The 107,844-nt window shown below is 62.9% G+C and carries 133 protein-coding genes and 3 tRNA genes (2 of these 136 only partly in view); 83 read left to right on the top strand and 53 right to left on the bottom strand.

The window, feature by feature from the left end; all coding sequences use genetic code 11:
* On the top strand, positions 1–920 hold the 3' portion of the coding sequence (locus EG799_RS01745) for a phosphoglycerate kinase (protein WP_123878005.1). 283 nt of this gene lie to the left of the window's left edge; only the last 920 of its 1,203 coding nucleotides appear in the window; its start codon lies beyond the left edge, outside the window; the stop codon is at positions 918–920.
* A gap of 131 nt (positions 921–1,051) precedes the next feature.
* Complete coding sequence (locus EG799_RS01740; RefSeq protein WP_123878003.1) at positions 1,052–1,942, top strand: fructose bisphosphate aldolase; 891 nt, start codon at positions 1,052–1,054, stop codon at positions 1,940–1,942.
* 4 nt (positions 1,943–1,946) lie between these two features.
* Here the strand turns inward: EG799_RS01740 and EG799_RS01735 are convergent, their stop codons facing one another.
* Positions 1,947–2,378, bottom strand: coding sequence for a hypothetical protein (locus EG799_RS01735; RefSeq protein WP_123878001.1), 432 nt, complete (start codon positions 2,376–2,378; stop codon positions 1,947–1,949).
* 35 nt (positions 2,379–2,413) lie between these two features.
* Here EG799_RS01735 and thiE point away from each other — a divergent pair, with 35 nt between their 5' ends.
* The 7 genes from thiE (at position 2,414) to EG799_RS01700 (ending at position 8,664) form a co-directional block, all read left to right on the top strand.
* On the top strand, positions 2,414–3,043 hold the full coding sequence (gene thiE / locus EG799_RS01730; RefSeq protein ID WP_123877999.1) for a thiamine phosphate synthase: 630 nt from the start codon (positions 2,414–2,416) through the stop codon (positions 3,041–3,043).
* 86 nt (positions 3,044–3,129) lie between these two features.
* A complete protein-coding gene (locus EG799_RS01725) occupies positions 3,130–4,437 on the top strand; it encodes a L,D-transpeptidase family protein (protein ID WP_234028967.1) in 1,308 nt (435 codons plus the stop codon).
* Entirely contained in the window at positions 4,437–5,111 is a 675-nt protein-coding gene (locus tag EG799_RS01720; protein WP_234028966.1) for a M23 family metallopeptidase, read from the top strand. The genes EG799_RS01725 and EG799_RS01720 overlap by 1 nt, the downstream gene beginning before the upstream one ends.
* 82 nt (positions 5,112–5,193) lie before the next feature.
* The gene (gene efp, locus EG799_RS01715; RefSeq protein ID WP_123877997.1) at positions 5,194–5,757 is read left to right on the top strand and encodes an elongation factor P; all 564 of its coding nucleotides are present in this window, start codon (positions 5,194–5,196) and stop codon (positions 5,755–5,757) included.
* Positions 5,758–5,763: 6 nt separating this feature from the next.
* The gene (locus EG799_RS01710) at positions 5,764–6,582 is read left to right on the top strand and encodes an inositol monophosphatase family protein (protein ID WP_123877995.1); all 819 of its coding nucleotides are present in this window, start codon (positions 5,764–5,766) and stop codon (positions 6,580–6,582) included.
* Positions 6,583–6,656: 74 nt separating this feature from the next.
* Positions 6,657–6,741, top strand: a tRNA-Leu gene (locus EG799_RS01705).
* A gap of 69 nt (positions 6,742–6,810) precedes the next feature.
* Entirely contained in the window at positions 6,811–8,664 is a 1,854-nt protein-coding gene (locus tag EG799_RS01700; RefSeq protein ID WP_234028965.1) for an SLC13 family permease, read from the top strand.
* A 5-nt stretch (positions 8,665–8,669) separates the two neighbouring features.
* Here EG799_RS01700 and EG799_RS01695 read toward each other — a convergent pair whose 3' ends face one another.
* Positions 8,670–9,164, bottom strand: a complete 495-nt coding sequence (locus EG799_RS01695) for a hypothetical protein (RefSeq protein WP_123877993.1) — start codon at positions 9,162–9,164, stop codon at positions 8,670–8,672.
* A 143-nt stretch (positions 9,165–9,307) separates the two neighbouring features.
* On the opposite strand from EG799_RS01695, the gene EG799_RS01690 reads away from it, so the two are divergent.
* On the top strand, positions 9,308–9,607 hold the full coding sequence (locus tag EG799_RS01690; RefSeq protein WP_123877991.1) for a hypothetical protein: 300 nt from the start codon (positions 9,308–9,310) through the stop codon (positions 9,605–9,607).
* Between the two features lie 95 nt (positions 9,608–9,702).
* Here EG799_RS01690 and EG799_RS01685 read toward each other — a convergent pair whose 3' ends face one another.
* The 18 genes from EG799_RS01685 to EG799_RS01620 all read right to left on the bottom strand — a co-directional run bounded on the left by EG799_RS01685 (position 9,703) and on the right by EG799_RS01620 (position 17,798).
* Positions 9,703–10,716 (bottom strand): tyrosine-type recombinase/integrase, encoded by a 1,014-nt coding sequence (locus tag EG799_RS01685; RefSeq protein ID WP_123877989.1) that lies wholly within the window; start codon positions 10,714–10,716, stop codon positions 9,703–9,705.
* Entirely contained in the window at positions 10,709–10,939 is a 231-nt protein-coding gene (locus tag EG799_RS01680; protein ID WP_123877987.1) for a hypothetical protein, read from the bottom strand. The genes EG799_RS01685 and EG799_RS01680 overlap by 8 nt, the downstream gene beginning before the upstream one ends.
* Positions 10,936–11,175, bottom strand: a complete 240-nt coding sequence (locus tag EG799_RS13935) for a hypothetical protein (RefSeq protein ID WP_123877985.1) — start codon at positions 11,173–11,175, stop codon at positions 10,936–10,938. Before EG799_RS13935 ends, EG799_RS01680 begins: the two co-directional genes overlap by 4 nt.
* Complete coding sequence (locus EG799_RS13930; protein WP_158610981.1) at positions 11,168–11,341, bottom strand: hypothetical protein; 174 nt, start codon at positions 11,339–11,341, stop codon at positions 11,168–11,170. The genes EG799_RS13935 and EG799_RS13930 overlap by 8 nt, the downstream gene beginning before the upstream one ends.
* On the bottom strand, positions 11,338–11,553 hold the full coding sequence (locus EG799_RS01670; RefSeq protein WP_123877983.1) for a hypothetical protein: 216 nt from the start codon (positions 11,551–11,553) through the stop codon (positions 11,338–11,340). Before EG799_RS01670 ends, EG799_RS13930 begins: the two co-directional genes overlap by 4 nt.
* A complete protein-coding gene (locus EG799_RS01665) occupies positions 11,550–11,906 on the bottom strand; it encodes a hypothetical protein (RefSeq protein WP_123877981.1) in 357 nt (118 codons plus the stop codon). Before EG799_RS01665 ends, EG799_RS01670 begins: the two co-directional genes overlap by 4 nt.
* Positions 11,903–12,046 (bottom strand): hypothetical protein, encoded by a 144-nt coding sequence (locus EG799_RS13925; RefSeq protein WP_158610980.1) that lies wholly within the window; start codon positions 12,044–12,046, stop codon positions 11,903–11,905. The genes EG799_RS01665 and EG799_RS13925 overlap by 4 nt, the downstream gene beginning before the upstream one ends.
* Positions 12,043–13,566 carry a DNA (cytosine-5-)-methyltransferase gene (dcm, locus tag EG799_RS01660; protein ID WP_234028964.1) on the bottom strand — a complete coding sequence of 508 codons (1,524 nt, stop codon included), beginning with the start codon at positions 13,564–13,566 and terminating at the stop codon, positions 12,043–12,045. The genes EG799_RS13925 and dcm overlap by 4 nt, the downstream gene beginning before the upstream one ends.
* Positions 13,563–13,721 (bottom strand): hypothetical protein, encoded by a 159-nt coding sequence (locus EG799_RS13920; protein ID WP_158610979.1) that lies wholly within the window; start codon positions 13,719–13,721, stop codon positions 13,563–13,565. Before EG799_RS13920 ends, dcm begins: the two co-directional genes overlap by 4 nt.
* Positions 13,718–13,990 (bottom strand): hypothetical protein, encoded by a 273-nt coding sequence (locus EG799_RS01655; RefSeq protein ID WP_123877979.1) that lies wholly within the window; start codon positions 13,988–13,990, stop codon positions 13,718–13,720. The genes EG799_RS13920 and EG799_RS01655 overlap by 4 nt, the downstream gene beginning before the upstream one ends.
* Positions 13,974–14,276, bottom strand: coding sequence for an HNH endonuclease signature motif containing protein (locus EG799_RS14345; RefSeq protein WP_407641233.1), 303 nt, complete (start codon positions 14,274–14,276; stop codon positions 13,974–13,976). Before EG799_RS14345 ends, EG799_RS01655 begins: the two co-directional genes overlap by 17 nt.
* Before the next feature lie 86 nt (positions 14,277–14,362).
* Positions 14,363–14,926 carry a Lar family restriction alleviation protein gene (locus EG799_RS01645; RefSeq protein ID WP_123877975.1) on the bottom strand — a complete coding sequence of 188 codons (564 nt, stop codon included), beginning with the start codon at positions 14,924–14,926 and terminating at the stop codon, positions 14,363–14,365.
* A complete protein-coding gene (locus EG799_RS14250; protein WP_267900621.1) occupies positions 14,923–15,054 on the bottom strand; it encodes a hypothetical protein in 132 nt (43 codons plus the stop codon). The genes EG799_RS01645 and EG799_RS14250 overlap by 4 nt, the downstream gene beginning before the upstream one ends.
* On the bottom strand, positions 15,051–15,548 hold the full coding sequence (locus tag EG799_RS01640; protein ID WP_123877973.1) for a hypothetical protein: 498 nt from the start codon (positions 15,546–15,548) through the stop codon (positions 15,051–15,053). The genes EG799_RS14250 and EG799_RS01640 overlap by 4 nt, the downstream gene beginning before the upstream one ends.
* Positions 15,545–15,775, bottom strand: coding sequence for a hypothetical protein (locus tag EG799_RS01635; protein ID WP_123877971.1), 231 nt, complete (start codon positions 15,773–15,775; stop codon positions 15,545–15,547). Before EG799_RS01635 ends, EG799_RS01640 begins: the two co-directional genes overlap by 4 nt.
* A gap of 156 nt (positions 15,776–15,931) precedes the next feature.
* Positions 15,932–16,324: a hypothetical protein gene (locus tag EG799_RS01630; protein WP_123877969.1), complete on the bottom strand. Its 393-nt coding sequence runs from the start codon at positions 16,322–16,324 to the stop codon at positions 15,932–15,934.
* Positions 16,321–16,626 (bottom strand): hypothetical protein, encoded by a 306-nt coding sequence (locus tag EG799_RS01625; protein WP_181950862.1) that lies wholly within the window; start codon positions 16,624–16,626, stop codon positions 16,321–16,323. The genes EG799_RS01630 and EG799_RS01625 overlap by 4 nt, the downstream gene beginning before the upstream one ends.
* Before the next feature lie 563 nt (positions 16,627–17,189).
* Positions 17,190–17,798 (bottom strand): S24 family peptidase, encoded by a 609-nt coding sequence (locus tag EG799_RS01620; RefSeq protein WP_234028963.1) that lies wholly within the window; start codon positions 17,796–17,798, stop codon positions 17,190–17,192.
* 90 nt (positions 17,799–17,888) lie between these two features.
* Here EG799_RS01620 and EG799_RS01615 point away from each other — a divergent pair, with 90 nt between their 5' ends.
* The 43 genes from EG799_RS01615 (at position 17,889) to EG799_RS01410 (ending at position 47,017) form a co-directional block, all read left to right on the top strand.
* Complete coding sequence (locus EG799_RS01615; RefSeq protein ID WP_123877967.1) at positions 17,889–18,080, top strand: hypothetical protein; 192 nt, start codon at positions 17,889–17,891, stop codon at positions 18,078–18,080.
* Positions 18,077–18,208, top strand: a complete 132-nt coding sequence (locus EG799_RS14245; protein ID WP_267900620.1) for a hypothetical protein — start codon at positions 18,077–18,079, stop codon at positions 18,206–18,208. The genes EG799_RS01615 and EG799_RS14245 overlap by 4 nt, the downstream gene beginning before the upstream one ends.
* The gene (locus EG799_RS01610; protein ID WP_123877965.1) at positions 18,209–18,613 is read left to right on the top strand and encodes a hypothetical protein; all 405 of its coding nucleotides are present in this window, start codon (positions 18,209–18,211) and stop codon (positions 18,611–18,613) included.
* Positions 18,606–19,076 (top strand): hypothetical protein, encoded by a 471-nt coding sequence (locus EG799_RS01605; RefSeq protein WP_123877963.1) that lies wholly within the window; start codon positions 18,606–18,608, stop codon positions 19,074–19,076. The genes EG799_RS01610 and EG799_RS01605 overlap by 8 nt, the downstream gene beginning before the upstream one ends.
* Positions 19,073–19,234 (top strand): hypothetical protein, encoded by a 162-nt coding sequence (locus tag EG799_RS13915; RefSeq protein ID WP_158610978.1) that lies wholly within the window; start codon positions 19,073–19,075, stop codon positions 19,232–19,234. The genes EG799_RS01605 and EG799_RS13915 overlap by 4 nt, the downstream gene beginning before the upstream one ends.
* Before the next feature lie 156 nt (positions 19,235–19,390).
* Positions 19,391–19,576 carry a hypothetical protein gene (locus tag EG799_RS01600; protein ID WP_123877961.1) on the top strand — a complete coding sequence of 62 codons (186 nt, stop codon included), beginning with the start codon at positions 19,391–19,393 and terminating at the stop codon, positions 19,574–19,576.
* On the top strand, positions 19,573–20,235 hold the full coding sequence (locus tag EG799_RS01595) for a 3'-5' exonuclease family protein (RefSeq protein ID WP_123877959.1): 663 nt from the start codon (positions 19,573–19,575) through the stop codon (positions 20,233–20,235). The genes EG799_RS01600 and EG799_RS01595 overlap by 4 nt, the downstream gene beginning before the upstream one ends.
* Before the next feature lie 2 nt (positions 20,236–20,237).
* The gene (locus EG799_RS01590; protein WP_123877957.1) at positions 20,238–20,858 is read left to right on the top strand and encodes an RAD52 family DNA repair protein; all 621 of its coding nucleotides are present in this window, start codon (positions 20,238–20,240) and stop codon (positions 20,856–20,858) included.
* Positions 20,859–21,365, top strand: a complete 507-nt coding sequence (ssb, locus tag EG799_RS01585; RefSeq protein ID WP_123877956.1) for a single-stranded DNA-binding protein — start codon at positions 20,859–20,861, stop codon at positions 21,363–21,365.
* Between the two features lie 51 nt (positions 21,366–21,416).
* Entirely contained in the window at positions 21,417–21,650 is a 234-nt protein-coding gene (locus EG799_RS01580; protein ID WP_123877954.1) for a DUF2312 domain-containing protein, read from the top strand.
* Between the two features lie 29 nt (positions 21,651–21,679).
* Positions 21,680–21,946 (top strand): hypothetical protein, encoded by a 267-nt coding sequence (locus EG799_RS01575; protein WP_158610977.1) that lies wholly within the window; start codon positions 21,680–21,682, stop codon positions 21,944–21,946.
* The gene (locus EG799_RS01570; protein ID WP_234028962.1) at positions 21,943–22,377 is read left to right on the top strand and encodes a hypothetical protein; all 435 of its coding nucleotides are present in this window, start codon (positions 21,943–21,945) and stop codon (positions 22,375–22,377) included. Before EG799_RS01575 ends, EG799_RS01570 begins: the two co-directional genes overlap by 4 nt.
* A 141-nt stretch (positions 22,378–22,518) precedes the next feature.
* A complete protein-coding gene (locus EG799_RS01565; RefSeq protein WP_158610976.1) occupies positions 22,519–23,118 on the top strand; it encodes a helix-turn-helix domain-containing protein in 600 nt (199 codons plus the stop codon).
* The gene (locus EG799_RS01560) at positions 23,108–23,461 is read left to right on the top strand and encodes a RusA family crossover junction endodeoxyribonuclease (protein ID WP_123877948.1); all 354 of its coding nucleotides are present in this window, start codon (positions 23,108–23,110) and stop codon (positions 23,459–23,461) included. Before EG799_RS01565 ends, EG799_RS01560 begins: the two co-directional genes overlap by 11 nt.
* A 510-nt stretch (positions 23,462–23,971) precedes the next feature.
* Positions 23,972–24,487, top strand: a complete 516-nt coding sequence (locus tag EG799_RS01550; RefSeq protein ID WP_123877945.1) for a hypothetical protein — start codon at positions 23,972–23,974, stop codon at positions 24,485–24,487.
* 73 nt (positions 24,488–24,560) lie between these two features.
* Positions 24,561–25,082 (top strand): hypothetical protein, encoded by a 522-nt coding sequence (locus EG799_RS01545; RefSeq protein ID WP_123877943.1) that lies wholly within the window; start codon positions 24,561–24,563, stop codon positions 25,080–25,082.
* Between the two features lie 145 nt (positions 25,083–25,227).
* Positions 25,228–25,539 (top strand): hypothetical protein, encoded by a 312-nt coding sequence (locus EG799_RS01540; protein WP_123877941.1) that lies wholly within the window; start codon positions 25,228–25,230, stop codon positions 25,537–25,539.
* 4 nt (positions 25,540–25,543) lie between these two features.
* Entirely contained in the window at positions 25,544–25,945 is a 402-nt protein-coding gene (locus EG799_RS01535) for a terminase small subunit-like protein (RefSeq protein ID WP_123877939.1), read from the top strand.
* Positions 25,932–27,155 (top strand): PBSX family phage terminase large subunit, encoded by a 1,224-nt coding sequence (locus tag EG799_RS01530; protein WP_123877938.1) that lies wholly within the window; start codon positions 25,932–25,934, stop codon positions 27,153–27,155. Before EG799_RS01535 ends, EG799_RS01530 begins: the two co-directional genes overlap by 14 nt.
* 53 nt (positions 27,156–27,208) lie before the next feature.
* Positions 27,209–29,278, top strand: coding sequence for a portal protein (locus tag EG799_RS01525; RefSeq protein WP_123877936.1), 2,070 nt, complete (start codon positions 27,209–27,211; stop codon positions 29,276–29,278).
* Positions 29,275–29,526: a hypothetical protein gene (locus EG799_RS01520; protein ID WP_123877934.1), complete on the top strand. Its 252-nt coding sequence runs from the start codon at positions 29,275–29,277 to the stop codon at positions 29,524–29,526. The genes EG799_RS01525 and EG799_RS01520 overlap by 4 nt, the downstream gene beginning before the upstream one ends.
* 98 nt (positions 29,527–29,624) lie before the next feature.
* On the top strand, positions 29,625–30,470 hold the full coding sequence (locus tag EG799_RS01515) for a hypothetical protein (RefSeq protein ID WP_123877932.1): 846 nt from the start codon (positions 29,625–29,627) through the stop codon (positions 30,468–30,470).
* A gap of 27 nt (positions 30,471–30,497) precedes the next feature.
* Positions 30,498–31,763, top strand: a complete 1,266-nt coding sequence (locus EG799_RS01510; protein ID WP_123877930.1) for a P22 phage major capsid protein family protein — start codon at positions 30,498–30,500, stop codon at positions 31,761–31,763.
* Between the two features lie 48 nt (positions 31,764–31,811).
* The gene (locus tag EG799_RS01505; protein WP_123877928.1) at positions 31,812–32,261 is read left to right on the top strand and encodes a hypothetical protein; all 450 of its coding nucleotides are present in this window, start codon (positions 31,812–31,814) and stop codon (positions 32,259–32,261) included.
* 15 nt (positions 32,262–32,276) lie between these two features.
* Positions 32,277–32,477 (top strand): hypothetical protein, encoded by a 201-nt coding sequence (locus tag EG799_RS01500; RefSeq protein WP_123877926.1) that lies wholly within the window; start codon positions 32,277–32,279, stop codon positions 32,475–32,477.
* Positions 32,474–32,908, top strand: a complete 435-nt coding sequence (locus EG799_RS01495) for a packaged DNA stabilization gp4 family protein (RefSeq protein WP_123877924.1) — start codon at positions 32,474–32,476, stop codon at positions 32,906–32,908. Before EG799_RS01500 ends, EG799_RS01495 begins: the two co-directional genes overlap by 4 nt.
* Positions 32,908–34,269: a packaged DNA stabilization protein gene (locus EG799_RS01490; protein ID WP_123877922.1), complete on the top strand. Its 1,362-nt coding sequence runs from the start codon at positions 32,908–32,910 to the stop codon at positions 34,267–34,269. Before EG799_RS01495 ends, EG799_RS01490 begins: the two co-directional genes overlap by 1 nt.
* Complete coding sequence (locus EG799_RS01485; protein WP_123877920.1) at positions 34,269–34,784, top strand: hypothetical protein; 516 nt, start codon at positions 34,269–34,271, stop codon at positions 34,782–34,784. Before EG799_RS01490 ends, EG799_RS01485 begins: the two co-directional genes overlap by 1 nt.
* Positions 34,785–34,848: 64 nt before the next feature.
* Positions 34,849–35,490 carry a hypothetical protein gene (locus EG799_RS01480; protein ID WP_123877918.1) on the top strand — a complete coding sequence of 214 codons (642 nt, stop codon included), beginning with the start codon at positions 34,849–34,851 and terminating at the stop codon, positions 35,488–35,490.
* Positions 35,490–36,668 carry a hypothetical protein gene (locus EG799_RS01475; RefSeq protein ID WP_123877916.1) on the top strand — a complete coding sequence of 393 codons (1,179 nt, stop codon included), beginning with the start codon at positions 35,490–35,492 and terminating at the stop codon, positions 36,666–36,668. The genes EG799_RS01480 and EG799_RS01475 overlap by 1 nt, the downstream gene beginning before the upstream one ends.
* Positions 36,668–39,478 (top strand): hypothetical protein, encoded by a 2,811-nt coding sequence (locus EG799_RS01465; protein ID WP_158610975.1) that lies wholly within the window; start codon positions 36,668–36,670, stop codon positions 39,476–39,478. Before EG799_RS01475 ends, EG799_RS01465 begins: the two co-directional genes overlap by 1 nt.
* A 46-nt stretch (positions 39,479–39,524) precedes the next feature.
* Complete coding sequence (locus EG799_RS01460) at positions 39,525–40,127, top strand: hypothetical protein (RefSeq protein WP_123877910.1); 603 nt, start codon at positions 39,525–39,527, stop codon at positions 40,125–40,127.
* Positions 40,124–40,615, top strand: a complete 492-nt coding sequence (locus EG799_RS01455) for a hypothetical protein (RefSeq protein ID WP_123877908.1) — start codon at positions 40,124–40,126, stop codon at positions 40,613–40,615. Before EG799_RS01460 ends, EG799_RS01455 begins: the two co-directional genes overlap by 4 nt.
* Entirely contained in the window at positions 40,593–43,346 is a 2,754-nt protein-coding gene (locus EG799_RS01450) for a hypothetical protein (RefSeq protein ID WP_123877906.1), read from the top strand. The genes EG799_RS01455 and EG799_RS01450 overlap by 23 nt, the downstream gene beginning before the upstream one ends.
* The gene (locus EG799_RS01445) at positions 43,346–43,990 is read left to right on the top strand and encodes a hypothetical protein (protein ID WP_123877904.1); all 645 of its coding nucleotides are present in this window, start codon (positions 43,346–43,348) and stop codon (positions 43,988–43,990) included. Before EG799_RS01450 ends, EG799_RS01445 begins: the two co-directional genes overlap by 1 nt.
* On the top strand, positions 43,990–44,349 hold the full coding sequence (locus EG799_RS01440) for a hypothetical protein (protein ID WP_123877902.1): 360 nt from the start codon (positions 43,990–43,992) through the stop codon (positions 44,347–44,349). The genes EG799_RS01445 and EG799_RS01440 overlap by 1 nt, the downstream gene beginning before the upstream one ends.
* A complete protein-coding gene (locus EG799_RS01435) occupies positions 44,346–44,936 on the top strand; it encodes a lysozyme (RefSeq protein WP_234028961.1) in 591 nt (196 codons plus the stop codon). Before EG799_RS01440 ends, EG799_RS01435 begins: the two co-directional genes overlap by 4 nt.
* Before the next feature lie 55 nt (positions 44,937–44,991).
* A complete protein-coding gene (locus EG799_RS01430; protein WP_123877900.1) occupies positions 44,992–45,318 on the top strand; it encodes a hypothetical protein in 327 nt (108 codons plus the stop codon).
* Complete coding sequence (locus EG799_RS01425) at positions 45,311–45,652, top strand: hypothetical protein (protein ID WP_123877898.1); 342 nt, start codon at positions 45,311–45,313, stop codon at positions 45,650–45,652. Before EG799_RS01430 ends, EG799_RS01425 begins: the two co-directional genes overlap by 8 nt.
* Complete coding sequence (locus tag EG799_RS14240) at positions 45,649–45,783, top strand: hypothetical protein (protein WP_267900619.1); 135 nt, start codon at positions 45,649–45,651, stop codon at positions 45,781–45,783. Before EG799_RS01425 ends, EG799_RS14240 begins: the two co-directional genes overlap by 4 nt.
* Positions 45,780–46,121 (top strand): hypothetical protein, encoded by a 342-nt coding sequence (locus tag EG799_RS01420; protein WP_123877896.1) that lies wholly within the window; start codon positions 45,780–45,782, stop codon positions 46,119–46,121. Before EG799_RS14240 ends, EG799_RS01420 begins: the two co-directional genes overlap by 4 nt.
* A complete protein-coding gene (locus EG799_RS01415; protein ID WP_123877894.1) occupies positions 46,121–46,393 on the top strand; it encodes a hypothetical protein in 273 nt (90 codons plus the stop codon). The genes EG799_RS01420 and EG799_RS01415 overlap by 1 nt, the downstream gene beginning before the upstream one ends.
* Before the next feature lie 105 nt (positions 46,394–46,498).
* Positions 46,499–47,017 (top strand): PEGA domain-containing protein, encoded by a 519-nt coding sequence (locus tag EG799_RS01410; RefSeq protein WP_158610974.1) that lies wholly within the window; start codon positions 46,499–46,501, stop codon positions 47,015–47,017.
* A gap of 134 nt (positions 47,018–47,151) precedes the next feature.
* Here EG799_RS01410 and EG799_RS13910 read toward each other — a convergent pair whose 3' ends face one another.
* Both EG799_RS13910 and EG799_RS01405 read right to left on the bottom strand, forming a co-directional pair.
* Positions 47,152–47,316, bottom strand: coding sequence for a hypothetical protein (locus tag EG799_RS13910; protein WP_158610973.1), 165 nt, complete (start codon positions 47,314–47,316; stop codon positions 47,152–47,154).
* Entirely contained in the window at positions 47,316–47,498 is a 183-nt protein-coding gene (locus EG799_RS01405; protein ID WP_123877890.1) for a hypothetical protein, read from the bottom strand. The genes EG799_RS13910 and EG799_RS01405 overlap by 1 nt, the downstream gene beginning before the upstream one ends.
* 88 nt (positions 47,499–47,586) lie before the next feature.
* Between EG799_RS01405 and EG799_RS01400 the strand changes: the two genes are divergently transcribed.
* The 3 genes from EG799_RS01400 to EG799_RS01390 all read left to right on the top strand — a co-directional run bounded on the left by EG799_RS01400 (position 47,587) and on the right by EG799_RS01390 (position 48,593).
* A complete protein-coding gene (locus tag EG799_RS01400) occupies positions 47,587–47,769 on the top strand; it encodes a hypothetical protein (protein WP_123877888.1) in 183 nt (60 codons plus the stop codon).
* Between the two features lie 73 nt (positions 47,770–47,842).
* On the top strand, positions 47,843–48,115 hold the full coding sequence (locus tag EG799_RS01395) for a hypothetical protein (RefSeq protein WP_123877886.1): 273 nt from the start codon (positions 47,843–47,845) through the stop codon (positions 48,113–48,115).
* Positions 48,084–48,593 carry a hypothetical protein gene (locus EG799_RS01390; RefSeq protein WP_123877884.1) on the top strand — a complete coding sequence of 170 codons (510 nt, stop codon included), beginning with the start codon at positions 48,084–48,086 and terminating at the stop codon, positions 48,591–48,593. Before EG799_RS01395 ends, EG799_RS01390 begins: the two co-directional genes overlap by 32 nt.
* Before the next feature lie 63 nt (positions 48,594–48,656).
* Here the strand turns inward: EG799_RS01390 and EG799_RS01385 are convergent, their stop codons facing one another.
* The 4 genes from EG799_RS01385 to EG799_RS13905 are packed head-to-tail and all read right to left on the bottom strand — an operon-like array spanning position 48,657 to position 49,705.
* Positions 48,657–49,073, bottom strand: a complete 417-nt coding sequence (locus tag EG799_RS01385; protein WP_123877882.1) for a thermonuclease family protein — start codon at positions 49,071–49,073, stop codon at positions 48,657–48,659.
* Positions 49,070–49,309, bottom strand: a complete 240-nt coding sequence (locus tag EG799_RS01380; RefSeq protein WP_123877880.1) for a hypothetical protein — start codon at positions 49,307–49,309, stop codon at positions 49,070–49,072. The genes EG799_RS01385 and EG799_RS01380 overlap by 4 nt, the downstream gene beginning before the upstream one ends.
* A complete protein-coding gene (locus EG799_RS01375; protein WP_123877878.1) occupies positions 49,306–49,563 on the bottom strand; it encodes a hypothetical protein in 258 nt (85 codons plus the stop codon). Before EG799_RS01375 ends, EG799_RS01380 begins: the two co-directional genes overlap by 4 nt.
* Positions 49,553–49,705: a hypothetical protein gene (locus EG799_RS13905; protein WP_158610972.1), complete on the bottom strand. Its 153-nt coding sequence runs from the start codon at positions 49,703–49,705 to the stop codon at positions 49,553–49,555. The genes EG799_RS01375 and EG799_RS13905 overlap by 11 nt, the downstream gene beginning before the upstream one ends.
* 187 nt (positions 49,706–49,892) lie before the next feature.
* Between EG799_RS13905 and EG799_RS01370 the strand changes: the two genes are divergently transcribed.
* From EG799_RS01370 to EG799_RS01355, 4 genes are read left to right on the top strand one after another with little or no spacing between them, the layout of a single operon-like run.
* Positions 49,893–51,278, top strand: coding sequence for a TIGR03013 family XrtA/PEP-CTERM system glycosyltransferase (locus EG799_RS01370; protein ID WP_123882571.1), 1,386 nt, complete (start codon positions 49,893–49,895; stop codon positions 51,276–51,278).
* Positions 51,275–53,386: an XrtA/PEP-CTERM system histidine kinase PrsK gene (gene prsK / locus EG799_RS01365; protein WP_158610971.1), complete on the top strand. Its 2,112-nt coding sequence runs from the start codon at positions 51,275–51,277 to the stop codon at positions 53,384–53,386. Before EG799_RS01370 ends, prsK begins: the two co-directional genes overlap by 4 nt.
* A complete protein-coding gene (gene prsR / locus EG799_RS01360) occupies positions 53,386–54,750 on the top strand; it encodes a PEP-CTERM-box response regulator transcription factor (RefSeq protein WP_123877874.1) in 1,365 nt (454 codons plus the stop codon). The genes prsK and prsR overlap by 1 nt, the downstream gene beginning before the upstream one ends.
* A gap of 25 nt (positions 54,751–54,775) precedes the next feature.
* On the top strand, positions 54,776–55,747 hold the full coding sequence (locus tag EG799_RS01355; RefSeq protein ID WP_123877872.1) for a bile acid:sodium symporter: 972 nt from the start codon (positions 54,776–54,778) through the stop codon (positions 55,745–55,747).
* Here EG799_RS01355 and EG799_RS01350 read toward each other — a convergent pair.
* Positions 55,722–56,801: a DUF475 domain-containing protein gene (locus EG799_RS01350; RefSeq protein ID WP_123877870.1), complete on the bottom strand. Its 1,080-nt coding sequence runs from the start codon at positions 56,799–56,801 to the stop codon at positions 55,722–55,724. The genes EG799_RS01355 and EG799_RS01350 overlap by 26 nt on opposite strands.
* A gap of 45 nt (positions 56,802–56,846) precedes the next feature.
* Positions 56,847–57,716: a 3-methyl-2-oxobutanoate hydroxymethyltransferase gene (gene panB, locus EG799_RS01345; protein ID WP_123877868.1), complete on the bottom strand. Its 870-nt coding sequence runs from the start codon at positions 57,714–57,716 to the stop codon at positions 56,847–56,849.
* Between the two features lie 117 nt (positions 57,717–57,833).
* On the opposite strand from panB, the gene EG799_RS01340 reads away from it, so the two are divergent.
* Positions 57,834–59,261: a sodium-dependent transporter gene (locus EG799_RS01340; RefSeq protein WP_123877866.1), complete on the top strand. Its 1,428-nt coding sequence runs from the start codon at positions 57,834–57,836 to the stop codon at positions 59,259–59,261.
* 79 nt (positions 59,262–59,340) lie between these two features.
* Here the strand turns inward: EG799_RS01340 and EG799_RS01335 are convergent, their stop codons facing one another.
* Complete coding sequence (locus EG799_RS01335; RefSeq protein WP_123877864.1) at positions 59,341–59,811, bottom strand: pyridoxamine 5'-phosphate oxidase family protein; 471 nt, start codon at positions 59,809–59,811, stop codon at positions 59,341–59,343.
* Between the two features lie 125 nt (positions 59,812–59,936).
* Between EG799_RS01335 and EG799_RS01330 the strand changes: the two genes are divergently transcribed.
* Complete coding sequence (locus EG799_RS01330; protein WP_123877862.1) at positions 59,937–60,680, top strand: hypothetical protein; 744 nt, start codon at positions 59,937–59,939, stop codon at positions 60,678–60,680.
* On the top strand, positions 60,680–62,281 hold the full coding sequence (locus EG799_RS01325; RefSeq protein ID WP_234028960.1) for a DNA polymerase Y family protein: 1,602 nt from the start codon (positions 60,680–60,682) through the stop codon (positions 62,279–62,281). Before EG799_RS01330 ends, EG799_RS01325 begins: the two co-directional genes overlap by 1 nt.
* 39 nt (positions 62,282–62,320) lie before the next feature.
* Here EG799_RS01325 and EG799_RS01320 read toward each other — a convergent pair whose 3' ends face one another.
* On the bottom strand, positions 62,321–62,869 hold the full coding sequence (locus tag EG799_RS01320) for a hypothetical protein (protein ID WP_123877860.1): 549 nt from the start codon (positions 62,867–62,869) through the stop codon (positions 62,321–62,323).
* Positions 62,870–62,967: 98 nt separating this feature from the next.
* On the opposite strand from EG799_RS01320, the gene EG799_RS01315 reads away from it, so the two are divergent.
* From EG799_RS01315 to EG799_RS14130, 5 genes are read left to right on the top strand one after another with little or no spacing between them, the layout of a single operon-like run.
* Complete coding sequence (locus EG799_RS01315; RefSeq protein ID WP_123877858.1) at positions 62,968–64,212, top strand: putative DNA modification/repair radical SAM protein; 1,245 nt, start codon at positions 62,968–62,970, stop codon at positions 64,210–64,212.
* Complete coding sequence (locus EG799_RS01310) at positions 64,209–65,645, top strand: UdgX family uracil-DNA binding protein (RefSeq protein WP_123877856.1); 1,437 nt, start codon at positions 64,209–64,211, stop codon at positions 65,643–65,645. Before EG799_RS01315 ends, EG799_RS01310 begins: the two co-directional genes overlap by 4 nt.
* Positions 65,646–65,703: 58 nt before the next feature.
* The gene (locus EG799_RS01305; protein ID WP_123877854.1) at positions 65,704–69,252 is read left to right on the top strand and encodes an error-prone DNA polymerase; all 3,549 of its coding nucleotides are present in this window, start codon (positions 65,704–65,706) and stop codon (positions 69,250–69,252) included.
* A complete protein-coding gene (locus EG799_RS14135; protein ID WP_234028959.1) occupies positions 69,252–69,542 on the top strand; it encodes a hypothetical protein in 291 nt (96 codons plus the stop codon). Before EG799_RS01305 ends, EG799_RS14135 begins: the two co-directional genes overlap by 1 nt.
* Positions 69,543–69,577: 35 nt before the next feature.
* A complete protein-coding gene (locus EG799_RS14130) occupies positions 69,578–69,970 on the top strand; it encodes an extensin family protein (RefSeq protein ID WP_234028958.1) in 393 nt (130 codons plus the stop codon).
* A 90-nt stretch (positions 69,971–70,060) separates the two neighbouring features.
* Here the strand turns inward: EG799_RS14130 and EG799_RS01295 are convergent, their stop codons facing one another.
* The 18 genes from EG799_RS01295 to miaA all read right to left on the bottom strand — a co-directional run bounded on the left by EG799_RS01295 (position 70,061) and on the right by miaA (position 90,124).
* Positions 70,061–70,291: a hypothetical protein gene (locus EG799_RS01295; RefSeq protein WP_123877852.1), complete on the bottom strand. Its 231-nt coding sequence runs from the start codon at positions 70,289–70,291 to the stop codon at positions 70,061–70,063.
* 234 nt (positions 70,292–70,525) lie between these two features.
* The gene (phoB, locus tag EG799_RS01290) at positions 70,526–71,215 is read right to left on the bottom strand and encodes a phosphate regulon transcriptional regulator PhoB (RefSeq protein WP_123877850.1); all 690 of its coding nucleotides are present in this window, start codon (positions 71,213–71,215) and stop codon (positions 70,526–70,528) included.
* A 71-nt stretch (positions 71,216–71,286) separates the two neighbouring features.
* Complete coding sequence (phoU, locus tag EG799_RS01285; protein WP_407641215.1) at positions 71,287–71,952, bottom strand: phosphate signaling complex protein PhoU; 666 nt, start codon at positions 71,950–71,952, stop codon at positions 71,287–71,289.
* A 2-nt stretch (positions 71,953–71,954) separates the two neighbouring features.
* Positions 71,955–72,755 (bottom strand): phosphate ABC transporter ATP-binding protein PstB, encoded by an 801-nt coding sequence (gene pstB / locus EG799_RS01280; protein WP_123882565.1) that lies wholly within the window; start codon positions 72,753–72,755, stop codon positions 71,955–71,957.
* A 23-nt stretch (positions 72,756–72,778) separates the two neighbouring features.
* Entirely contained in the window at positions 72,779–74,050 is a 1,272-nt protein-coding gene (gene pstA, locus EG799_RS01275) for a phosphate ABC transporter permease PstA (RefSeq protein WP_123877846.1), read from the bottom strand.
* Positions 74,043–75,428, bottom strand: coding sequence for a phosphate ABC transporter permease subunit PstC (gene pstC / locus EG799_RS01270; RefSeq protein ID WP_123877844.1), 1,386 nt, complete (start codon positions 75,426–75,428; stop codon positions 74,043–74,045). The genes pstA and pstC overlap by 8 nt, the downstream gene beginning before the upstream one ends.
* Before the next feature lie 18 nt (positions 75,429–75,446).
* The gene (locus tag EG799_RS01265) at positions 75,447–76,490 is read right to left on the bottom strand and encodes a substrate-binding domain-containing protein (protein ID WP_123877842.1); all 1,044 of its coding nucleotides are present in this window, start codon (positions 76,488–76,490) and stop codon (positions 75,447–75,449) included.
* Between the two features lie 107 nt (positions 76,491–76,597).
* On the bottom strand, positions 76,598–77,968 hold the full coding sequence (locus EG799_RS01260) for a porin (protein ID WP_234028957.1): 1,371 nt from the start codon (positions 77,966–77,968) through the stop codon (positions 76,598–76,600).
* 119 nt (positions 77,969–78,087) lie between these two features.
* Positions 78,088–79,272 carry a sensor histidine kinase gene (locus tag EG799_RS01255; RefSeq protein WP_123877838.1) on the bottom strand — a complete coding sequence of 395 codons (1,185 nt, stop codon included), beginning with the start codon at positions 79,270–79,272 and terminating at the stop codon, positions 78,088–78,090.
* A gap of 95 nt (positions 79,273–79,367) precedes the next feature.
* Positions 79,368–79,442: transfer RNA gene (locus tag EG799_RS01250), tRNA-Glu, on the bottom strand.
* A gap of 45 nt (positions 79,443–79,487) precedes the next feature.
* Positions 79,488–79,562 (bottom strand) — tRNA-Glu (locus tag EG799_RS01245).
* Positions 79,563–79,644: 82 nt separating this feature from the next.
* Positions 79,645–81,426 carry a single-stranded-DNA-specific exonuclease RecJ gene (gene recJ / locus EG799_RS01240; RefSeq protein ID WP_123877836.1) on the bottom strand — a complete coding sequence of 594 codons (1,782 nt, stop codon included), beginning with the start codon at positions 81,424–81,426 and terminating at the stop codon, positions 79,645–79,647.
* 191 nt (positions 81,427–81,617) lie between these two features.
* On the bottom strand, positions 81,618–83,603 hold the full coding sequence (locus EG799_RS01235; protein WP_123877834.1) for a PAS domain-containing hybrid sensor histidine kinase/response regulator: 1,986 nt from the start codon (positions 83,601–83,603) through the stop codon (positions 81,618–81,620).
* A gap of 89 nt (positions 83,604–83,692) precedes the next feature.
* On the bottom strand, positions 83,693–85,390 hold the full coding sequence (gene leuA, locus EG799_RS01230; RefSeq protein ID WP_123877832.1) for a 2-isopropylmalate synthase: 1,698 nt from the start codon (positions 85,388–85,390) through the stop codon (positions 83,693–83,695).
* Positions 85,391–85,676: 286 nt separating this feature from the next.
* The gene (gene ilvC, locus EG799_RS01225; RefSeq protein ID WP_123877830.1) at positions 85,677–86,696 is read right to left on the bottom strand and encodes a ketol-acid reductoisomerase; all 1,020 of its coding nucleotides are present in this window, start codon (positions 86,694–86,696) and stop codon (positions 85,677–85,679) included.
* Positions 86,697–86,795: 99 nt separating this feature from the next.
* A complete protein-coding gene (gene ilvN, locus EG799_RS01220; protein WP_123877828.1) occupies positions 86,796–87,311 on the bottom strand; it encodes an acetolactate synthase small subunit in 516 nt (171 codons plus the stop codon).
* 1 nt (position 87,312) lies between these two features.
* Complete coding sequence (ilvB, locus tag EG799_RS01215; RefSeq protein WP_123877826.1) at positions 87,313–89,055, bottom strand: biosynthetic-type acetolactate synthase large subunit; 1,743 nt, start codon at positions 89,053–89,055, stop codon at positions 87,313–87,315.
* A gap of 127 nt (positions 89,056–89,182) precedes the next feature.
* A complete protein-coding gene (gene miaA / locus EG799_RS01210) occupies positions 89,183–90,124 on the bottom strand; it encodes a tRNA (adenosine(37)-N6)-dimethylallyltransferase MiaA (RefSeq protein ID WP_123877824.1) in 942 nt (313 codons plus the stop codon).
* Here miaA and serB point away from each other — a divergent pair.
* On the top strand, positions 90,081–91,001 hold the full coding sequence (gene serB / locus EG799_RS01205; protein ID WP_181950861.1) for a phosphoserine phosphatase SerB: 921 nt from the start codon (positions 90,081–90,083) through the stop codon (positions 90,999–91,001). The genes miaA and serB overlap by 44 nt on opposite strands.
* A 94-nt stretch (positions 91,002–91,095) precedes the next feature.
* On the opposite strand, the gene EG799_RS01200 is transcribed toward serB, so the two are convergent.
* Positions 91,096–91,782, bottom strand: a complete 687-nt coding sequence (locus tag EG799_RS01200; RefSeq protein WP_123877822.1) for a nitroreductase family protein — start codon at positions 91,780–91,782, stop codon at positions 91,096–91,098.
* Positions 91,783–91,791: 9 nt separating this feature from the next.
* Positions 91,792–94,026 carry a phosphoribosylformylglycinamidine synthase subunit PurL gene (gene purL, locus EG799_RS01195; protein WP_123877820.1) on the bottom strand — a complete coding sequence of 745 codons (2,235 nt, stop codon included), beginning with the start codon at positions 94,024–94,026 and terminating at the stop codon, positions 91,792–91,794.
* Between the two features lie 96 nt (positions 94,027–94,122).
* On the opposite strand from purL, the gene EG799_RS01190 reads away from it, so the two are divergent.
* The 10 genes from EG799_RS01190 to EG799_RS01145 all read left to right on the top strand — a co-directional run bounded on the left by EG799_RS01190 (position 94,123) and on the right by EG799_RS01145 (position 102,309).
* On the top strand, positions 94,123–94,371 hold the full coding sequence (locus tag EG799_RS01190) for an exodeoxyribonuclease VII small subunit (RefSeq protein WP_123877818.1): 249 nt from the start codon (positions 94,123–94,125) through the stop codon (positions 94,369–94,371).
* 13 nt (positions 94,372–94,384) lie between these two features.
* Positions 94,385–95,281, top strand: coding sequence for a polyprenyl synthetase family protein (locus EG799_RS01185; protein ID WP_234029172.1), 897 nt, complete (start codon positions 94,385–94,387; stop codon positions 95,279–95,281).
* The gene (gene coaD, locus EG799_RS01180) at positions 95,278–95,793 is read left to right on the top strand and encodes a pantetheine-phosphate adenylyltransferase (RefSeq protein ID WP_123877814.1); all 516 of its coding nucleotides are present in this window, start codon (positions 95,278–95,280) and stop codon (positions 95,791–95,793) included. The genes EG799_RS01185 and coaD overlap by 4 nt, the downstream gene beginning before the upstream one ends.
* 87 nt (positions 95,794–95,880) lie before the next feature.
* Positions 95,881–96,591 (top strand): peptidylprolyl isomerase, encoded by a 711-nt coding sequence (locus tag EG799_RS01175; protein WP_123877812.1) that lies wholly within the window; start codon positions 95,881–95,883, stop codon positions 96,589–96,591.
* A 22-nt stretch (positions 96,592–96,613) separates the two neighbouring features.
* Positions 96,614–97,651, top strand: a complete 1,038-nt coding sequence (queA, locus tag EG799_RS01170) for a tRNA preQ1(34) S-adenosylmethionine ribosyltransferase-isomerase QueA (RefSeq protein WP_123877810.1) — start codon at positions 96,614–96,616, stop codon at positions 97,649–97,651.
* A gap of 43 nt (positions 97,652–97,694) precedes the next feature.
* Positions 97,695–98,639: an ABC transporter ATP-binding protein gene (locus EG799_RS01165; protein WP_123877808.1), complete on the top strand. Its 945-nt coding sequence runs from the start codon at positions 97,695–97,697 to the stop codon at positions 98,637–98,639.
* Positions 98,636–99,409, top strand: a complete 774-nt coding sequence (locus EG799_RS01160; RefSeq protein ID WP_267900618.1) for an ABC transporter permease — start codon at positions 98,636–98,638, stop codon at positions 99,407–99,409. Before EG799_RS01165 ends, EG799_RS01160 begins: the two co-directional genes overlap by 4 nt.
* Positions 99,410–99,427: 18 nt before the next feature.
* The gene (locus tag EG799_RS01155) at positions 99,428–100,375 is read left to right on the top strand and encodes a DUF481 domain-containing protein (protein ID WP_123877806.1); all 948 of its coding nucleotides are present in this window, start codon (positions 99,428–99,430) and stop codon (positions 100,373–100,375) included.
* A 25-nt stretch (positions 100,376–100,400) separates the two neighbouring features.
* Complete coding sequence (tgt, locus tag EG799_RS01150) at positions 100,401–101,543, top strand: tRNA guanosine(34) transglycosylase Tgt (protein WP_123882556.1); 1,143 nt, start codon at positions 100,401–100,403, stop codon at positions 101,541–101,543.
* Between the two features lie 226 nt (positions 101,544–101,769).
* A complete protein-coding gene (locus EG799_RS01145; protein ID WP_123877804.1) occupies positions 101,770–102,309 on the top strand; it encodes an alpha/beta fold hydrolase in 540 nt (179 codons plus the stop codon).
* A 122-nt stretch (positions 102,310–102,431) separates the two neighbouring features.
* Here EG799_RS01145 and EG799_RS01140 read toward each other — a convergent pair whose 3' ends face one another.
* A complete protein-coding gene (locus tag EG799_RS01140) occupies positions 102,432–102,980 on the bottom strand; it encodes a DUF2061 domain-containing protein (RefSeq protein ID WP_123877802.1) in 549 nt (182 codons plus the stop codon).
* Positions 102,981–103,153: 173 nt separating this feature from the next.
* Between EG799_RS01140 and EG799_RS01135 the strand changes: the two genes are divergently transcribed.
* Positions 103,154–103,624: an SH3 domain-containing protein gene (locus EG799_RS01135; protein ID WP_123877800.1), complete on the top strand. Its 471-nt coding sequence runs from the start codon at positions 103,154–103,156 to the stop codon at positions 103,622–103,624.
* A 25-nt stretch (positions 103,625–103,649) separates the two neighbouring features.
* Here EG799_RS01135 and EG799_RS01130 read toward each other — a convergent pair whose 3' ends face one another.
* Positions 103,650–104,051: a hypothetical protein gene (locus EG799_RS01130; RefSeq protein WP_123877798.1), complete on the bottom strand. Its 402-nt coding sequence runs from the start codon at positions 104,049–104,051 to the stop codon at positions 103,650–103,652.
* 114 nt (positions 104,052–104,165) lie between these two features.
* The gene (locus EG799_RS01125) at positions 104,166–105,362 is read right to left on the bottom strand and encodes a thiolase family protein (RefSeq protein WP_123877796.1); all 1,197 of its coding nucleotides are present in this window, start codon (positions 105,360–105,362) and stop codon (positions 104,166–104,168) included.
* A 151-nt stretch (positions 105,363–105,513) separates the two neighbouring features.
* Between EG799_RS01125 and EG799_RS01120 the strand changes: the two genes are divergently transcribed.
* From EG799_RS01120 to EG799_RS01110, 3 genes are all read left to right on the top strand, one after another.
* The gene (locus tag EG799_RS01120; RefSeq protein WP_181950860.1) at positions 105,514–106,944 is read left to right on the top strand and encodes a coniferyl aldehyde dehydrogenase; all 1,431 of its coding nucleotides are present in this window, start codon (positions 105,514–105,516) and stop codon (positions 106,942–106,944) included.
* Positions 106,945–107,041: 97 nt separating this feature from the next.
* Positions 107,042–107,416, top strand: coding sequence for an NADH-quinone oxidoreductase subunit A (locus EG799_RS01115; protein WP_123877794.1), 375 nt, complete (start codon positions 107,042–107,044; stop codon positions 107,414–107,416).
* Between the two features lie 20 nt (positions 107,417–107,436).
* Positions 107,437–107,844, top strand: the 5' portion of a protein-coding gene (locus EG799_RS01110) for a NuoB/complex I 20 kDa subunit family protein (RefSeq protein ID WP_234029171.1). The gene runs 180 nt beyond the window's last position; 408 of the gene's 588 nt are visible here — the first part of the coding sequence; its start codon is at positions 107,437–107,439; its stop codon lies off the right edge, out of view.

The following is a 107,844-nucleotide window of genomic DNA, read 5'->3' as shown; positions in this document are numbered from 1 at the left end:
CGGAGGTCTTCGGACCGGTCGTCGCACAGGCGGTCGACATACTCGGCAATGGCGACATCGCCATCCTGGAGAACACCCGCTTCTGGCCGGGCGAAGAGGCGAATGACCGCTCCTTCGTCGACGCCATCGCCGAAAACGGCGATTTCTACGTGAACGACGCCTTTTCGGCATCGCACCGTGCCCACGCGACGACCGAGGGGTTGGCGCATGTTCTTCCGGCCTATGCCGGCCGAGCGATGGAAGCTGAACTGAAAGCGCTGGATGCCGCGCTCGGCAATCCGGCGCCGCCCGTGGCTGCGGTCGTCGGCGGCGCGAAGGTTTCGACCAAGCTCGCCGTGCTGGAAAACCTCTCGCGCAAGGTGCAGCATCTCGTGATCGGGGGCGGCATGGCCAATACGTTTCTCGCCGCGAACGGCGTCGACGTGGGCAAGAGCCTTGCCGAACACGATCTGGCCGACACCGCCCGTGCGATAATGAGCGCCGCCGACGCGGCCGGCTGTACCATTCATCTCCCCTACGACGTGGTGGTCGCAAGGGAATTTGCCGCCAACCCTGCTTCGGCGCGCACCTGCAACGTCCATGAAGTTGGCGACGACGAGATGATCCTCGACATCGGCCCGCAGGCGGTCGAGGCCCTGGGCGACGTTCTCAAGACATGCGCCACGCTCGTCTGGAACGGTCCGCTCGGCGCCTTCGAAACCGAACCTTTCGATGCTGCGACCGTCGCGCTGGCCAGGACCGCAGCGGCGCTGACCAAGGACGGTTCGCTCACTTCCGTAGCCGGGGGAGGCGATACCGTCGCGGCGCTTGCCCATGCCGATGTCGCAACGGATTTTACCTATGTTTCAACGGCAGGCGGCGCATTTCTCGAATGGATGGAGGGCAAGGAACTTCCCGGTGTCGCCGCCCTGACGCAGTAGCAGTTCCTTTCCGGGAGAAACGCGCAACTTTCTACAGGTGGACGTTCGGCCCGCAAGGCCATGTTATTGCACAACAAGCGCAGCCCGCTTATCGACCGCGAACAAAACTCGTCACGGATAGGGAGCATCCAGTGAACCACGCCGAAATGTCCGCAATTATCGCCAGGGGCGATGGCTTCATCGCAGCGCTCGACCAGTCGGGCGGTTCCACCCCCAAGGCCCTTCGCGGCTACGGCGTGGGAGATGACGAGTGGGAAGGCGATGACGAAATGTTCGCCCGTATTCACGAAATGCGCAGCCGGATCATCTCGAGCCCGGCGTTCTCCGGCGAGAAGGTTATCGGCGCGATCCTGTTTGCGAAGACGATGGACGGCGAGGTGCAGGGCAAGCCCACCCCGCAGGCGCTGCGCGACAAGGGCATCGTACCCTTCATCAAGATCGACAAGGGACTGAAGGACGAGGCGAACGGCGTTCAGCTGATGAAGCCGATCTGCGATCTCGACGCCTTGCTCGAACGCGCCAAGAAGCTCGGCGTGTTCGGAACGAAGGAGCGTTCGGTCATCCATTCCGCCGATGCTCTCGGCATTGCTGCGATCGTTTCTCAGCAATTCGAAGTCGGGCGGCAGGTCATCTCGCACGGCATGATGCCCATTCTCGAACCCGAATACTCGCTCAAGGCAGACGACCGCGCCGGGGGTGAGAAGCTCTTGAAGTCGGAGATACTGACCCAGCTCGACCGGTTGCCCGAAGGCGACCAGGTAATGCTGAAGCTCACTATTCCAGCGGAAGCGAACCACTACCGCGAACTGGTCGATCACCCCAAGGTACTGAAGGTGGTGGCCCTGTCCGGCGGCTATTCGCGCGAAGATGCATGCCGCGAACTGGCGAAGAATGACGGCATGATCGCCAGCTTCAGTCGCGCGCTGCTGGAAGAGTTGCGGGCGCGGATGGAGGATACCGAATTCGATACGGCGCTCGGCACCGCGATAGAGGAGATCCGCTGCGCCAGCGTCGGCGACTGAACCGCTAGAAGGTCGCTGCGCCGGGGGAATTGGTCCGTATGGGATCATCCAGCAGGTGCGGTGTCCACTGGAAGGTGAAGCGATAGGCGGCCGGATCGATCGTTTCGTCTGCCATGCGACCTGGCTGAACGGCCGTCATCACGAGCATTCCGGACATCGCGGGTACGGGTTTGCCGGGTTCGAGCTCGATGGTCTGCTCGGCGCTGCCGCGTTCGACACGGGTGCGGACCCTGACCGTCCCGGCCTGGATGCACTGCGCATCTACCGGACATCGGCTGTCTTCGATCACCTCCAGGGGGGTGACGCTCACCGCGCCTAGATCGGCGACGTCGCCGATCGCCGCGCATCCTTCGTCGTCGCATTCGGCATCCTGCGCGGTAACGCATCCCGACATTGCGGCGAGTAATCCAGCGGCGAGCAGTGTCTTCAGCATCATTGGACCTCGTCTGGCGACTTGCTATTGGCCGCAACATGAACGCCGCATCGCCGTCTTGCCAGCTCTACCTCATCTCGCCGCTCGATGTCGGCGGAACCTTTCCCGATCGACTCGACAGGGCGCTCGCGGAGGGAGAGGGATTGGCGACCGCTTTCCAGTTCCGCGTCAAGGACATCGACCTGCACGAGGCAGCGCGTCTTGCGCAGCCGTTGCGGAAAATCTGCGCGGCGCGTGAAGTCGGGTTCATCGTCAACGATTCCGTCCCGCTCGCCCGCCGTCTGAAGGCCGACGGGGTGCATCTGGGGCAGACCGATGGCGATCCGCGTGAAGCGCGAGAGGAAATCGGCCGCGACATGCAGATCGGCGTAACCTGTCATGCGAGCCGGCACCTGGCGATGGAGGCGGGCGAGGCCGGTGCCGACTACGTCGCCTTCGGTTCCTTCTTCGACAGTGGAACGAAAAATAGCGAGCATCGGCCTGATCCGGAAATCCTGGATTGGTGGAGCAGTCTGTTCGAAATCCCCTGCGTCGCGATCGGTGGCATCACGCCGTCCAACTGCCGCCCTCTGGTGGAGGCGGGTGCCGATTTCCTCGCCGTATCGGGTGCCATCTGGCGCGGGGACGAGGTGCAGGCCATTCGCGATTTCGCCAGCGCAATGCGCTGATATCGCTGGACCGGTCGGAAACCCTATGGGGTCTTGGCGGTTATCCTCGCAACAGGCCCGCCGCCCCGCAACGAGAGGTTTCCGACATGACCCGCAAGTTTCTGATCCTTCTGTCCGCCCTGCCACTCGCCGCGTGCGGGTTTCAGGGAACCGACATGGAGGACACCGACAGCGATACGGTGGCGCAGTCACAGACATCGACCGACTACGGGTACGACACCTATTCCGACGATAACCTTGCCGATTCGATGGCATCGAACGACGCGGCCTACATGACCGCTTCGCGGGAGGGCGCTTCCACGGCGAGCGAGGGAGAGAACGCCGGACGCTCGAGTGCGGCGATCGACATTCCGGACCCGGAAGACCGCCCGATCATGCATGCCCAGGTCGTGCTGGACCGCCGGGGGTTCGGCCCCGGGGTGATCGACGGCAAGATGGGACAGTCCACGCACAACGCCATCGAAGGTTTTCAGGAGGCCAGCGGCCTCGACGTCACCGGAGACCTCGACGATGCGACCAAGGAGCAATTGCAACGCTGGGACCGGTTGCCCGCAACGCGCGTCGTCACGATCCCGGCAAGCTGGGGCCGGATCGACTATGAGACCATCCCCGACGACCCTTCGGCCAAGGCGGAGATGGAAAGGCTCGGCTACACCAGTCTCGACGAGAAGTTGGCGGAGCGCTTTCATACCACTGTCGATGTTCTGAAGCGGCTCAATCCGGAAGGCCGCCCTGCGGGAATGGATGGGGCCGGTTCGCGGCCTGCCGGTGGCGCCTCCCCGACGCCTTCCGCCAGTTTTTCTCCTTCTTCCAGCGCCAGTAGCGGATCGTCTCGGGATGCCGATACGCAAAGCTATTTCACGGCGGGCCAGCCGATCCGCGTACCGAATATCGGCGCGGATCGCATCGTGCCCGGCGATATCGGCGATCACGACTGGCAGCGTACGCTTGCCTCGCTTGGTGTCGGTACCGAGCAGCCCGAGGTGGCGCGGCTGGTGGTGGACAAGTCGGGGGGCTGGCTGAAAGGCTACGATGTCGATGACAATCTGGTGGCGATGTTCACGGTCACCACCGGGTCGACGCACGATCCGTTGCCGTTGGGCGACTGGGGGATAACCGGGATAAGTCACAACCCGCCCTTTTCCTACGACCCGGACCTGTTCTGGGACGTGCCTGACAGCGAGGACGATCTGCAGCTTCCGCCTGGTCCGAACGGGCCAGTGGGAGTCGTATGGATCGACCTGACGAAAGAGCATTACGGAATCCACGGCACGGGCGAACCCCAGACGATCGGGCGCGTGCAGAGCCACGGCTGCGTCCGTCTGACGAATTGGGATGCCGCGCGGCTGGCGGAAATGGTCGATACCAATACAAAGGTGGTATTCCAGGCCTGATGGCATCACCGTTCGTCGAGAAGGCCCAGGTCGCGGTCATAACCGCGACGCTCGTTTCGGCGGGCTGGATCATCGCGGGCGCCTTCATCATGGACGCACGGGAAAGCGACCGCATCGAGCGCACGATTGAGGCCCGCGAGACGCCGCAACCCGAGGCGACGATCGCGCCCGAAGCCGTTCGCGCGCCCGGTCATTCGATCGAGGCTTCGATGGCGCCCGGCGCCGAGGTCGCGCAACTGATGATCCCCGTTCTCGACGTCAGTGCAAGCGATCTGCGCGATACCTTCGCCGACGAACGGGGCGGGGGGTCGCGACTGCACGAGGCGATGGACATCATGGCTCCGGCCGGCACGTCCGTCGTCGCTGCCGCACCCGGTACGATCGAGCGACTTTTCCTGTCCGACGCTGGTGGCAAAACAGTCTATGTCAGGTCCGAGGACCGCAAGACCATCTATTACTACGCCCATCTCGCCGAATATGCGCCCGGCCTGAACGAAGGGCAGGTCGTCCGCCGGGGCCAGCGCCTCGGGTCCGTCGGATCGAGCGGCAACGCCTCGCCCGATGCCCCGCACCTGCATTTCGAGGTGATGCGGACCACGCCCGCGGCCGAATGGTGGGAGCCGGCGACCTCGGTCAATCCCTATCCGCTCCTGACCCGCCGCGCCGGGCGGTAACGCCCGGCCCCTTGTTAAGCGCCATTCCAGAAGCTAGGGCGCGAGCCCGATCTGCATCCCGAACGAAAGCAAAACAGCTCCCATGAAGATCAGCGGCGTGGACATCCGTCCCGGCAACATCATCGAATACGAAGGCGGCATCTGGAAGGTCGCCAAGATCCAGCATACCCAGCCTGGCAAGGGCGGGGCGTACATGCAGGTCGAGATGAAGAACCTCATCGACGGCCGCAAGACGAACGTTCGCTTCCGCAGCGCCGATACGGTGGAGAAGGTGCGGCTCGACACCAAGGACTACCAGTTCCTCTATGAGGATGGCGACATGCTGGTATTCATGGATCAGGACACGTTCGAGCAGATCATGCTGCCGAGCGATCTTCTGGGCGATGCGCGGCCGTTCTTGCAGGATGGGATGCAGGTACAGCTCGAACTGTGGGAGGAAAAACCCATCAGCGTGCAGCTTCCCGCCCAGATCGAGGCCGAGATCGTCGAGGCGGACGCGGTCGTGAAGGGGCAGACCGCCTCTTCCAGTTACAAGCCGGCCGTGCTTGATAATGGCGTACGCATCATGGTGCCGCCGCATATCGAGAGCGGCACGCGCATCGTGGTGGACGTGTACGAGCAATCCTATGTCGGGAAGGCCGGGTAACGCACCATGCCCGCATTGTCCGGCATCATTCGTGTCATGGAAAAAGCCGCGCGCAAGGCGGGCGGCCGCCTGCGTCGGGACTTCGGCGAGGTCGAGCACCTGCAGGTCAGCCGCAAGGGTCCGGCGGACTTCGTTTCCAAGGCCGATCGCGCGGCGGAACGCATCATCTGGGACGAACTGAAAGCCGCGCGCCCGGGCTGGGGTTTCGTAATGGAGGAAGCGGGCGAGATGGAGGGCGACGAGGACAAGCCGCGCTTCATCGTGGATCCGCTCGACGGGACGAGCAACTTTCTCCACGGCATACCCCACTTCGCCGTCAGCATCGCCGTGCAGGAGCGCAAGCTCGGCAGCGACGACTGGGGCGAGGTTACGGCGGGCGTCGTGTATCAGCCGATTACCGACGAGACGTTCTGGGCGGAAAAGTCGCGCGGAGCGTGGCTGCACGACGGGCGCCTGCGCGTTTCCGGACGGCGGCAGATGAGCGACGCGCTGATCGCGACCGGCATTCCCTATCAGGGGCACGGCAATTTCGCCGAATGGAGTCGCATCTTCGGCGCGCTCGGACCGAACGTTGCCGGGATTCGCCGCTTCGGCGCCGCCTCGCTCGATCTCGCCTGGGTTGCGGCCGGACGTTTCGACGGGTTCTGGGAAAGCGGCCTGTCGCCGTGGGACAGCGCCGCCGGATGCCTGCTGGTTCGCGAGGCCGGCGGGTTCGTGACCGACTATCGCGGGCGCTCGCAGGCGATCTGCGACGAACAGGTGATAGCGGCCAACGATCCGCTTCATTCGCGCCTGCACAAGATGGTTGCGGAAGCGCTTCGCTAGATATCGCCGGGCGATACTGGCGCTTGCCGCGATGCCCCCGGGCCGCTAATCGCCCGCTTGCTTCGCGAACAGGTGCCCCTGTGGCGGAATTGGTAGACGCGTTCGACTCAAAATCGAATTTCTTCTGAAGTGCCGGTTCGAGTCCGGCCAGGGGTACCAGCCTTCGCAACGGGCGAGTGCAGACGGAAGGGAGGCATGCGCGAAACCGCTTGAACTCGGCAACGCGCAATGGAACCTTCGCTACCCGCCGTGATCGATGCACCATCCCCCCATGCCCTGGCGGCGATGATCCTGACCGTCGCGGTCTTCATCGCCTTCGCACGGGGGCGGATGTCGACCGAGATCGTTTCGCTGCTGACCATCGCGATCATCGCGGTGGGACTGTATTTCTATCCCTTGCCCGATACCAATCCGACGGACGGGCTGGCGCTCGCCTTCGGTGGCTTCGGCCACTACGCGCTCATCACGATCTGCGCGCTGATGACCATGGGGCGCGGTCTCGTGGTGACGGGCGCGCTGGAGCCGGCGGCCCGCGCGCTCGAGCGGATCTGGAAGGTCAGCCTGCAACTGGGCCTGTTCGTCTCCCTGCTGCTCGCCTTCGGACTGTCCATGATCGTGAACGACACGCCGGTGCTGGTCCTGCTGCTGCCCATTTTCGTTGCGTTGGCGCAGCGCGGCGCCATGCCCGCCTCGAAGACGCTCATACCGCTCAACGCAGCCGTACTGATCGGAGGAATGGCGACGACGATCGGCACGTCCACCAACCTGCTGGTGGTCGGCATCGCCCGCGATCTCGGCATGCCGCAGATGTCGGTGTTTCACTATACTCCCATCGTGCTGTTGGCGGCAATTGTCGCTTTCCCGTACCTGTGGCTCGTCATGCCGCGCTTGCTGCCGGACAATTCCACGGCCGGGCAACAGGCGCGGCGGCGCTTTCTCACCCATCTCAGGGTCACACCGGCCAGCGAGCTGGTCGGTCGGCATTTCGACGAGATCGTCGACCGCCTGCCGGACGAATTCCGTTTCGAAGAACGCCCGCCCAGCCGGTTCGAGGTCGGCCAGCGTCTGTTGATTTCGGGGACGCATGAAGGCCTGCAACTGGCCTTGCGCGAATTGCGCGGACAGGTCGCGCCAGGCTGGGTTCTTGATCGCATCGACAGCGACGCGAGGAAGAGCGGAGAGGACGTCCAGGTTCTGGAAATGGTCGTGACCGCCGACAGCCGCATCATCGGCCGCACCCTGGCGAGTTCGGGAATCGCGGACCGCTACGGCGTCGCCGTCCTCGGTATCCACAAGCCCGAGCGGTTGATGCACAACGAACCCGCCGCACGCGGAGACGAGATCCGCCTGGCCGAGGGGGATGTCCTGCTGGTCATCGGCAATCGCGGTGCGCTCGACGAGTTCGCGACAACGGATAGCCTGTTGCAACTGGAAGGCGGGCAGGACGTGCCGCGCCGTTCCAAGGCGGTCATCGCCGCGGCGATCATGTTCGGCGCGGTCGCGCTGGCCTCGGTCGGTCTGCCCTTCTTCGGTCGGCAGGGGTTCTACCTGCTCACCGTACCCATCGCCATTTCGGCCCTGCTCGGCGCGATCCTGATGTTCGTGACGGGATGCGTGAAGTTCGACAGGGTGGGGCGGGCGCTGTCTGCCAAGGTCATCGTCCTGGTCGCTGCCAGCATCGCCATCGGCCGCATCATTCTCGACAGCGGGGCGGCGGAGTGGCTGGGCGAAACGCTCGCGATGGGACTGCAGTTTCTCCCGCCAGCGGGCGTGCTCGCGGCCATCATGCTGTTCGTGACGCTGCTGACCAACTTCGCCTCGAACGCGACCGCCGCCACTGTGGGCACCCCTATCGCCTTCAACATCGCCAACCAGCTGGGGCTGCCGCAGGAACCGTTGATCCTCGCGGTGCTCTTCGGCTGCAACCTCTGCTACGCGACGCCGATCGCATACCAGACCAACATGCTCATCATGGCAGAGGGAAATTACGCCTTTCGTGACTATCTGCGCACCGGCGTGCCGCTGGTCGTGCTGATGGTAACGACCCTGTCCGTCCTGCTGGCGATGACTTACGGAATGTAACGAACTCAGCGCGAGCCGCTGCGCCGGGCCGAGCTGCGTTCCATCATCCGGGCCGCGCGGCGGATGTCGCCGGCGTCGGTCAGGCCCGCCCGGCGCATGTCCGCGAGCAGGCTCGCCAGTTCTTCTTCGCTCAACGTATCGAGAAAGTCCTGCGAATAGCCGGGCATCGATCCCGCCGCACGGGCATAGTCCGCCCGGCCGATAGACGATCCGCTAGGCGAGACGTCGATCATCGGCGCGCCGAAATCGCCGCCGCCTTCCGTTCCCCCGAAACTGCCGACCGGTTCGGGTTCGGCCAGGGCGAGCCGGGGCGGGCCGGTGATCTCGGCGCTCGCCTTTCGAATGCGAACGTCTTCCTGGTGCTGTTCGACATGCGCTTCCATAGCCTGGCGGTTCTCGCCATCGGCGAACATCGCCAGCATTCCGGTCATCGCGACCGTGGTCACGGCGAAGTGCTTGTACATCTTCAGCGGGATCGGGGGTTTGGAGATCTGCGCCATCGCCTTCGCGTCTCTACAGACTTCAGGTTAACCGCTCACGCGGCGAAAATGGTTAATTTCCGAATACTTGCGAGGCGTGATCGACTGGGCGGAACCGAGATATGACAAATGTGTTCTGGCGCCACACACCAAGGATAAAAACCATGACCGAAGAACGCATTACTCAAGTCGAGACGCCGGGTGGCAACACCCACACGCATACCACGGTCGTGCAGGACGCCCCGCGCGAAGCCGGCGGCGGCGGAAAGTGGTTGGTAATCATCGTTCTGCTGGTTCTCGCGGCGATCGCGGTGGTCGTATTCACCCAGATGAGCGGCGCCGAAGTCGCCAAGGACAACGCGGTCGCGGGCGCGGCAAACAGCGTGGGCGATGCTGCCGGTCAGGTGGGCGACGCGGCGCAGGGTGTCGGGGAGGCCGCGGAGGATGCCGTCGGCGGGGAATAGCCCCGTCCGCCGGCGCCATACCCGACCACAAGTGTAAGGTTTACCGACACTAGTCCTTACACCACGGTAAAGCGCGCCTTTGCGGTGCGTTTTTCCTATCCGTTTTCCCGTTTCCGTTTTGTCTCAAGCTTCACAATCGCGGCCCGGCCCATGCGTCGCTGGTCGATCTGCGCCGCGTATTGCTCCACGATGCGATAGGTCTGGCCGGTAATCGCCGCCGTCTCGGCTACACTGCATCCCGCTTCCAGCAGGCTGATGACGGCGTTCTTTCGCAGGCCATGCGGCACGACCTCGACGCCCATCGCCGCACCGTGGGCCTTCAACTCCTTGCGGATTACCTGGTCGGTCATGGGGTGCCCGCCCTCCCGCGTCAGGATCGTCATCCCGCGCTTCGGTGTCCGGTCCAGCTCCGCGCGCAATTCGGCTAGCATTGGGATCCATAGCTTCTTGCCGGTCTTCTGCTGGGTGACGAAAATCTCGTCCCCGCGAACGTCGCTCCATTGCATCTTGCAAACGTCGCCGATCCGCTGCCCGGTGAAATACAGCAGATGTGCAGCAAGGCGGGTTCGGTCGTGTTCGCTGACCAGCGCCGCCTCCAGAACGGGGGCGGGCCACGGCTCATGACTTCCGCCCTTGATCTTGTCGAAGTCGCGGACGGGGTTGAGTTCGGTCTTGCCCTGCCGCCGGGCGTGACGATAGACCAGCCCTAGAACGGCGAGAAAGATGTTGTGCGCGCTGGCCGATGGCAGGCCGTGGTCCAGCACGCGCTGGATATCGTCGCGGCGCAGGTCGTTGATCGGAAACCTGCCCAGCGCATCCTCGATGGTGCGCAGCGCGTAGCGATACAGCTTTTTCGTGCTATCCGCCTTGCCGACGAAGTCGGTGCTTTCCTCGTATGCCTGACAAGCTGCGGCAAGGCTGTATCCCGCGCGCTTTTCCCGCTTGGCCTTCATCCTGCCGTAAGCGACGAAAAACTCGGGGCTGGAAGGGCGGGGCAGGGGTGCATAGATCACCTTCCCGTCCTTGCGCTCGCCGGTGTTGAAGTAGGCATACAGCTTGCCCTTGGCGCGGACGTGCTTCACGTATTTGAGGCGAGGGGGCTTAGCCATAGCGTTCCTGCAATTCCTTGCGGTAGTCCGGAATCTCCGCCTCTCCCGCAAGAATGGCAAGTGACTTGTCCAGCGCCGGGCGAAACCAGTGATCGCGGCCGCCGAGGTTGATGGGCGAAGGCAGGCGACCCTTCCCGACCTCCCCGAGAAACGCCGAGCGTGACAGGTCGCAATAGGAAGCGGCGGTATCCACCTTCATCATATGCGGCCAGCGCTCGTTCACCGCCCATCCTCCAGCACGCAATCACAAGGAACCTCCACACCGTTGACGATCTTGCCACAGCACCACTTAGGCAGGCCGCGTCGATTGAGCCGCTTGTAGGTGCTACTGGACGGACTGACGCACAGCGCGGTGCGGACAAATGAGCCAGAACCCGCCGCCCACGCTTGGTAATGCTGCCCGGTTTCTACGCGCAGGTGGCCGGGATGCAGATAATCCGTATGGGTTGCCCTATCCATCCCCCATCCCCTCGCGCTCGTCGATCTTCTCAATGGCGTGCGCCTTGCTGATGGCGAGGATTGTGACGGTATCCTCCGGACGAACGCCCTCTTTCTCGAACACCAGTAGCTGGGCGCCCAAGTCAATGTCGGCCAGTTCGTAGCCTTTGTAGGGAAAGCCCTTCATGTGTTGTCTCCTTGGGTGCGGAGGGCGGGTTCTTCGGTTAGGGCAAGACTACCGCTCAACATGCGATGAACCTGCTCGGCCGAATATCCTGCGTTGAAAGCTTCCTCGACCGCAGCGCCAAGTTCATTGTCGATTTTCTTGCACCCTTCGACGAGCTTGAAGCGACGCGCCGCCTCTACCCGCTCGGCAAAGCTATCGTGGGGCCGGGTCATCGGGTTAGGTCCAGCACAGCTCGGGCGATTGCTAGATAATATTTGCGGGCCCAATCTGGATCGTGATCTTCAAAATGGGCAGCAATACACGTGCTACTGTCGCAAAAGCCTGGCCAAGCATCCGGATCAGCTTCGTAGGCGCAAGTCTCGTTCCAATTCAGACCTTGGCTCTTAGCTATTAGCGCCGCTGCTTCCTCCACTTCCTGATCTGCAAGGCTATCATCGGACTGCGGCGACTGCCGAGCCAACGCCTCGTCGATCCGCTCCATCAGGTCGGCAGGCAGCGTTCCGGCACCATCCGGGTCGCGAACCTCGTCCGCTATGTCGCGAAGGAGGGTGGTCGTCTCGGTCATCGGTCTTTCCTTCCAAATAGCCACCGGCGGCGGGGTTCAGGCTCGCCGGTGCGTCGCGGCAATTCACTGGCGAGCGTGCGGGCGGGCGCGTTGACGTAGGCGGGTTCGCGGGTCTGGCCGCGTTGACGGGTGGCGATCATGCGGCGATCCTTTCCGAAATGGCGTCCACGGCGGCGATCCGCTCCCCAATCCAAGACATCACGTTCACCGCCATGCTGTTGCCGTAGGCCTTGTATTGCGGGCCATCCGGGCAGTTCTCGGCGGTCTTGTTGCGCCATGCGATGCGTGCCCAATCGTCGGGAAAGCCCTGTAGGCGGGCGCATTCGGTGGGGGTCAGGCGGCGGACGGCCCAATCGTGAAGGATATTGCGCTCTTGCGCTCGGCCGCCTCCACTCGGCGCAGTCAGCGCGTAAGCCACACCCTCCTGAATTTCGAGATGGCGACCGTCGGCGCGGCCTCGCTCTTGGAAAGCCACCGCCGGCATCACCCCGGCATTGGCATGGCTCGCCGTATGGCCGCCCGCGTGCAAGGTGGGGCTACACTCAGACATCGCGTCGGCGCCGTGATCCTTGGCGGAGAAGGCCACCGCCTGCGAAACCTGCCGAGCCTCCAGCGTGTAGGCGGCACCATCATTGCGCCAGCCCTTCCCATCGGGACCGGCAGCAGGGTTCTCGCTGACAGCACGCTCTTGAATGGCGATGGGCACAAGGCTGTCGCAGGTATCGGCATCGGTGCCGTATGGCCGCGTGCCGCCCGTCGAGTTGCCGCCTGCCCGAAGCGTTGGCGCCACCGGCACAATCGGCGTTCCCCGCCCCGTTCCGTCCTCGCTGGCGTCGAAGCCCTCGCCGCGCAGGGCATGGGCGATCAGCGTTTCGGTTTCGGCATCGTTCGATCGCTGCCCGTTCACCGACACGCAGAATGACGCATCGCCACTGTTCGCGATCAGCCCCCCGTCGCAGTCGAAGTCCGTCCCGAGGCCACCGCCCGCAGTGCTTCGGCTAGGGACGGTGGGAGCGACTTCCCCCGCTTCTCGGCGCGGCGCAGGATTCCCGCGCAGGCTTTCGCGGTCAAATAGAACCGCTGCGGGATTGATGTCGGCGGCTCCAGAATATCCGACAAGGAACACACGACGGCGGCGCTGGGGGACAGCTCGTCCGAAACGGCCCACTCGCACATATTGAGCGTCCAGCACTCGGTAGGCCCACCGGAACCCGCATTCGCCCACGAGCCGGAGGAAGGTTCCCATCGTCCGTCCTTCGTCATGCGACAGGACTCCGGGGACATTCTCCCAAACGATCCAGCGGGGCTGAATGCGTCGAGCCAGCGCCAGAAACTCAAGCGTGAGGTTGCCGCGCGGATCGTCCAGGCCAAGGCGCTTTCCGGCGATGCTGAAAGATTGGCAGGGGGTGCCTCCGACAAGAAGGTCAACTGGTCCGACATGCTGAGCCTCTATTTTCGTGAAGTCGCCGAACAGCGGCAGGACGTTCGATCCCGGCGAATAGTGGTGTTCGTCATCGACCGACACCGCCCCGAGGCGCTGTTCCAGAACGGCGCGGGGGAACGGTTCGATCTCGGACACGCCGGCGCATTTCCAGCCAAGAGGCCTCCATGCCACGGTCGCAGCCTCGATCCCGCTGCACACGGAAAGGTAGCGGATCACAGCAGCGCCTCCCAAAGGAACGGTGCCGCCGCCACGATGCGCGGCGCGTTCGCTACCGCCACCAGCACTACGACAACGGACACGGCCAGACGGCACTCCCCGCGCCAGGTGTCGTCATCGACGGCGGCGATGGTATGGATGATGCGGCGGATCATGCCTCACCTCGCGCTTTGGCGAGAATGGCCTCATGCCGAGCGCACATCTCGCAGGCCGGGTCGAAGCATTCGTCGACTTGTTCTTGGATCGCCTCCAACAGGTCAGGCGCGGCGGCGATCAGACGGGCGTTGGCTTCTCGCTGGTCGCGCGGCCCATCCATCGTGCAAATGGACCCGATGCCTCCGTTGACGCACCAGTTCTCGCCAAGCTCTTCGTAAGGCGTGTCTTCGAATTGGGCTTCCCACGGCCCCTTAGTCGGCTGCGACATTAGCGGCCTCCAGTCCTTTTTTGATTGCAATGGAGTGCTTCTGACCGCGTGAGGTCCGGCCATGCCGCTCTCGATCTTCGGCGTTCTCTTTGGTCGTTCCCCACGCGAGATTTTCGACGGAATTGTTCGTCTTATCTCCGTCAAGGTGCCTCACTTCATGCGCGGGTGACGGGCGGGGTGAAAGATATTCCCGTGCGACAAGCCTGTGAACAGCTAGGCGACTACGCTTGCCATTGATGGTAAGGCGAACAGACGGATACCCGTCCGCATTTGGCTCCAATCTCATTTCGCGCTCACCATAGCCGCGCCAGTTGCTCTTTACGGAGAACACCCGACCGTCTCGCGTGACGAAATAACCCGGCGTGTGCCCGCTCATGCCCTTTCCCCTTCCGTGCTGGTGGACGGTTCGAGAGCGGCGCGGGCGAACAAGGCCGATACGGGCTGCTCATGCTGTTCGGCGGGCGAGCAATTATAGCGGTCTATGCTGGCGAGAAAGCGAAGGCACATGGCGGCGGTTTGAATTGCTTCCATGCGGACGCCTTCAAGCGTTTCCTTGTGCGGCTCATAGGTGACTTGCAGACAGGCTTTTGCCAATTCGCCCGCTTCTTCGGTCACGACATTGCCCGCGTCGATGATGCGCGTTGGCCAAGTCGGAAACTTGGCTACAGCCTTTTCAACCTCGGCCAGAACATCACCGATTACGCCGCTCCGCAGCCGCGCATTCTCACTCGACCGCTCGGTTGCGTCCGTAGTGGTGCGGGTGTTCCATGCGGTTATGGCTTCTTCGCGCGTCTGCCGTGACGGCCCAAGCGCACTGCATCCCGTGCATATGACACAATCGCCATTGTCATCCGCAGCTACGACAGGCGGGAATTCCGTTTCGCAAAACGGACACGCCACCAGCGCGCTATCGGTTGTGTTGGTCGGTTGGGTCATGCCGCCCACCGTTCGGCAGCGGCCTTGTCCTCGGCGGCCCAGCGCTTGAGACGCGCCTCGCTCTCCGCGATCTGGCGCAGGCAGTATTCCTGCATGTCGGCAAGGGCCATGTCGATGGGATCGGTCATGCGTCACCGCCTTCGGCACGAACGCGCTTGACCAACCCAGCGTCTCGCAGTGCTTCTGCGATCTCGAATGCAGTAATGTCGTTTCCACTTTCCATCGCCTGCTGAATTGTCAATTCAACGGGATCGACGGGTTGCGGTAGGTCTGCGAGGATGGCGGAAGCGCTGGGGTCGTCACCGCAAGCTGCGCGGCTGCTGATATACGCCACCATCCGTTCCACCAACTCCGGCGAAGGGGCATTGGCGGGCTTTTCGGTGCGGTTGCGGATGCGCCAAGAGTCGCCGCACCACATGAACCCATCTGGACGCCAGATACCACTTCGACCATCGAAGCCGCCTGTGGTATAATAATCGCCAACGTGGTCAGGGTTTTCTGGATTACCAGCAAGTTCTACATTCTGCACCCGCCCATCGGGATGAATGGCCACAAGATCGCCATCCCAGTCCACCGGATCGGTCGAGTGATAAAGCGCGTTCCAGTCGATTTTCTGGGTCATGCGATCAGTCCTTCAAGAAACGTGGGGCGGTCGGCCTCGATCTCGGCAATCTCGACCAGCAGATCGGGCAGCGTCTTGGCGGTGCAGCTGAGGTCGTTATCGACCCAGCCATCCTCCGGACCTTCGTAAGAGGCGTCGTAGTCGCGGTGGGTCGCGGACCATGCCGGGAACGGCCAGCGGTCTTGGCCGATGGTCCAGCCCTTGGCTTCGGCTTCGGCGCGGGTCATGCTATGGATTCCCATCCGCCATCGCCGTCGCAGATTTCACAGGTGTCCATGCAAATATCGCAACCGCTTTCAGGATCGACGCAGGCGTATTCCTCCCAGCAGTTTGCTACTCGACCTTCGCCGCCGCACTGCCAGCATTTGGTCCAATCGCTGAAGTTATCGATGGTGCGAGATGGTGTGGTCATACCCGCTCCCCCGCACGCGAATTGAAATAGGGGTGATCGTCGGCAAACCGGCCGGTCGCGCATTCGTAGCGGTAGGCGCGGTGGGCGCGGATTTCCTCCGCCTCGATCTCGGCAAAGACCGCTTCCAGTTCGATGCGTCACCGGTGTCGAGCGCGCCCTGTGCCGCCCAGTAGACAGCCTCGTCGCGGTTCTCGGCATCGTCGCGGATGGAACGCAGGCAGTCGCGGTGGAACGGGGTGGCCTTCCAGCGCTCCCAGCGCAGCGGCCAGCTGGGCCACGCATCGAACTCGACGCGCGGAGCCTCGGCGCATGTCGGCGCACCGATCTGGCGGGCCTTGGCGTTCAGGCGGGTGAGGGCGTTCATGCCGGCACCTGTTCGGCGCGTAGATCAAACACCGGCTGCTGGAGGTTATGCCACGGAACACCGTAAAGCACAGCTTGGAAAAGTGCGATCCGGTCTGCTTTGTCGAGCAAATTGAAACGCTTGGCTAATTCAGTAGCGGTTTCAAAACGATCATAAAATTCAGAGCTAGTGGTCGTGACAATATTGAGATCACCGCGCCGCCATGATCGGAAGCCGCCATTATCGTTTCCGGTATAGAACTCAGGCGATCCGTCTTGCGTAAACCCCTGTTCTGACATCGAAGCCGATACATCATCGGACACCAGAACCAGCCAATCCTCGTCAGTGTCACACGGGGGCGGGTCACAAATTACTCTGCTGCCGGTAGGTCTGGCGCGAGCGCCACCTGTAATCTCAATAATCTCTGCACGGGGGGTAGCCATCATCGTCTCCATTCCCGGTTGGGTATGGAGAGGGTTTAGTTGGCTATATCCAACCTGTCAACGAAAAAGGTTGGTGGTATCCAACTAATCGAGCGAGACGCATTCTCGCACATAGCCAGGACAGAACGCGCCGGGTGGGCATTGCTCTTGATCAGCCTGCTCTAAGCGGGCCTTGGCGGATCGACAGGCTTCCATTGAAGAGAAGCGCTGTGATTGGCCCGCATCGCCCATCGTCACTAGTTCAATCACACGCGAAGGCGCGCTGGCGGATGGAGCTGGGGCCACTGGCGGTCGTGCGACTGCCACTTGGCCGGAATTGCGTTCAAGAGCTTCGACCCGATCCTTTAGCGCAGCAATCTCATCATGATTGATTGAAGCCTGATCTTCTGCCCACACTGCCGCGCTTTCCAGATCGGCCCGGCTCATGCGGTCGTCGCAGCTGGCTAGGACAGCAATCGGCGCGAGGCACCAGGCAAAACGAAGCGCACGATAGTAGCCCATTCGATCTCCACGTTCTCAATCGGTGGCGCATTAAGCGATAGCAGGGTGAAGCGACCTTCTTCACTGCCCTTTATAAGCTGCTTGATGTAGGTTTCGCCCGTGCTGAGACGAACGGCGCAATCCTCCCCGACATACTCGGGCAGCACCCCGTCGTGCTCGCGCTGGATATAGATGATGTCGCCTTCCCGGTAGCGTGGCAACATCGACGAGCCTCTAACAATAAGGGCGATCAGCGTTCCGGATATACCGGGCGGTCGCAGCACCGAATCTTCGTGCCCCATGTCCTCGAAAATGATCTCACCCCCAGCACCGATATATCCCACGACGGAGACTCTAGGCGCCGCCAGCAAGTCTGCAAGGGGGACATCTAGAGCGCTGGACAACTTCGACAGCGTTCCGATTTGGATGTCCTTCGATTTTTCGAGAAGGTCTTTGACCAGGGTTCGGTTCTTACCGACCCGTAGCGAAAGCGTGGTCGGCTTCACATCCCGCGCCTTCATCACGGCGCGGAGATTGGACCTGATCGTCTCAATATCTGGTTCGTCTGACACGCCCAGATAGTTGGACCAATCCGAACTTTTTGCGAAGGGAGGACGTATCCAGCGTTGACAGTTGGTTTTATCCAACCTAATGTCGGCGTCATGGATAACCTGCTCACCGAAATTCAGGCGTTCTGCAAGCGTCATGAGATGTCGAAATGGGACTTCGGAGAGAAGGCCCTGAATGACCGTCCGTTTGTCGGACAACTCGAAAAGGGGCGCGACATCAAGTTTAGCACCGCTGCGCGCGTGCGGGACTGGATGGATGAACAAGACCGAAAGGCGGCAGCATGACCCGCCGCTATCTCTCCACGCTTTACCGCTTCGCCGGCCGCTTCATCGCCACCGGCATGTCCCGTCGCCAGCGCCTGTCCGTGATGATGGACACGGTAGCAAACGATAATTTCGGCGGGGTGGCTTAGATGGCTGACGATTGGCAGATTGGCGATCTGGCGCTGTGTGTGGCCGTAAGGCACCCGCTGTTTAGAGATCCATCGATTATACTGTCGGTTGGCGCGATCTACACAGTGAAAATTGTGGGTGTGCCGCGTCCAAAGTGCAGGAATGAACGGGCACTGGGTTTCTGGGAGGTATCGCCCCGGCGAAAAGGTAAAATCGGATTCCCCGAAAGTCTCTTCCGCAAAATCCGCCCCCTGACCGACGAAGAACATCGCGAAGCCATCCTTGAACTGGCGGGCGACGTTCCCGTGCTCGAACCCGCCAACCTCACTCACCCTGTAGCAGACCCGGCGCGCGATAACGCCAATCGCTTCGCTGCGCCCGGTTCTGATCGTTCCTTTCATGACGGAGACAATGCCCGTGTCTGACAAGCACGTCCGCCCGAACAGCAAACGTCTTACGGACGCAGACGCCCGCCACCTGCTGGCCGATGGACTACTGCGCGCCTGCCACCGTGACGGCCCTTCGCGGGTCGCGCTGGAAACGGGCTGCGATGAAAAGACCATCCGCCGGGCGCGTGACGAGGAAACGACGCTCAAGCTGGGTTGCGCCTGGAACCTACTCGACGTTGACGTTCACGCGCTCGATGCCATCGCCGCTGCCAAGGGCGTAATGATCGTGCCGCTCATGGATGCAGCTGACGACATCATCGCATCCGCCGGGGCCGCCATCCATCGGATCGGACAGAACCGCGCTGCCGGATCGGACGGTGGCTCGAGCGAAACCGACCGCGAGCTGATCGACAGCGAGGCGGAAAACGACGCCCTGCTGGCAGCGTGTCTCGAACGCCGGTCACGCATTTCGCAGGCCAAGCTTCGGAGAGCCGCATGACCATCCGCGACAACTTCACCACCCGGCAGGACTACCGCGCTGGCGATCTCGCGCCCGCCGAGGAAGTGCAGGCCGATCCGCTGCGCGCATGGGTGTGGCGGGGGCTGACGCTCTACATCGTCGGGGCATGGGCCGGGCTGATCTGGTGGCTGGCATGACCCGCAACTGGACCGCTCTTGCCATGCTCTGGATCGCCGCGCTCGCCATGATGGCGGCGGCGTGGGGGATGGGGACTTTTCACGGACCGCAGCCGGTCGGGGCCGACCTGCGGGCTCAATCCACAACGCCGGCCCCTAGGAAAGGATGATTTTCCTGTGAACACGATGACCACCATCACGCCCCCGGCGCAAGAGGAAGTCCTGCTTTCTCCACGCGCCGCGTTGGGGCTGTGCATTCATTCGCTGAACCTGGCCGCGCAAGAGATCGAACGTCTCGGCGGCGAGGGCTCGTTTGTCCGCAACACCGTGGAGCGGGTTACGCCCGTCCGGTGGTCGGCATGAACAACATCTTTCTCGACATAGAGACGATCCCGAACCAGTCGTCGGAATACCGCGACCGGGTTCGTGAGAGCATCACCGCTCCGGCGCAATACAAGAAGCCGGAAAGCATCGCGCAGTGGATTGCCGACCACGGCGATGCCGCGGCAGACGAGATCGTCGCCAAGACCAGCTTCAATCCCACCCAGGGTCATATCTGCACCATAGGCTTTGCGCTCGGGGACGGTGATGTGACGGCGGTCCACGCCGAAAGCGTGGATGGCGAAGCCCTGGTTCTCGAAACCTTCTTTGCCGCGCTGCCGACGATGGGCGTCAATCGCTTCATCGGTCACTATATCAGCGGTTTCGATATGCGCTTCATCCTGTGCCGCGCGATCGTTCTGGGCGTGAAGCTACCGCCTTCGGTCGCGTTCCCTCGGGATCTCAAACCGTGGTCGCAAGAGATATTCGACACGATGACCGCGTGGGCCGGTGCGCGTGACCGGATCAGTCAGGACGATCTGTGCCAAGCCCTTTCCCTGCCGTGCAAGGATGGTTTCGACGGTTCGATGGTCGCTCAGGCGTGGGCCGATGGCGAACATGCGAAGATCGCCGAATACTGCAAGCGGGACGTTGAAACCGTCCGCTCGATATTCCGCCGCTTCGAAGCCGTGGGGTATTGAAGATGACCTTCACCGACGAACAGAACAAGGCGCTCAGCGCCCCGCTCAGCCCGAAGGTCGTCGCCAAGCGCCGTCAGGGCGGCGGAGAGGTGTCCTACATCGAGGGATGGCACGCAATCGCCGAGGCCAACCGCATTTTCGGCTTCGATGGCTGGACCCGCGAGACACTGGACCTGCGTCCGGTCGGTCAGACCTACGAGAACAAGAACGGCAACAAGGTGGTCAATTACAGCTGCCGCGTCCGTATCTGCGTGGGCGATCTCATCCGCGAGGGATGCGGGTTCGGCCAGGGCATCGACCGCGACGAGGGGCAGGCTCACGAAAGTGCGCTGAAGGAAGCCGAGACGGACGCGATGAAGCGCGCCTTCATGACGTTCGGCAACCCGTTCGGACTGGCGCTCTACGACAAGACGCAGAGCAACGTTCGTGAGGCTCCGCCCCCCACCATCACCGACGAACAGCGCAACGAACTGATGGCCCTGTGCGATAGCAGCGGCTTTCCGGTGAAGCGCTTTCTCGACACCGCCAAGATCACCGATCTTCGCCAGCTGCCCGCCGACAAGTTTGCAGGCGGCAAGGCGTGGATCATCGAACAAATTGCACTACAGAAGGAGGCCGCTTGAATGGCCGGAAGTCTCAATAAGGTCATGCTCATCGGCAACCTGGGTCAAGACCCGGAAGTCCGCTCGTTCCAGAACGGTGGCAGGGTCTGCAACCTGCGTATCGCCACCAGCGAAAGCTGGAAGGACAAGGCCACCGGCGAGCGCAAGGAGCGCACCGAATGGCACACCGTCGCGATATTCAGTGATGGCCTCGTGTCGGTCGCCGAACGCTACCTGCGCAAAGGCAGCAAGGTATTCGTCGAGGGCCAACTGCAAACCCGCAAGTGGCAGGATCAGTCCGGCAACGACCGCTATTCCACCGAGATCGTGGTGCAGGGCTTCAACGGCACGCTGACCATGCTCGATGGCGCGTCCGGCGGCGGCGGTGGCCGCCAGCGCGGCGGCGGCGAGGACTGGGGCCGCGGCGGCGGCAGCGGCGACTTCGGCGGCGGTTCTGGCGGCGGCGGATCGTCCTCGGGCGGGGGCAATGCCAGTTACGACGATCTCGACGACGACATTCCGTTCTAGCGACGTGTTCCCCCCACAATCCCCAACACCCTCAACACAAAGGAACCCGACATGTCAGAATCCGATGACCGCCTGCGCCTTTTGATCGAACGCATCGAACGCCTGGAAGAAGAAAAGAAGGGCATCGCCGACGATATCCGCGATGTCTATGCCGAAGCCAAGGCCGTGGGCTACGATCCGAAGATCATGCGCCAGGTCGTCAAGCTGCGCGCCATGAGCGCGGACGACCGCGCCGAACAGGAAGCCATCCTCGACACCTACAAGGCTTCGCTGGGCATCGCCTGATGAAGCCTACCGCATCCGAGCGTCGGCACATGGAACGCATCGCGTCCATACCCTGCCTCGTGTGCGGGGCGCGTTCGACGGTCCATCATGTGACCGCCGGCATTCACGGGGGGCGGGTGTCGCGTCGTCATGACCGCACCGTCCCCCTGTGCCCGCGCCATCACCAGATCCAGCATGGCCCCCGCGAAAGCGTCGAAGCGCTCGGGCACGGCGGCTTTTACCGCGAATACGGCATCGACCTCATGGACGAAGCCGAACGCCTCTGGATCGAAAGCAGTCGGAGGTATGCCGCATGAGCGACAAGGCACCCCTCGCGTTCGAGGCGCATCTTGGAATGCTTCGTCCCGCCAACGCCGCCGCCGAGGCCGCAATGCGCGAAATACGGGGCCGCGTGCGCGTCGAGATCAGGGGCGGGGTCGCCAACCAGCGCAGGCGCGGCCTTTACTGGTCGGTAGCCGGCCTCGTGGTGCCGCTGTTGAACGAAGCGCACGACCTCACGCTCGATGAACAGGATTTGCACGACATCACCCGGCAGAAGCTGGGCGTAGGCCGCTGGATCGACCTTCCCAGCGGTGATCGCCGTTTCAAGCCGGCATCCACCAGCAACCGCGCCATGAACGAGGCGCAGCGCAGCGAATACACGAGCCGCGCGCTGCACCTGTGGTCAACCTGGACCGGCGTGGACGTGACTACCCTGCAAGACGAGGCCCGCCATGAAGCTGCCTAACCCCTTCCGCCGCAAACCCGATCCAAGCGCCGCTGCGAGCGTATTGGCGAAGCGCGCTGCCCGGTGTCGCCACGATCGCAAGATCGCGTTCCACGCGGCCATGCGCGCCCGCCTGGGCCTGCCTGCATGGGAGTGGCCGGAATGAGCGCGATCGACTCTATCGCCATTCAGGACGCGCAGGACCATGCGCGGCTGCTGGACAGCAATCGGCGGATGCTGATCGCCCTCGGCGCCGCGTGGCCGTGCGGGCACCTTCGCAACCCGCAAACGACCCATACGATAGCCGACAGAGCCGCGTGCAAGGTCTGCCGTCGCCGCCGTTGGCGAAGGGGCTTCAGGATAGCCCTCATGCGCCGCGTGGCTCGACGCAATGCCAGCCTCAGGGCCGCTGAAACGCGGCGGCGGGGCATTACGAAATTGATCGAGGAAATAGCCACCCACGTCGGGCATGGCCGGGTGCCGCTCGATCCCCTGCTGTCGAGCGTTGCCGATACGTTCGGTTTGTCCGTGGACGACATCAAGTCGGCCAGCAGGAGGGCACCGGCTGTCAGCGCCCGAGCGGTTATCGTTCGCATCCTGCGTGAGCGCGAGATTTCCTATGCCGTCATCGGCCGCATTCTCGGCGGCCGCGATCACACCACGGTCATCCATGCCGCCGACAACTGGGACGTTTACGCCAAGCGCGACCCGCGCGTGGTGCGAGCCTATCTCGAATTGCGGGATCGTGCCGATGCGGATTGACCTGCCCTGGCCGGACAGAAGGCTCAATCCCAACGCTCGGGCGCATTACATGCAGCTTGCCAGCGTGAAGAAGAAGGCGCGCGAGGATGCGGCGCTGCAAACCATCGCGAATGTGCCGGTGGATGCCCGCAGGAGCCTCGCTCAGCGCGAAGGGGCCATTCCGGTGACGATTACCTTCTGTCCGCCTGACAACCGCCGCAGGGACATCGACAACATGTTCGCCAGTCTCAAAGCCGCGCTCGATGGCATCGCCGATGGCCTTCGTGTCGATGACACACGTTTCGAGCCGACCCTTCGCCGGGGAGAGCCGGTTAAGCCGGGACGGGTGGAGGTGGTGCTGTGAACCTCTCGACCGAACAGATGCAGTTCTTGGCAGATAAGGGCCTCACTATCCAAGAGGTTATTGAGTTCGCCAGCATTGGTCCTGCGCGCTCCGCAGCCGCCGAAAGGCAGGCTCGCTACCGCGCCAAAAAGAAAGCCGAAGATGAGGCTGATGACGTAACGCGTGACGTAACGCGTGACGGTAACGGTGATGAAACCGACCCCCTTTCCCGCCCTCCCCTTTCTTCCCCCCAGACCCCCCAACAAACCCCACCCACCCATACCCCCGAACACATACCCCGCGCGCGTAAGGGGCACCGACTTCCGGATGACTGGAAGCCCAAGCCGCTCAGCGGAGACGTTGCCACGGCTGTCAGCCGTTGGCCCGACGGCGCGGTGGACCGGGAATTGGCTAAGTTCCGCGACTGGGCCGCCAGCGCGACCGGAGCGAACGCCCGAAAATCCGACTGGGATGCGACCTGGCGCAATTGGCTGCGCCGCCGCGATGACGAGCTTCCGAGGAAAGACCGAAATGACCGACCTGCTGCCAACAACGACGAAATCCAGAACCCCTTCGCCCGGGTTGTTGCCCGACGAGCGGCTGAACGATCTTCTGCTGAGCGGTGACAGCCCGGTGGTGGGTCCGAAAACGGCGGGCATCCTTCTGGCTTTCGCCAACGAGCCGGAACCCGCAACGGCGACGGAAGCCCAGATAGAAACCATGATCGGCAAACTGGCGATCGCGACGGCGCAGTCCAAACTCTCGGACCGCGAGGTCGAAGCAAAGATCGAGATGTATTGGATTGCTTTGCGCGACCTGCCGCTGGACGACCTGAGGGCGGCATTCGTGCAGCTGGTGCGATCCTCGACCTTTCTCCCCACGCCGGCCGAGGTTCGCAAGGCCGCGATGCGGGAAGGTGCGACGCGCCGCTACGCAAAGAGCCGCGCCCGGCACCTCGCATGGCTGCATGACCGGGAATGGAAACCACAGGGGAAGATGGTGGACCCTGCCGAGGTGCGGGCCTTGCTGGGCACCGAAGGCGGGTGAAATCGAGGCCTTCAAGCGCGAGGTAGCGGAACGGCTAGAGGCAGAAATTATCGAAATCTAAGGAGATCAGGAAATGAACTACGAACCCACCGCTCACGATGTCACTCATGGCGTTGAGATGGATGTTCTTGCCGCACTACCGCGACCTGTGCGCGAAATAATCATCGTGGTTGCGGCACGGGCGGCGGAACGCGCATATCGCAGGGGCTTTCAACAGGGGCATCATCTGGCGACCGCCTGCTCGAATGCGGTAGTGCCGGACCTCCACGACTGGCGCTACGGGAACAGCACCGATCTCAGCATCGCAGCTGACGGCCCACCGAACTACACAGCCAAAGAGCGCCTTTTCATGGAAAATGACGGCTTGCGCGTCCTTGAAACAGGCTTTCACCGTCGTGCACGGAAGCGCGAGGTGCCGACCTTGGAATTGACCGGCGATCACGCTCTTGATTCCGGCTTTCAACTCGGCCTGATGTGGTCAATGATGGCTGCGAAAGCGCTTGAAGAAAGCGACGATCTTATCCCGTTTTTGGGGCAGACAGCCAATACCGTCCACACCGAACTGAGCGGGCGTGGGGGCGATGCGCCCCGGTGAAGGTGCAGCGCTCATCCTGGCCGATTGCTGGCACCTCTCGCGCGCAGAGATTCGCCAGCGATACCGCGAAGGGGTTTATGGCAAAGACCTGCCCCCGCCCGAATGGATCGATTTCAGCCTCAGGCAGCATGGGAAGTGAGGGACGATGACAGAACTGATTCCGGTCAAGGGCGTGTTTCTTCTCGGTCTGCTGGAGGAAGTCGGCAAGCGCCGTGCTCTCACCGATGTCGAAACCGACCTGATTGAGGAGATCGTGCGTTCGGAAGGCGACTGTTCCGAGTTCGAATGGCAGCCCAAGCATGACCAATGGCTGACCGAGGCCGCACGGCGCAAGGCTATCAAGCGGCTCGCCCTCGATATGGGCGTGTCGGAAGGGGCGGCGTATCAGCGCCTCGCCCGCGTGAGAAAGCGTAAGGGCGTCAAGGTGCGGGGCAATCCCCAGAAGGGTAGGAGTTAGGGTCATGGCGCAGCATGGGCTTCTCGATAACGCACTGATCGTCGACGAATTGTGCGACCGGCTGACCGGCGGGGAAGGCCTGACGGAAATCTGCCGCGACGATCACATGCCTTCGGACGATACGGTTTATCGCAGGATGGCGAGGGATCCCGATTTCGCGGAGCGTATCGCGCGCGCGAGACAGGCACAGCAGGAGGCGGTGCCGGAGAAGATCGTGCAGATGGCTTTAGAGGCGACCAGCGAGAACTGGCAGGTCGTCAAGCTGCGCATCCATGCTTATCAGTGGCGCGCGGCGAAGCTGGCCCCGAAGAAATACGGCGACAAAATCCTTCACGGTGATGATCCCGACAATCCGTTGCCCAAGGGCTTCAGCGTCAACCTCGTGAAGGCAGATGCGGCAAGTTGACCTGCCCGATTACGCTAGCGACCTGTGGCAGCCGTTCCGGCATCTGGCATGGCATGGAGGGCGCGGCGGGGGGAAGTCCTACACTGTAGCCACGGCGCTCATCATTCAGGCGATGGAGCGGCACGAGCGCGTGTTGTGCGGCCGTGAATTGCAGAAGTCGATCAAGGACAGTTCCAAACGCCTGCTGGACGATGCCATCGAAAGGCTCGGCGTGCAGTCGGCATTCGACAGCACCGATCAGGAAATACGCGGGCCGAACGACAGTCTGTTCCTGTTTTCCGGCATCCGGGGCAATGCGAACGGCATCAAGTCCATCGAAGGCATAACCACCTTCTGGGGAGACGAGGCGCAGGCATTCAGCCAATCGAGCCTGGACACGCTCATCCCCACCATCCGCAAGCCCGACAGCCGCTTGATCTGGACATGGAACCCTGACCTGGAAGACGATCCGGTCGATGCGATTTTCCGCAGCGATGACGGACCACCGCCGGCCACCATCGTTCGCGAGATCAATCATTACGACAATCCGTGGTTTCCCGATGTTCTGCGGGCGGAAATGGAGTTTGATCGCAGCCGCGACATCGACAAGTTCAATCACGTCTGGCTCGGGCAATACAGGGCGAACAGCGAAGCGCGCGTGTTCCGCAACTGGACCGTGGAGGACTTCGACAGCCCGGCGAATGTCGAATACCGCCTGGGCGCGGATTTCGGCTTCAGCATCGATCCGTCGTGCGCCGTGCGCTGCTGGATCGACGGCAAGCAGTTGTTCGTCGACCATGAGGCGTGGGGGCTGCATGTCGAGGTGGTCGACCTTCCCAAGCTGTTCATGACGATCCCGGATGCCGAGAAATACTGGATGACCGCCGACAGCGCGCGGCCCGAAACCATCAGCCATTTGCGCAAGCATGGCTTCCCTCGCATCGCACCGGCGTTGAAGGGCGCGCGCTCGCTCGAGGAAGGGGTCGAGTTCCTGAAGGGCTACGACATGGTGGTGCATCCGCGATGCGAGCACCTGATCGACGAGCTGACACACTACAGTTACAAGACTGACCCGCTGACCGGGCAGGTGCTGGGTGTGCTGGAGGACCGGAACAATCACCTCATCGATGCCCTGCGCTATGCCGTGGAGGGTGCGCGGCGGGCCTTGCAGGGGAAGCCGAAGAAGGTGGCGGTCGCCATCCCGTCGACGGTGACGGCGTTTGCGAGATAGCGTAAAGCCGTCAAGCTGACCGCAGCCCCGATCGGGCGCTACCTTCCCCGCCCATGCAGGCGGACCTTTCCCAGCACGACACGGCTCTCGAAAAGCGCGACACCGGCGACGATGCGCTCGCCCAGGTTCACGCCCGCGCGATCAAGCGGTTCGATGCCTGTGCGTGGCCCCAGCAGGAATTGCGGGCGCAGAGTCTCCAGGCGCGGCGCTTCGTTTCGATCCCCGGTGCGCAGTGGGAAGACGAGTGGGGCGAACAATTCGCCAACTCGATCCGCGTTACCGTCGACAAGGTGGGCCGTGGGCTGCGCAAGATCGAGACCGATTACCGCGAAAATCGCATCGTGCCGGACTTCCGTCCCGATGGCCCCAAGTCCGACGCCGAAACGGCCGAAACGCTCGACGGGATGCACCGCGCGGACGGCTACCGGTTTAAGTCGCAGCAGGCTCGCGACAACGCGGCGTATGAAGCATTTGCCGGCGGGTTCGGTGCTTACCGGCTGACCAATGAATGGGAAGACGAGAGCGACAAGGATAACGATCACCAGCGGATCAATCCGGCTGCGATCATCGTCGACGCCGACCAGTCTGTTTATTTCGATCCCAACGCGCGGCTCTACGACAAGTCCGATGCCCGCTATGCCTTCATCCGCACCAGCATGACGAAAGAGGCGTTCGAGGAGGAATATCCCGACGCGAAAGCCGAGTTTCCGGACGGCACGGCGCTGCGCATGACCGACTGGTTCGCACCCGAAACCCGCGCGGTGGCGGAGTATTACGAAGTCGAGGAGGTCAACGAGACCCTGCACGTCCTGACGCACCGCCTGTCGGGCGAGGAGAAGCGCTATTGGGCGTCGGACTTCGATGACGGCGAACTGGCGCAGATGAAAGCCGATGGCTGGCAGGACAAGACCCAGCGCCGCAAACGCAAGCGGGTTCACAAATACGTGCTCTCCGGTGCCGAGGTTCTGGAGGATTGCGGGCTGATCGCGGGACAGGCCATTCCCATCGTGCCCATTTATGGCCGGCGGTATTTCGTCGAGAACATGGAGCGCTGGCAGGGCTACGTTCAGGACAAGATGGACGCCCAGCGCCTCTACAATTCCAACCTGTCGAAGCTGGCGGAACTGAACAGCCTCAGTCCGCAGGAGCGCCCGATCTTCGATCCGGAACAGATGGATCCGGTGATTACCGGGCAGTGGGCGCGCGCCAATATCGACCGACTTCCGTTCCTGCTGGCCCATTCGCTGCGCGACGCGGAAGGCAACATCATCAAAGCCGGGCCGCTATCCTACATCAAGCCGCCCGATCTGCCGCCGGCGATGGCCGCGATGCTTCAGATCAACAATGCCGACCTGTTGGAGGAATCGCAGGACGGGGCCGATACGGTCAAGGCCAACACCAGCGCCGAGGCGATGGACATTGCCGCCACGCGGGTCGACGCGCGATCCGGCATCTATCTCGACAACGTGCGCCAGTCGGTTCAGCGCGAAGGCGAAATCTACCTGTCGATGTGCAGCGATATCTACATCGAGGCTGGGCGAGAGGTAGAGACCATGACCGAGGATGGCGACGACGGTCAGGCCGTGCTTCAGCAGCTGCGAACCGACAACGACAAGACGCGCATTGTCAACGACCTGATCTCCGGACGCTACAAGGTCATCGCCAGTGTGACCGAGGCGACCGCGACCCGCCGGGACAAGACGGTCAAGTCGATGTTGCAGACAGCCGAGGTCGCCATTCAGGCGCAGGACGCCGAACTCGCCCAGGCGGCGATCCTGACTGCGGTTCTCAATCAGGATGGCGAGGGGATCGACGAGTTCCACGAATGGGCGCGCCAGCGCGGGCTGAGGCTGGGCCTCGTCAAGCCGAACGAGGACGAGCAGAAGGCGATGGAGGAGGCCGCGCAGAACCAGCAGCCCGATCCGATGGCCGAAGTGGCGCGGGCGCAGGCTGCCGAACTCATGACGCAGGCCGAGAAGAACAAGGCAGAGGTCGACGAGACGAAGGCCGATACTGCGCTGAAGCTGGCGAAGCGTGACGAAACGCTCGCCGGCACCATTGAGAAGATCGCGCAGGCCGGAAAGACGCGCCGGGAAGCGCTCATGGGAGGATTGACGCAATGACCGCTTCGCAACCGCGTATCGCCGTGATTCAGGCGTGGACCGATATCGTCGCCGGAAACGCCAGCCTTGGCGGTGTCGAGGTGCTGATTCAGAATCTCGATGACGAGATCGTCGAAGTGGTGTTCGGCGGAAACCCCAACACGACGGCGCTCGGGCCCGTCCGGATCGATACGGGCCAGGTCATCTCCGGAACGGCGACTGCCATCTGGGTTCGCGGCGAAGGGTATATCAGCGCCACCGTCCGGTAGGCGTAAAGCCGTCAAATGGCGCGCCTTGCCGAGCGCCCGTAATCTGCCTTCCCATCGGCAGCCGCCAAGCCGTGAATTGGTGAGACAAGGGAAGACGAATGGCAGACCAGCCCGAGGAAGATGTTCTCGAACTCGATCCCGAACAGGAGATCGATGAAACCGAGGAAGCGGAGCCGGAAGATGGCGAAGCGACCGAAAATCCGGACGAGGACGAAACCGAGGAGCAGCCGGAAGAAACCTATTTCGGGTTCGACGGCGAAGACGAGGGGGCCGCGCCAGCTCCCGAGAGTGAAAGCAGCGTCATCCGCGAGCTGCGCGAACGCAACCGGGAACTCACCGCGCAACTGAAGGCGGCGGAAACCGGGAAGCGCGAAGAGCAGATCGAAGTCGGGCCAGAACCCACCATCGAGGACGACGGTATCGATTACGATGCCGAGAAGTTCGCGATCGCATGGCGGGAATGGAACGAGCGCAAGGCCAGGGCCGAGCGTCAGGAACAGGAAAAGGCGAAGGAGCGGGAGCAGGAAGCCGCGAAGTGGGGCGAGGTCCAGCGGGCCTACGAAACCGACAAGGCGAGCCTGAATATCCCGAACTTCGACGAAGCGGAGGCGCAGGTCGCCGCGATCCTGCCGGAATCCCACCGGGCGCTGTTGCTGAAATCGGGGAAGGGGGCGGCCCTTGTGGCGGCTCTCCATCGCAGTCCGACGACGCTTGAAGAACTCTCGAAACTCGATCCCGCAGATGCCGCGATGAAGATCGGCGAGCTGAGGAGCAAGGTGCAGATGAAAACCCGTGCCCGACCGCAACCCGATCGTCCTGTGAAGGGCAATGCTGCCCCGACCAGCGCGGACAAGGAACTCGAACGGCTCGAAAAAGAGGCGGAGCGCACGGGGGATCGCACGAAAGTGATCCGCTACAAGAAAGAGCTTCGCTCGCGGGCCTGAACCTCATCAATTCAGGGATAATCCACGATGGCAAACAGTTTCACCAAGCAAGAACTCGTCATGTTCGACGATATGATCGAAGGCTTCGACGACCAGCTCGTCATCGCCAAGGGGGCTGAGACGTATCAGCCCGAAGACCCGGAAGCGATGGCCCGCGCTGGCGATCAGTTCTGGGTGCCGGCCCCGATGATCTCGGCCAGCTATGACGGTTTCGACCAGACCAGCAATTTCGGCGACACCACCGAACTGTCGGTGCCGGTGTCGATCGGTTACCACAAGTCGGTCGCGGTCAAGTATTCCGCCAAGGAACTGCGTATCAAGTCGGCGCTCGAAAAGAAGGGCAAGTCGGCAAAGCAGAAGCTGGGTTCGGACGTGAACCTGGCGCTGTTCAACACGGTGGCGTTGCAAGGCTCGATGTTCGTGAAGCGCACTGGTGCGCCTACCGGCTTCGACGATGTCGCCCTTGCCGATGCGCTGATGACCGAGCGCGGTATCTCGCAGTCCGACCGGCTGATGTTCCTCGCTCCGCGCGTTGCGAACGCGATGGCCGGCAACCTTGCCAACCGGGCGACCGACAACAGCCGCGATCTGGACGCCTATTCCAGGGCCATGATCGGTTCGGATGTTGCCGGTTTCGAGCTGTTCAAGAACGACCAGTCCGTGCGCCTGGCGGCAGCCGGCGGCGGTGCGACCACGGTCAACGGTGCTACCCAGCGCACCGTTCCTGCGGCCACCACTACGGCGGCTACCGGAGAGAAGGCGAACAAGGACAACCGCTATACCGATCTGGTGATCACGGCGGCGAATTACGCTGCCATCGACACCGGCGATGCCTTCACGATCGCTGGTGTCAACAGCCTGCACATGATCACGAAGCAGGACACCGGTCAGCTGATGACGTTCCGCGTGGTCGGCAAGCCGGCGGCGAATACCATTCGCGTCTATCCCGCGATCATCGACGCCGCCGAGGGGTCGACCGGATCGAAGGAATACGCGAACGTGTCGGCCACTCCGGCGAACGGTGCGGCGATCACGTGGCTCAACACCACGGCCGCCGAACTCAATCCGTTCTTCAAGCGGGAAAGCCTGCTGCTCATTCCGGGCAGCTACTCGGTCGATCCGCAGGATGGATGGCAGGTTCGCACGGCGACGACCGATCTGGGTATCCGGATCACCTACGCACGGCAGGGGGAAATCAACGACCTGTCCGTCAAGGCGCGCTGGGATATCGACTTCGGCGCTTCGCTGATTGCTCCCGAGATGGCGGGCAACATGGCGTTCAATCAGGCATAAACGGCGGGCGGGGCGTGATGCCCCGCCTCCTTTTCAGGAGACAAGGACATGAGCAACAAGACCGATACCGCCGAGCAGGAAGCCGCCGTTGCCGCTGGCCTGCCCAAGGTGAGCCAGTCGGAGATCGACAAGGCCAAGAAGGAAGGTGCGCTGGAAGCCGCGAAGGAGCAGGCGAAGGACAGCTACCGTTACGCCACCGATGGCAACCTGCCGGGCGAAACCACGGGGCCGAAATATCCCGGTTCGTCCGACATCATGCAGTTTGCGCCGATCCTCGATCTCGACATCGACGCCTTCAAGGACCGCGTGAAGGAAGGGTCCGACGATCCGGTGCCCGAGGAAAAGGTGGCTGGCCTTCTGGAACTGGAGCGTTCCGGACAGAACCGCACCGATTACGTGAAGGCGCTGTGCAAGCGTCTGGACGTGGATTCGCCGTATGAAGTGACCACGGCGGGTCCGGGCTACACGAACGACGTATCGCCTATCACGAAGCTGTGAGCGGGAGCCGGGGCGGTGAGCACCTATCCGAGGATGATGTATCGCCCCGGCACCATGCTGGAAGACTGGCACGGCCAGAACGTCGACTGGAAGATCGTCGACGATGAGCGAGAAGAACAGGCAGCGCTCAAGGAAGGCTGGAACGTTTCGCCCGATTGTTCGCCGCAGAAAGCGGAAACGAAGCGTGGCGCGTCGAAGAAGAAGGTGACGCAATGACCGCGCTCCCCATCCCCTCCGGCCCGACGATCAGGGAGATCATCGACTTCGCTTTCGCCGCGATGGGCACGAGCGATGCCATGTTCGGGCATTCGGAAAACGAATATGCGGCGGCCCTAACCTCGCTCAACGCGATGATGAGCGAATGGCCGTTCGACCAACTCGGCTACATTTTCGAGGACGCGGCGGGCGTTCGCCTGGAAGAAGAAAGCGGTATTGCCCGGCAGCACATGGCGGCGGTCGGATATGCGCTGGCAGAACGCATGGCCCCCTCGATGGGCAAGACGCTCACGCCCGAAACACGCAGGATCAAGGGCCAGACCTATTCGCGGCTGTGCGCGGCGGTTGCCGATATACCGGCTGCGCAATACGCTGAAAACACGCCGACCGGCTATCGCTACGGGCGGACCTATTTCGCGCGGCCTGAATAATGCAGGTGCCGATCCAGTCCGGGGTGCGATCGAGCGAAAGCGGCTATTCCACCACGTTCCCGGTCAACCTACAGCACGAGGTTCGCGAAAGCGGTATCAGCAAGGGGCAGCTTGTCACCACGCGCGGAGCAACCTTTTTTGCTACCGGCCCCGGCGAGGATCGTGGCGGGGCGGTGTTCAAGGGAGTGCATTACCGCGTCATGGGATCCAGCCTGATATCGGTTGCGGCGGATGGCTCGATCGCCATCATCGGCGATGTTGGCACCGACACCCGCCCGGCAGGCTTCACGCAGGACTTCGACAGGCTCGCCATCCGTTCGGCGGAAAAGCTGTTCTACTATGACGGCGCTGATCTGCTGAAGGTTGCCGACTTCGACCTTGGCAAGGTTCTCGATGTCGACTGGATGGACGGATATTTCGTCACCACCGATGGCGAATATCTGGTGGTGACAGACCTGCTGGACCCGACGAGCGTCGATGCGCTGAAGTATGGGTCGGCCGAGAGCGACCCCGATCCGATCACTGGCGTCAAGGTGTTCGAAGAAGAACTATACGGGTTCGGGCGCTATTCGGTGCAGGTTTTCCGCAACGTCGGGTCGACCGGCTTTCCGTTCCAGAACGTGCGTGGCGCGACCATTTCGGTCGGGTGCGTATCAGCCGACGCAAAGGTTCGCATCGGTCAGACGCTTGCATTCGTCGGCGGCGCGCGCGATGAACCGATCGGCCTCTACATTCTGGCAGGCGGGCAGGCGACGAGGGTAAGCCCGCCCGAAATCGATGACATGCTGGTCGGCGTGGACGAGGCGGCGATCGTGCTGGAAGCGCGCACGTTCGGCGACGAACAGCACCTCGTCATGCATCTGCCTGATCGGGCCGTGGTGCTGGCGATCCGTGCGACAGGGCAGACCGGTGAAGGTGCATGGCACATCGCCCATAGCGGATATTTCAAGCGCTACAGGCCGCGCTTCGCCGTCTATTGCTATGGCAGGCACATCGTCGGGGATATCGACAGCACCGCGCTTGGCGTGTTGTCACAGGACATTTCGGAACACTTCGGCGACTCGATCCACTGGCAATTCGACGCGGGGTTGCTGTTTGATCAGGGCAACGGGTTCATCGTGCGCGAAACCGAACTGTTCGGACGCAAGCCCGATGGCGATGCCACCATGTGGCTTTCCATGACCCGCGACGGGGAAACCTACAGCCGCGAAATCGGCCGCCGCATGACTGGCCGCCGGGAGGAGCGAATGCACTGGCGACCGAATTGCCGGGTGGGGCAGCTGATCGGGCTGCGGTTTCGCGGTGTCGGGCAGGTGGCCGTGGCGCGTTGCGAAGTTACCGGCGAAGCGTTGGCCGTGTAATGGAACGCACCTATTTCATCGACAGGGCCGAATTGTTTGGGGTCGGCTTCAGCGCGAAGGCTACCCGGCAGTTCGAGGACTTCCAGCGCCAGCAGGCCAGCACCGAGGAAACGGTGCAGTCGAACGTTGCCGGGACACAGGCTCTTCGGGATGCCTCGTTCGTAACCCTTTCCCCCAATGCCGAACTGCCGAACGAGCGGGTGTTGCAGCTGGGAACCGGCCTCGCCTTCGACATCTCCGACACGCATGTCACCCTCGACACGACCGGGTTGGTGCGGGCGTCGGGCGGCCACGAGATTTCGCTTGTAGCGGCAGGAACCACCGAAATCATCCTGCCGCTAACCGGGTTCCTGGTGACGAGGGATGCGGAGGAGGTGCTGCGAAACAAGACATTGCCCGCCCCCGTGCTCACCGATCTGGAGAACGCGGCAGACGACGCAGCAGCCGCAGCGGCGGGCGTCCCGGTGGGGGGCGTATACCGGAACGGCTCAAACCTTCAGGTGCGGGTGGCGTAAAGCCGTCAAATGGCGTGGCGGGGGTATATCGTCGACAGTGGCGCGCGAACCAAAGGGGTATCGCGTGGGCCTTTTCTCCCTCATCGGCGGAATCATCAGCGGCAATAAGCAGGCCAAGGCCAGCAAGGAAGCCGCACGCCTTCAGTATGACGCGACGCAGCAAGGCATTCGTGAAAATGCCCGTCAATACGATCAGACCCGCGCGGACTATCAGCCCTTCCGCGATCTGGGCTACGATGCACTGGGCAATTTCGGGGATTTGCTGGGCCTGAACGGCGGCGATGCGCAATCCGCCGAGATCGCTGCGCTTCAGGCCAGCCCGCTTTACCAATCGCTGTTCAGCAACGGGCAGGACGCCATTCTCGCCAGCGCCAGCGCGACGGGCGGGCTACGCGGGGGCAATACGCAAGGCGCTCTCGCCGATTTCGGGCGCGATACGCTCAGCAGCGTCATTCAGAACCAGCTCGCCAATTATGGCGGGGCCATCGGCATCGGGTCGGGGGCAACGGACGCGGTTTCCAGCTTCGGTGCGCGCGCGGTGCAGGATCAGGCGGCCCTTCGCAATCAGGGCGCAGCGGCGAACGCGCAGTCGGCACTGGTGCGAGGTGGCATCGCCGGACAGAACTGGAGCAACATCGGCTCGTTCGCCGACAGCATCCCGCAGATGTTCGCTGGCGGCGGGTTCAACTGGGGCAAGCTGTTCTGATGCCCCTCTTGGACTATGCCGGAACGTTGCGGGCGGGGCAGAGCCTCGTTCCCGATTTCCGCCTGCAAGCCTTGCAGGACGAACAATTCGCCATGCAGCGCGAACAGATGGGGATGCAGCGCGAGCGCTTCGACATGGAGCGCCAGGCGATGGAACAGCAGGCCATAGCCCGGCAGCAGGCGCAGGAACGGCAGGCGGCATTCCAGCAGGGTTTGCAGCAGGCGATGGCTCGGGGTGGCACCAGCGACGCCGTGACCGACCTCATGCTGCAATTCCCGGACATCGCCAGCCAGTATTCGGACGCTTTCGATCGCCTCGAAGAATCGCAGAAGCAAGCCGAACTGACGGCGATGGGGTCGATCTATTCGCGGGTTACATCGGGCGATGTCGAAGGGGCTGCCAACCTGCTGGAACAGCGGGTGATGGCCGACCGGGAGGCCGGCACGCCCGACCCCCAGGACGAAGCGCTGCTGACGGCACTGCAGAGCGGCGACGAGCGCGAGGTTGCGATTGCGCGCACGATGATGGGCACCGCGCTGGCGGGTCTGGCCGGTGTCGACACCTTCCGGGCCGTTTACGGCGGCGACAGCGGGGAAGATCGAACCGCGTTCCAGAAAGACTACGACTTCATCGCGCGGCAATATGGTCAGCAGGCTGCCGATCAGTATGCGCAGGGCCGCTACGATCCGGTAGTGGTGGGACAACCCGGCGCGCCAATCTATCGACAGAGCCAAGTAACCGGCGGCGCACGACCGCCTGCCAGCCAGAGGGGAGGTGATCCTAGCGGTTCGCGGGCGGTGCCCGTGGACAACGGACAGACCGTAATCGAAAGCCTGTTCCCCGGTATCCGTGTCACGCAAAACCGCCGTGATCCGAACAGTGCGCTTGGGCGCGCCAATCCGGGCAGCTGGCATAATCGCAGCGGCGGGGCGGTGGACGTTGCCCCGGTGCCCGGCATGTCGTTCGATCAGTTCGTCAGCCAGATCGAGGCAGCGGGCTATCCCGTCATCGAAAGCCGTGACGAGGTGCGCAATCCGTCCCGCCACGCGACCGGGCCGCACTGGCACGTCGTGATCGGCCAGCAGGCAGCGCGCGTGACCTCACGCCAGCAGTATGACCGCCTGCCGAGCGGCACCCGCTACATCGCTCCGGACGGCTCGCAGCGGGTGAAGCCGTAATGCCGAACTTCTGGGAAAATGACCCCCTTGTGCAGGATGGTGGGCCGCAGCCTACATTCGTTGTGCCTGATCCCCAGCAGGCCGTCGACAACCGGCGCGCCGCCCGCGACGACGCCCGCGACGATGCAGCGCTCGAACTCCGCCGCCAAACCGCTGCGATACAAGCGGCTCAGGAGCAGCGGGCGCAGGATGAGTTCGACCGGAAGCAGCGTGAAGCTGCGGCTAAGGAGCAGGCACAAGCCGCCGGCATTCAGGACAGCTTGGCGCAAATGCGGGCGGTGGTGCAGGCTGCGCGGGAGGCGAAAGACCTTTCGCGAAACTGGTTTGCCACCGGGTTTGGGTCGGAAACTGCCGCTGGAATATCTGGAACGGCCGCAAGAGATATTCGAGCGCGTCTCGATACAATCGCGGCAAACAATGCGTTCAGCCAGCTTCAGGCCATGCGCGCGGCCAGCCCCACCGGCGGCGCTTTGGGCGCGGTATCGGAACGTGAGCTGCAACTGTTGCAGAGCACGATCTCGTCTCTCGATCCGACGCAGAGCGACAGCCAGTTTCGCGATAGCATGGACGCAATCATCGCCAACTATCAGCGCGTGATCGATCGTTTGGACCCCCAGCAAGGCGGCACTCGTCGTCCCGAAATGGTGGACGACGTTCCGCGCGGCACTCAGGTCGATATCGCTGCCAATCGCATCCTTGCCGATGGCGAGTTCGACCGCTCCGCCTACCTTCAGAACACCTACGGCATCACTCCGAACCAAGAGGCGACTCTCACCGCATTCTGGAATGCCAATCTGCGCAACCCTCGCCTGACACCGGAAGGGGTAAAGGCGTTCTACCGCGAACAGGGAATCGACCCGCCCGACGATGCGGCCATCGCCGCAACGATCGAGCAGGCCCAGCAGAGCGTCCCGTTCGGTGGCATCGACACCACTGACGCGGAAAGCGCGTGGCAGCAGCGTGTGGCGCAGGAAGCTGCTGCAATGGACGAAGTTGCGGGGCGGCTCGATAACGTCGACCTCGCCGGGCATGGCATTATGGCAGGCCTCGGCGACGAAGCGGCGGGGATCGGCACCGCGATTTCAGGGGCATTGCAGGGCGACTTCAATCTTGCCCAGAATTACCGACTCGGCAACGATGTCCAGGACTACCGCCTGGATGCAGCGCGCGAGCGTGGCGGCCCGCTTGGCACGGTAGCCGAACTTTTAGGCAATGCGGCCTCGCTCGGGTCGGGTGCGGTCGGCGCTGTCCCTGCGTCAGCGCGCGGCGCGGCCGTAGAAGGTGCGATCGCTGGCGCTATTCCGGGATATGGCTATGGCGAGGGCGCCGGCGGGAGCGTGTCGGGCGCGTTGCTGGGCGCAGGCGTAGGCGCAGGCCTTGGCGCTGGTCTTTATCGTTTGGGGGCGGGGGGTGGTTCCAAGCCTCCCACAGCCGGGCAGCGTGTAATACGGGCCGCTGACCAGCTTAACGACAATTACGGAACGAACATCAGTCCGATCGCCGCCGATGTGGCCGGCCCTACTGTTCGCCGGGCGACAGGGGTCACGGCGCAGCTGCCGCTCGGCGCATCGCCAATCATCAAGGCGAGCGAAAATCTCGCAACGGAAAGCCAAGCTGCGCGCGATTCAATTGCCCGCGCTGTCGGCACGCCGCAGGAAATCGAACTGGCGGGCCAGCAAGCCTTGCAAGGCGCGCAGAAGTGGATGGCGAGCAGCCGTGCACGGGTGGGGACGCTTTACAACCGTGCCCGCAACGCTGCCGAAGGCGTGCGCATTCCGCTGACCAACGCCCGCCGCGTGCTGGATGAGCATATCGCCGAACTCTCCGACACGCCCGGCGGTTCGAACGGCCTTGATGAACTCAAGGCACTCAGCGAGGAAATCGGGCAGGACTACACCGTCGAAGGCATCAAGCGGATGCGCACGCAGCTGCGCGACCGTTTCGCCAGCACGGGGCTTCGCGGGTCCGATATCGAGCGCCGCGCGCTTCAGGTCGTCGACGCAGCTGAAGAAGATATCGCGGAAGGGCTGACCGCCGCCGGAAGACCGGAAGCGGCGGAAGCCTACCGCCAGGCGGCGGCTGCCTACCGCGAGCGTGTGCAGATCATCGACAATACGATGGCCCCGATCATCGGGCGGCGTGGCGACGATCCGCGCTCGGGCGAGCAGATCATGCAGGCCATCGGTCGCATGACTCGCAGCGACAATGCCAAGCTAGCCAAGTTTCTCGACGCGCTGCCCGAAGAGGACGCCGGAACGGTGCGCGCGACGATCATCAGTCAGTTGGGTCGCGCGACGGACGGGGCGCAGAATGCGGCGGGCGATGCTTTCAGCCTGTCTCGCTTCCTGACCGAGTGGAACAGGATGACGCCGGGCGCAAAGCGGACATTGTTCGGCGGCGAGGAACGGGCGGCGCTCGACAATTTGGCGACCGTGGCGGAGGGCACCAAGGAAGCACAGCGCTTTGCCAATTTCTCGAATACCGGCTCGGTTCTGGGGCTGCTGACAACGGGCGGTGGCGTGACAGCCGACCTTGCCAGCGGCGGCGCTTTTGCAGGCGGGCAATATCTGACTGCGCGGCTGCTGGCGTCGCCGAAGTTTGCCCGGTGGCTGGCGCGTATGCCGAAAAACCCCGACGCCATCGAGCGCCACCTCGAAGGCCTTGGTCGGATCGCGGCGGCTGAAACGGCTATCGCAGGCGACGCATTGGGATTGCAGCAGGCTCTTGCCGCTCAGTTCGGTGGTCCGATGCGTCTCGCGGCAGAGGAACCTGCGGATTCCAGAACCACCACAGCGCCGGGGCAGCAATGACCCACCGCGCCTTCCATAACCACCTTCGCATCGCCGGAGCCTACCGATGACCACACAGATCGGCAACCCGTTCCCGATGTTCTACGACCTGCGCGGACGCCCGCTTGATCGCGGCAGCGTGTATATCGGCGCTGTCGGGCAGGATCCCGAAACCAGCCCGATCGACGTGTTCGCCGACGTAGGCCTGACGGACAAGATCGCACAGCCGATCCGCACGATCGGCGGACTGATGAGCCGCGACGGTAACGCGGTGTTCGCGTTCATCGCCGATCAGCAGTATTCCATTCGGGTAAAGGATGCTGATGGCGCGACGGTATTCTATGCCGCCTCGGCCAATATCGGTGCGGCCAACTTCCAGCCCGCGAGCGACGACCTCGACGCGATTGCCGCTCTTACCACCACGACATTCGGGCGGCAGCTGCTCACGCAGGCATCGGCTACCGCCTTGCGCGCCTACGCCAACATTCCGGATGCCCTCCCCCTGACCGGCGGGACCGTGACCGGCTCGATCAAGCGGTCGACCGGCGGGGGGTATGCCTATGCGGCGAACCCGGCAATCCACGAGGTCCGATTCTATTTCACGGAAGCCGGCGCGGACGATCCCCGCACGCAGGTTGGCGATGTCTGGTTCGAGGAACAGGCACCGTGATCCATGCGCAGACTCCAGACGGCAAAAAGAACTTCCTGCTGCGCGGCGCGAACACGCCTCGCGGCGACGTGACCATTGCCAAGGTATCGGTCCTGACGCCGCAAGGCGACAAGGTGGTGTGGGACATCACGGGTTCGGGCGGCTCGAGCGGACTGACCGGCTCGGCTGCACCTGGCTCTGTTTCGGGGGCGGGAGCGTCGTCTCAAGCTATCGAGATAACCACCAACGAAACCGCAGTTTCGGTCGCCGGGGCGGCGGGAAGTGTTTCGTATTCGTGGGCCAAGACGGCGGGCGCTGATACCTGGTCGATCCATGCCCCCCTGTCCAACCGGACCCGGTTTTCCTCGCTCGGCCTGAACACCGGGGAGTCCCGCACGGCCACGTTCACCTGCACCATTCGCGACGCATCCGGCCGCACGGCAACGGTCGATGTGACCGCGTTCGTTATCAACTACGGAGACCCGCGTGGCGACATCATCACTCCTTGACGGCAACGTAACCGATGCTGTTGGTCGCGCGGTTCCCGGCGCGCTGATCTACGTCTATGATGCTGACGGCGATCTGGCCGATCTGGCCGATGCACAAGGTGCCGAGATCGCCAACCCGGTAACGGCTGGCGAGGACGGTTACTGGCAGGCCTTTGTCGAGTTTCGCGGGCTTTACACGCTGCGCTATTTCTGGGGCGGACGCGAGCGGCTCGTCGAAGCCAACCGCATTGCCGGCGCGGCGTTCGTGAGCGGTGATTTCGACTCTGCCGCTGCGCTCGGGGCGCGTGACGAAGCTGTGGCAGCACGCGACGCGGTTCTCCCTGCCGCCGCCACCGCCACCACCGCCGCTACCACCGCCACGACCGCGCGAGACGCCGTGCTGGCCGCGCTCGCGGTTGACGGCAATTATTACACCGACACCACGATTGCCGCTGCCATCGCCACGGCGGAAGGCGCGCTTGCCGACGGGGACGAGTTCGTCGCGACCGGCGAGGACGTGGATTACGTCGGCCTCTACCAGATCGCCAGCGGTGCGGCGGTCGAGATCACGCGGATCGCGAAACCCAGCCAGATTGACGATGTGGTGAGCCTGATCGGCGCCCCCCTCACCGACACGCAGCTTGCGAAATACGTGCCCTCCCGCTTCGTGCAGCGCGGCGCGCAGGTCGCCACGCCCAACACTATCAACGTCAACCCCGATGGCAGCTTCCTGCATACCGGCCCCGGCAACACCAACGTCATCCTGACGACGCCGTTCACCCCGGCAGCGCTTGCCGAACTGGCGGCAGGGCGCGACATCAGGTTCCTCGTGAAGCTGGAAAGCGGCTCGTTCAGCACCGTGCCGCAGACCGACCAGGCCTTCGCATCGGTCGGCGTGCTGACCAACGGCTATTACGAGATCACGCTCGATGCCGCGACATGGGCGGGCGAAACGAGCGCGCGCATTCGCTGGACCGCCTCGGAAAACTCGGTCGTCACCGGCCCGATCCTGCTGTTCGAGGGGCAGGCCGTCATTGATGCGGACAGCATCATCATGCGCGCGATGCAGCGCGAATGGGCGCGCGAGGTCGCGGAACTGACCGGCAATCACAGCTGGGGCTTCTACAAGGCCAGCATCGAGGACTTGTCCGGGTCCGCCGACCTGATCGGCCAGAGCGGGTTTTCCGATCACTACCGCAAGCTGACCGCCGCCGGATATGCGCGGGTGCGCGCGACCTCGCCGTGCCGGGGGATCATTGCGGATGGCTCCTACGTGACGGCGGTGTGGCGGCTGTCGAGCGCGATCAACGACGTGAAGAAGGCGGAACTGTCGTTTTCCTCCAACTTCTCGGCGTCGGGCAAGGCGGCGGACTACGTATCCAGCAAGGCGCGCATGGGCGACCTGTTCGTGCAACAGGACAAGGTGCGCCTGACCGACAGCCTCGGGGACGGTCGCCCGGTCGCCATGACGTTCGAGGTGGACAACCGCGCGGAAGCCTCCATCGGCACCGCCGAGCTGGGCGAAGTCACCGCCGAATTGCTGGGCGTGTTCGTGACCGACGAGCCGGTTCCGCTGCACCGGTTCTCGGGGATCGAGGCGCTTCTCGACGCCTGCGAGGCCAAGCTGACCCGCGAGGCGGTATGCGACACGACGCTGGCGACCGATGTGAGCCAGGGGCAATTCGCCTCGCCGCTCGCCGCCATCCGGCGCGGTTACGGCACCGTGACACTGACGGGCGGGCAGGAGTTCAACGATCCGGGCGGCGCGGCGCTGCTCTATCCCGTCCATGTTCGCAGCCGGGGGCGCGATCTGCCGATCTGGGGCGGATGGGAGGAACTGGCCCCCGCCGACTTCACGGACAACGGCAACGGGACGTTTTCCTATGTGACGGACCACGCCTATCAGCTGAACGTCGCGGGCCTGATCGTGGTGGAGCGCAAGCTGGCGGGCGCGTTCGACTTCTACTGGCCGGCGGCGTCGGCGGCGGCGGTCGCGGGCGCGTCCGGGTTCGCATATTTCTACGACACCGCGAGCAAGACGATCACGCTCAACAACATGGATGCGGGCGCGGTCTACCGGATCAACGCGAGCAATCAGTCCAGCTTCATCGCGGCGGCGTCGAAGCGTCGCGCGACGCTCGAACGCGTCGATATTCGCTACGGCCACAATGTCATCTTCCACTATCGCGGCGGTGTCCTTGCCACGCGCGGCATTCGCGTCGGGCGCGGCACCTACAACGCGATGCAGAGCGAACAGGGCGCGCGCTGGATCGACGAATGGGAGGACGGGTCCATTGCCGAATACGTCCATAACGACGGATGGGGGCTGGACAGCTTCACCGACGATCCGGTGATCTGGAACGGCGTGTCGCCCGGTGCGCGGCATACCGGCGGGGACGGGTTCGCTCCGCACGGCACCTACTGCATGGTCAATTTCAGCGGCGCGCCGTGGGCCGATGACGTGGGCAAGATGGGCTTCGTGAGCATCTGCCCCGGCGACTACCGGCTTGGCGACTTCCGCTGCGGCGCGAACGGCACCCGCACGAACGGGAGCGGGGCGATCGTGCTGCTGGCGGAACCCTCGACCATCACGGCGGGGCGCGTCGAGGGCGACGAGTTCGAGTTCGACGCTGGCGTGACCGGCTACATCGCCGAGCTGGTGCACCTGCCCAAGGTGGGGACCGGCTCGGGCGGCAACACCATTACCAATACAGGCGGCGTCGTCATTCGCCAGCAGACGGAGATCGCCTGATGCCCGGCCTCTCCCTCTCCCTCACGCTGGGCAACCCGCTGCTGTTCCCGCCTTCGGTGCCGACATCGGCGCCTACCCTTGAGGCGGACCTCGTCGCGGCCTTCAGCGGACGCGGCAATTGCGACCTTTACGACTTCACGCAGGCGACGACCTATTACCGCGCCGTGGGCCTGGCGCGGAACCGCTCGCTCTCGCAGACGACAGCCTCGCTGAAACCGGACATCGATCCCGCGCTAGGTGCTATCATGGACGGCACAGCACAAATGGGCGCACCGTTCGCGACGGGAACCTACACCGTGGTGCTGGCGATGCGGAAAGACCCGGCGGACGGCGGGAACTCGCATATCGTGAAGAACGCGGTGGTCTATGCCGATGGCGACGGTGCCGGCACGGCCGGAACGGTGACGGTCGACGACGCGGCGGTGACCACCCGCAACGACCTGCACGATGCGCTTGACGATGGAGCCGAGCACATCGTCTCCATAACCGGACTGCCGCAAAGCAACTCGGTCGACCTTGGCCGATCGACGTCAGGCATGATCGGCTCGATCCGCCGCGCTGTCATCATGCTCGAAAGCGAGCCCGCCGATCTCGCAGGGGCGCGGTCGAAGGCGAAGGCGTGGCTTGGACAGGGAGTATCGTGATGCCCTCACAAGGAGACGCGGCACAAATCCGCGCAATCGCAGAACAGGTGGCCGAGGGTGCGGCGGAAGTCGCGATCTCCCGGTTCGTGTCGCAACACCCGGAACTAAGGCAAAACAGCGTGGTCGCAGAAATACCCGCGCCGCTCAAATGGGCGGCGATCATTACGAGTGCCGTCATCACGATGGCCGCGTCTGGCGGCGTGGTCTGGCTGGTTTCCTCCGTTTCCGAAATGAGCGTCACGCTGGCCCGCATGGACGAGCGGATGGGCGGCTACATCGCCTCGCAGGAGGACCGCATGAGCGAGCTGGAACGGCGCACGGCGGCGCTTGAAAGCTATCACAGGGCGGGCGGGCGATGAACCGCAAACCCATATTCGACGCCGTTGACGATCTCGTTCCCGGGATCTGGAACCGCCCCGGCACCATCGAGAAGATGGATGCCGCCATCGACGCGGCGGAAGGCATCATCGTCGTTCGCGCGCCCAAGCCGAAAGGCCGGCAGATCAACGCGGCGGGCGAGCGGCTTATCAAGTCGTTCGAGGGGCTGGAACTGGCGGCTTATCCCGACCCGGCGACGGGCGGCGAGCCGTGGACCATCGGCTACGGCCACACCGGACCCGAAGTGCATCCCGGCATGGTCATCGACCAGGAACAGGCCGATGCGTTCTTTGACGCCGACACTGACCGGTTCGAAGCGGCGGTGGACCGGCTGACCAACGGCAAGGCGACCGACAACCAGTTCGCCGCGATGGTATCGCTGGCCTACAACGTAGGCGAGGCCAACTTCTCGAAGTCCACGCTGCTCAAGCGCCACAATGCGGGTCTGTTCGGAGCCGCTGCCGATCAGTTCAAGCGCTGGAACCGGGCGAACGGCATGGTCATGCGCGGCCTGACCCGGCGACGCGAGGCGGAAGCGGCGTTGTATCGGAGAGGTTCCCGTGAGTAGCTCGTTTGACGCGCGGATTGACAGTTCCGCACTTCGATCGGCGACAAGGGCGTTCGTGGACGCATTTCTCGATGAAGTGCTGGACGATCTGCGTCTTGCTGCCCGAGGCTGTGGCTATGCCCTAGCCGTTCACGGTTCGCGTGCACGCGATATTGATATGATCGCCATCCCCTGGACCGAACAAGCAGAGGACGCAAAACTGCTCGTCCAGCGCCTTTGTGGCGTTTTAGCGGGTCATCTGGGGCGCGCGCTGCCAGAAGCGGAAGCCGAATGGGCTGAAAAACCTCATGGCCGCAGAGCTGTCACGATCATAATGGCTGGCGCAATGTCTCCTGAGATCGATCTGAGCATCATGCCGAAAATGGAGAAGCATAATGCTTGAAGCCCTGCGCGATTTCATCCGGCCTATCGCGGTGGCGGCTCTTATCGCCATGCTGCTCATCGGCGCGGCCGTGGCGGGCGCGCTCGAAGCGCTTTTCCCCGGTAGCGGCATCGCCTTCACCAACGGCGTTGCGGGATGGTTCCGCGCCATTCCGGGCGACTTCTACAACCTCGCCCTCGCCGCGCTGCTGGGATACGCCGGTGCCCGCACGGTCGAGAAGGCCGTCGCGACCCATGCCACCGCGAAATACGATCAGCCCACGCGCAGCAACGTGGACGATCCGGACGCGCCCCGCACCATGCCGCACCCCACCTACGGAAAGGACCGACGATGACCGAACCGATGAAGCGGCGCGACGTGCTGAAGCCACACTACCGCTTTCGCAGCGCCATCACCGGTCAATATGTCTCGCGGCTCTACGCGCTGCTGCACAAGGATACGACGGTGCGGGAGCGGGTGCGATGACGATCCCGATGGAAATCTGGAAGTTCCTCGGCGTTCGCGGAACGATAGCCGCGGCGCTCGCCCTGGCGCTCGGCATCGCGCTCTGGCGCGCCGATGCGATCAGCGAACAGCGCGACCGGGCGGTGGAGCAACGGGCACTCGCCGAGGCCGGCCATGCCGTCACGCGCGCCTCGCTGGACAGGCTGGAAGGCGAACTCGCGGCGTTCGTCCAGGAGGGGAAGCTGACCCGCGCCGAGGCGGTGACGGCCATGATCGAGGCGCAGGACGCGGGCGAGGACATGCGCCGGGCCGCGGCGCAGCAACGACGCACGGACTGGCGAGGGCAGGAGGGGTTGTGATGCGAACATTTCATCGGGTTTTGATCGTCGGTGCGCTGGTCGCGCTTTCAGCCTGCCGGCACGATCAGCCCGCCGTCGAGGTGCGCAGCGTCGAGGTTCCGGTCGCGGTGCCCTGCCTGCCCGCCGATCGGATCCCGGACGAACCGCCGCTCGTCGCGCCGCACCTTACCGGTGACCCGGCACACGACATCGCCATCATCGCCCCGTCCGCGCTGCTGCTGCGCGATTGGGGCCGGCAGATGCACGCCGCGCTCGTGGCGTGTGCGGACTAATCCCCTTCCGGCCGGTAACCCGTTCATAACGTGATGAAGCAATATGCTTGCGCGCCCAAGAGAAACGCGGCAATTCCGCCGCCTCAACTTTGGACAGGGGGTTCAATGCATATCACGTATCGAGTCGCGGCGCTGGCCGTGGCGGCTTTCGGCATGTCCGGCTGTGCGACGGTCATCAACGGCACCAGTCAGCCGGTCGAGTTTCAGTCCGATCCCGATGGTGCGGTGATCGAGCTGGTCAACGGGATGACCTGCCAGACGCCGTGCCAGTACAGCCTGAAGCGCGGCAACGACAACCGCGTCACCTACTCGCTCGAAGGATACGAGCCGGTCACGGTCTACATTCAGAGCCGCACCGGCGGCGGTGTCGTCGGCAACGTCCTGGCCGGCGGAATTATCGGCGGCGTGGTGGACGCCTCGAACGGTGCATCCAACCACCTCTACCCCGATCCGGTCTATGTCCGCATGGTGCCGGTCGGATCGAGCCAACCGGCGCTGCTCCTCAAGAAGGACGGGGAGGTCATCTCGACCGTCGACGAGTACAATGCCGGCGTGATGGACGACGTCGTCGAAGGCCTGCAGGAGCAGGGCGTACTGGCGGCAGGCGCGAACGTCACCAATTGAACGGACAGCGCGGCGGGATCGGTATTCCGCCGCGCAATACCCGCCGCGCGGTGGCGTGTGCGGACCCTACGCCAGCGCCAGCCCGATAACCGCGGCGAACACGCCGAAGGAGAGAATGGCCCAGCCTGCGTTCTTCACCCGTCCAGCTCGCTATCCTTGACCATGCACCCTTCGCCCATCTTGCTTTCGAGATCGGCCTTCACGGCGAGGTAGTGCTTGCGATCGGCGTCGTAATCGACCTGGCGGCGCGTGCCCTCGATCTCCTCGCCGCTCTCGTCCGCGATGTAAATGTAGGGCATCAGTCTCGCTCCAACCCATGCAGCGCGGGCAACACCTCGTCCTCGATCAGCTTGCGGGCATCGAGGAAAGCGATGAACGCATCGCCGCGCACGAGGAAAAAGTCGCCTTGCCGCCCGGCCTCGGGGAACAGCTTGAACCTGTCGAACTGTCGCTGCAATCGGTCGTGAAGATCGGAGGCCATGCCCTCGCGATATCAGGGGCGGAACGATTCGGGAACGCCAATCGGCTGAAGAAGGTGGCGCAGTCGCCGTCAGAAAGGATGAGTCGGAATGAGCAAGGACAAGAAAGAAACCGCGCCAACTACGCGCGAGGAGACATTACAGCGCGCCCGCCGGCAGGACCTGTCAGCAGCTGACCGCGAGGAACAGGCCCGGCTGTTCAAGGCCAAGGCGACGGAGCGCGCGCAGCGGATCGCCGACAACCTGAACCGGCACACCGCCACGAAGCACTAGCGCACAGCTTCGGGGTGTGTCCCCTTAGCATACGTAAATTGACAGGCTCGTTCGTTCGCTTCAGATATTGTTCGTGGGGCTCAATGGCTTAGCGTCTGAGGTCGTCTCGCTCTTTCGTCGCGGCATTACTCGCGCGAGCGAGATGGCAGTGGTGGGATGGATACTGGAGCAGCTGGGCCTGCTCTCCGGATTTTCCGCCGCACTGGCCGAAGGGAACCATGCCTTTGGTGCTGGTTTGATCGCGATGGTCGCGAGTGTGCTCTTTGATCTCTGGCAGCTTGCGACCCGTCCCGATCTGACCATCAAATCTTGCGATGATCCTCAAGAGAGACTACCTTTGGAATGAGCCGATGACCGTCTTGATCGCCTTGATAGCCGGATATGTGGGCTTGCTAGTGATGCTGGCCGTTATGGCAAAGCCTCATCGCCAGCGTATTGCCCGCTTGGCGAATGAGCTTGTCGCTGATTATCCACAGAATGAGAAAATGGGCTTCCTGTGCCAGCATTACACGGCCACGGCGTATGCGTGGCGAGCGGCTCCAATTATGTTCGTCAGCTATGTTGCGGCTCTCTTGATTCCTGGCGACACGCTCGATGAGATGTGCGAGCGCGAAGATCGCGAACATCCACATCTACTGGGCGACCCTCGCTTGCGCGAACTGATGCACAGTTACGATGCGTCCATAGCAGCCGTGAATCCGATTTTCGGCGCACTGATGTATGCCGCCCTTTGGGCCTTTGGCCTGAAGGCTCGCATCCATTATCGCGGGAAGTATTCCCCGAAACTCGTGGACTATGTCGGGGTTAGGGCGGTGTCGGCGTGAAGATCGAACTCGGCAACGTAGCGGCCAAGACAGGATTCATGACGTCTGCGCCCTAAGAACGGGCTACCTCACCCCCGGACAATCGCGCGCCACCATGCCGCCGTTGTCCCAGCGCTCGACATATTCCGCCTGTCCCGCCTCGATCTGCGCGCACGACAGGTTCACGCCATCGGCATAGACCACGGCCAGCGTGCGTCCGTAGCGGTCAGTCCCGGCGCGGGCGATGGTGAGCCTACCCTGCATGGCCCGGCGCAGCGTCTCGGTGGAAGCGTAGGGATCGCCCTCAACGCAATCACGCCCCTGCCGGCAATGTCCCGGCAATTCGGGCGCGTCGATGCCCAGCAGCCGGATACGTTCGTCGCCACAGCGAATGGTGTCGCCGTCGGTAATCCGGCAGTCCGCCAGCGGTTCGGCTTGCGCCATCGCGGGCGGGGCCGGGGTGCAGGCGGCGAGGGCGAGGAAGGGGAGGTGGCGGGTCATGGGGCGGGTTCCTCTGCTAGGGCGCGGAGCCGGTACTTCATGCCGGTATAGGGCGAGGGGCTGTATTGAACTGCGGAAAGGTGGCTCTCGACCTTTGCCAGCACAATGGCGATAACGGCGTCTGCTTCGTCAGCAAACGTCTGCCACGGCTTTATCTCTGCATGAATGCCTTTTGCGCGCAGTCCACCAGCATCAACCTCAGCAATTGCCCGCGCCACTTCCTCTCGCAACGTCATGACTGGCGCTCCTGTAGGGCTTGGCGGGCGATGCGACGAAAAGATACCGCAGCGCAATGCCAGTGTTCGGTGGTCATTCCTGGCGACCAGCCTTTATCGCCACGATCTGGCGCGTTACCCATCGGGGCCGTGATCTTCTCCAACGCCTCTCGATACCGTTGCAGGGTGTCAGCGGCTTCATTTCGCAGCCCGCTCGCATTCTCGCCACGACGCGGCTCGTTGCGCCGCAACCGCGCTTCCAGTTCATTGCTCATGGCGTGTGTCCTCTCCCTTCATGTGATCGCCGCGCTCGATGGCGGCCAGAATCAGCACGACATGTCGGCGGTATTCGGTGCCCGGATAGGTTTCCGCCTGCCGCCGCAGCCACGCTACCACCTTCGCACGTTCGTCGGTCATGCCGGCTCCTGTCGTCGATTTCGGTTTTCCACTTTGTCACCCTTTCATCCGTATATGGCGCGTCGGTTTTCCTTACATGTCACGGAGAAACGGCGCTTTTCTGCGCTGTCAGATTTACCGACACTTCACCATTCTTCGCTAGGCCAGTTTGATCCGGACATTCTTCCGGGTCAGGCTGGCCCAGGCGATGATACGCATCTTCAAGCACTACATACCGCATGCGGTCCTGTTGCTCGGGCTTCTCGATCTTGCCCTGCTGCTGCTGGCAGCCGATCTCGCATGGGTATTGCGCGCGGATCAGATCGGGATGGACTCCGGCCATTTGTCCGCCCGCGCGGGACCGCTTTCGGGATTTGCCGCGGTCACGCTGACCGCGATGATCTCGGTCGGGGTCTATGGCCCGGACGCGCTTCGCTCGATGCGCTTCGCGGGCGCGCGGTTGCTGGTAGCCGTAAGCCTCGCGATCCTGGCGCTAGCGCTGCTCGATTTCCTGCTGCCCGGCCAGACCTACTGGCGCTCGACCCTGCTTTACGCGATGGGACTGGCGATTGCGCTGCTGGTCCTGAACCGTCTCGTAACCGGCGGCCTGCTCGGGACGGCGGCATTCCGTCGGCGGGTCATCGTACTGGGCGCCGGCGTGCGCGCGCAACGACTGAAGTCGCTGGCGGCGCGGGAGGAAAGCGGTTTCGCCCTCGTCGGCTTCATCAACATGTCCGATGCCGAGCCACAGGTGCCCGAAGCGATCCAGCGCGCGGCTATTCCCGACCTTTCCCGCTACGTCGCCGATCTGGGGGCGAGCGAGGTGGTGCTGGCGCTGGAGGAACGGCGCAACGCCCTGCCGCTGAAGGACCTCGTCCGGGTCAAGACGGCGGGTGTGCACGTGAACGAGTTTTCCAGTTTCATGGAGCGCGAGACGGGCCGCGTCGATCTCGACACGCTCAATCCGAGCTGGCTGATCTTCTCGGACGGCTTTTCAAGCGGACGCGCCATATCGAGCGCGGCCAAGCGGCTGTTCGATATCCTCGCCAGCAGCGTGCTGCTGCTCGCCACCTTTCCACTCATCGCCATGTTCGCCGCGCTGGTGAAGCTCGACAGCGACGGACCGGCTTTCTTCCGGCAGCAGCGCGTGGGACTCTACGGCCAGCCGTTCGAGCTGGTGAAGCTGCGCTCGATGCGCATCGATGCCGAGAAGGACGGTGCCAAATGGGCGCAGGCGGGCGATCCGCGCATCACCCGCATCGGAGCCTTCATCCGCAAGGTCCGCATCGACGAGCTGCCGCAGGTCTGGACAGTGCTTCGCGGCCATATGAGCTTCGTCGGCCCGCGCCCCGAAGTGCCGCAGTTCGTCGCCGATCTCGATCGTCAGCTACCCTATTACGCCGAACGGCACATGGTGAAGCCGGGTATCACCGGCTGGGCCCAGATCAATTACCCCTATGGCGCTTCCACTGAAGATTCGCGTCACAAGCTGGAATACGATCTGTATTACGCGAAGAACTACACGCCCTTCCTCGATCTCCTCATCATGTTGCAGACCCTGCGCGTGATCCTCTGGCCGGAGGGCGCGCGGTGATCGGGCCGGTTTGGAACCTTCTGGTGTACTGCGCCTATCTTCTCGCCGCCGGTGCGGCGATTGCGCTGGCGCTGTGGCTGGCGACCGGCCGGCAGGCGAAAGGCATAGCGGGCAGGGCGACCGCGGCTGCCCTGCTGGTCAACGCCGCATGGGCGGTAGCGGTAGCGACCGCAGGCGAGGCGAGCTTGGCGGCCCGGACGATCCTCGCTTGCACGAACCTTGCCTGGATCTGGATGCTCTATCGCCTGTTCGGCCACGACGAGCGGGACAAGCATCTCGGGCCGATCCGGCCTGTCGTGTTCGCGCTGGCCTTCGTCGAACTGCTGCAATTCGCCATGATCGCCGCCAGCGTTCGATATCAGGCGCTGGCCGGCGCGGATGTACTCATCGCCCGCTTTGCGCTGACCCTGCGCCTGCTGTTCTGCGTCGGCGGGCTGGTGCTGGTGCACAACCTTTACGCCGGGGCCAGCCAGCAGGCGCGAGAAGCGTTGCGGTGGCCAGCCGCGGCGCTGGGCGGGGTGTGGCTGTACGATCTCAATGTCTACACCATCGCCTATCTCGGTGCCGGCACGCCCGCCCTGCTATGGCAGTTGCGCGCCGGCATCCTTCTGCTGGCGGTCGCGCTGCTTGCCGTCGGAACGCTCCGCAGCAAGAGCGACCTGCGCTTCCGCCCTTCCCGCAGCTTTGCCTTCCAGTCCTTTTCCCTGCTGCTGATCGGTGCCTACCTGGTGGTAATGGTCGTCGTCGCCCAGGGATTGAGCTATCTCGGCACGGGCTACGCGAACGTGCTGCAGACCGGCTTCGTTCTTCTTGCCAGTGCGCTGGCGCTTACGGTTCTGCCCTCGAAGCGATTGCGCGGCTGGCTGCGCGTCACCGTGGCCAAGAACCTGTTCCAGCATCGCTACGATTACCGGGCGGAGTGGCTTCGTTTTACCGATACCATCGGTCGCGCAGGTCCGGAGGCGCCGCCGCTGCCCGAGCGCGCGGTTCAGGCGGTTGCGGATATCACCGACAGTCCGGCGGGCCTGTTGCTGACTCCGCGCGAAGAAGGCGGGTTGGCGCTGGCCGCGCGCTGGCAATGGACTGGCATCGACGTTCCCGCACGCGCGCTCGATATGTCCGGCGCGCGCTATTTCGAGCAGAGCCAGTTCATCCTCGATCTGGACGACACGCGAAAGGGGCGCACGCAGACGGTCCCGGCAAGCGCGACTCCGGCCTGGCTGACCGAGGACGCGCGCGCGTGGGCGATGATCCCGCTGCTCCATTACGAAAGGCTGGTCGGTCTGGTGGTGCTGGCGCGTCCGCTCGCCGCCCGGCGGCTCGACTGGGAAGATTTCGATCTTCTTCGCGTGGTCGGGCGCCAACTCGCCAGCTACCTCGCCGAAGCTTCATCCCAGGACGCGCTCGGGGAAGCGCAGCGTTTCGATGAATTCAATCGGCGCATGGCCTTCGTCATGCACGACATCAAGAACCTGGCAAGCCAGCTCTCGCTTCTGGCGAAGAATGCGGAAAAGCATGCGGAAAAGCCGGAATTTCGTGCTGACATGATCCTCACTTTGCGTAATTCGACCGACAAGCTGACCGGCTTGCTCGCCCGGCTGAACCGGTACGGCGCGCATTCCGGGCGCGCGAAAGGGCTCGTGGACCTGTCGAAGGTAATGCGCCGGGTCGCGCGGCAATTCCGGACGAACGCCTCGGTTTCGCTGGTCGAACAGGAGCACATCTGCGCCACCGGGGATGCCGAGGCACTCGAACAGGCTCTGGTTCATCTGGTGCAGAACGGCATCGAGGCAGGTGGCGCGACGGGTCAGGTCGTCCTGACCACCTCCATCGACGGGGGCCACGCGCTGATCGAGATCGCCGATACCGGGGCCGGGATGTCGCCCGAATTCATCCGGACCCGGCTGTTCAAGCCATTCCATTCCTCCAAGCCCGGCGGTTTCGGGATCGGAGCGTTCGAAGCACGCGAACTGGTGCGCGGGATGGGCGGTACGATCGACGTCGAATCGCGCGAGGCTCTCGGCACCCGCTTCCTGATCCGCCTGCCATTGGCCGAAATGGCCGCTATCCGAACCAGAAACCCCGAAAAGACAAGCGAGATCGCCTGATGGCCGACACCCGACCCAAACTGCTGATTGTCGAGGACGACGAGGGATTGCAGGCGCAGCTCAAATGGGCCTACGAAGATTTCGAGGTGCTGGTTGCAGGAGACCGGGCGAGCGCCATTGCCGCTCTCAGGGCCGAAGAACCCTCGGTCGTCACGCTCGACCTCGGCCTGCCGCCCGATCCCGACGGAACCAGTGAAGGCTTCGCCGTGCTGGACGAGATCATGGCGCTCAAACCAGACACAAAGGTTGTTGTCGCATCCGGCCACGGTGCGCGGGAAAGCGCGCTAACCGCCATCGAACGCGGCGCCTACGACTTCTACCAGAAGCCGGTCGACATCGAACAGCTGGGTCTGATCGTGCGCCGCGCCCTGAACCTTCATGCCATCGAACGCGAAAACCGGGTCCTGTGGGAAAGGGCGGGGGAAGGGAACACCGTGCTGGGGGGGCTCGTTACCTCTGCCCCAGAGATGGTCAAGGTCGCGCGCACGATCGAGCGGGTGGCCAACACCAGCGTATCGGTCATGCTGCTGGGCGCAAGCGGGACGGGCAAGGAATTGCTCGCGCAGGGGTTGCACGATGCGAGCGGGCGAGCGGAAGGCAACTTCGTCGCCATCAACTGCGCCGCGATCCCGGAGAACCTGCTGGAAAGCGAACTGTTCGGACACGAGAAAGGCGCGTTCACAGGCGCGGTCAAGACGACCGAGGGCAAGATCGAGATGGCCGACGGCGGCACGCTGTTCCTGGACGAGGTCGGCGACATCCCGCTCCCGCTTCAGGTCAAGCTGCTGCGCTTTCTCCAGGAGCGCACCATCGAGCGGATCGGGGGGCGCAAATCGATCCCCGTCGATACGCGGATCGTCTGCGCCACCCATCAGGATCTTGAAGCGATGATCGCCGACGGGCGTTTCCGGGAAGACCTGTTCTATCGCCTCGCGGAAATCGTGGTGAAGATACCCTCACTGGCGGAACGGCCCGGCGATGCGGTCCTGCTGGCCAAGGTATTTCTGAAACGGTTCGCCCGCGAAATGAACCCTCAGGTAACGGGGTTTGCGCCCGACGCGCTGACGGCGATCGATGGGTGGGGCTGGCCGGGCAACGTTCGCGAACTGGAAAACCGGGTGAAGCGAGCGGCGATCATGGCGGAAGGCAAACTGGTCAAGGCCGAAGACCTCGATCTCGACGACGAGGCCGACGACGGCCCGGAGGTGCTGAACCTCAAGAGTGCGCGCGAAAGGGCCGATCGCAGGGTCATTCGCCACGCGCTGGCGCGCAACGAAGGCAACATATCGAGCACGGCACGTACGCTCGGGATCAGCCGCCCCACGCTCTACGACCTCCTCAAGCAATACGACTTGCAGAGCTGAAGGCGCGGCGGCAGGGCGCCTCGGCATGCTTTCCCGTCTTTCCGCAATCATCGACCCGCTGGTTCGCCTGCTGCTGGCGGCGATCGTGCTCGCGAGCCTTGCCCCGGTTTCGGGACAAGGCAGGGTGGTGGCGCAGATCGTTTCGGACGCGGCAATTTTTCTGCTGTTCCTGCTCAACGGTCTGCGCCTGCCGCGGGCGGACGTGCGCCGGGGCATCGGCAACTGGCGTTTTCTCCTGCCGCTGATCGCCTGGGTGTTCGGCGCGATGGGTCTTGCCGGATGGGGACTGTCCGCAACTGGCGAGGCAGCCCTTCCTCCGACGGTGGCTCTTGGCCTGTTGTTCCTCGGTTTCCTGCCTTCCACGGTGCAATCGGCGACAGCCTATTCTTCCCTCGCGGGGGGGAACGTGGCCGCGTCCGTCGTCGCCGCGGCGGTGGTGAACGTGCTGGGCGTTTTCGTTACCGCGCCACTTCTGTCGCTGTTCGCTGGCGCAGACGGACTGGCAATCGACCTGGCGGGCCTCGAACGGATCGCCACGATCCTGTTGCTGCCCTTCGCCCTCGGCCAGCTGCTGCAGACGAAGTTCGGCGGCTGGGTCGCGGAACACCGGTCGCTGACGGCCTGGGCTGACCGGATTGCCATTGCGATCGCGGTCTATGTCGCCTTCTCCGCCGCCGTCGTGCAGGGTTTGTGGACCCGCGTGGATCCCGGGGCGTGGGTCTGGCTTGCAATCCTCGTGGGTGGGTTTCTCGTGTTCGGTTTCGCCGGGGCGTGGGCGACGGGCGGTTTGCTGCGTCTGACGCGCGCAGACCGTATCGCCTTCCTGTTCGCCGGTGCGCAGAAGAGCATTGCGCTGGGCGCGCCGCTCGCCGCCGTGCTGTTCCCGCCCGCTGTTGCCGGGCTGGTACTGCTGCCGGTGCTCCTCTACCATCTCACGCAGCTGATCGTTTCGGCGCCGCTTGCAAACCGGCTCAGGCAGGCGGCGGGGCCGGCTTAGGCTCTTCTGCCGCCTCGCGCCGGTTCTGGCGGATCGACCACCACAGCGATATGCCGATAAGGGTTGCGCCGATCAGGCCGGTTACGGTTTCGGGAATGTGGAAGCGCGCCGACAGCAGCATGATCGCGCCCAGCGCGATGATCGCCCAGAACGCGCCGTGCTCCAGAAACCGATACTGCGCAAGCGTGCCCTTCTCGACGAGGTGGATGGTCATGGAACGCACGAACATCGCCCCAATGGACAGGCCGAGCGCGATCACGATCATGTTGTTCGAAAGGGCGAACGCGCCGATCACTCCGTCGAAGCTGAAGCTGGCATCGAGCACGTTCAGATAGAGGAACCCCCCCAGGCCGCTGCGTACCGCCGCACCGACCAGTTGCTGTTTCTCCTCGTGCCGTTCGAGGACGGCGTTGATGCCCTCCACCGCGATGAAGGTGACGAGGCCGAGGATACCGGCGACGAGGAAGGTCAGCGCCTCCTCGTCGCGCAACAGGCCGGAGACGCCCCACAGGGCGAGCAGCAGCAGCGCGATCTCCGCCGCGGGCAGCGCCGCGAAACGGGTGAGCTGGCGTTCGATGGCGGCAATCCAGTGAATGTCCTTGTCCTGATCGAAGAAGAACTTGAGGCCCACCATCGCGAGGAACGCCCCGCCGAACCCGGCGATGCCGACATGCGCGCTCGATACGATGCGCTCGTACTCGGCGGGGTTGTTGAGGGAGAGGTTGATCGTCTCCACCGGACCGAGCCCCGCCGCGATGGCGACGATGGCAAGCGGGAAGACGACGCGCATTCCGAACACGGCGAAGGCGATGCCCCAGGTCAGGAACCGGCGTTGCCAGATCTTGTCCATGTCCTTCAGCACGCTCGCATTGACGACCGCGTTGTCGAAGCTGAGCGAAATCTCCAGCACCGAAAGCACGGCGATGATCCACAGCATCGCCAGAGTGCCCGACATGCTTCCCCCGGTGCTCGACCAGCCGTACCACGCGCCCAGGGCGAGGCAGATCAGCGTGAAGACGAAGGAAAAGCCGTAGAAGCGCTTGAGCGTGGCCATGAACTACCCTGTTGTCGGTCGATCGAATTTCCGGGCGGAGAACCGCTATTTTGGCCGGTACAGCTGATCCGGGCCGGGAAAGCTGCGCTCCCGCACTTCGCTCGCATATGTCTTGACGGCCGCGGTGATCGTATCGGCCAGCCCCTCGTACTTCTTCACGAAGCGCGGCACGCGCTCGAACATTCCGAGCATGTCGTCAACCACCAGCACCTGTCCGTCGCATTTCGCAGACGCGCCGATGCCAATGACCGGGCAGCCAAGCTTCCCGGTCATCTCCACCGCGATCGGTTCGACCACGCCCTCGACCACGATGGCGAAGGCACCGGCCTGTTCGAGCGCCAGCGCATCACCGACGATCTTCTCGGCCTCGGCGTCGCTGCGTCCGCGTGCGCCGTAACCGCCCAGCACGTTGACCGCTTGCGGGGTCAGGCCGACATGACCCATCACCGGAATGCCGCGCTGCACCAGGAAGGCGACGGTTTGCGCCATCGCTTCTCCGCCCTCCAGCTTGACGGCCGCTGCGCCGCTTTCCTTCAGCAAGCGCGCTGCCGCCTCGAAAGCGGCCCGGGGGCTTGCCTCGTAGGCACCGAAGGGCATGTCCACCACCACCACGGAATGGTAGCTCCCGCGCACCACGGCGGCGGCGTGGTTGGCCATCATGTCGAGCGTGACGGGAATGGTCGAAGGCAGGCCATAGATCACCTGCGCCAGCGAGTCTCCCACCAGGAGGATGTCGCAATGCGGATCGAGCAGCTGCGCCTGCCGCGCGGTGTATGCGGTAAGCATGACGATCGGATCGTGCGTCACGCCATCGACCTTGCGCGCCCCGATCTTGGGCACGGTCAGGCGCCGCATCGGCTGCGGGGTGGGGTTGGCGCGGCTGGTCGCGGTGTCGAGCTGGAAGGTCGTGGACATGGCCAGAACCCTTAGCGCCGCCGTGGGCAAGCGCCAACCGCGCCCTTGGAATGATCGGCAAAAGTTGCAATGGAAAGCAAAAGCCCGGCCGGGCGACAGGGGAAGGGACGCATTTTCATGGCCATCGCAACCGCCACCACGGGGGACGGCTGGTCGTCCCGTTCCGCCTTCATCCTCGCTGCCATCGGCGCGGCGGTGGGGCTGGGCAACCTGTGGCGCTTTCCCACATTGGCGGGCGAGAGCGGGGGCGGGGCGTTCGTCATCTTCTACATAGGCTGCGTCGTCCTGCTGGGCCTGCCGCTCCTGCTGGCGGAAATATTCATCGGCCGCGCGGGGCAGACCGACGCGGTCGGCTCGATCCGCCGGGTCGCGCGGGAATCGCGCGTATCGCCGGCATGGACGATCTTCGGCTGGATCGGCGCGCTGGCCGCGTTTCTGATCGTCTCGTTCTATTCGGTGGTCGCGGGCTGGGTGCTGTATTACGCCGGCGTGTTCGCGGGCGATTTCGTCGGTGCCCTTGCCGCGGGCGACCCTTTCCGGGGCGCTCTCGCCGGGGAATCGCAAGAGCAGATCGCGACGCGGCTGACCGACCTGTTCGCCTCGCCCGGCCTGTTGCTGGCGATGCATGCTGCCTTCATGGGCGGCACGCTCTACATCGTGGCGCGCGGCGTCTCCGGGGGGATCGAGAAGGCGGCGACTTTCCTCATGCCGGCATTCTTCGTCCTGCTCATCAGCATCACCATCTACGGAGCCTTCGTTGGCGACATCGGGGAGGCGGCGGCCTTCCTGTTCACGCCGGACTGGTCCGCATTGAAGCCGGAAGTGATGAATTCGGCGCTCGGCCAGGCGCTGTTCTCGCTGTCGCTCGGCGTTGCCGGCATCATCACCTATGGCTCCTACATCCGCCAGGGCACCCGGCTCGGGTCGACGGCGCTGGCCATCGCCTTTGCCGATACGGCCGTCGCCCTGATCGCCGGCCTGATGATTTTTCCCATCGTGTTTGCGGTGGGTCTCGACCCTGCCGCCGGGCCGACGCTGGTTTTCCAGACCCTGCCCTTCGCGTTCGAGGCCATGCCTGCCGGCGCTTTGGTGGGAATGTTGTTCTTCATCCTCGTGCTGGTGGCCGCGATCACCAGCTCGATCTCCCTGCTGGAAGTGCCCACCGCGTGGGCGATCGGCGAACTGGGCTGGACCCGTCACAAGGCAGCGCTGGTCTTCGGTATCGGCGCGTTCCTCATCGGGGTCGCCTGCCTGCTCGGCTACAACGTGTGGGCGGACGTGCGCCCGCTGGGCTGGTGGTCGCTGTTCGCGGACACCGACATCCTCGATACGGTGGACGGCTTCACCGGCAAGATCATGCTTCCGCTGGGCGCTTTGCTGACCTCGATCTTCATCGGCTGGCGGGCGGACCGGCGGCTGCTGGAGACGACCACGGGCCTCTCGCGCCCGGTCTTCGCGCTGTGGCGCTTCCTGCTGGCGTGGCTATGCCCGCTGGCGGTGGCGATCATCCTGGTTACCGGACTGTTTCCCGCGATCATCGCCTAGCGGGTGCGAAAAGGGCCGCCGCCCCGGTATGGAGCGACGGCCCACGCGCGTGACGAACGCGTCTCGCGTCTGGTGTCTGCTAGAGCGTGGTTTCGGTGTGTTCCTCCCGGCCTTCCTCGCGCGTGTCGAAGCCCATCAGCATCTTCACGTTGTCGACGAAGCCCAGATCGCTGTTCCAGATTTCCGCCTGCCCCAGATCCATGCGCAGCATCAGCAGATTGGGATCGTCCTTCCCGCCGGGAAACCAGGCCTCGACCGGCTTGCTCCACAGGTCCTCGAACCGCTCGCGGCTCGTTTCCTCGGTCAGGTTGCCCTTGAAGCGGGCGAACATCTCGTGGCCCTTGCCGGCGAAGGTGGCGGTGGAGGGGCCGCCATTGGCAAGACAATGATCCTTGGTGGTGAAGAACCAGATCGCGCTGTTGGCATCCTTGTCCAGCTGCGCGGTCATCGGCACCGCATTGTCGGGGGCGCTATCCAGTTGCAGGAACAGGTAGGGGCTGTCGGCCAGGGCTTTCCAGAATTTTTCCTTCAGTTCGGGGGTCGCTGTCATCGTGTTCTCCTTTGCCCCTCCCAACGGGGCGGCGACGTTTTCGGTTCCGTCCGGGACCATCCGCCACACTGCCTTGTCAGGCTGCCATGTTGGGAACATAAAGAGAACGAAGGAGTCGATTCGACATGGATTTGGCAACGCTACCCAAGGCAGCGGAGCTGGCATCGGTCGCGCGCAACCCGCGCTGGCGACCGGCTGCGGGGCTTGCGCTGCACAGCGAGATCTTTGCTCCCGGCAACGGGGCGAGCGGGGCGGGCGCCGCTGTGGCGCTGGCGCTCGACGGCCTGAGCACCTGCAAGCCCGAGACGCTGGAAGAACGCAGCGTGCTGTGGGTGCAGGACGCCCGCTCGCGCAAGCTGACCGGGCGCCCCTATCGCGCCGGCCTGCCCGAAACGCTGCGCCACCGGCTGATCCATGTCTGCGCCGACACGCCCGAGGATGCGTTGTTCGCGCTGGAAGAGGGGATGCGCTGCCGCGATCTGGCCTTCGTGATCGGAGAGATCGCGGGCAATCCGCGTGCGCTCGATTTCACCGCCTCTCGCCGCCTCAGCCTGGCGGCGGAAAAGCATGGCGTCCCGCTCTATCTCGTGCGGCTGGATGCGACGCCCGATCTCAGTTCGGCGCGGATGCGCTGGCGTATGCGCGGCGCACCTTCCGCCCCGCCGCGCTGGAACATCGGCGCCCCGGGCAAGCCGGCCTGGTCTGCCGAGCTGTTTCGGGCGCGCGGCTATGCGCCCGGGGAATGGACGCTGCGGGAGGACGGGCACGTACTGGCCGCCGAACCGCCGCTGCCCGCTTCCCGCTCCGTGTCGGAACCCGCGCCCGCCAGCGCGGGGGGAGGCGAAGGGCAGGCGACTGCGAGCATGTGATGCCTATTCTCCACCAACCCGTCGATCCGGCATCGGGCCGGCGACGGATCATGGCGATCTGGTGCGCGCAGCTCGCGCTCGATCGCTGGCGGCACGCCGAAGGCTGCGCCCCGGGGGAAGGGGTGGATGCCGCGCCGCTGGTGCTCGTCACCGAAACCGCGCACGGCCCTCGCATCGACGCCGCCAATCCGCCCGCCCGCGCCGTGGGCGGGGCGCCCGGCATGATGCTGGCCGATGCGCGTACGCTCTATCCAAAGCTGGAGGTGCGCCCGTCCGATCAGGCCGGCGACCTCGCCTTTCTCGAACGCTTCGCCGTCTGGACGCAACGCTGGGGTCCGTGGAGCGCGCTCGACGCGCCCGATGGCGTGCTGGTCGATGTCAGCGCGGTGGCGCATCTCTTCGGCGGAGAACGGCGGCTTCTCGCCGATGTGCATGATCGCTGCGCGGCGCGCGGACTGGCTGTGCGCGCGGCCATCGCACCTACGGCGGGCGCGGCCTGGGCGCTGGCGCATTACGGGCCGCCGGGTGCCGTCCTGGCGGCCGGAGAGGACATGCGCGCCTGTCTGTCGGACCTGCCGATGGCGGCGCTGCGCCTCGATACCCACGTGCTGCTGGTACTGAAGCGGCTGGGGTTGAAACGGCTGGGCGACATCGCCGACGTGGAGGAAGGGCGCGCCGGACGCGATGCTATCCAGCGCCGCTTTCGCAACCGGCGCTCACCCGCTGCCAATCCGCTGATCCGGCTCGATCAGATCATGGGCCGCGTGCCCGAGCCGCTGCTGCCGGTGGTCGCCATCGCCGCCCCGCTGGTGCAGCGGCGGCTGCTCGAACCGATCCGCCATCGCCCGCTGCTCGACAAGGTGGTGGAAGATCTCGCCGCCGACATGGTGCGCGAACTGGAGGCGCGCGGGGAGGGCGCGCGCCGCCTGCAACTGGGCATGTGGCGGGTGGATGGCGAGGTGGTGCTGCGCGAGCTCGAACTGGCTGTCGCCACCCGCGACGGCGCGCATGTCTGCCGCCTGTTCGCCGACCGTCTCGACGATATCGATGCCGGTTTCGGAATCGAGATGCTGCGGCTTCGTGCCTCCTGGTCGGAACCGTTGTCGCTGGCGCAGTCCGATCTGGAAGCCGCGGCGGAAGAACACGGCACCTCGCTCGCCGCCTGCATCGACCGGCTGACCGTGCGGCTTGGCCGCGAGGCGGTGCAGCGTCCCGTGCTGAAGGCGAGCCATATCCCCGAACGCGCACAGGGCTGGCAGCCTCCGCTCGAACCCGAAAGGGCGACGCAGGAAGTACTCGCCTTCCATGCCCGGCCACTCAAGCTGCTCGATCGACCCGAGCGGATCTCGGTGCTCTACGCCAGTCCCGATGGCTATCCTCGCCGCTTCAGCTGGCGCGGTGACACGCACGATGTGGCGCGGGTCGAGGGGCCGGAGCGGATCGCGCCCGAATGGTGGCGTGAAAAGGGATCGACGAGGCTGCGCGACTACTATCGGATCGAGGATGGCGAAGGGCGTCGCTACTGGATTTACCGCGCCGGTCTGGCGGGGGATGGGAGGGGCGGGATGCCCGACTGGTTCATGCAGGGGCTGTGCGCCTGATCGCGCCCGGCCTGCCCCTCATCGCCCCTTTTCGGACCCTCACGCCCCGCACGACCATTGCCCGTTTTCGTAGGTGACGGAACCGCCCTTTTCCACTCGCACGATAAGCGAGGCAGGCCAGACAGTGCTTTCGATTTCCTCCGGCTGACCATCGCCCGGCCCTCGAACGACTTCTATTGAAAACACCGAACCGTCTGAAAAGGTTGGACCCTTTCGCAAGGCTTCGTATCCACCGCCTGCGAGCGAACGCACGATCGAAGGGCCGTTCCCCGCATCCACGACGCCCTTCGCGCCCTCGATCGCACCAGGGGAGGCGGTGCTGACCAGCAGCAACTCGCCCCGCGCCGAAGAAAAGCTGCACCCCGTTCCTGCCTCGAGCAGCGGAGCGAACTGGTCGTAATTGATCGGGTGAAGGATCGGCGCCTCGTCCGCCGGACCGGAAGATGGCTCGACGCGGTGAGAGGTCAGACCACCATCGAGTTGATCGTCCATGTAAATCTGATCGGTCATCTCCTCCTCATCTGCGGCACCCCGCGCGCATGAAGACACCAGCAGCAGGACGGCGAGACCACGAAAAAGACGATCCATGGCCATCAAATACGCGGTCCGTCGCCCCGTTCCGCCAAGCAACGAAAATCAGACGGACACCCCTAGGCAAGTCAAGGATAAGAACGTATGTAGAACATATGGGTCAGCCAGGCATCATGGAGAAGCTGGAAATTCTCGCCGACGCGGCGAAGTACGATGCGTCCTGCGCCTCGTCCGGTACGGCCAAGCGAAACTCTTCGGGTGGCAAGGGCATCGGGTCGACCGAAGGCATGGGTATCTGCCACGCCTACGCCCCCGACGGCCGCTGTATCTCCCTGCTGAAGGTGCTTTTGACCAATCATTGCATCTTCGATTGTCACTACTGCATCAACCGCAAGAGTTCGAATGTCCGCCGTGCGCGTTTCACGCCACAGGAGGTAGCCGACCTGACGCTGACCTTCTACCGGCGCAACTATATCGAAGGGCTGTTTCTTTCTTCCGGCATCATAAAAAGCTCCAATCACACGATGGAGCAGATGGTAGAAACCGCGCGTATCCTGCGGGAAGATCACGATTTTCGCGGCTATATCCACCTGAAGACCATTCCGGAGGCGGATCCGGACCTGGTTCACCAGGCGGGCCTTTACGCCGATCGTGTATCCATCAACGTCGAATTGCCTACCGATGCGGGACTGACTCGCCTCGCCCCCGACAAGAATGCACGCCAGATCGAAGGCGCGATGGGCGGCATGAAAATGGCAATCCGGCAGGCGAGGGATGAAAAGAAGCGGTTCAAGCATGCCCCGCGTTTCGCCCCGGCCGGACAATCTACGCAGATGATCGTAGGCGCCGATGCCGCGACGGATGCCGATATCGTAGGCCGGGCGAGCCGGCTTTACGACGGTTTTCGCCTGCGCCGTGTCTATTATTCGGCATTCAGTCCCATTCCCGATGCGAGCGCGGTGTTGCCGCTGAAGCGCCCGCCGCTCGTTCGCGAACATCGGCTCTACCAGTCGGACTGGCTCATGCGGTTCTACGGCTTTGAGGCGCAGGAAGTCATGCAGGCGACCGAGGCTGACGGAAACCTGCCGCTCGATATCGATCCCAAACTCGCCTGGGCGCTCAAGTTTCGCGAGCGTTTTCCAGTGGATGTGAACCGGTCTTCACGTGAGATGCTGCTCCGCGTACCAGGTCTGGGGGTAAAGGCGGTCAACCAGATCATCGCCGCTCGTCGCCACCGTACCCTGCGGCTCGAGGATGTTGCAAAGCTTACAGTATCGGTCGCCAAGGTTCGCGCCTTCATCGTGACCGCGGACTGGCGCCCGACTCTTCTGACCGACCGCGCCGACCTGCGAACCTTGTTGGCGCCGAAGTCCGAACAGCTCGAACTGTTCGCGGCATGACGTCGCTCAGCCACGTCAGGCTCGGCACATATTTCGTCGTCCACATGCCGCGCAGCGATGATTTCGCCTTCTGGCGCGATCGGGCGCGGCAACTGGTGCAATGCGACGTCCCACCCGATCGCGTGGCCTGGGTCGAACCGGGTGGCAATGCCTCCCTGTTCAGTCACGGCGACCGACGCGCGCCCATTCCCGACGATCCCGATCGCCCGGTACGCGCGAGCAGGCGGTTCGTCGCATTGGCGAAGAACGCGGCGCTGCATTCCGATCCCGAGCGGTTCGCGCTGTTGTACAGTCTGCTCTGGCGACTGCAGTCGCAACCCCGCCTGCTGGAAGACAAGGCCGATAGCGAAGTGCGCCGGCTGGAGGAACTGGACAAGGCTGTGCGCCGCGACAGCCACAAGATGCACGCCTTCGTGCGATTCCGCATGGTCGAGGACGAGAGCGGGGGAAGCGAGCATTATGTGGCCTGGTTCGAGCCTGACCACCATATCGTGCGCGCCAATGCCGGCTTTTTCGTGCGTCGCTTCGCTAACATGAACTGGTCGATCCTTACGCCGCGCGGAACGCTGCACTGGGATGGCGAAATCGTGCGGGAAGGACCGCCGGCGCAGAAATCGGATGCGCCGCAGGGTGATCCTGCGGAAGATCTCTGGCGGAAATATTACGCATCCATCTTCAATCCCGCGCGTTTGAAGATCGGGGCGATGCTGAAGGAAATGCCCCGGAAGTACTGGAAGAACATGCCGGAAACCTCGCTCATTCCCGAGTTGGTGGCGGGCGCGCAGAACCGGGAGGCGCAGATGGTGGAAGCAGGCACGCTGGAATTCGAGGAGCGACCTGAAACGCTCCAGGCGATCGACAAGGCGATCCACGCATGCCGCAAGTGCCCGATCGGCGAACTCGACAACCAGGCGGTGATGGGCGAAGGTCCGAACGACGCTGCGCTGATGATCGTGGGGGAGCAGCCGGGCGATCAGGAGGACCAGGCCGGCCGCCCCTTCGTCGGTCCTGCCGGGCAGGTGCTGGACGCGCATATGGAACGGGCCGGGATCGATCGGCGCAACACCTATGTCACCAATGCGGTCAAACATTTCAAATATGTCCAGCGTGGCAAGCGGCGTTTGCACCAGTCGCCCACGGCCAAGGAAATCGACGTGTGCCGCTGGTGGCAGGAAGCCGAGCGCGCCATTGTGAAGCCCAAGGTCATCCTGGCTCTGGGGGCCAGCGCGGCGCGCGGGATGCTGGGCAAGACGGTCAGCATTTCCAAGGTGCGCGGGGAACCTATCGCGCTCGACGATGGCAGCGAATTGTGGGTGACGGCCCACCCGTCCTACCTGCTGCGGCTCGATGGCGCTGCGAAGGAAGAGCAGGAGCGCCTGTTCGCCGCCGATCTGGCTGCGGTGAAGGAACGGGTGGAGGAACTGACCGCGTGATCCGGTTCCCCTTTCTCCTCGTCCCTGCCTGCATGCGAATGACATAGCGGGCCTTCGCGTGCCCGATAGCGACCTCCTTCCCAAGCGTACGATAGAGCTTGATCCCGAAAGCATCGATGCGCCGCCCCGTGCGTCGTTCGTCGAACTGGGCCTGGTTTCCTGCTTCAGCTTCCTGCGCGGTGCGTCGGATGCGGTCGATCTGGTGCTGACCGCCCGTGCGCTGGGCTACGATGCCATCGGCATTGCCGACGTCAATTCGCTGGCGGGCGTGGTGCGTGTCCATACCGAGGCCGCGACGCTTAAACTGACTCCGGTGATAGGTTGCCGGATCGAAACCGTCGAAGGCCTGGCATTCCTCGCCTATCCCACCGATCGCGCAGCCTATGGCCGGCTATGTACGCTGATCTCCGCGGGTCGGATGGGTACGCTGGACGGAGGGTGGCAGGAAAAGGGCGTGTGCGACATCAGCCTGCCGATGCTGGCCGACCACTGCGAAGGGGTGCAGCTTGCCGTGCTGCCGCCTGCCGACCTCGCCGAACGCTTTACCGTGCCGGGATGGGCGAGCAATGTCGTTTCGCTCGACGGGACCGTCCGGCAGGAAGCGGTGTCCGGTACGCTCTCCGACGTCCTGCCGCACCTTGCCCGCGGCCTTTCGGGGCTGCGGCATCTGGCCGCAAGCTACCTCTATCGCGGAGATGACCAGGCGCGGATCGACCGTCTGGATGCGCTGGCCCGCGCCAACGGGCTGGAACTGCTGGCCACCAACGACGTGCACTACCACGCGCCCGACCGGCGGCCCCTGCAGGACGTGATGACCGCCATTCGCCACAAGACAACGGTCGCTGAGGCCGGGCACCTGCTTCACGCCAATGCGGAGCGGCACCTGAAAAGTCCCGAGGAAATGGAAACTCTGTTTGCTCGCTGGCCCCACGCCATCACGGCAACGCGCGAAGTGGCGGATATGTGCTCTTTCAGCCTTAACGAGTTGAAATACGAATATCCCGACGAGATCTACCCCGAAGCGATGAGCCCGCAGGACTACCTGGTCCAGCAGACCTGGGAGGGTGCAAAACGACGCTATCCCAACGGCCTGCCCGACAGTGTTGCCAAGACGCTGGAACGCGAGTTGACGCTGATCGGCAAGCTCGACCTCGCGCGTTATTTCCTTACCATCAAGGACATTGTCGATTTTGCCCGGAATTGCGATCCTCCGATCCTGTGTCAGGGGCGGGGCAGCGCGGCCAATTCCGCCGTATGCTATTGTCTGGAAATCACCAGCGTCGATCCGGCTCGCCATGCCCTGCTGTTCGATCGCTTCATTTCGGAAGAACGCAAGGAGCCTCCCGACATCGACGTCGATTTCGAGCACGAACGACGCGAGGAGGTCATCCAGTATATTTACAACACATATGGCCGCCACCGCGCCGGGCTGACCGCGACGGTCATCCACTACCGCCCGCGCATGGCGATCCGGGAGGTGGGCAAGGCGATGGGGTTGTCGGCGGACGTGACCAGCGCGCTGGCCAAGACCGTGTGGGGCGGGTGGGGCAAGGAAGTGAGCGAGAAGCACGCCGCCGAAACGGGCATGGACGTGACCGATCCGCATCTCAGGCGTGTTCTCAAGCTGACCGAGCAGATGATTGGAATGCCGCGACATCTTTCGCAGCATGTCGGGGGGTTCATCCTGACCCAGGGTGCGTTGACCGAAACGGTGCCGGTCGGCAATGGCGCCATGCCCGATCGCAGCTTCATCGAATGGGACAAGGACGATATCGAAGCGCTTGGCATCCTCAAGATCGACGTACTGGCCCTGGGCATGCTCACCTGCATCCGCAAGTGTCTGGACTTGCTGGAGCATCACCACGATCGCCGGCTGACTCTCGCCACCGTGCCGCGCGATGATCCGGAAACCTACACGATGCTCCGCAAGGGCGATTCGCTAGGGGTGTTCCAAGTGGAAAGCCGCGCGCAGATGAACATGCTGCCGCGCCTGCGTCCACGCGAATTCTACGATCTCGTCATTCAGGTGGCGATCGTGCGGCCGGGCCCGATCCAGGGGGACATGGTCCATCCGTATCTCAAGCGCCGCCGGGGGGAGGAGAATGTGGTCATCCCCGCCCCTTCGCCCCGGCATGGCGCGCCGGACGAGCTTTCCAGTATTCTCGAGCGTACGCTCGGTGTGCCGATCTTTCAGGAACAGGCGATGAAGATCGCGCTCGACGCCGCGAAATTCTCCAGTGCAGAGGCCAATCGTCTGCGCAAGGCCATGGCGACCTTCCGCAGCCGCGGAATGGTTGACGAGTTGCAGGATATGATGGTCGAGCGCATGGTCAAGCGCGGGTACGATCGCGATTTCGCCCAGCGCTGTTTCAACCAGATACGCGGTTTCGGCGAATACGGCTTTCCCGAAAGTCACGCGGCCAGTTTCGCGCTGCTGGTCTACGTGTCGAGCTGGCTGAAATGCCATTTCCCGGCGGCTTTCGGCTGCGCGTTGCTCAATTCGCAGCCCATGGGCTTCTACGCGCCGGCCCAGATCGTGCGCGATGCGAGAGAGCATGGGGTGAAGGTGCTGCCCGCGGACGTGAACCATTCGGACTGGGACTGCACGCTCGAGAAACTGCACGCCGACATGGTGCACAGCGATGTGGCCGATCATGGACGCCAGGACCGACATATAGCCCTGCGGTTGGGTCTGCGGCAGGTGGACGGCCTGCCCGAACACGTTGCAGCGCAACTCATCGCCGAACGTGCGATCAACGGGCTGTATCGCGACGTCACCGAATTGCGAGATCGGGCGCAGGTCGGCCCCGCGCATATCGAGAGGTTGGCCAGCGCGGATTGCTTCGGATCGCTCGATCTGACGCGGCGGCAGGCGTTATGGGATGCGCGGAGTCTGACGGGAGCGGCAGACCTGCCGCTGTTCGCCCATGCGGACGAGCGCGACGAGGGGGCGGAGCAGGGCCGCGCCTTCCTGCCGCGAATGCCTTTATCGGAAGAGGTGGTTGCCGATTACCAGACAACGCGCCTCAGTTTGAAGGCGCATCCCATGGCTTTTCTCCGCCCGCATCTGGCCGAGCGCGGTTTCGTGCGCGCCTGCGATCTCAGGAACCGGAAGTTCCGCTCCATGGTGCATGTCGCGGGCGTGGTGCTGATCCGCCAGCGACCTGGCAGCGCCAAGGGGGTATGCTTCATCACGCTGGAGGACGAGACAGGGGTCATCAATCTGGTCGTCTGGCCCGACCTGAAGGAAAGGCAGCGCACGGTTGTGATGGGATCACGGCTGATGGAAGTGCGCGGCCGGGTCGAGTACGACGACGAGGTGATCCATGTCATAGCTCACCACATGACCGATGCGACACATGAACTGCATCGCCTGTCGGACGATCTGCTCAACGCCCCCGTCGCGCGGGCAGACCATGTCAATTCGCCGCTGCCTTCCAAGCTCAACCCACGTGACGATCTGCGGACGGGCGCGAACGATCCCTATCGGAAGGCCGAAACCGTCGAACCATGGGAGCCACCCCCTGCCGGCAATCGCGAATGCGGTTGGCATCAGGGCCATCCGCGCGATGTGAGGGTCATCCCCAAATCGCGCGACTTTCATTGATGATCCGACGCAAGTGGCCAGACCCGCCCAGAACCGATAGCCATGCGATCACGCTTCTTGCCATCGCCGCGCTGTTTCTGGCCGCTCGAACCTGGTTGACCGACCACCCGCAGCATGACCCCACGGCGCCGCTCGATCTGCGCGATCCGCGAGGCTGGACGACCGAAGGGAAACTTGCGTCCCTGGCAGAAGATCCGGCGCAGTGCCGGCAGGTTCTCGACCGCAGCGCCGTGTCATTCGAGCCTCTACCCGCTACGGGAGAGGGGAATGTCGTCGCATCGACAGGATAATCGTACCCGATATTCCCTTGAATGGGCATCCGCAGATGACCTGTGCCACAGCCGCGGGGCTCGTCGTCTGGATCAGTCAGAACGTGCAGCCCGCAGCAGAACGTCTTTTCGGATCGCCCGTTCGAACCGTCGAACAGCTGGGTACCTATAACTGTCGCCAACTTTATGGCGCCCCAGCCGGTCGCTGGAGCGAACACGCAACGGGTAATGCCATCGATATCTCCGCTTTTCAGCTCGAAGACGGTCGGCGTATCAGTCTGCTCGAGGGTTGGGAGGAGGAGGGTAGCGAAGCGAGGTTCCTGCATGTGGTTCGAGATGCCGCGTGTCTCAGTTTCGGCACCGTCCTTTCACCCGATTACAACGCGGCGCACGCCGACCATCTTCACCTGGATCAAGGTCGATCAGCCGCATTCAGCACATGTCGATAAGGGGGCGGAGAAACAAAGCCGGACTGGTCGCCGGACAAATAAAAACCCCCGCCGAAGCGGGGGTTGATGTTTTCAACTCCGATCTAACCGTTACGGGCTGGTCGGCAGGTCTTCATCATCGTTATTGTCCTCAACGAGGATCACGATGCCAGCTGCAATAGCAGCGAACAGAAGGATCAGCAGGGCGCTGCTGATGCCGGCGTTCTCTTCGGCGGCGACGGGAGCACCGTCACGCTCGAGAACGGGAGCAGCGTTAGCGGCCGACGCGGTCGATCCGACGAGGATGCTCGCGGCGATGGTGCTGTAGAGAATCTTCTTCATTATTGGCCCTCATTCATTCGGGGGTGTGTTTTCGATGCGAATGCTGCATTAGCGTAAGCCTGCGAACATGTGAAGCCTCAAAAGCCTGATCGGTTTCGGAAAAAAGGCCCTTTGCGTTGATGTGTTGCCTAGCGGCGGCGAACGAAAATCCCTTGATTCCGCCATTCTGATGCGTTGAAACAACGAATGTTTAAAAACGCTCTGGTCACTATAGTGCCACCTGTTGCAAAAAGGTCATACGGGTTCCAGCGCATAACCAGCCGAACGAACTGTCCGGATGGGGTCGCGAGCGTTCTCCACCGCAATAGCCTTGCGCAACCGCCTGATATGGACGTCCACGGTTCGCTCTTCGATTTCGCTGCCCGTTCCCCAGACTGAATCGAGCAATTGCCCGCGAGAGAAAACGCGGCGGGGGTGCTCCATGAAGAACTTTATGAGCCGGTATTCCGTCGGTCCCATCTGCAGTTGCCTTCCGCGACGTTCCACTCGATGCGCGACGGGATCGAGTTTCAGATCGCCGGCTTCGATCGTCTCTCCGGCCAGTGCGGGACGCACGCGGCGAAGGACGGCTGCGACGCGCGCTAGCAACTCGCGGGGAGAAAAGGGCTTGGTCAGGTAATCGTCGGCACCCGTCTCGAGGCCGCGGACACGATCGTCCTCTCCCTCGCGCGCGGTGAGCATAATAATGGGCACGTGGGCAGTAGCCTTTTCCCGTCGCAGGCGCCGGCAAACCTCGATACCGCTCGTACCCTCGATCATCCAGTCGAGAATGACGAGATCGGGTACGTCCTCCTCCGCCAGGATCAGCGCCTCGTCCCCATCGGATGTCACGCGCACATCGTATCCTTCACTGCCGAAGCGATATTCGAGCAGCTCGGCAAGGGCGGTATCGTCTTCGACAAGCAGAAGTTTCGGAGCAGTCATGAGAAGAGCCCAGTTCGTCGCGTCAAGTAAGTGCGGACGAGCGTCTATGACATTTCCCTGACAGTTTCGTGTCAGCGCTCGATATCGTCGGGGTAGGATCCGGTCGCCGCGTAATGGACCATCTCCGCGACATTGGTAGCGTGATCGCCGATGCGTTCGAGATTGCGGGCGATGAACAGCAGCTGCGCCGCACTGCTGATGGTGGCCGGATTTTCGACCATGTGACTGACGAGGTTGCGGAAGATCGAATCGTAAAAGGCATCGACCTTGGCATCGCGCTCGATGACTTCCCTTGCGACTACGGGGTCGCGGGCCGCGTAGGCGGTAAGCACGTCGTGCACCATCTCAGACGCGACCTCGCCCATCGCGGGAAGTAACAGGAGCGGTTCGAACCGCGTCCGCCCCTCGATCCGGCCGACGCGCTTGGCGATGTTCTTGGAATAGTCGCCGATCCGTTCAACCACGCCACCGATCTTCAGAGCGGCAATGATCTCGCGCAGATCATCAGCCATCGGCGCGCGCAACGCGAGTATGCGGACAGCCATCGCGTCCACCTCCGCTTCGAGCTTGTCGAGCTTGGCGTCGTTATCGACGACGTCCTTCGCCAGATCCTCGTCGCCGCGCACCAGGGCGTCGAGCGACTGATGGATGGCAAGCTCGGCCAGACCACCCATCTCGGCGATAAGACCGCGAAGGCGAGTGATGTCCTCGTCGAACGCCTTTACCGTGTGTTCCATCGTCAACCGTACCTGCCAGTAATGTAATCCTGCGTCCGCGATTCACGCGGATTGGTGAATATGTCCGAAGTCTGTCCGTATTCTATCAGATTGCCCAGATGGAAGAAGGCGGTTCGTTGCGAAACACGCGCCGCCTGCTGCATCGAGTGCGTAACGATCACTATGGCGTAGCGGCCGCGCAGGTCGTCGATGAGTTCCTCGATCTTGGCCGTCGCAATCGGATCGAGCGCGCTGCATGGCTCGTCCATGAGGATAACCTCGGGTTCCACCGCGATGGCCCGCGCAATGCACAGTCGCTGCTGCTGCCCCCCGGACAGGGCTGTGCCGGAATCGCTCAACCTGTCCTTTACCTCTTCCCATAGACCGGCGCGGCGCAGGCTCTTTTCGACCACTTCGTCGAGATCGGACTTGCTCTGCGCCAACCCGTGAATCTTGGGGCCATAGGCGATGTTGTCATAGATCGATTTCGGAAAGGGGTTCGGTTTCTGGAAAACCATTCCGACGCGGGCTCGCAACTGGACCACGTCCATGTCCGAAGAGTAGATATCCTCCCCGTCGAGTTCGATGCAGCCGGTCACGCGGGCGGAGGATATCGTGTCGTTCATGCGGTTCAACGCCCGCAGGAATGTCGATTTTCCGCAGCCCGAAGGCCCGATGAAAGCCGTGACGAATTCGGTGAAAATGTCGATCGAAACCTCGTCGATCGCCTTTTTTTTCCCGTAATAGACCGAGACGTCGCGGGCGCGCATCTTTGTCTCGCCCGGCGCGACATTCTCGGCCTCGATCGGGGTGCTCGACGGCATTGTGAAGTCGTCGGTCTGTTGCATTACCAGCTCTTTTCGAAACGGTTGCGCAGATAAATGGCCAAACCATTCATCAGCAGAAGGAATGCGAGCAGCACGATGATTGCTGCACTCGTGCGTTCGACGAAGCCGCGGTCGATCTCGTCGGACCAGAGGAAAATCTGCATGGGCAGGACGGTCGCATTGTCGGTAAAGCCTTCGGGCGGTGTGGCGACGAAGGCGCGCATCCCGATCAGCAACAGGGGCGCCGTTTCCCCAAGCGCCCGGGCCATGCCGATGATCGTGCCGGTCAGAATGCCGGGCAGGGCGAGGGGCAGGACATGCTGGAATACCACCTGCACCGGGCTCGCGCCGATAGCCAGCGCACCATCGCGGATCGACGGTGGCACGGCCTTGATCGCATTGCGACCGGAAATCACGATGACGGGCATCGTCATCAGCGCAAGCGTCATGCCGCCTATGACCGGAGCCGAGCGAAGGTTGGGAAACAGGCCGAGGAACACCGCCAGACCGAGAAGCCCGAAGATGATCGACGGGACCGCCGCCAGATTGTTGATCGACACCTCGATCAGATCGGTCCACCTGTTTCGCGGAGCGTATTCCTCGAGATAGAGCGCGGCCAGAACCCCAATGGGAAAGGCGAGCGCCAGGGTGACGATCATCGTGAGGATCGATCCCTTCAACGCGGCCCAGATACCGACCATTTGCGGATCGGTTGCGTCGGAACGGGTCAGAAACCCAGGATCGAAGCGGTCAGCCAGCGCGCCATTGGCTGTCAGTTCGCGCGCCAGCGGCTGCAGATTCGTCTGGCCGGAACCTGTCAGCGCAGTAGCAAGGTCTTCGCTGGCGGGGAGCCAGTAGGTTCGGCTCTCGTCGACCAGAGAGGGGTCGGCGACGATCTCGTCGGCTACGACACGCCAGGCATCGGAGGCCAGTTGATCTGCCGCCTCGTCTCCGAGTGCTTCGGAGGCACTGTACTGGACGACTTCGGGCAGACCCTGCCGCTGCAGGGAGGAAATAGCTTCGTCGGCGTTCGTTACGGGTTCGTCGATCGAGAGCGCCGCCTGCGACAGATCCACCGGCACTGACAATTCTGCGCGCTGGAAACCACCAAGACCGTTTATGGTCATCGTAACGAGAAGAAACACGAGCACCACTATCGAGAATACGACGGCGCCCAGCCCCATCATCTTGAAGCGCCTTTCCGCCGCGTATCGCTTCTTCAGCCGCTTCTCGAAAGCGACGGTTCGGGTAGGCGCGGTGGGCGGGACGGTCGAGGCGGATGTGTCATTCATAGGCTTCGCGGAACCTCCTTACCACGCGCAGGGCGATGAAGTTCAAGGCCAGCGTCACCAGAAACAGAACAAAGCCAAGCGCGAAGGCGGCCAGCGTGGCAGGATGATCGAAACTACCCTCGCCCGTAAGCAACGCAACGATCTGAACCGTTACGGTCGTCATCGCCTCGAGCGGGTTTCCGGTCAGGTTGGCAGCTGTCGAGGCAGCCATGACCACGATCATAGTCTCGCCGATCGCGCGGCTAACGGCGAGCATCACTCCGGCGACGATGCCGGGGAGGGCCGCGGGCACGAGTACGCGGCGGATCGTTTCATTCGTCGTCGCCCCTACTGCGAGCGACCCGTCGCGCATCGATTGCGGGACTGCCGCAATCGAATCGTCCGCCATCGAGCTGACGAAGGGAATGATCATGATTCCCATGACGAGACCTGCGGCCAGAGCGCTCTCGGAACTCGGATTGTCGACCCCCATAGAAAGGGCAAGGTCGCGAATGGCCGGCGCCACGGTAAGGGCGGCGAAGTACCCGTAGACCACGGTCGGAACCCCCGCCAGGATCTCGAGGGCCGGCTTCACCCACCGGCGCAGGCGCGGCCTGGCGTATTGAGTCAGATAGATCGCGCTCATCAGACCGAAAGGGATGGCGACGATCATGGCTATGATCGCGCCGATGAAAAGCGTTCCCCAGAACAGCGGGATCGCGCCATACCGGTTCGGGTCCGGATTGGCCGCGTTGCTCATCGGATCAGGGTTCCATTGCGCTCCGAAAAGGAAATCGATGGGCGAAATCATGCCGAAGAAGCGGAATGTCTCGAAAACCAGGGTAACGAAGATCCCTAGCGTCGTGAGAATGGCAACAAGTGAAGCAAGCAGCAGACCCAGCAGGACAATTCGTTCCACCCTCGTGCGGACCTTCGCTTCGGGGCGAAGGCGAAGAAACGCCCAGGCCGCACCTGCCCCGGCGATGATGACGGCGATGGCAAGCCCGATGAGATCATAACGCAGCATCGCCTCGCGAAACGGTTCGGCTAGTGCGCGCGCCTCGTTGGAATAGGCGGTGGTCGATGCGCCGGAAGCGAGATTGTAGGCTTCCGAAATCATTCGGTCGCGAAGAAGGCCGCTGTCCGGCAGGGCTCTCGCTTCGGGGCTGGCAAGCGCGTGAGCGAGGACGAACTGGCCCGATACCGCTTCCCAGACGAGAAGGAACAGCACCATCGGCACGGCAATCCAGAGCGCCGCGTACCAGCCGTGATAGTTCGGAAGGGCGGCAATGCGTCCGGTCTGCGATTCCTGCAGGAAGCGATAGGCGCGCCGACGGGCCACCAACCATCCGGCAAGCCCAAGCCCCAGGGCTATGAGAAGCGAGATGGCTGGCGACATGTCGGGGCTGTCCGGCTCCTAGTTCAGGTCGCCGGCCGAAAGTGTGGGATGCTCGGTCGCGGCGGAAGTCATGCGCGCCATAACGTCGTCAGGATTTGCGACAAGCCCTACCGCCGCAAGCGGACCGCCCTTGCCCCAGTTTTGTGCCCAGGTATCGAGGAATTCCTGCATCCCGGGAATGATTCCGATGTGCTGGTTTTTCACATAGACGTAGAGTGGTCGCGCACCCGGATAATCGAACGAGGCGATGTTCTCGTAGGTCGGCTCTACCCCGTTCATCGACAGACCTTTGATCCGGTCGAGATTCTCCTCGAGGTAGGAATAGCCGAACACGCCCACTGCATCGCCATTGCCGGCGATCTTCTGGACGATCAGATTGTCCTGCTCTCCCTGATCTACATATTTCCCATCGGAACGTATCTCGGTGCAGACGGCATCGTGCCGGTCCTCGTCCTGCTCCTTCAGCGTCGCCATTGCCGGATTGGCGTCGCAGCCGGCCAGCAGGATCAGTTCCTCAAGCGCGTCGCGCGTGCCCGAGGTTGACGGCGGCCCGTAGACGAGAATTGGCTTATTCGGCAGCGAGGGATCGACATCGGACCACATTTCGGCGGTTTGCTCTTCCCCATACGGATTCGCGGCAAGCGCACGATAGACGATCTCGGGCGTCAGGTTCATCGAGATCCCGTCGATCGACGAAGCGAAGGCGATGCCATCCATGCCCACCTGTATTTCGCTGATATCGGTCACGCCGTTATCCTGACAGGTCTGGAATTCGCTGGCCTTCATGCGGCGCGATGCGTTGGCTAAGTCTGGCGTGTCGGCCCCGACCCCCTGGCAGAAAAGGCTGATGCCACCACCCGTTCCGGTCGATTCGATCTTGGGCGAAGGGTATTCGGGATAGGCATCGGTGAACCGCTCCGAAACGACGCGCGCGAACGGATAGACGGTCGAAGAACCGACTGCGGCGATCGCATCGCGGCTGCCCTCTGACCCCGGCTGGGATCCGCAGGCGGCAACGGCGAGGGCGGTCAGGGCGACGGCGGCGAGTTTCACAGATTTCATCATGAGTCCCTTACTGGTAGTCGTGCTGGCAGGTAGGAGTGAAGTGTTACGGCCATGCGACACGAATCTGTCCGTGTCACCGGCGGGATCGGCACAGTACGGCGTAGTCAGAAATCGACCTGCGCCCGCACACCGACGACGTCGGCAGCGTAATCGCGTTCACCCGATGGCAGGGGGCGGGGCGCGTCGTGATAATCGAGCCGTCCGTAATTGACCATCAGGCGTGTATAGTCCGTCGGCACCCATATCAGCGATCCATAAAAGCCATTCTGGATGCCGCCCGTTATGCCGGCATCCGACAGGTCCAGCCTGTCGTACCGCGCGACCAGCTGGACAGCGCCGATGCCGCCTTCGCCAACGGGAGCGAGAGGCTGGGTCCGATCGAATTTACCCCCCTTGTAGCCGCGCCGTTCGCCGGTGAGAAAATATCCAATCTCGGCGTATCCCCCGAAGAAGGTCGGATCATCAGCCGCGGTGAATGTATCGGACTGGTCGATGCTCTGCCAGAACGCTTCCCCGGCGAAGTGAAGCGGACCGAGTATCGCTGCTGCCTCCAGACCGGTTCCGAATTCCCTGTCCGCGCCGACATTACCGGTATCGAGCAGCCTGTTCGAAGTGAAGTGGACCAGCGGACGCTGGCGGTAGCGAACGCTGTCATCTCCATTGAGTTCTGTAAAATGGAGCGATCCGCCTACATGCAGCTGCGCACCGCCAATTTGCGGTGCGTAAACGGCGCGCGCATCGAAGCTGCGGCTATTGCTGTCCGGCAGATCATCGAAATTGTCGCCGAATACCCCGGCCTGCACAAGTACGTCGCCGACTCCGTATTGCACCGAAAGGCCCAGCCGCCTCTCGAAGCCGAAGGCATCGGTAAAGGCTGCACGTTCGATAAAGCTCGAAAAGCGACTGCTGGTGAGTTCTTCCAGCGATTGGAAATTGTTGTGCTGACCGACGGTGAGTTCCGCCGCCCCCGTTTCGTAGGTGAGGATGGCATCGGTGATTTCGGCGTCGCCTCCCGCGAAATCGACTTCGAGTTTGTATCCGAAACCGCCCGGCATGTCTCCGGCAACACCGAGACGGATACGCCGTAGTTCGCTGCCGTATCCGTCGGCAAGGGCGAGGCCATCGGGGAGGGCCGTGGTACCGGCATCGAATTGCAGCCGACCGAATGGCTTGAAGGACCAGCCTTCCTCGGTCTCTGCAGAGAGAGCCGCACCGAATCCGAGATCGGTCGAGGGAGATATCGGCACGGCTTGCGCGACCGGCGCAGGATCGAGCGCGTCAACGACAACCAGGCCGTTCGGCTGGCGCTCTGCGGACTGCCGTTGTTGCTCGAGATTTTCGACCTTGGTCTGAAGTCGGGCGATCTCAGCCTGCATCGCCGCGATCTGATCGCGCATTGCAGACAGGTCTTCGTCCTGCGCGGTGGCGGCGACCGGTATGAGCATGGTGGTCGCCACCAACGAAGTAAGTAGCATTCGGCACATGAATCGGTCAGCCCGTTGTCACAACTGTTCGACCGGCCCGGTATGACCATTTGATGACAGTAATTTTACACTTTGTCCGAAAGCACTGAAAAAGTCAGCCGGAACGCTCGTTATGCCGCCCCTGCGAGCGGGAGGCGTACGGTCACAACCGTACCTTCGCCGGCCCGACTGTCGATATCGAGGCGGCCGCGATGCCGTTCCACGATATGCTTGACGATGGCGAGGCCAAGGCCGGTGCCCCCTGCCGCGCGGCTGCGGCCCGGATCGGTCCGGTAGAACCTGCGCGTCAAGTGCGGAAGGTGCTCGGCAGCAATCCCTTCCCCGCGGTCGCGTACACGCAGCAGCGTCGTATCCCTGGGGCCGTCCTCGATAGAGACGGTCACCGGTTCGCCCGGCGCTCCGTATTTAAGGGCGTTGTCCACCAGATTGCGTACGAGTTGTTCGAGTTGCCGCCCTTCGCCGCGCACGTCGACCTTGCCTTGGGGCAGCTCGAATTCCACCCGTTCGAACCGCTCCGAGCCGGCCCCATCGCGCGCTGCCTGGCGCACCAGGCTCACAAGATCGACGACCTCGCGTGGCTGGTCGTGCTTTTCAGCCTCGACCCTGCTCAGGCTCATCAGATCCTCGACCAGGTGCTCGAGCCGGCGTGCCTCGCGCAGGACGGTTGCGTAGAAGCGACGGGCGTGCTCCGGATCGATCTCGTCGCCCTCGTCTTGCAGCGTTTCCATGTATCCGATGATCGAGGCAAGCGGCGTGCGCAGTTCGTGACTGGCGTTGGCTACGAAATCCGTGTGAGCCCGGCTGATATCGGCCTCTGCCGTCCGATTGATGAGTTCGACGAGACTGTAACGCTCGTCTATGATCTGGCGCGTCATCTGCCAGTTGCTCCGCGGTCCGGTCAGCCCTTGCACCGTCACGCTGCCGCCCCCTTCGCGTCCGAGCAGATCGACAGCCATCGGGTGTCGCAGTGCCACGCGGGCATCCTGCCCGATCACATGCGCTCCGATCGCGTCGCGCGCAGCGGCGTTGGCGATGATGATGCGATTGGTATCGAGCATCATGACGGGCAGCCCTGAATTCTCGATAATGTCGCGAATGCCGGAACGGGTCAGCTGAAGCCCTTCTTCGCGTCTGGCAGAAGGCGGAGGAGGGGGAGGGGCGCTGACCCACAGCGACACGATCCAGACGCCGACGGCGGCAAGCACAAGCCAGAAATCCATTCCGGCGACAATCAGGAGCACGCCGCTGACAACGGCGAGAGCAATACCGGATACGGGGAGATAGCGTCCGTTCATCGACGCATGCCTTTGGGACAAATTCATCCGGATTGCCAGCGGCACGCTAGCCGGCTCTGACGCCTGCCGGACTGTCTTGCCGGAAGTTTCTCGCCTGGTGACCCCTACGGGAATCGAACCCGTGTTTCAGCCGTGAGAGGGCCGCGTCCTGACCGCTAGACGAAGGGGCCGGATGGAGGGCGTCGTGCGTCCACATCAGGCAGATCGTGCATCGCTGGTGACCCCTACGGGAATCGAACCCGTGTTTCAGCCGTGAAAGGGCCGCGTCCTAACCGCTAGACGAAGGGGCCATCCGCGATGCGAGGGGCGCAATTAGAAGGCGGGGTGGGGCAGGTCAAGCCCCATGCGAGCCAGAGGCAGAGCGATGGGGTATCAATCGGCCCACGCCGCATCCTCCAGGTGAAGCTCGGCAGCGGGGCGGGCTCCCCAGTCGTCGATCTTCGCGCGACCAGCAAGCCATAGCCGGCGCCCCCGCGCCCCGTGCAGCAGCGCCTGTCCCATATCGCTCGATGCGGCGCGGAAGGCGATCCCCTTGAAGCTCGCGCCATCACGACCTGCCGCGATTACACGAAGGTGATCGTTGCCGACGATGTCTGCTTTCACGAGGTGGACGGGGCCTACGGCAACCCTTGGACCAGGCCAGCCGACGCCGAACGGACCCGCGCTATCGAGCGTTTCGACAAGCGCCGGCGTCAGGCCCCCCGGCGCCAGCGCAAGGTCGAGCAGTATCGATTGTTGTGCGCTCGCTTTGGCTACGGCATCTGCCAGCCGATTTTCCATCCAGTCCGCGAAGGCATCGATCCTGTCGGCCGCAACCGTCAAACCCGCTGCCATTGCGTGACCGCCGCCAGCTCTCAGCAAGCCGGCCTCTCGCGCTCCGATGATCGCCGCCCCGAGATCGACGCCGGCGATCGAGCGGCCCGAGCCTTTGCCTTCCCCGGTCTCCGCATCGAACGCGATCACGATCGTCGGCCTGCCGGTCTTCTCCTTGATCCGCCCGGCGACTATGCCGATGACCCCCGGGTGCCATCCGCTACCGCCCACGCACACGACAGCGCGGTTGTGCTGTTTGGCAAGCTGGGCTTCGGCCTCCTCCTGTACCGCCGCCTCGATCGCGCGGCGTTCCTCGTTCAGTTGCGACAATTGCTCTGCAATGGCGCGCGCCTCGTCCGGATCCTCCGTGGTGAGAAGTCGAACGCCGAGGGTGGCCTCGCCTACCCGCCCGCCGGCATTGATCCGCGGCCCCAGCGCGAAGCCGCAATCGGAGCAGCTCGGCGCCGCCTTGAGGCGGCTCGCATCGATCAGCGCCGCCATCCCCATATTGGCACGTTTCGCCATCACCTTCAGCCCCTGAGCGACGAAAGCGCGGTTGAGTCCGCGTATCGCCGCCACGTCAGCCACGGTGCCCAGCGCCACCAGGTCGAGCAGGGCCATCAGGTTGGGCTCTGCCCTGTCCTCGAAAAAACCGCGCGACCGCAAGGTGCGGACGACCGCAACGCCAAGCACGAATGCGACGCCGACCGCGGCGAGATGGCCGTGACTGGCGGCAACGTCGTTCTCGTCGAGGCGGTTGGGGTTGACCAGCGCGTATGTACGGGGAAGGTCGGCACTGCATTTGTGATGGTCGACGACGATCACGTCTATTCCGGCATCATGTGCCATCGCCAGCGCTTCATGCGCCATCGCGCCGCAATCGACGGTGACGATCAGGCTCGATCCGTCCTCGCCGATCCGGACCAGGGCCTCTCCACTCGGGCCGTAGCCTTCCAGCAAGCGATCCGGAATGTAATGACGCGCGTCGTGGCCGAGCATGCGGAGCAGCCGGATGAGCAGTGCCGAACTCGTTGCCCCGTCGACGTCGTAATCACCAAACACGGTGATGGTCTCCCGGCTGATAACCGCTTCGGCGATGCGTTCTGCAGCGCGGTCCATGTCCCGAAATTGCGAGGGATCCGGCAGGAAGTCGCGCAGCGAGGGCGTCCGGTGCTGATCCAGCGTGTCCCGGCTTACTCCCCTGGAGACGAGGAGCTGGGTGACGATATCCTCTCCCAGAGCGCCGTCGCCGCTGCCCAGATCCATGTTGCCACCGCGCCAGTGCCACCCTTTCCCCGAGAGCGACTTTTCGATTCCGAGGACTGCGGGACGGGCTTGCATGGCAATCGGATAGCGGAAGCGTGTCCGCCTTGAAAAGGGCAAAGGCGCCGCCCCGAAGATCGCCCGGCGGAAAAATTGCCTGTCGTCTGCTTCGGACTTGCCGGCACCCGAAACTCGAATGTCCAACCGCCCACGACAGACGCTGCGCTTGGCGCAAGCCGAACATCCCGCCCGGGTAGTTCGTGGCGATGTCAGGCGGCGTCTTCGAACCGGGGCCACTCCCGCTGCAGGGCGCGCTGTCGCAGATGAGGCTCGTCTATCGTCTTCAGACGACGCTCGAGCCGGCGCGACGCTTCCCCCAGTTCCGAATCTCCGAAATTCGCGGCAACTCCGGCAAGCTTGCGCAATTCGGAAGCCAGGTCTTCCCAATCGATCTGCCCTGGATCCGTATCGAGAACGGCGCGCATGCTCGACACCAGCCGCAGCTTTCGATCGCGGTACCGGCTTTGCAGTTTGGCGAAGGTCGGCCGTTCGTGGAGGTCATCATTATCCGCAGCGCCGGTGTAATCGGGACGCTCGGCGAAGACATCGCGTGCCGGGGACAGCCACCGGGTCAGTTCGCGCGCCAGAGCCGTTGTCGTGACAGGCTTGCCGAGGTGCGACTGCATTCCGGCCCTGGTACAGGCGGCTATGTCTTCCGGATAGCATTTCGCCGTAAGCGCAATGACGGGGAGCTTGCGGGCGTCGAACCCCCGCGCGCGCAAGCGTTTCGTTGCCTCCAGCCCATCGACATCGGGCATTTCCACATCCATCAGCACGGCGTGAAACGGACATCCCCCGCGTTCGGCCTGCGTCACCGCTTCTATCGCCTCGACGCCATTGCCTGCGAGTACCGCGTCCAGGCCCAAGGCGTTCGCCATGGCGAGTATCAACTGCTGGTTGATCGCATGATCTTCGGCGATGAGTACGCGGGCGCCGGAAAGGTGCCTGAGTCCTTCGGTCTGCGGGAATAAAGTGGGTGCAAACGCAACCTTTTCTGGTTCGACTTCCTCAAGGGGAAGGCGGATGGTGAAGTTGGTTCCCACTCCGCGTTTCGAATGAACGGTGATGCGACCCTTCATCATCGTGACGAGTTGGCTGCTGATGGTAAGGCCATAACCCGTGACACCCTGTCTCGGGGCTACCGGATCGTCCTCATCCATGAAGGGATTGAAGATCGTTTCGAGTTTGGTTTCATCAATGCCGATGCCGGTATCGATAACCGAAACGATGATGTCTCGTCCGCGAGAGGTTGTCTCGACACGCGCTTCAAGATCGACGCCCCCTTCCTCCGTGAACTTGAGGGCGTTGCCGACGAGATTGAGGACGACCTGCCGCAACCGTAAACGGTCCAGCAACACGGTCTGAGGCACGGCGTCGTCGACGAAGACGCTGAGTTGCAGGCCTTTGCTTCGCGCCATCGGCTCTAGCATCTTGGCGCAGTGCCGCAATTTCTGGCGGAGATCGGTCGGTTCTGGTGGGATCCCCGCATGGCCGGGTGCAATCTTCTCGACATCGAGAATGTCGTTTAGCAGCTGCAGCATGGCCTTTCCCGAATCGGCAATCAGGTGGACCTGGTTGCGCTGGTCCTCGGTCAGATCTGAATCGAGCAGCAATTCGGTGAAGCGCACGACGCCTTTCAACGGCGTGCGAATTTCGTGGCTCATATTGGCCAGGAAGGTGCCCCTGGATGCCGCCGCGGCTTCCGTGCGTTGAAGCTCGGCACGCAGGTCACTCTCGAGAGCTTTCGAGTGCCGTGAATCGATAGTGATGCCGACAAAGGCCTCGACTTCGCCATTGCCGTCGAATTCCGGCGCCCCCAGGGTGAGCGCCGAGATTATCGATCCGTCGGGTCGTCGCCAACGAAATTCCTCGTCGAACTTCGCATGCTGCTCGATACATTCCTTCCACTTCCGCCTGATCCGCTCCCTGTCGTCGGGATGGATAGCCGAGGTAAAGCCGTCTCCCTGCCAGTCGCCATCATCGCGACCCGTCATCTCGAGCCAGGCAGCGTTGACGTAGATGTAATCACCGTCTGCCGTGGTTCTCCAGATACCAGCTGGCAAACCGTCGATTGGCGCGAGGGAACTGCGCGCCGATTGTCGCGCGTTCAGCCAGAGGCGATGACGCCGGAAGTAGAGCGTCGCGAACACGGCCGCCACCAGAAGGGTGCCACCCAGTATGACATGCTCGAGCATTGATGACCTCTTGGCCGGTTACGGAACTGGCCAAGCATGTTGCATATCTCCCGCCGCGATATGGCAAACGGTCGACTAGCGACTTTCCCCTAGAAGCGGGGCGTCCCCGGTCCGTGCGCTACTGCATTGGCGGCACTCAGGATGGCGCGCACGCCGGCCGTCGCGACGTCCTGGTCGATCCCGACGCCCCAGCCGCTTCTGCCGTCGGGCGCAGTCCATTCGATATAGGCTGCCGCCCGCGCATCCACGCCGTGCCGCAACGCGTGCTCGGAATAGTCGGCAACTTCGAACTCCAGGCCGAAACTGTCCCCGATCGTGGCGAGAACGGACGAGATCAGACCGCTGCCCTTGCTGGAAACCCGCTTCTCTTCGCCATCGATTTCAACCGTGCCGGCGAAAACGCGCGTTCCATCGGCTGCCCTGCTTTCGTTATAGTCGACGAGACGAAACTTTCTTCTGTCAACCTGAAGGTAGTAGGTCTGTCGGAAGCACCGCCATATATCATCGGCATCGAGTTCCCTGCCAAGGCTATCGGCAAGATGCTGGACGTGCTTGCTGAAGTCGGATTGCAGGGCTTTCGGCAGTTTAAGCCCCTGATCCTGTTGCAATACCCAGGCGAACCCGCCCTTGCCGGACTGGGAATTGACCCGGATCACGGCTTCGTAATTGCGCCCGAGATCCACCGGATCGATTGGCAGATAGGGCACACGCCAGTATTCGTCGTTGCGCTCTTCCTGCGCTTCAAGGCCTTTTTTGATCGCATCCTGGTGACTGCCGGAGAACGCGGTGAAGACCAGTTCCCCACCGTAAGGATGCCGCTGATGAACGGGCAGTTCATTGCAGTATTCGACCGTCTCGATAACGCTGTCGATGTCTGAGAAATCCAGCTTCGGATCCAGCCCTTGCGTATACATGTTGAGGGCCATCGTGACGAGGCAGCAATTGCCCGTTCGCTCACCGTTTCCGAACAGACATCCCTCGATCCTGTCAGCACCAGCCATCAGTCCAAGCTCCGCAGCCGCCACCCCTGTACCGCGGTCGTTATGCGTATGCAGTGATATGATCGCGGCCTCCCGATCTGGAAGGTTGCGGCAGAAGTACTCGATCTGGTCAGCGTAGATATTGGGGGTTGCCGCCTCGACCGTCGCCGGCAGATTGAGAATGATCGGCCAGTCCTTGGTTGGACCAACGACCTGCATAACCGCGGCGCAAACCTCCAGACTGAAATCGAGTTCGGCCGTCGAGAACGTTTCGGGCGAATATTCGAAATGCCATTTCGTGCCGGGGCGTTTCGCGGCCTCGTCCACCAGCATTCGCGCGCCGTCCACCGCGATCTGGCGTACCTGCTCGCGGCTCATGCGGAAGACGATGTCGCGCCAGGCAGGACTGACTGCATTGTAAAGATGAACGATAGCTTCGCGCGCGCCTTCCAGACTCTCGAAACTCCTTCCGATCAGGTCCGTTCGCGATTGGGTCAGGACTTGGACAACCACGTCTTCGGGCACCCTGTCCGAGTGGACGAGCCAGTTGATGAACTCGAACTCGGTCTGACCGGCGGCAGGAAAACCAATCTCGATTTCCTTGAAACCGACATCGACGAGAAGATCGAAGAAGCGGGTCTTCTTCGCGCGATCCATAGGGTCGATGATCGACTGGTTACCGTCGCGAAGATCGGTCGAGAGCCAACGCGGGGCCCGGTCGATCGTCCGGTTCGGCCAGCGCCGATCGGGAAGGTCGATCTGGGGAAAGGGGCGATATTTCGCCGCCGGGTTACGGAGCATGGGCATGGGAAAGCGGCCTCGTTCGACTAAACCGGCTGATCGGAATGCAACCAGCGAAATGAGCGAAGGTTGGAAAGCCCTTAGGCGTCGTCCCGCCGTAACGGGCAAAGTAGCACGCCTAAGGGCGCGTAAGTCGAAGTAGGGTGAGGCGCGAGGCGGGCGTCATTGATCCATGCTATCGGCGTGGTGATCGCGGGTAAAGTACCGAATTGATTACATCTGGAACAACAGCCGCCCGCGGCGACAACGGTTTTCTCGCGTATTCCGACACGGGTGAGCGACACCCAGCGGACTAGTTCCTCTCCTTGTCGACCAACTTGTTGGCTGTGATCCAGGGCATCATGGCGCGCAGTTTCGCGCCGGTCTTCTCGATCGGATGATCGTCCTGACGCTTTCGCGCAGCCTTCATCTCGGGGTTGCCTATGGCGTTATCCAGCATGAAGCGCTGCACGAACTTCCCGCGCTGAATATCGTCCAGCACACGTTTCATTTCCGCTTTGGTTTCGTCCGTGATGATGCGCGGACCGGTATGGTAGTCACCATATTCCGCAGTGTTGCTGATGGAATAGCGCATGTTGGCGATGCCGCCTTCGTACAGCAGGTCGACGATCAGCTTGGTTTCGTGAAGGCATTCGAAATACGCCATTTCCGGCGCGTAGCCAGCCTCCACCAGCGTCTCGAAGCCCGCCATGATGAGGTTGCTGATGCCGCCGCACAGCACGGCCTGTTCACCGAACAGATCGGTTTCGCACTCTTCCTTGAAATCGGTTTCGATAATGCCCGATCTCCCTCCGCCAACGGCACTGGCATAAGCGAGGGCGATATCGTGCGCGTTGCCGGTCGTATCCTGGTTGATCGCGATCAGGCAGGGGACGCCGCCGCCCTTCTGGTATTCGCTGCGGACCGTGTGCCCCGGGCCTTTGGGAGCAATCATTATCACGTCGATATCGTCGGTCGGATCGATGAGGCCGAAATGGACGTTGAGGCCGTGCGCGAAGGCGAGGGCGGCTCCGGCTTTCATGTTGCCTTTGAGATCCTCCGCCCAGATCTTCGCCTGATGCTCGTCGGGGGCGAGGATCATCAGAATGTCTGCAATCCTGGCCGCGTCTTCATTCGACATGACTTCGAAACCGGCGGCTTCGGCCTTCTTCGTCGTCGCGGATCCCTCGCGCAAGGCGATCCGAACGTCCTTCACCCCGCTATCGCGCAGGTTTTGGGCGTGGGCATGGCCCTGGCTGCCATATCCCAGAACGACAACGGTCTTGTCAGTAATGAGGTCGAGGTCGCAATCGGCGTCGTAATACACTTTCATACTATTTTCCCCGCTGGCCGCTTCGCTACGCACCGGCGTATCTCGCGGTTTCGATGGTGAGTTTGAATACCCGCAGTCAAGCCGGTGCGGGCGAAAATGTCAGGCTGGCTGGCTCCCGCGCATCATTCCGACGATACCCGTGCGTCCGACCTCTACGAGACCGATCTCACGCATCAGTGCGACGAAGCTGTCGATCTTGTCGGGCGGGCCGGTGAGCTCGAAGATGAAGCTCTCGGTCGTGGTATCGACAGGGCGCGCGCGGAATACATCTGCCAGGCGCAGCGCTTCCACACGGTCATCACCGCGACCACGCACCTTTATCAGGGCAAGTTCCCGTTCGACGTGCGGACCTTCCTCTGTAAGATCGACGACCTTGTGGACCGGCACGAGCCGATCGAGCTGGGCCATGATCTGGTCGATGACCTGGGGCGGCCCGTTGGTGACCACGGTGATGCGACTGATATGATGGTCTTCCGATATGTCGGCTACTGTAAGGCTGTCGATATTGTAACCGCGCGCGGTGAACAGACCGGTGATCTTGGCGAGGATGCCGGGCTCGTTGTCGACAGTCACGTTGAGGACGTGCCGTTCGGCATGGCGATGCTCGATCTTCATGTCACACCAGGGCCTTTGCTTCGTCTTCCATCGTGCCCGCAACCATGTCGCCATAAAGAAGCATGTCGGTATGCGCCGCACCGCTCGGTATCATGGGGAAGCAATTTGCGTCCTTCGACACATGGCAATCGACGATTACCGGACCGTCGTGATCCAGCATGGCGGCGATGCCCTCGTCCAGTTCCGAGTGGGAAGAGATGCGGACGCCCTTCCAGCCATAGGCTTCGGCAAGTTTCACGAAATCCGGCAAGCTGTCGGAATAGCTGTTCGAATATCGGCTCTCGTAGGTCAGTTCCTGCCACTGGCGAACCATACCCATATACTCGTTGTTGAGGATAAATACCTTCACCGGAAGTCGAAACTGGACCGCGGTGCCAAGTTCCTGGATGTTCATCTGGATCGAGGCTTCACCGGCAATGTCGATCACGAGGCTGTCGGGGTTGCCGAGCTGCGCCCCTATGGCGGCGGGCAGACCGTAGCCCATCGTGCCGAGACCGCCGCTGGTGAGCCACTTGTTCGGCCCCATGAAACCGAAATATTGCGCTGCCCACATCTGGTGCTGGCCGACCTCGGTAGTGATGATGGGATCGCGCTCGCGGGTCAGATCGAACAGACGCTGGACGGCTTTTTGAGGCATGATCTCGTCCTTGCGTTCGGGATAGGCGAGGCAGTCGCGCGCGCGCCAACCGGCGATCCGCGCTTTCCATTCGCCGATATCGCCGGTGCGGCGCTCGCCCCATATCTCCAGCAACTGCTCCAGCACCGAAGCGCAGTCGCCGACTATACCGAGGTCGACCGGCACCACCTTGTTGATGCTTGCGCGGTCGATATCGATATGAATCTTCTTCGATCCCGGGGAAAAGGCTTCAAGTCGGCCTGTGACCCTGTCGTCGAACCGCGCGCCGATGCAGACCATGACGTCGCATTGGTTCATCGCCATGTTGGCTTCGAGCGTGCCGTGCATGCCGAGCATGCCTAGCCAGTCCGGATGATCGGCCGGGAAGGCTCCGAGACCCATCAGCGTCGAGGTAACCGGCGCCCCCGTGCGCTGTTGCAGCTGACGCAGAAGATCGGAGGCGCGAGGACCGGAATTGATAATGCCGCCCCCGGTGTACAATACCGGACGCTCGGCCCCGGCGATCAACTCCACGGCATGCAAGATTTCCTCGGGCGCGCCGACAGTTTGCGGAGCGTAGCGACGGCGCCGGGAGGAGGCTCCTGCGGGCATATCGGCAGTAGCGACCTGCACGTTCTTCGGTATGTCGATCACCACCGGTCCGGGGCGCCCGGTGGTAGCGATCTCGAAGGCTTCTTCGATGGTCGAAGCAAGGTCTGCCGGATCTTTCACCAGGTAGTTGTGCTTCGAACAGTGGCGCGTCAGTCCGATCGTGTCGGCTTCCTGGAAGGCGTCCGTCCCGATCAGGTTGGTTGCGACCTGCCCGGTGATGACGACAAGGGGGATCGAATCCAGATAGGCATCCGCGATGCCGGTAATCGCGTTCGTCGCGCCGGGCCCGGATGTGACGAGCACCACACCCGGCTTGCCCGTTGATCGGGCATAGCCTTCCGCTGCGTGTGCCGCTCCCGCCTCGTGCCGTACCAGAATATGGCGGATTCGCTGATCGGTGAACAATTCGTCGTAGATTGGCAGGACCGCACCGCCGGGATAGCCAAAGACGAACTCGACGCCTTGCCGCACGAGGCTTTCAACGAGGATTGCCGCACCGCTACGTTCGTCGGACATTCTTATCGCTCCGCTTCCAGCTTTGCCTCGCGGTAAGAAAAAACGAACCCGGCAGCGATTACTCGCGCCGGGTCATCTACCGCTTGCCAGACGGGTCCGTATTCGTCATAAAATAACTAGTCAACCTTCAAACGCGCAATAAAGTTGCGAATTCGCGTTCCAGGGTGGGTGAGTGGGCTTTAGACCACGTTTTAGGGGGCTGGCGGGCGAACCAGGTGTATTGTCGCTTGGCGTAGTTTCGCGTCGCGCGGCACGCGCGTTCGAGAGCCTCGTCGCGCGACCAATCGCCGTTCAGCCAGCCGACAATTTCGGGCACGCCAATGGCGCGCATGACTGGCAGTTCGGGTGGGAGGTCGCGGGCCAGCAGAGCTTCGACTTCCTCGGTTGCCCCCTCAGCGATCATGGTCCGGAAGCGGCGATCGCAACGTTCGTATAGCGTTGTCCGATCGGGTAGAAGGATGAGCGGGTGAAGTTGAACCCGGCTGCCGATGCCTCCTGTCTTGCGTTTTTGCCACTCGCCAAGTGGATGTCCCGTCGATCGGACCACTTCCAGTGCGCGCGCGATCCGCTGGCTGTCAGTCCCGGTCAGTTTGCTCGCGCGATCGGGATCCTCGGATTTCAACGCGGTGTAAGCGTCTTCCCGGGACATGGCGCGAACGCTCGTTCGTATCTCGGGGTCGATGTCCGGAACGGGCGCGATGCCTTCCAACAGAGTGCGGATATACAGACCTGTACCGCCGACGAGGATCGGGATCGTATCGTTCGCATGTGCATCGTCGATCTCACCCCTGGCGGCTTTCGCCCAATCGACCGCTGAACAGGGCGTTGACCCGTCCCAGGCACCGAACAGGTGATGCGGAACATCCTGCATCTCGACCTCGGTTGGCCGAGCGCTCAGCACGCGCAAGTCTGCGTAAACCTGGGCACTGTCCGCATTGATGATTACCGCTGTCCGCCCGGCGTCACGCAGGGCTAGTGCCAACCGCACGGCCAGATCGCTCTTGCCGCTGGCGGTCGGCCCTGCGATGAGCGCGACCGGTTTCTCGACAGGAGGTTTTTCCTTGCTCATCGTGCGGCTGATAGCAGACCCGGCCACGCTGGAAACACGGGTGGAGGAGATGCGTGATACCCTCGAGGTTGCCGGCATGCCCCTGGCCCATGCGGGAATGCTCGATTTCTGCGGGGAGGTCTTGCAGATGGAGTTCGCTGGGGATGACGTTCCGCTGTTGCGGCGGGTTCTTTCCAGCGCATTCGACCCTGCCGATTGTATTATCGCACGCGACGCATTTCGCGTTCCCGACCTCTTCGTCTCCGACATGGACTCTACCATGATCGGCCAGGAATGTATCGACGAACTCGCCGATTTCGCGGGCCTCAAGGAAAAGATCAGCGGCATTACAGAGCGCGCCATGCAGGGTGAACTCGATTTCGAAAGTGCCTTGCGCGAGCGCGTAAGCTTGCTCGAAGGGCTGCCTGAGGATGCGATAACCCGTTGTCTGGAAGAGCGCATCACGCCGACCGAAGGTGCCCGCACGCTGGTCGAGACACTGAAGTCGCGCGGTTGTCGCACTGTTTTGGTCACGGGCGGTTTTCACCATTTCGCCGATGTCGTAGCCGACCGGATCGGGTTCGATCGCGTCGTGGGAAACAGGCTCGAGGTGAGTGCGGGCAAGCTGAATGGCCATCTGGCCGGAGCGATCACCGACAGCGCGACCAAGCGACGCGTGCTAGAAGAAGAACGTGCATCGCTCGGCGGCGGCGCGGTTACGATGGCCGCGGGCGATGGGGCGAACGACATTCCCATGCTGCAGGCGGCCGACTACGGTATCGCCTTTCGCGCAAAGCCCAAGGCTCGCGAGGCGGCGAATGGTTGGGTTGACCGTGGAAACCTGACGGCCATTCTCAAAATGCTCGAAATCCGGGAGGATACCTGGTTCGCAGGCTGATTACTCCGGTCGCGACCCGCTTATGGGTTGGGCGACGTTGGAACGATAGCGAGGAAGCAAGCCGGCCTCCGGTTTCCGGAGTTCTGGACCGGTGTCAGAACCAGCTTGCGATCCGGGCGAGTCCCTTCTTCCTGAGCGCATGACCGGGGACGGTCGCATCGTTCGCCGGCATCCCTGCCGCAATGATCATGACCGGCTTTTCGTGAGCCGGACGCTCGCAGATTTCGCGCAGGAAGCCCATCGGTGAGGGGGTATGCGTCAGGGTTGCCACGCCGGCTTCGTGCAGCGTCGCCAACAGCATCCCACACGCGATGCCGACACTCTCGGTAACGTAGTAGTTCTGCGCCTTGCCGTCTTCCTCAATGCCACCGCTGCGTTGAGCGAAACACACGATGAGCCAAGGGGCGGTTTTGAGAAACGGCTTGTTGGAGTTGGCACCGATCGGCGCAAGGGCATCGAGCCATTCCTGGCTGGCTTTCGCGGTCATGTCGCCATCGCCGTAAAAGCGGCGTTCCTCTTCTTCCGCAGCTGTTCGAATTCGCTGCTTCGTTTCAACGGACGATACGGCAGCAAAATGCCACGGCTGGTGATTGGCCCCGCTGGGAGCGGTTCCCGCTGCGCGAATCGCGTATCCAATTACCTCGCGCGGCACCGCCGTCGTGGCGAAGGCGCGGCAGGAACGTCGGTTTTCCAGTCGCTCGAACGCCGTTCGCGCAATAGCGATGCGGTCCGCATCGGAATGGACCGGATAGCGAGGGAAGGGATGATCGTCGTCGTTCACGCGCGGGTTTCAGTCATTTATCCATCCGCTGAAGAAGCTTTCGCGCGCTGCGGCCAGACGGGACAGGGCAACGCCAAACAGGTCATTGCCGCCGACAATTCCCAGCCGCCGGAATCCGACCCGGGCGTGATTCTCGTCCTGCGTACCTTCGGCCAGTTTTCGATTGAGTGCGTCGGTGTCGGGGACCGTGATGAGATATCGGCCCTGATCCTCTCCGAACCACCATTGCGCGGCGGTGTAGTCGGGGTGGGTTTCGACATCCGCCCCGAGACCGCCGGCCAAGGCCATTTCAGCCAGTGCGACCGCCATACCTCCGTCGCTGATGTCGTGGACGGCGCTGACGAGGCCGTCCGCGATCAGCTGGCGGACTATCTCTCCCGCCGCTTTCTCCAAGGCGAGATCGACCGGAGGAGCCCGGCCCTCGTCGCGGTCGTGGAGTTCGCGCAACCATAACGATTTGCCGAGATGCGAACGCTCCGGATCGGGGGTCGCCCAGGCTTCGGGCCAGATCAGGTAAATCGTATCGCCCGCCTTCTTGAAGCCCATCGTCATCATCTTGGCGTAATCGTCGATCAGGCCAACGCCGCCAATCGCGGGAGTGGGCAGGATGGCGCTGCCGCCGCCCGTCGCCTTGCTTTCGTTGTAGAGCGAGACGTTGCCAGAGACGATCGGGAAATCGAGCGCTCGGCAAGCCGCTCCCATGCCGTCGAGCCCGTGGACGAACTGCGCCATGATTTCGGGTCGTTGCGGATTGGCGAAATTGAGGCAGTTGGTCACCGCGAGCGGACGCGCACCGACAGCGCACAGATTGCGAAACGCTTCGGCGATGGCCTGTTTGCCGCCCTCTCTGGGATTGGCCTGCACATATCGCGGAGTGCAGTCGGTGGTGATCGCCAAAGCCTTGCGCGTGCCGTGCACGCGAACGACGCCCGCGTCCCCTCCCGTCTGAAGAGTGTCCGCCCCGACCTGGCTGTCGTATTGTTCTGCGATCCACCGTCGCGACGCAAGATCGGGAGTTGCCAGCAACCTCAGCAAATCCGATCCGACATCCGTCGTATCGGGGCGATCGCGCAGCGGAGCGATGCCGGCCCAATCCAGGTAGTCGTGCATCGACATGAAGGGACGGTCATATTCGGGCGCGTCCGCAGCGAGCGGGCCGAGTGGAATGTCGCAAACCACCTCACCACCGAATTCGAGAACCATGTGCTGCGTATTGGTGACTTCGCCGATCACCGCGAAATCAAGCTCCCATTTCTCGAAGATCGCCGCGGCCATCCCTTCCTTGCCGGGCTTCAGCACCATCAGCATGCGTTCCTGGCTTTCGCTCAGCATCATCTCGTATGGCGTCATGCCGTCTTCCCGGCAGGGCACCTTGTCCATGTCGAGGCGGATGCCGGTTTTGCCGTTCGTTGCCATTTCCACGCTGGATGAAGTCAGCCCGGCCGCTCCCATATCCTGAATGGCGACGATCGCGTCCGTGGCCATGAGTTCCAGGCACGCCTCGATCAGAAGCTTCTCGGTGAACGGGTCGCCAACCTGGACGGTGGGGCGCTTGGCTTCTGCATCCTCACCGAAATCCGCGCTGGCCATTGTCGCCCCGTGGATGCCGTCGCGTCCGGTCTTCGATCCTACGTAGACGATCGGGTTTCCGACGCCCGTGGCGGCGCTGTAGAAGATCTTGTCGACATCGGCGATGCCGACCGTCATCGCGTTGACGAGAATGTTGCCGTCGTAAGCGGGATGGAAGTTCGTCTCGCCCGCAATCGTCGGCACTCCCACGCAGTTTCCGTAACCACCGATCCCGGCGACCACGCCCTGCACGAGATGTTTCATCTTCGGATGTTCTGGGCGCCCGAAGCGCAGCGCGTTGGCGTTCGCTACCGGCCGTGCGCCCATTGTAAAGACATCGCGCAGGATACCGCCGACGCCCGTTGCCGCGCCCTGGTAGGGCTCGATGTAGCTGGGGTGGTTGTGGCTCTCCATCTTGAAGATTGCCGCTTGCCCGTCGCCGATGTCGATCACGCCGGCGTTCTCGCCCGGGCCGCAGATGACCCACGGCGCTTCGGTCGGCAGCTTCTTGAGGTGAAGGCGGCTCGACTTGTAGCTGCAGTGCTCCGACCACATGACGGAAAAAATTCCGAGTTCCACCAGGTTCGGCTCGCGTCCCAGGGCATGCAGGACGCGCTCGTATTCGTCTTGACTGAGGCCGTGTGCCTCGACGGTTTCGGGAGTGATGTCGGACATGGCGCAGCCCTCTAGCCGGGGCCGAAGAACAGCGCCAGCCCCACGCCGGTGCAACGACGGTTGACCCGCGCCATCGAGAGCGCCAAACCAGCCTAGATGGACGAGAAGCCCGCAGAAATCGCAGACCTGACCTTCGAACAGGCGCTCAAGGCGCTGGAGGATGTCGTGCGACGGTTGGAGGGCGGGGATGTGCCCCTGGACGAATCGATAGCGCTGTACGAACGCGGCGAGGCGTTGCGCCGTCACTGCCAGGCCAGGTTGGACGCGGCCCAGGAGCGGATCGAGAAGATCGTGACCGGTGCCGATGGCAAGCCCGTCGCCACCGCGCCCTTCGACGCGGGCTGACGCGGTGGGACTGTTGCTGGCTGACGACATTCTCGGGCGCGGTTTCCAGCGCATCCAGCGTGAGGTCGATGACGCGTTCGATGCGATCCTTCCCGTTCCCGTGGATTCGCGTGCTCCGCTGGTCGAGGCCATGCGGTATGCCGCGATTGGCGGAGGCAAGCGCGTACGCCCGCTTCTGCTGGTCACCGTTGCACAGATGTACGGCGCGGACAGGGCCAGCGCGGTGCGTGCCGCCTGTGCAGTCGAATCAATTCACGTCTATTCGCTGATCCATGACGACCTGCCGTGCATGGACGATGACGATATGCGTCACGGGAAGCCGACCGTGCATCGCAAGTTCGGAGACGCCATCGCTGTGCTGGCAGGCGATTCTCTGCATGCACTGGCATTCGAACTGCTCGCTGACACGAGGGTGAGCGCCGATCCATACGTCCGGGCCGATCTCGTAAGCGCGCTCGCTTCTGCGAGCGGTCACAACGGCATGGCCGGCGGCCAGGTCATGGATATCGTGGCGGACGAACAGGAATACGATCTGCATTCCGTGACGCGGCTGCAACAGCTCAAGACCGGTGCGCTGCTGGGTGCGGCGGTGGAGATGGGAGCCATTCTCGGGAAGGTGCCCGAAGACAGCCGTTCGCACCTTCGCAACTACGCCCGCGACATTGGCCTCGCCTTTCAGATCGCCGATGATCTGCTGGACGAGGAAGGGGACGAGGCGCTGGCCGGAAAGGCACTTCGAAAGGATGCACAGGCGGGAAAAGCTACCTTCGTCTCTCTGATGGGCATCGCGGATGCTCGCGCGCAGGCTCAAGCCTTGTCGAAACAGGCCATCGGTCATCTCGCACAGCACGGCAGCGAGGCGGATGTGTTGCGAGCGCTCGCCCGCTTCGTCGTGGAGCGCGATCGTTGAGTGCCGAGCGCATCGGTCTTTACCCGGGCACGTTCGATCCGGTCACGCTCGGCCACGCCGATATAATCCGGCGCGGGGCGAAGCTGGTCGATCGGCTGGTGATCGGCGTCACCACCAACCCGAGCAAGAACCCCATGTTCACGCCCGAAGAACGCATAGCGATGGTCGAGGCCGAGGTCGCGCGTCTTGGGCTGCCCAATGTCGAGGTCGAGGGTTTCGATGCGCTGCTGATGGCCTACGCCGAACACCGGAATGCCAGCATCATCGTTCGCGGCCTGCGTGCGGTGGCCGATTTCGAATACGAATATCAGATGGCTGGCATGAACCAGCAGATCAATAATGGCATCGAGACCGTCTTTTTGATGGCCGACATTTCCCTGCAACCGATCGCCAGCAAACTCGTGAAGGAAATTGCGCTATACGGTGGTGACATCGCTCCGTTCGTGGCGCCCGACGTGAAGGCTCAGGTGGATATGCGGGTCGAAAGACTCGGTCGGCGCGGCCGCCTCTAGCCAAGCGTTCGCGCATTATGTTCATTGAAACGTCAGCGTGGGGCGATTAGGCGCTCGCTCTATCTGAACATTTCCGGGATCGAACTCATGTTCCGCCATTTCGCACTGTCGGTCGCTACCGCCATCCTGACCCTCGCTACCAGCGCGCCCGCCGCGGCCCAGGACCTCGACCTCGCGCCTGCGGTCGCGGCGCAGGAACAGGCAAACGCCGAGGTGCGCAATCTGCCGCTTCAGGTCGATTTCGACATAGCGCACGACCCCGAGAATATCCTGCTTCTCGATCTTTCGACAGGAGAACGGGTCGCTATTCGGCTCATGCCACGCTGGGCGCCGCATCATGTGGAGCGGATCAAGACGCTTGCGCGGGACGGGTTCTACGACGGGGTGCCCTTCCATCGCGTGATCGATGGCTTCATGGCACAAACCGGCGACCCCACCGGTACGGGCCAGGGCGGCAGTACGCTCCCCGATCTGGAGGAGGAGTTCAACAGCCTGCCGCATGTACGAGGCACCGTTTCAATGGCGCGTGCCCAGGGTGACGATAGTGCCAACAGCCAGTTCTTCATCGTTTTCTACCCGCGCTTCGCGCTCGACAAGCGGTACACGAATTTCGGCCGGGTCATCGCGAACATGCCTGCAGTCGACGCCATCGCCCGGGGAGAGCCGCCAGCTAACCCGACCCGCATCCTTCAGGCGAGCATCGCTTCGGACAACGTTCCTCAGGCGATGCCGCAAACCGCCCCGGCTCGCGAAGAGGCGATTACGCTCGACATGCTGAACAACTCGGAGAGCGAATAGCCGCGTCGCGGCCTGCCCCGCGATGCTCGTCAGCGACTTCGACTTCGACCTTCCGCCCGAACTGATCGCGCTGCGTCCGGCCCGGCCGCGCGATACGGCGCGATTGCTGGTCGTCACTGGCGATCGTGACCTTGCGGACCGAACCGTGCTAGACCTGCCTGGCATACTTCGGGCCGGGGACGTACTGGTCTTCAATGATACGCGCGTCATCCCCGCACAACTCGAGGGTCGACGGGGCGATGCGCGGATCGGTGCGACGTTGCACAAACGGATCGACCTCCGGCGGTGGCAGGCCTTCATCCGCAACGCAAAACGCGTGAAAGAGGGCGATCGCATCACATTCGCTGCCGATGTGTCGGCAATCGCGGAGGAACGTCGTCCGGACGGGAGTTTCCTACTTGGTTTCGAAGGGGAAGAGCCTGTCGAGGTTCTTCTGGAACGGGCGGGCAGGATGCCGCTACCGCCCTATATTGCGGGTAAACGGGAAACCGACGCCGCCGACCGAGAGGACTATCAGACCATGTTCGCGCGCGAAGACGGTGCCGTGGCCGCACCGACCGCCGCGCTCCACTTCACCGACCGCCTGATTGCTTCGCTGGACGAAGTGGGCGTGAAGCGAGAAATGCTGACCCTGCATGTCGGTGCGGGCACCTTCCTGCCGGTCAAGGCACAAGACACCGCCGACCATGTCATGCATGCCGAATGGGGTCGGATCGACGGGGCGACTGCTGAACGGCTTAACGATATCCGGAGCGATGGCGGACGATTGATCGCAGTAGGCACGACCAGCTTGCGTTTGCTGGAAAGTGCGGCGCGCCCGGACGGACGAATTGCGCAGTTTGCCGGAGACACCGAGATCTTCATCACGCCCGGGTACCGTTTTCGCGCGGTAGATGGGCTGATGACCAACTTCCATCTTCCCAGATCCACCTTGATGATGCTCGTGTCCGCAATGATGGGGCGGGACCGCATGATGGCTGCCTATGCTCATGCGATCGCAGCGGGCTACCGCTTCTATTCCTACGGGGATTCCAGCCTGTTGATCCCGGACGACGACTAGGCCGCTTGTAAAAGCCCGGTAGCTCGCCGATGTCGGGCCGACGATGACCGATCCGATTCTCGATATCCGCGGGCTGGAAAAGACTTACAAGGGCGGGGTCACGGCGCTGGACGGGGTCGACCTGACTATTCGCCGAGGCGAAATCTTTGCGCTTCTCGGGCCCAACGGAGCTGGCAAGACCACCTTGATCGGGGCGGTTTGCGGCATGGTCAATCCCACCGGCGGCCGTATCGAGGCTTTCGGCCTGGACATTGCGAAGCAATGGAAATCCGTGCGCCGCCGCATAGGCCTGGTCCCGCAGGAACTCAGTTTCGACATGTTCGACAAGGTCCACCGGCAGGTGCGCTATTCGCGCGGGATGTTCGGCTGCCCGCCAAATGAAGCGAGGATCGAGGAGGTGCTGCGTTCCCTCAGTCTCTGGGACAAGCGCAATACAGAGATCCGCGCGCTTTCGGGCGGAATGAAGCGCCGGGTCATGATCGCCAAGGCGCTGGCTCACGATCCTGAACTCCTCTTTCTGGACGAACCCACGGCGGGGGTGGACGTCGAATTGAGGCGCGACATGTGGCGACAGATCGACATGTTGCGCGAGCGGGGGGTGACGATCGTACTCACCACGCACTACATCGAGGAAGCGGAGGAGATGGCCGACCGCGTCGGAGTCATCAACAAGGGTCGCATCCTGCTGGTGGACGGAAAGGACGCCATCATGGCCAAGCTGGGCCGGACGGAGGCGCATTTCACTCTAGACCCGCCCCTGGACCGACTGCCGGCATTCACCAAGAATTATCCCGTTCATCTGGAGGGTGGTGGAACGCGTCTGGTCTATCGCGGCGGAGACGGGACTGGAAAGGGCAAGCGCGACGTTGCCGAACTCGCGCAGGCGATGACGCGGGCGAATGTCGGTTTCGTGGGTCTCGATACCAGGGAAAGCACGCTCGAAGACATCTTCGTCGATCTCCTGGAACACCGGAAGGAAGCCCGGTGAGCGACCTTTTCAACGCACGCGGCGCATTCGCAATCTTTCGCAACGAACTGATGCGGATGTTCCGGACGATCTTCGGGTCAATTCTCTCGCCCGTCATCACCACAAGTCTCTACCTCGTCGTATTCGGTGCGGCGATGGGCGAGCGCATGGAACTGGGGCCCGGAGTCGAATACGGAGCCTTCATCGTGCCAGGACTGCTGATGCTTACCCTGCTTTCCGAAAGCACCAGCAATGCCAGCTTCGGAATCTACATGCCGAAATTCACCGGAGCGATCTACGAACTGCTTTCCGCTCCTGTCGGAGTAGGCGAAACACTGGTCGGGTTCGTTGGAGCAGCGGCGGTCAAATCTCTGATTCTGGCTGGCATCATCATGGGTACCGCGGCGCTGATCGTGGACTATCATGTCGTCCATCCGTTTTTCGCATTTCTCTTCATCGTATTGGTATCCGCCAGCTTCTCCCTGTTCGGGTTCATCATCGGGCTGTGGGCGGACGGGTTCGAGAAATTGCAGATCGTGCCGCTGCTCGTATTGATGCCGCTAACCTTTCTCGGGGGTACCTTCTACCCCCTCAGCCTGTTGCCGGAGCCTTGGCAGACCGTCGCGATGATCAACCCGATCGTCTACCTGGTGAGCGGATTGCGCTGGACGTTTCTGGGTGAATCGGACTTCTCGATAGCGTTGTCCCTGGGGTTCACGGTCGGCTTTCTGGCATTGTGCACCGGAGTGATCTGGTGGATTTTCCGGACGGGCTGGCGGTTGCGCGATTGAATTTGTAAGAAAACCGGCATGAGCCCGCGTCCCGCCTTGCTAGTCGTCCCGGTCCTCGTGATGTCCGCCCCCGCATCGGCGGAATTGCCGGAACCGGTGCGCGCCATGATCGACGCTGCGATCGAGACCGGGAACCGCGATACGGTGAAAGCTGTGATCGATACGGCGCGGGCGACATTTCCGGACGACAAGGCGGAGATCGATGATCGGTGGAATGCCTTTGTCGCCGAACGGCGGGAAATCGCCGCCGCCGAGGCGGCGCAGGAAGAAGAGGCGATCCGCACGGCTGGCCTGTTCGAGCGATGGCACGGCGAAGGGCAGATCGGTGCCTTCCAGTCATCCGGAAACACGGAGGAGTTCGGGGTCAGCGCCGCCCTGAAGCTCGAGCGCGAAGGGATCGACTGGACTCACAAGCTTCGTGCCGCCGTCGATTACCGCCGCGGAGATGGTGTAACCACACGAGAGCAGTTCCTCGGTGTCTATGAGCCGCGATACCAGATCGGCGAAAATCTTTTTGCTTACGGTCTTGCCCAATATGAACGCGATACCCGTCAGCGGCTTAATGCCCGCTATGCCGTTTCGGGTGGGTTTGGATACAAGGTTCTCGATAGCGACGATCTGGAACTGTCGATCAAGGCGGGTCCAGCTTACCGCATTACCGATTACATCGATGGTCCGACCGAAGAGCGCCTCGCTGCCCTTGCCGGGGCCGATTTCTCGTGGCGGATCACGGATACCCTGAAGTTCACACAGAGCACCAATGCCGTCGCCGAAACGGGGGGGGAAGCCCTCATCCTCGTCGACAGCTCGAACACCACTCTCAATCTGGTGACCGGGCTGGAGGCTGGACTGCTCGATAGGCTTACCGCGCGGTTCTCCTACCAACTCGATTATGACAGCAATCCACCGTCGGGTGCCGCTTCGACCGATACGCTCTCGCGCTTCACATTGGTCTACGGGTTCTGATCCGAGGTCGAGCGCTTCTGCAATGATGCCACCCCGCTTCGAATTTACGCTGTCAGCCGTCGATGGACGTGCGCGGTGCGGGACAATCGCCATGCGCCGCGGTACCATCCGTACGCCCGCCTTCATGCCGGTCGGGACGGCGGCTACTGTGAAGGCGATGAAGCCTGACAGTGTGAGGGCGACAGGCGCCGATGTCATTCTCGGAAATACCTATCACCTGATGTTGCGCCCGAGTGCCGAACGTATTGCGCGTTTGGGCGGCCTCCACGAGTTCATGCAATGGAAGCGTCCGATCTTGACGGACAGTGGTGGCTATCAGGTGATGAGCCTGTCCGACCTTAACCGTCTGAGCGAGGAAGGCGTTGAGTTTCGCAGCCATCTCGACGGCTCGAGGCACATGCTTACACCGGAGCGATCGATGGAGATACAGCGTCTTCTCGGATCGGACATCGTCATGGCTTTCGATGAGTGTCCACGTGCCGACCGACCCCGCGAAGAAATCGCGTCCAGCATGGCGCTGTCGATGCGCTGGGCGAGACGAAGTCGTGAGGCGTTCGATGGTGGGAGGGATCATGCCGCGAGGGCAGCGCTTTTCGGCATCCAGCAGGGCGCGCTCGACGAAAACCTGCGTGGCCGGTCCGCCGAAGCGTTGCGCGAGATCGGTTTTGACGGATACGCCATCGGCGGTCTGGCGGTGGGCGAAGGACAGGAAGCAATGTTCGCCACGCTCGATTTCGCCCCGGCCCAGCTTCCCGAGGACGCACCCCGCTATCTCATGGGCGTAGGCAAGCCCGACGATCTGGTGGGGGCTGTGGAGCGCGGCGTCGATATGTTCGACTGCGTTCTGCCGACCCGGTCGGGTCGCAACGGACAGGCTTTTACCTGGAATGGTCCGCTGAACCTGCGCAATGCCAGGCACGCGGAAAATTCATCCCCGCTCGATCCGGCCTGTCCGTGTTCAACCTGCGCGACGTTTTCCCGCGCTTACCTGCATCATTTGCAAAAAGCGGGAGAGATTCTCGGTGCCATGCTGGTTACCGAGCACAACCTGTTCTTCTACCAGCAACTGATGCAAGCGATGCGGGACGCCATCGTGGAAGCTCGCTTCGCCAGCTTTGCCACCAACTTCCGCCGCGACTACCTGGGACGCGCGAAGAATGGCGACTAGAAAGGGACGGGAACCCGAACGCGGCAATCGCCATTCGGTAGTCGTGTCGCAAGCTAGCACAGACGCACCGCAACCGCCGGCGCTTGCCCGGACGCTTCGCGAAGGGCTCGCCGTGCCCCGCGTTTTGCTCAATCCGTTGCGCGTACCACGCCGGGGGAAGCTGATCGGAAAAGGGCGACCGGTCGTCGTCATACCGGGGCTGACAACGGGCGACATATCAACGACGTTGCTGCGTCGCACGCTGAATGCCCGGGGGTTCGTTGCCGAGGGATGGCGGCAGGGCATCAACACGGGCGCCGATCCAGCCAAGCTTGGTCAGCTGGAAAACCGCATCCGCCATCTTCATGCCAAGCATGATGCGAAGGTCTTGCTGATAGGGTGGAGCCTGGGCGGGCTGTATGCACGTGTCCTCGGACATCGGATTCCCCAGCATCTCGATCTCGTGATGACCGTTGCCAGTCCGTTCTCAGGCGATCGACGCGCCAACCGGGCATGGAAAGTGTACGAGAAACTGAACGATCACTCGGTGGACGATCCGCCGTTCGAAGATGACATAGCGGCCAAGCCTCCCGTGCCGACCATCGCCGTGTGGTCCGGCGCGGATGGAATTGTCGCACCTGAATGCTGCCGGGGTAAACAGGACGAAAGCGATTATCAGGTGCGTATCGATGCGCCGCATTTCACCATCGGAACATCTCGTGCCTGTATCGAGAAACTGATCGCCGCGATTGCCGAAGTGGATGCCGAGCGCGAGAAGTCCAGCTAGACCCGTTTGTCTCGCACCCGGGCGGGCATCTCAGGGGCACCCGCACTTTGCTTTCGCCCCTTAAGCGTTCGGTTTTCAAACTGCCGATCCCGTTGGACGTATCGCCAGGAGCATTCGCTACGTCACGTACTCGAACCCGTGCCATGCCGTTCGATACCGAACGGCAGCCTCGCCCAGATCCGTTCATGAACGAAGTAGAGTGTCATCTTCGTGAAGATTTCCAATCCGCCGATGGACAGGGCGGTCTCGATATTCCCGGTATAGAGCCATGCAAGCATCACTGTATCGGCTGACGCAATCGCGCGCCAGGTAACGGTCTTGACCGAACTTCGCCTGATCGTCTCGCGCCGGCGTCCCTTCTTGCTCGCCACGCCCCAGCGAAACCGATCCCAGATCCATTCATGGAGAAAGTAGAGGACGAGTTTGGTGGCGACTTCGGTGATCGCGATCAGACCGGCGACATGTGCCTGATTGCCCTGCGGCTCGCGACCGAAGAGAGGGCCGAGATAGGTGATCAGAAGAAAGGAAAGAACGAACGTGTCGACGGTCCCGACAGCGCGCCAGGAAACCGCCTTGACGATACGCCGCCACTGCTTGACCTGGGGAGGATGGGTCGGATCGAGCACTTTTGCTTCGGGCCCGAATATCGGTGTTTCAGGCTTCTCGCGCATCGGGCCTGCCCTGCGGCATTGTGGGTGATATGTCGAGGTTTTGTCGCATGAAACAGGGCGGTCAACCTGCCATGCGCGGCAGACGACAAGCCGAAATCCCTTGTCGAATATGTCGGAACGCATGCAGTGACCCATTGCAACGCTCCTGCCGCATCCGCTATCCGGACACCGCCATGTCGCGAATTATCGCAAGTATGATCGCCGGCCTTGCGGCTATGCTGTGCGCGCCAGCCGCTGCGCAGGAGGACGATCTACCCTATTGGGCCAGCATCGACACGCAGGAGGCGAACATGCGGGTCGGTGCGGGGGAGAAGTTCCCGATCAGCTGGGTCTATCATGCCGAAGGCCTGCCGGTGAAGGTCATCCGGTTCAACCAGGGCTGGCGCTACGTGGAAGAGCCCGACGGCACCCAGGGCTGGATTTCGGCCAGTCTTCTCAGCCGCGACCGGGGCGCCATCGTAACGGGCGAGGGGACCACAGACATCCGGGCAGAACCCACGGGCAGTTCGCGGTTAATGTGGAAAGTCGAACCCGGGGTTATCGGGGCGCTGGGCGAATGCGAGAACGGCTGGTGCGAGTTCGAGGTCAACGGCAGGAGGGGATGGGTCGACTCTGACCGTCTCTGGGGCGATGGCGACCCGTGATCGGTGAAGTACAGACCGTTCGGGGTTAGCTGACCTTCGTCATTGTTGTCGTTGTTCCATCCGGGCCCGTAACGCTTACCGTGCCATCATCCTGCACTTCACCCATGTTGTAGCATTGCTCTTGGTCGGATCCCTGGTCGGTCAGGCAGGTGCCGCGAATGGTATCGTATTCCCAGGTTCCTTCGCGCGTGGCATCGCCGTTGCGTTCGAGAAAACTGCCATCCTCGCTCAGCGTCATCGTCACGCCGCCCCCTTCGTAGGTCCCTGCGGTCGTTACCGGATACTGCGTGGCGTCATTGGCGCTGAGGCCTCCGTCTAGCGCGGTTTCGTCGATCTGCGCCTCCGAAGGCGCGTCGGCATCATTGCCACAAGCGGAGGTAGCAAGCGCGAGTACGGACGCGGCGGTAAGGGCGACGAGTTTGGTCATGACTATCCTTCCGATCTGGTAGTGCCAGACGTGAACGTTCGAGGGATGCGGAAGTATCCGACCTGATACTCTCTCGTCGAAATTACCGGGCCGACCATATTTGGTAGAGTGGTCTCAGGTCATCTCCACCGCGACGGCCGTTGCCTCCCCGCCGCCGATGCACAGCGAAGCGATGCCGCGCTTCTTTCCCTGCTGCTTCAGCGCATTGAGCAAGGTCACGACGATCCGCGTGCCGCTTGCGCCGATGGGGTGCCCCAGGGCCGTGCCGCCCCCGTTGACGTTGATCTTGTCATGCGGAATGCCGATGTCACGCATCGCAAACATCGCGACGCATGCAAACGCCTCGTTGACCTCCCACAGATCGACATCCTCGACGCTCCAGCCGGTTTGCTCGAGCAGTTTCTCGATGGCGCCGACCGGGGCAATGGTGAATTCCTCGGGCGCCTGGGCATGGGCGGTCATTCCGACGATAGTCGCGACCGGGCTGAGACCCTGATCGTCGGCTACGCTCTTGCGCGACAGGACCAGCGCCGCCGCCCCGTCCGAGATCGAGGACGATGTCGCCGCCGTGATCGTACCATCCTTGGCGAAGGCAGGCTTCAACTGCGGTATCTTGTCCGGATTGCCGCGCCCCGGCGCCTCGTCCGTTTCGACTGTCACATCGCCCTTGCGCGACGAGTATGTCACCGGAACGACCTCGTCAGCGAAGGCGCCGCTTTCTATCGCCTCGTTCGCTCGGTTGAGCGAAGTGATGGAATAATCGTCCATTTCTTCCCGGGTGAGCTGATACTTGTCGGCCATATCCTGCGCGAAGGTTCCCATCGCGCGACCTTCCTCGTAGGCGTCTTCCAACCCGTCGAGAAACATGTGATCGTAAGCCGTGTCGTGACCGATCCGCGCGCCTGAACGGTGTTTCTTGAGCAGGTACGGCGCGTTCGTCATGCTTTCCATGCCACCCGCCACGATGATATCCGCGCCGCCGGTCGCGAGAGCTTCGCTACCCATTATCACGGTCTGCATTCCGCTTCCGCAGACCTTGTTGACAGTGGTTGCCTGCGCGCTCTTCGGAAGCCCTGCTTTGATCGCAGCCTGGCGTGCGGGCGCCTGGCCCAGACCCGCGGGCAGCACGCAGCCCATATAGACGCGATCCACGTCGTCTCCCGAAACGCCGGCACGTTCCACCGCCGCCTTGACGACCGTGGCGCCGAGGTCGGTCGCGGAAACATCGGAGAGGGCGCCCTGCATCGACCCCATCGGCGTACGCGCATAGGAGAGGATGACCACCGGATCGGTTTCGTTGAAAGTGCTCATAGCAGGATTGCCTTCCGCGAATTGTAGGACGTGTCTGCCAGCGATGTAGTGCGCGCCCTTGTCGAACGCAAACGAGCGCGCCTGTCGGTTGCGCTTCGGCATCGAGCTACGACATGGGGGTTCCGCTGGCACACCGACGAAGGACCGTCTCATGACCGACGAGGCATCGGAGAAAATGCAGGCGCTGCTCGATGCTCAGCGCAGGGCTTTCATCAATTCACGGCCCGAGCGGCTCGATATTCGTCGCGACCGTATCGAAAGAGCGATCGCGCTGCTGAAGATCAATGCTGAAGCTCTCTGTGCTGCGATGAGCGCGGATTTCGGCAACCGTAGTCCGCTGCAGTCGATGATGACCGACATAGCTGCCACGGTCGGTTTCGGCCGCTACTGCCTGAAGAACCTCGACACGTGGGCCCAGGCGAGCAGCCGCGCTCCGCGGTTTCCGCTACGCCTGCTCGGCGCGAAAGCCGAATTGCGTTTCGAACCGAAGGGCGTGGTAGGAATAATTTCCCCGTGGAACTTCCCCGTCAATCTTACCCTTTCGCCGCTCATGCAGGTTTTCGCCGCCGGCAACCGGGCAATTCTGAAGCCCAGCGAGTTTACCGAGCGAACGAGCGCGCTTATGCAGCGGTTGGTTTCGGAGGCTTTCGACCCGGCGGAACTGACGGTGGTAACGGGCGGGCCGGACGTTGCGGAAGCCTTCACCAAGCTGGCATTCGATCACCTCGTCTACACCGGCTCGAGCGCGGTAGGCCGCAAGGTCATGGCAGCGGCGGCGCAGAACCTCGTGCCGGTGACCCTCGAACTGGGAGGAAAGTCTCCGGCGATCATCGGCCGGGGCGCCGATCTGACGAAAGCCGGCAACCGCATCGCTCTTGGCAAGACGTTGAATGCCGGGCAGATCTGCCTTGCGCCGGACTATCTTCTGGTGCCCGAGCATCTGGAGGACGGTGCGATCGCCGCGTTCGAACTCGGGGTTCGCGACATGTATCCCTCGCTACTCGGCAACGACGATTACGCTTCGATCGTAAGCGACGATCACATTGCACGCCTCAATTCGCTGGTTGCAGACGCACGCGACAAGGGGGCCGAGGTCATCGAGATCAACCCCGCAAGCGAGGACTTTTCTTCAGCCGATTCCCGCAAGATGGCGCCAACCGTGCTGCGCGGGGTGACGAAGGACATGCGGGCGTTGAAGGAAGAGATCTTCGGTCCGATTCTGCCCGTCGTGACGTACCGCGACATCGACGAGGCGATCGCGTTCGTGAACGCAGGTGATCGTCCGTTGGGGTTGTACTATTTTGGCGATGAAAGCGGGGAGCGCGAGCGCGTATTGACCCGCACCTCGTCAGGCGGCGTCACCGTGAACGACACGATTTTCCACCTGACCGTGGACGATCTTCCATTCGGCGGGGTGGGAACGTCAGGTATGGGGTGCTATCACGGAGAGGAAGGCTTTCGCGAATTCAGCCATGCGCGGGGCGTCTATACGCAGGCGAGGGTCGATGTCGCTCGGCTCGCCGGTTTCAAACCCCCGTACGGTAACAGCGCCCGCAAGGCGGCGAGGATGCTGATGAAATAGCGGAACATTGCATGAATAGCCGGTCCGGCCCGCCCTTGCGCCACAACGATGCGAGGCCTAGAGGCGGGGCCAGATACCAGCCCCATAGGGAATCGTAGTGGTCGACCTCACCGAATATTTTCCGATACTGATCTTTCTCGGCATCGCGCTGGGGTTGTCAGCGGCGTTCGTCTTTCTGCCGATGGGCGTTTCCCGGCTCACCGGGACGCACAACCCGCAAGCAAACAAGCTGACCGAGTACGAGTGCGGCTTTCCCGCCTTCGAGGATCCCCGGAGCCAGTTTGACGTGCGCTTCTATCTCGTCGCGATCCTGTTCATCATCTTCGATCTGGAGGCTGCGTTCCTGTTCCCCTGGGCTGTCAGCCTCGATGTTACCGGATGGCCAGGCTGGATTACCATGATGGTGTTCCTAGGCGAACTTGCCATCGGTTTGGCTTACGCATGGAAGAAGGGAGCTCTGGAATGGGAGTGACCGACGACAAGACGCTGGAAATGCCGGGAGAGCCGGCTCTCTATCCCCCCTATCAGGATCAGCCCGGACAGGGCGAATTGCCGACCGCCAGGGGAGGCGAGATCCGCCAGCCCGACGCCGACTATTTCAACGCACTTCAGACGGAGGTGAACGACAAGGGCTTTCTCGTCACGAGCACCGAGGAACTGTTCCAGTGGGCGAGGACGGGCAGCCTCTGGTGGATGACTTTCGGGCTCGCTTGCTGTGCGGTGGAGATGATTCACGTCAATATGCCGCGTTACGACATGGAGCGGTTCGGCGTCGCCCCGCGCGCATCGCCGCGCCAGTCGGACGTGATGATCGTGGCGGGTACCTTGTGCAACAAGATGGCCCCTGCCTTGCGCCGCGTTTACGATCAGATGTCTGACCCGAAATATGTGATTTCGATG

The sequence above is a fragment of the Aurantiacibacter spongiae genome (genome assembly GCF_003815535.1).
GTDB lineage: Bacteria > Pseudomonadota > Alphaproteobacteria > Sphingomonadales > Sphingomonadaceae > Alteraurantiacibacter > Alteraurantiacibacter spongiae.
This window is presented reverse-complemented; position numbering and strand designations above follow the sequence as displayed.

What these genes read in the sequence shown, in the direction of transcription:
- EG799_RS01490 (WP_123877922.1), top strand. Translation starts at nt 32,908, where the DNA reads ATGCAGGTGCCGATCCAGTCCGGGGTGCGATCGAGCGAAAGCGGCTAT.
- EG799_RS01595 (WP_123877959.1), top strand. Translation starts at nt 19,573, where the DNA reads ATGAACAACATCTTTCTCGACATAGAGACGATCCCGAACCAGTCGTCG.
- EG799_RS14250 (WP_267900621.1), bottom strand. Translation starts at nt 15,054, where the DNA reads ATGACCGATCCCATCGACATGGCCCTTGCCGACATGCAGGAATACTGC.
- EG799_RS01385 (WP_123877882.1), bottom strand. Translation starts at nt 49,073, where the DNA reads ATGACCCGCCACCTCCCCTTCCTCGCCCTCGCCGCCTGCACCCCGGCC.
- ilvB (WP_123877826.1), bottom strand. Translation starts at nt 89,055, where the DNA reads ATGTCCGACGAACGTAGCGGTGCGGCAATCCTCGTTGAAAGCCTCGTG.
- EG799_RS14130 (WP_234028958.1), top strand. Translation starts at nt 69,578, where the DNA reads ATGACCTGTGCCACAGCCGCGGGGCTCGTCGTCTGGATCAGTCAGAAC.
- EG799_RS01495 (WP_123877924.1), top strand. Translation starts at nt 32,474, where the DNA reads ATGACCGCGCTCCCCATCCCCTCCGGCCCGACGATCAGGGAGATCATC.
- EG799_RS01695 (WP_123877993.1), bottom strand. Translation starts at nt 9,164, where the DNA reads ATGGCGCAGATCTCCAAACCCCCGATCCCGCTGAAGATGTACAAGCAC.
- leuA (WP_123877832.1), bottom strand. Translation starts at nt 85,390, where the DNA reads ATGCCCATGCTCCGTAACCCGGCGGCGAAATATCGCCCCTTTCCCCAG.
- EG799_RS01340 (WP_123877866.1), top strand. Translation starts at nt 57,834, where the DNA reads ATGGCCATCGCAACCGCCACCACGGGGGACGGCTGGTCGTCCCGTTCC.
- EG799_RS14245 (WP_267900620.1), top strand. Translation starts at nt 18,077, where the DNA reads ATGACCCGCCGCTATCTCTCCACGCTTTACCGCTTCGCCGGCCGCTTC.
- ilvC (WP_123877830.1), bottom strand. Translation starts at nt 86,696, where the DNA reads ATGAAAGTGTATTACGACGCCGATTGCGACCTCGACCTCATTACTGAC.
- EG799_RS01735 (WP_123878001.1), bottom strand. Translation starts at nt 2,378, where the DNA reads ATGATGCTGAAGACACTGCTCGCCGCTGGATTACTCGCCGCAATGTCG.
- phoU (WP_407641215.1), bottom strand. Translation starts at nt 71,952, where the DNA reads ATGGAACACACGGTAAAGGCGTTCGACGAGGACATCACTCGCCTTCGC.
- EG799_RS01190 (WP_123877818.1), top strand. Translation starts at nt 94,123, where the DNA reads ATGGACGAGAAGCCCGCAGAAATCGCAGACCTGACCTTCGAACAGGCG.
- EG799_RS01560 (WP_123877948.1), top strand. Translation starts at nt 23,108, where the DNA reads ATGCGGATTGACCTGCCCTGGCCGGACAGAAGGCTCAATCCCAACGCT.
- EG799_RS01520 (WP_123877934.1), top strand. Translation starts at nt 29,275, where the DNA reads ATGACCGCTTCGCAACCGCGTATCGCCGTGATTCAGGCGTGGACCGAT.
- ssb (WP_123877956.1), top strand. Translation starts at nt 20,859, where the DNA reads ATGGCCGGAAGTCTCAATAAGGTCATGCTCATCGGCAACCTGGGTCAA.
- EG799_RS01355 (WP_123877872.1), top strand. Translation starts at nt 54,776, where the DNA reads ATGCTTTCCCGTCTTTCCGCAATCATCGACCCGCTGGTTCGCCTGCTG.
- EG799_RS01580 (WP_123877954.1), top strand. Translation starts at nt 21,417, where the DNA reads ATGTCAGAATCCGATGACCGCCTGCGCCTTTTGATCGAACGCATCGAA.
- EG799_RS01515 (WP_123877932.1), top strand. Translation starts at nt 29,625, where the DNA reads ATGGCAGACCAGCCCGAGGAAGATGTTCTCGAACTCGATCCCGAACAG.
- EG799_RS01325 (WP_234028960.1), top strand. Translation starts at nt 60,680, where the DNA reads ATGCCTATTCTCCACCAACCCGTCGATCCGGCATCGGGCCGGCGACGG.
- EG799_RS01310 (WP_123877856.1), top strand. Translation starts at nt 64,209, where the DNA reads ATGACGTCGCTCAGCCACGTCAGGCTCGGCACATATTTCGTCGTCCAC.
- pstB (WP_123882565.1), bottom strand. Translation starts at nt 72,755, where the DNA reads ATGCCGTCGAGCACCCCGATCGAGGCCGAGAATGTCGCGCCGGGCGAG.
- EG799_RS01465 (WP_158610975.1), top strand. Translation starts at nt 36,668, where the DNA reads ATGCCGAACTTCTGGGAAAATGACCCCCTTGTGCAGGATGGTGGGCCG.
- EG799_RS01545 (WP_123877943.1), top strand. Translation starts at nt 24,561, where the DNA reads ATGAACTACGAACCCACCGCTCACGATGTCACTCATGGCGTTGAGATG.
- EG799_RS13905 (WP_158610972.1), bottom strand. Translation starts at nt 49,705, where the DNA reads ATGACCGACGAACGTGCGAAGGTGGTAGCGTGGCTGCGGCGGCAGGCG.
- pstA (WP_123877846.1), bottom strand. Translation starts at nt 74,050, where the DNA reads ATGAATGACACATCCGCCTCGACCGTCCCGCCCACCGCGCCTACCCGA.
- EG799_RS01125 (WP_123877796.1), bottom strand. Translation starts at nt 105,362, where the DNA reads ATGAGCACTTTCAACGAAACCGATCCGGTGGTCATCCTCTCCTATGCG.
- EG799_RS01320 (WP_123877860.1), bottom strand. Translation starts at nt 62,869, where the DNA reads ATGGATCGTCTTTTTCGTGGTCTCGCCGTCCTGCTGCTGGTGTCTTCA.
- EG799_RS01410 (WP_158610974.1), top strand. Translation starts at nt 46,499, where the DNA reads ATGCATATCACGTATCGAGTCGCGGCGCTGGCCGTGGCGGCTTTCGGC.
- EG799_RS01175 (WP_123877812.1), top strand. Translation starts at nt 95,881, where the DNA reads ATGTTCCGCCATTTCGCACTGTCGGTCGCTACCGCCATCCTGACCCTC.
- EG799_RS14240 (WP_267900619.1), top strand. Translation starts at nt 45,649, where the DNA reads ATGACCGAACCGATGAAGCGGCGCGACGTGCTGAAGCCACACTACCGC.
- queA (WP_123877810.1), top strand. Translation starts at nt 96,614, where the DNA reads ATGCTCGTCAGCGACTTCGACTTCGACCTTCCGCCCGAACTGATCGCG.
- EG799_RS13925 (WP_158610980.1), bottom strand. Translation starts at nt 12,046, where the DNA reads ATGATCGCCACCCGTCAACGCGGCCAGACCCGCGAACCCGCCTACGTC.
- EG799_RS01315 (WP_123877858.1), top strand. Translation starts at nt 62,968, where the DNA reads ATGGGTCAGCCAGGCATCATGGAGAAGCTGGAAATTCTCGCCGACGCG.
- tgt (WP_123882556.1), top strand. Translation starts at nt 100,401, where the DNA reads ATGCCACCCCGCTTCGAATTTACGCTGTCAGCCGTCGATGGACGTGCG.
- EG799_RS01435 (WP_234028961.1), top strand. Translation starts at nt 44,346, where the DNA reads ATGAACCGCAAACCCATATTCGACGCCGTTGACGATCTCGTTCCCGGG.
- EG799_RS01665 (WP_123877981.1), bottom strand. Translation starts at nt 11,906, where the DNA reads ATGACCGAGACGACCACCCTCCTTCGCGACATAGCGGACGAGGTTCGC.
- EG799_RS01630 (WP_123877969.1), bottom strand. Translation starts at nt 16,324, where the DNA reads ATGAACGCCCTCACCCGCCTGAACGCCAAGGCCCGCCAGATCGGTGCG.
- EG799_RS01165 (WP_123877808.1), top strand. Translation starts at nt 97,695, where the DNA reads ATGACCGATCCGATTCTCGATATCCGCGGGCTGGAAAAGACTTACAAG.
- EG799_RS14345 (WP_407641233.1), bottom strand. Translation starts at nt 14,276, where the DNA reads ATGAGATTGGAGCCAAATGCGGACGGGTATCCGTCTGTTCGCCTTACC.
- EG799_RS01370 (WP_123882571.1), top strand. Translation starts at nt 49,893, where the DNA reads ATGATACGCATCTTCAAGCACTACATACCGCATGCGGTCCTGTTGCTC.
- EG799_RS01530 (WP_123877938.1), top strand. Translation starts at nt 25,932, where the DNA reads ATGCGGCAAGTTGACCTGCCCGATTACGCTAGCGACCTGTGGCAGCCG.
- EG799_RS01645 (WP_123877975.1), bottom strand. Translation starts at nt 14,926, where the DNA reads ATGACCCAACCGACCAACACAACCGATAGCGCGCTGGTGGCGTGTCCG.
- pstC (WP_123877844.1), bottom strand. Translation starts at nt 75,428, where the DNA reads ATGTCGCCAGCCATCTCGCTTCTCATAGCCCTGGGGCTTGGGCTTGCC.
- EG799_RS01525 (WP_123877936.1), top strand. Translation starts at nt 27,209, where the DNA reads ATGCAGGCGGACCTTTCCCAGCACGACACGGCTCTCGAAAAGCGCGAC.
- EG799_RS01510 (WP_123877930.1), top strand. Translation starts at nt 30,498, where the DNA reads ATGGCAAACAGTTTCACCAAGCAAGAACTCGTCATGTTCGACGATATG.
- EG799_RS01375 (WP_123877878.1), bottom strand. Translation starts at nt 49,563, where the DNA reads ATGAGCAATGAACTGGAAGCGCGGTTGCGGCGCAACGAGCCGCGTCGT.
- serB (WP_181950861.1), top strand. Translation starts at nt 90,081, where the DNA reads ATGAGCGCGACCGGTTTCTCGACAGGAGGTTTTTCCTTGCTCATCGTG.
- EG799_RS01335 (WP_123877864.1), bottom strand. Translation starts at nt 59,811, where the DNA reads ATGACAGCGACCCCCGAACTGAAGGAAAAATTCTGGAAAGCCCTGGCC.
- EG799_RS01690 (WP_123877991.1), top strand. Translation starts at nt 9,308, where the DNA reads ATGACCGAAGAACGCATTACTCAAGTCGAGACGCCGGGTGGCAACACC.
- EG799_RS01255 (WP_123877838.1), bottom strand. Translation starts at nt 79,272, where the DNA reads ATGAACGGACGCTATCTCCCCGTATCCGGTATTGCTCTCGCCGTTGTC.
- EG799_RS01540 (WP_123877941.1), top strand. Translation starts at nt 25,228, where the DNA reads ATGACAGAACTGATTCCGGTCAAGGGCGTGTTTCTTCTCGGTCTGCTG.
- EG799_RS01725 (WP_234028967.1), top strand. Translation starts at nt 3,130, where the DNA reads ATGACCCGCAAGTTTCTGATCCTTCTGTCCGCCCTGCCACTCGCCGCG.
- EG799_RS01485 (WP_123877920.1), top strand. Translation starts at nt 34,269, where the DNA reads ATGGAACGCACCTATTTCATCGACAGGGCCGAATTGTTTGGGGTCGGC.
- EG799_RS01710 (WP_123877995.1), top strand. Translation starts at nt 5,764, where the DNA reads ATGCCCGCATTGTCCGGCATCATTCGTGTCATGGAAAAAGCCGCGCGC.
- EG799_RS01260 (WP_234028957.1), bottom strand. Translation starts at nt 77,968, where the DNA reads ATGCTACTTACTTCGTTGGTGGCGACCACCATGCTCATACCGGTCGCC.
- EG799_RS01425 (WP_123877898.1), top strand. Translation starts at nt 45,311, where the DNA reads ATGCTTGAAGCCCTGCGCGATTTCATCCGGCCTATCGCGGTGGCGGCT.
- EG799_RS13910 (WP_158610973.1), bottom strand. Translation starts at nt 47,316, where the DNA reads ATGCCCTACATTTACATCGCGGACGAGAGCGGCGAGGAGATCGAGGGC.
- EG799_RS01295 (WP_123877852.1), bottom strand. Translation starts at nt 70,291, where the DNA reads ATGAAGAAGATTCTCTACAGCACCATCGCCGCGAGCATCCTCGTCGGA.
- EG799_RS01640 (WP_123877973.1), bottom strand. Translation starts at nt 15,548, where the DNA reads ATGACCCAGAAAATCGACTGGAACGCGCTTTATCACTCGACCGATCCG.
- EG799_RS01590 (WP_123877957.1), top strand. Translation starts at nt 20,238, where the DNA reads ATGACCTTCACCGACGAACAGAACAAGGCGCTCAGCGCCCCGCTCAGC.
- EG799_RS01610 (WP_123877965.1), top strand. Translation starts at nt 18,209, where the DNA reads ATGGCTGACGATTGGCAGATTGGCGATCTGGCGCTGTGTGTGGCCGTA.
- EG799_RS01440 (WP_123877902.1), top strand. Translation starts at nt 43,990, where the DNA reads ATGCCCTCACAAGGAGACGCGGCACAAATCCGCGCAATCGCAGAACAG.
- ilvN (WP_123877828.1), bottom strand. Translation starts at nt 87,311, where the DNA reads ATGAAGATCGAGCATCGCCATGCCGAACGGCACGTCCTCAACGTGACT.
- EG799_RS01415 (WP_123877894.1), top strand. Translation starts at nt 46,121, where the DNA reads ATGCGAACATTTCATCGGGTTTTGATCGTCGGTGCGCTGGTCGCGCTT.
- EG799_RS01350 (WP_123877870.1), bottom strand. Translation starts at nt 56,801, where the DNA reads ATGGCCACGCTCAAGCGCTTCTACGGCTTTTCCTTCGTCTTCACGCTG.
- EG799_RS01390 (WP_123877884.1), top strand. Translation starts at nt 48,084, where the DNA reads ATGATCCTCAAGAGAGACTACCTTTGGAATGAGCCGATGACCGTCTTG.
- EG799_RS01380 (WP_123877880.1), bottom strand. Translation starts at nt 49,309, where the DNA reads ATGACGTTGCGAGAGGAAGTGGCGCGGGCAATTGCTGAGGTTGATGCT.
- EG799_RS14135 (WP_234028959.1), top strand. Translation starts at nt 69,252, where the DNA reads ATGATCCGACGCAAGTGGCCAGACCCGCCCAGAACCGATAGCCATGCG.
- EG799_RS01670 (WP_123877983.1), bottom strand. Translation starts at nt 11,553, where the DNA reads ATGACCCGGCCCCACGATAGCTTTGCCGAGCGGGTAGAGGCGGCGCGT.
- EG799_RS01265 (WP_123877842.1), bottom strand. Translation starts at nt 76,490, where the DNA reads ATGAAATCTGTGAAACTCGCCGCCGTCGCCCTGACCGCCCTCGCCGTT.
- EG799_RS13935 (WP_123877985.1), bottom strand. Translation starts at nt 11,175, where the DNA reads ATGGATAGGGCAACCCATACGGATTATCTGCATCCCGGCCACCTGCGC.
- EG799_RS13915 (WP_158610978.1), top strand. Translation starts at nt 19,073, where the DNA reads ATGACCATCCGCGACAACTTCACCACCCGGCAGGACTACCGCGCTGGC.
- EG799_RS01535 (WP_123877939.1), top strand. Translation starts at nt 25,544, where the DNA reads ATGGCGCAGCATGGGCTTCTCGATAACGCACTGATCGTCGACGAATTG.
- EG799_RS01550 (WP_123877945.1), top strand. Translation starts at nt 23,972, where the DNA reads ATGACCGACCTGCTGCCAACAACGACGAAATCCAGAACCCCTTCGCCC.
- miaA (WP_123877824.1), bottom strand. Translation starts at nt 90,124, where the DNA reads ATGAGCAAGGAAAAACCTCCTGTCGAGAAACCGGTCGCGCTCATCGCA.
- thiE (WP_123877999.1), top strand. Translation starts at nt 2,414, where the DNA reads ATGAACGCCGCATCGCCGTCTTGCCAGCTCTACCTCATCTCGCCGCTC.
- EG799_RS01460 (WP_123877910.1), top strand. Translation starts at nt 39,525, where the DNA reads ATGACCACACAGATCGGCAACCCGTTCCCGATGTTCTACGACCTGCGC.
- EG799_RS01130 (WP_123877798.1), bottom strand. Translation starts at nt 104,051, where the DNA reads ATGACCAAACTCGTCGCCCTTACCGCCGCGTCCGTACTCGCGCTTGCT.
- EG799_RS01685 (WP_123877989.1), bottom strand. Translation starts at nt 10,716, where the DNA reads ATGGCTAAGCCCCCTCGCCTCAAATACGTGAAGCACGTCCGCGCCAAG.
- EG799_RS01475 (WP_123877916.1), top strand. Translation starts at nt 35,490, where the DNA reads ATGCCCCTCTTGGACTATGCCGGAACGTTGCGGGCGGGGCAGAGCCTC.
- purL (WP_123877820.1), bottom strand. Translation starts at nt 94,026, where the DNA reads ATGTCCGACATCACTCCCGAAACCGTCGAGGCACACGGCCTCAGTCAA.
- EG799_RS01155 (WP_123877806.1), top strand. Translation starts at nt 99,428, where the DNA reads ATGAGCCCGCGTCCCGCCTTGCTAGTCGTCCCGGTCCTCGTGATGTCC.
- EG799_RS01575 (WP_158610977.1), top strand. Translation starts at nt 21,680, where the DNA reads ATGGAACGCATCGCGTCCATACCCTGCCTCGTGTGCGGGGCGCGTTCG.
- EG799_RS01720 (WP_234028966.1), top strand. Translation starts at nt 4,437, where the DNA reads ATGGCATCACCGTTCGTCGAGAAGGCCCAGGTCGCGGTCATAACCGCG.
- EG799_RS01140 (WP_123877802.1), bottom strand. Translation starts at nt 102,980, where the DNA reads ATGCGCGAGAAGCCTGAAACACCGATATTCGGGCCCGAAGCAAAAGTG.
- EG799_RS01120 (WP_181950860.1), top strand. Translation starts at nt 105,514, where the DNA reads ATGACCGACGAGGCATCGGAGAAAATGCAGGCGCTGCTCGATGCTCAG.
- EG799_RS01235 (WP_123877834.1), bottom strand. Translation starts at nt 83,603, where the DNA reads ATGCTCGAGCATGTCATACTGGGTGGCACCCTTCTGGTGGCGGCCGTG.
- EG799_RS01565 (WP_158610976.1), top strand. Translation starts at nt 22,519, where the DNA reads ATGAGCGCGATCGACTCTATCGCCATTCAGGACGCGCAGGACCATGCG.
- panB (WP_123877868.1), bottom strand. Translation starts at nt 57,716, where the DNA reads ATGTCCACGACCTTCCAGCTCGACACCGCGACCAGCCGCGCCAACCCC.
- EG799_RS01635 (WP_123877971.1), bottom strand. Translation starts at nt 15,775, where the DNA reads ATGACCCGCGCCGAAGCCGAAGCCAAGGGCTGGACCATCGGCCAAGAC.
- EG799_RS01135 (WP_123877800.1), top strand. Translation starts at nt 103,154, where the DNA reads ATGTCGCGAATTATCGCAAGTATGATCGCCGGCCTTGCGGCTATGCTG.
- EG799_RS13930 (WP_158610981.1), bottom strand. Translation starts at nt 11,341, where the DNA reads ATGAAGGGCTTTCCCTACAAAGGCTACGAACTGGCCGACATTGACTTG.
- prsR (WP_123877874.1), top strand. Translation starts at nt 53,386, where the DNA reads ATGGCCGACACCCGACCCAAACTGCTGATTGTCGAGGACGACGAGGGA.
- efp (WP_123877997.1), top strand. Translation starts at nt 5,194, where the DNA reads ATGAAGATCAGCGGCGTGGACATCCGTCCCGGCAACATCATCGAATAC.
- EG799_RS01570 (WP_234028962.1), top strand. Translation starts at nt 21,943, where the DNA reads ATGAGCGACAAGGCACCCCTCGCGTTCGAGGCGCATCTTGGAATGCTT.
- EG799_RS01330 (WP_123877862.1), top strand. Translation starts at nt 59,937, where the DNA reads ATGGATTTGGCAACGCTACCCAAGGCAGCGGAGCTGGCATCGGTCGCG.
- EG799_RS13920 (WP_158610979.1), bottom strand. Translation starts at nt 13,721, where the DNA reads ATGATCCGCCGCATCATCCATACCATCGCCGCCGTCGATGACGACACC.
- EG799_RS01700 (WP_234028965.1), top strand. Translation starts at nt 6,811, where the DNA reads ATGGAACCTTCGCTACCCGCCGTGATCGATGCACCATCCCCCCATGCC.
- EG799_RS01420 (WP_123877896.1), top strand. Translation starts at nt 45,780, where the DNA reads ATGACGATCCCGATGGAAATCTGGAAGTTCCTCGGCGTTCGCGGAACG.
- EG799_RS01505 (WP_123877928.1), top strand. Translation starts at nt 31,812, where the DNA reads ATGAGCAACAAGACCGATACCGCCGAGCAGGAAGCCGCCGTTGCCGCT.
- EG799_RS01445 (WP_123877904.1), top strand. Translation starts at nt 43,346, where the DNA reads ATGCCCGGCCTCTCCCTCTCCCTCACGCTGGGCAACCCGCTGCTGTTC.
- recJ (WP_123877836.1), bottom strand. Translation starts at nt 81,426, where the DNA reads ATGCAAGCCCGTCCCGCAGTCCTCGGAATCGAAAAGTCGCTCTCGGGG.
- EG799_RS01405 (WP_123877890.1), bottom strand. Translation starts at nt 47,498, where the DNA reads ATGGCCTCCGATCTTCACGACCGATTGCAGCGACAGTTCGACAGGTTC.
- EG799_RS01655 (WP_123877979.1), bottom strand. Translation starts at nt 13,990, where the DNA reads ATGTCGCAGCCGACTAAGGGGCCGTGGGAAGCCCAATTCGAAGACACG.
- EG799_RS01615 (WP_123877967.1), top strand. Translation starts at nt 17,889, where the DNA reads ATGGATAACCTGCTCACCGAAATTCAGGCGTTCTGCAAGCGTCATGAG.
- phoB (WP_123877850.1), bottom strand. Translation starts at nt 71,215, where the DNA reads ATGACTGCTCCGAAACTTCTGCTTGTCGAAGACGATACCGCCCTTGCC.
- EG799_RS01400 (WP_123877888.1), top strand. Translation starts at nt 47,587, where the DNA reads ATGAGCAAGGACAAGAAAGAAACCGCGCCAACTACGCGCGAGGAGACA.